At 72.3% G+C, this 113172-nt stretch carries 101 protein-coding genes and 2 pseudogenes (2 of these 103 cut by a window edge); 58 read left to right on the top strand and 45 right to left on the bottom strand.

Annotated elements, in window-relative coordinates; translation table 11 throughout:
• The 5 genes in view from WMF26_RS29225 to WMF26_RS29205 are tightly spaced (at most 36 nt apart) and all read left to right on the top strand, a layout consistent with a single transcriptional unit that may run on beyond the window.
• Positions 1–570: the 3' portion of a hypothetical protein gene (locus WMF26_RS29225; RefSeq protein ID WP_437995356.1), read on the top strand. 216 nt of this gene lie to the left of the window's left edge; 570 of the gene's 786 nt are visible here — the last part of the coding sequence; the start codon falls outside the window, past its left edge; the stop codon is at positions 568–570.
• On the top strand, positions 567–1337 hold the full coding sequence (locus WMF26_RS29220) for a hypothetical protein (protein WP_437995355.1): 771 nt from the start codon (positions 567–569) through the stop codon (positions 1335–1337). The genes WMF26_RS29225 and WMF26_RS29220 overlap by 4 nt, the downstream gene beginning before the upstream one ends.
• On the top strand, positions 1334–2032 hold the full coding sequence (locus WMF26_RS29215; RefSeq protein WP_437949445.1) for a hypothetical protein: 699 nt from the start codon (positions 1334–1336) through the stop codon (positions 2030–2032). The genes WMF26_RS29220 and WMF26_RS29215 overlap by 4 nt, the downstream gene beginning before the upstream one ends.
• The gene (locus WMF26_RS29210; protein WP_437995354.1) at positions 2029–2727 is read left to right on the top strand and encodes a response regulator; all 699 of its coding nucleotides are present in this window, start codon (positions 2029–2031) and stop codon (positions 2725–2727) included. The genes WMF26_RS29215 and WMF26_RS29210 overlap by 4 nt, the downstream gene beginning before the upstream one ends.
• 36 nt (positions 2728–2763) lie before the next feature.
• Positions 2764–4299, top strand: coding sequence for an ATP-binding protein (locus WMF26_RS29205; protein ID WP_437995353.1), 1536 nt, complete (start codon positions 2764–2766; stop codon positions 4297–4299).
• A gap of 46 nt (positions 4300–4345) precedes the next feature.
• Here the strand turns inward: WMF26_RS29205 and WMF26_RS29200 are convergent, their stop codons facing one another.
• The 6 genes from WMF26_RS29200 to WMF26_RS29175 all read right to left on the bottom strand — a co-directional run bounded on the left by WMF26_RS29200 (position 4346) and on the right by WMF26_RS29175 (position 10705).
• Entirely contained in the window at positions 4346–4822 is a 477-nt protein-coding gene (locus tag WMF26_RS29200) for a nucleotidyltransferase domain-containing protein (RefSeq protein WP_437995352.1), read from the bottom strand.
• Complete coding sequence (locus WMF26_RS29195) at positions 4809–4991, bottom strand: hypothetical protein (protein ID WP_437995351.1); 183 nt, start codon at positions 4989–4991, stop codon at positions 4809–4811. Before WMF26_RS29195 ends, WMF26_RS29200 begins: the two co-directional genes overlap by 14 nt.
• A 62-nt stretch (positions 4992–5053) precedes the next feature.
• Positions 5054–6028: a YncE family protein gene (locus tag WMF26_RS29190; protein WP_437995350.1), complete on the bottom strand. Its 975-nt coding sequence runs from the start codon at positions 6026–6028 to the stop codon at positions 5054–5056.
• A 157-nt stretch (positions 6029–6185) separates the two neighbouring features.
• Positions 6186–8366 (bottom strand): TonB-dependent receptor plug domain-containing protein, encoded by a 2181-nt coding sequence (locus WMF26_RS29185; RefSeq protein ID WP_437995349.1) that lies wholly within the window; start codon positions 8364–8366, stop codon positions 6186–6188.
• 61 nt (positions 8367–8427) lie between these two features.
• Entirely contained in the window at positions 8428–9843 is a 1416-nt protein-coding gene (locus tag WMF26_RS29180) for a hypothetical protein (RefSeq protein WP_437995348.1), read from the bottom strand.
• Between the two features lie 220 nt (positions 9844–10063).
• The gene (locus WMF26_RS29175) at positions 10064–10705 is read right to left on the bottom strand and encodes a hypothetical protein (RefSeq protein ID WP_437995347.1); all 642 of its coding nucleotides are present in this window, start codon (positions 10703–10705) and stop codon (positions 10064–10066) included.
• A gap of 152 nt (positions 10706–10857) precedes the next feature.
• On the opposite strand from WMF26_RS29175, the gene WMF26_RS29170 reads away from it, so the two are divergent.
• The gene (locus WMF26_RS29170) at positions 10858–11301 is read left to right on the top strand and encodes a DUF333 domain-containing protein (protein WP_437995346.1); all 444 of its coding nucleotides are present in this window, start codon (positions 10858–10860) and stop codon (positions 11299–11301) included.
• A 43-nt stretch (positions 11302–11344) separates the two neighbouring features.
• On the opposite strand, the gene WMF26_RS29165 is transcribed toward WMF26_RS29170, so the two are convergent.
• The 6 genes from WMF26_RS29165 to WMF26_RS29140 are packed head-to-tail and all read right to left on the bottom strand — an operon-like array spanning position 11345 to position 18070.
• Positions 11345–12283: an NAD-dependent epimerase/dehydratase family protein gene (locus tag WMF26_RS29165; RefSeq protein ID WP_437995345.1), complete on the bottom strand. Its 939-nt coding sequence runs from the start codon at positions 12281–12283 to the stop codon at positions 11345–11347.
• Positions 12280–13347, bottom strand: a complete 1068-nt coding sequence (rfbG, locus tag WMF26_RS29160; RefSeq protein WP_437995344.1) for a CDP-glucose 4,6-dehydratase — start codon at positions 13345–13347, stop codon at positions 12280–12282. The genes WMF26_RS29165 and rfbG overlap by 4 nt, the downstream gene beginning before the upstream one ends.
• Positions 13344–14117 (bottom strand): glucose-1-phosphate cytidylyltransferase, encoded by a 774-nt coding sequence (gene rfbF, locus WMF26_RS29155; RefSeq protein WP_020737752.1) that lies wholly within the window; start codon positions 14115–14117, stop codon positions 13344–13346. Before rfbF ends, rfbG begins: the two co-directional genes overlap by 4 nt.
• Positions 14114–15280 (bottom strand): glycoside hydrolase family 26 protein, encoded by a 1167-nt coding sequence (locus WMF26_RS29150; RefSeq protein WP_437995343.1) that lies wholly within the window; start codon positions 15278–15280, stop codon positions 14114–14116. Before WMF26_RS29150 ends, rfbF begins: the two co-directional genes overlap by 4 nt.
• Positions 15277–16926, bottom strand: a complete 1650-nt coding sequence (locus WMF26_RS29145; protein ID WP_437995342.1) for a glycosyltransferase family 2 protein — start codon at positions 16924–16926, stop codon at positions 15277–15279. Before WMF26_RS29145 ends, WMF26_RS29150 begins: the two co-directional genes overlap by 4 nt.
• Positions 16892–18070 (bottom strand): hypothetical protein, encoded by a 1179-nt coding sequence (locus WMF26_RS29140; protein WP_437995341.1) that lies wholly within the window; start codon positions 18068–18070, stop codon positions 16892–16894. The genes WMF26_RS29145 and WMF26_RS29140 overlap by 35 nt, the downstream gene beginning before the upstream one ends.
• Before the next feature lie 196 nt (positions 18071–18266).
• On the opposite strand from WMF26_RS29140, the gene WMF26_RS29135 reads away from it, so the two are divergent.
• The 8 genes from WMF26_RS29135 to WMF26_RS29100 all read left to right on the top strand — a co-directional run bounded on the left by WMF26_RS29135 (position 18267) and on the right by WMF26_RS29100 (position 28115).
• A complete protein-coding gene (locus WMF26_RS29135) occupies positions 18267–18941 on the top strand; it encodes an RNA polymerase sigma factor (protein WP_437949426.1) in 675 nt (224 codons plus the stop codon).
• Positions 18929–20134 carry a FecR domain-containing protein gene (locus tag WMF26_RS29130; RefSeq protein WP_437995340.1) on the top strand — a complete coding sequence of 402 codons (1206 nt, stop codon included), beginning with the start codon at positions 18929–18931 and terminating at the stop codon, positions 20132–20134. The genes WMF26_RS29135 and WMF26_RS29130 overlap by 13 nt, the downstream gene beginning before the upstream one ends.
• A complete protein-coding gene (locus WMF26_RS29125) occupies positions 20124–21326 on the top strand; it encodes a hypothetical protein (protein WP_437995339.1) in 1203 nt (400 codons plus the stop codon). Before WMF26_RS29130 ends, WMF26_RS29125 begins: the two co-directional genes overlap by 11 nt.
• 226 nt (positions 21327–21552) lie before the next feature.
• Entirely contained in the window at positions 21553–23220 is a 1668-nt protein-coding gene (locus WMF26_RS29120) for a serine/threonine protein kinase (RefSeq protein WP_437995338.1), read from the top strand.
• 389 nt (positions 23221–23609) lie between these two features.
• Positions 23610–24581, top strand: a complete 972-nt coding sequence (locus tag WMF26_RS29115; protein ID WP_437995337.1) for an arabinan endo-1,5-alpha-L-arabinosidase — start codon at positions 23610–23612, stop codon at positions 24579–24581.
• Between the two features lie 181 nt (positions 24582–24762).
• Positions 24763–25761 (top strand): LamG domain-containing protein, encoded by a 999-nt coding sequence (locus WMF26_RS29110; protein WP_437995336.1) that lies wholly within the window; start codon positions 24763–24765, stop codon positions 25759–25761.
• Positions 25762–25861: 100 nt separating this feature from the next.
• Positions 25862–26794 (top strand): hypothetical protein, encoded by a 933-nt coding sequence (locus WMF26_RS29105; RefSeq protein ID WP_437995335.1) that lies wholly within the window; start codon positions 25862–25864, stop codon positions 26792–26794.
• Between the two features lie 142 nt (positions 26795–26936).
• Positions 26937–28115, top strand: coding sequence for a LamG domain-containing protein (locus tag WMF26_RS29100; RefSeq protein WP_437995334.1), 1179 nt, complete (start codon positions 26937–26939; stop codon positions 28113–28115).
• A 94-nt stretch (positions 28116–28209) separates the two neighbouring features.
• Here the strand turns inward: WMF26_RS29100 and WMF26_RS29095 are convergent, their stop codons facing one another.
• Positions 28210–28827, bottom strand: a complete 618-nt coding sequence (locus tag WMF26_RS29095; RefSeq protein ID WP_437995333.1) for an SMI1/KNR4 family protein — start codon at positions 28825–28827, stop codon at positions 28210–28212.
• Positions 28828–28991: 164 nt separating this feature from the next.
• Between WMF26_RS29095 and WMF26_RS29090 the strand changes: the two genes are divergently transcribed.
• The 3 genes from WMF26_RS29090 (at position 28992) to WMF26_RS29080 (ending at position 31773) form a co-directional block, all read left to right on the top strand.
• Positions 28992–29252, top strand: a complete 261-nt coding sequence (locus WMF26_RS29090) for a JAB domain-containing protein (RefSeq protein ID WP_437995332.1) — start codon at positions 28992–28994, stop codon at positions 29250–29252.
• A gap of 395 nt (positions 29253–29647) precedes the next feature.
• A complete protein-coding gene (locus tag WMF26_RS29085; RefSeq protein WP_437995331.1) occupies positions 29648–30466 on the top strand; it encodes a hypothetical protein in 819 nt (272 codons plus the stop codon).
• Between the two features lie 767 nt (positions 30467–31233).
• On the top strand, positions 31234–31773 hold the full coding sequence (locus WMF26_RS29080) for a hypothetical protein (RefSeq protein ID WP_437995330.1): 540 nt from the start codon (positions 31234–31236) through the stop codon (positions 31771–31773).
• 361 nt (positions 31774–32134) lie between these two features.
• On the opposite strand, the gene WMF26_RS29075 is transcribed toward WMF26_RS29080, so the two are convergent.
• The gene (locus tag WMF26_RS29075) at positions 32135–33004 is read right to left on the bottom strand and encodes a hypothetical protein (protein WP_437995329.1); all 870 of its coding nucleotides are present in this window, start codon (positions 33002–33004) and stop codon (positions 32135–32137) included.
• A 325-nt stretch (positions 33005–33329) separates the two neighbouring features.
• Here WMF26_RS29075 and WMF26_RS29070 point away from each other — a divergent pair, with 325 nt between their 5' ends.
• Positions 33330–34052: a hypothetical protein gene (locus tag WMF26_RS29070; RefSeq protein ID WP_437995328.1), complete on the top strand. Its 723-nt coding sequence runs from the start codon at positions 33330–33332 to the stop codon at positions 34050–34052.
• A gap of 345 nt (positions 34053–34397) precedes the next feature.
• Here the strand turns inward: WMF26_RS29070 and WMF26_RS29065 are convergent, their stop codons facing one another.
• Positions 34398–34592 carry a hypothetical protein gene (locus tag WMF26_RS29065; RefSeq protein ID WP_437995327.1) on the bottom strand — a complete coding sequence of 65 codons (195 nt, stop codon included), beginning with the start codon at positions 34590–34592 and terminating at the stop codon, positions 34398–34400.
• Between the two features lie 178 nt (positions 34593–34770).
• Between WMF26_RS29065 and WMF26_RS29060 the strand changes: the two genes are divergently transcribed.
• On the top strand, positions 34771–35334 hold the full coding sequence (locus WMF26_RS29060; protein ID WP_061628048.1) for a cysteine hydrolase family protein: 564 nt from the start codon (positions 34771–34773) through the stop codon (positions 35332–35334).
• 247 nt (positions 35335–35581) lie between these two features.
• Here the strand turns inward: WMF26_RS29060 and WMF26_RS29055 are convergent, their stop codons facing one another.
• From WMF26_RS29055 to WMF26_RS29045, 3 genes are all read right to left on the bottom strand, one after another.
• Entirely contained in the window at positions 35582–36187 is a 606-nt protein-coding gene (locus tag WMF26_RS29055; RefSeq protein ID WP_437949410.1) for a hypothetical protein, read from the bottom strand.
• A complete protein-coding gene (locus WMF26_RS29050; RefSeq protein ID WP_437995326.1) occupies positions 36184–36903 on the bottom strand; it encodes a PD-(D/E)XK nuclease family protein in 720 nt (239 codons plus the stop codon). The genes WMF26_RS29055 and WMF26_RS29050 overlap by 4 nt, the downstream gene beginning before the upstream one ends.
• Positions 36904–37377: 474 nt before the next feature.
• Positions 37378–37986, bottom strand: a complete 609-nt coding sequence (locus WMF26_RS29045) for a DUF2267 domain-containing protein (RefSeq protein WP_437995325.1) — start codon at positions 37984–37986, stop codon at positions 37378–37380.
• Between the two features lie 461 nt (positions 37987–38447).
• Between WMF26_RS29045 and WMF26_RS29040 the strand changes: the two genes are divergently transcribed.
• Entirely contained in the window at positions 38448–39587 is a 1140-nt protein-coding gene (locus tag WMF26_RS29040) for a hypothetical protein (protein ID WP_437995324.1), read from the top strand.
• Here the strand turns inward: WMF26_RS29040 and WMF26_RS29035 are convergent.
• Complete coding sequence (locus tag WMF26_RS29035) at positions 39584–40063, bottom strand: helix-turn-helix domain-containing protein (protein WP_061628044.1); 480 nt, start codon at positions 40061–40063, stop codon at positions 39584–39586. The two genes, WMF26_RS29040 and WMF26_RS29035, sit on opposite strands and share 4 nt — an antisense overlap.
• A gap of 73 nt (positions 40064–40136) precedes the next feature.
• Between WMF26_RS29035 and WMF26_RS29030 the strand changes: the two genes are divergently transcribed.
• Complete coding sequence (locus WMF26_RS29030) at positions 40137–40982, top strand: class I SAM-dependent methyltransferase (RefSeq protein WP_437995323.1); 846 nt, start codon at positions 40137–40139, stop codon at positions 40980–40982.
• A 174-nt stretch (positions 40983–41156) separates the two neighbouring features.
• Here the strand turns inward: WMF26_RS29030 and WMF26_RS29025 are convergent, their stop codons facing one another.
• Positions 41157–41306, bottom strand: a complete 150-nt coding sequence (locus WMF26_RS29025) for a hypothetical protein (protein WP_437995322.1) — start codon at positions 41304–41306, stop codon at positions 41157–41159.
• Between WMF26_RS29025 and WMF26_RS29020 the strand changes: the two genes are divergently transcribed.
• Positions 41305–42351, top strand: coding sequence for a glycosyl hydrolase 53 family protein (locus WMF26_RS29020; RefSeq protein WP_437995321.1), 1047 nt, complete (start codon positions 41305–41307; stop codon positions 42349–42351). The two genes, WMF26_RS29025 and WMF26_RS29020, sit on opposite strands and share 2 nt — an antisense overlap.
• A gap of 373 nt (positions 42352–42724) precedes the next feature.
• The gene (locus tag WMF26_RS29015; RefSeq protein ID WP_437995320.1) at positions 42725–44173 is read left to right on the top strand and encodes a B12-binding domain-containing radical SAM protein; all 1449 of its coding nucleotides are present in this window, start codon (positions 42725–42727) and stop codon (positions 44171–44173) included.
• Here WMF26_RS29015 and WMF26_RS29010 read toward each other — a convergent pair.
• Positions 44162–45559: an amidase gene (locus WMF26_RS29010; protein ID WP_437995319.1), complete on the bottom strand. Its 1398-nt coding sequence runs from the start codon at positions 45557–45559 to the stop codon at positions 44162–44164. The genes WMF26_RS29015 and WMF26_RS29010 overlap by 12 nt on opposite strands.
• A gap of 80 nt (positions 45560–45639) precedes the next feature.
• Here WMF26_RS29010 and WMF26_RS29005 point away from each other — a divergent pair, with 80 nt between their 5' ends.
• From WMF26_RS29005 to WMF26_RS28980, 6 genes are all read left to right on the top strand, one after another.
• Positions 45640–47037 carry a hypothetical protein gene (locus tag WMF26_RS29005; protein WP_437995318.1) on the top strand — a complete coding sequence of 466 codons (1398 nt, stop codon included), beginning with the start codon at positions 45640–45642 and terminating at the stop codon, positions 47035–47037.
• 147 nt (positions 47038–47184) lie between these two features.
• Positions 47185–48810, top strand: coding sequence for a hypothetical protein (locus tag WMF26_RS29000; RefSeq protein ID WP_437995317.1), 1626 nt, complete (start codon positions 47185–47187; stop codon positions 48808–48810).
• A 234-nt stretch (positions 48811–49044) separates the two neighbouring features.
• Complete coding sequence (locus tag WMF26_RS28995; RefSeq protein ID WP_437995316.1) at positions 49045–50250, top strand: serine hydrolase domain-containing protein; 1206 nt, start codon at positions 49045–49047, stop codon at positions 50248–50250.
• A 259-nt stretch (positions 50251–50509) separates the two neighbouring features.
• Entirely contained in the window at positions 50510–50983 is a 474-nt protein-coding gene (locus tag WMF26_RS28990; protein WP_437995315.1) for a hypothetical protein, read from the top strand.
• 104 nt (positions 50984–51087) lie between these two features.
• Positions 51088–51639, top strand: a complete 552-nt coding sequence (locus WMF26_RS28985) for a hypothetical protein (protein ID WP_437995314.1) — start codon at positions 51088–51090, stop codon at positions 51637–51639.
• Positions 51636–52646, top strand: a complete 1011-nt coding sequence (locus tag WMF26_RS28980) for an HTTM domain-containing protein (protein ID WP_437995313.1) — start codon at positions 51636–51638, stop codon at positions 52644–52646. Before WMF26_RS28985 ends, WMF26_RS28980 begins: the two co-directional genes overlap by 4 nt.
• Before the next feature lie 57 nt (positions 52647–52703).
• On the opposite strand, the gene WMF26_RS28975 is transcribed toward WMF26_RS28980, so the two are convergent.
• From WMF26_RS28975 to WMF26_RS28945, 7 genes are all read right to left on the bottom strand, one after another.
• A complete protein-coding gene (locus WMF26_RS28975; protein WP_437995312.1) occupies positions 52704–54248 on the bottom strand; it encodes a cellulose binding domain-containing protein in 1545 nt (514 codons plus the stop codon).
• Positions 54249–54544: 296 nt separating this feature from the next.
• Positions 54545–55009, bottom strand: coding sequence for a cupin domain-containing protein (locus WMF26_RS28970; protein WP_061624664.1), 465 nt, complete (start codon positions 55007–55009; stop codon positions 54545–54547).
• 79 nt (positions 55010–55088) lie between these two features.
• A complete protein-coding gene (gap, locus tag WMF26_RS28965) occupies positions 55089–56105 on the bottom strand; it encodes a type I glyceraldehyde-3-phosphate dehydrogenase (protein WP_437995311.1) in 1017 nt (338 codons plus the stop codon).
• Complete coding sequence (locus tag WMF26_RS28960; protein WP_437995310.1) at positions 56102–56314, bottom strand: hypothetical protein; 213 nt, start codon at positions 56312–56314, stop codon at positions 56102–56104. The genes gap and WMF26_RS28960 overlap by 4 nt, the downstream gene beginning before the upstream one ends.
• Before the next feature lie 26 nt (positions 56315–56340).
• The gene (locus tag WMF26_RS28955; RefSeq protein ID WP_437995309.1) at positions 56341–57198 is read right to left on the bottom strand and encodes a class I SAM-dependent methyltransferase; all 858 of its coding nucleotides are present in this window, start codon (positions 57196–57198) and stop codon (positions 56341–56343) included.
• A 14-nt stretch (positions 57199–57212) separates the two neighbouring features.
• A complete protein-coding gene (locus WMF26_RS28950; RefSeq protein ID WP_437995308.1) occupies positions 57213–57566 on the bottom strand; it encodes a VOC family protein in 354 nt (117 codons plus the stop codon).
• The gene (locus WMF26_RS28945) at positions 57556–57750 is read right to left on the bottom strand and encodes a ribbon-helix-helix protein, CopG family (RefSeq protein ID WP_437949394.1); all 195 of its coding nucleotides are present in this window, start codon (positions 57748–57750) and stop codon (positions 57556–57558) included. The genes WMF26_RS28950 and WMF26_RS28945 overlap by 11 nt, the downstream gene beginning before the upstream one ends.
• 128 nt (positions 57751–57878) lie before the next feature.
• On the opposite strand from WMF26_RS28945, the gene WMF26_RS28940 reads away from it, so the two are divergent.
• The 3 genes from WMF26_RS28940 (at position 57879) to WMF26_RS28930 (ending at position 64922) form a co-directional block, all read left to right on the top strand.
• Positions 57879–61949, top strand: a complete 4071-nt coding sequence (locus WMF26_RS28940) for a PAAR-like domain-containing protein (RefSeq protein ID WP_437995307.1) — start codon at positions 57879–57881, stop codon at positions 61947–61949.
• 70 nt (positions 61950–62019) lie between these two features.
• A complete protein-coding gene (locus WMF26_RS28935; protein ID WP_437995306.1) occupies positions 62020–63033 on the top strand; it encodes a hypothetical protein in 1014 nt (337 codons plus the stop codon).
• A gap of 350 nt (positions 63034–63383) precedes the next feature.
• Positions 63384–64922, top strand: a complete 1539-nt coding sequence (locus tag WMF26_RS28930) for a dockerin (protein ID WP_437995305.1) — start codon at positions 63384–63386, stop codon at positions 64920–64922.
• 54 nt (positions 64923–64976) lie between these two features.
• On the opposite strand, the gene WMF26_RS28925 is transcribed toward WMF26_RS28930, so the two are convergent.
• The gene (locus WMF26_RS28925) at positions 64977–66389 is read right to left on the bottom strand and encodes a serine/threonine-protein kinase (protein ID WP_437995304.1); all 1413 of its coding nucleotides are present in this window, start codon (positions 66387–66389) and stop codon (positions 64977–64979) included.
• 455 nt (positions 66390–66844) lie between these two features.
• Here WMF26_RS28925 and WMF26_RS28920 point away from each other — a divergent pair, with 455 nt between their 5' ends.
• The 3 genes from WMF26_RS28920 (at position 66845) to WMF26_RS28910 (ending at position 69424) form a co-directional block, all read left to right on the top strand.
• Positions 66845–67420 (top strand): TetR/AcrR family transcriptional regulator, encoded by a 576-nt coding sequence (locus WMF26_RS28920; protein ID WP_437331634.1) that lies wholly within the window; start codon positions 66845–66847, stop codon positions 67418–67420.
• Positions 67417–68499 carry an MBL fold metallo-hydrolase gene (locus tag WMF26_RS28915; RefSeq protein ID WP_437995303.1) on the top strand — a complete coding sequence of 361 codons (1083 nt, stop codon included), beginning with the start codon at positions 67417–67419 and terminating at the stop codon, positions 68497–68499. The genes WMF26_RS28920 and WMF26_RS28915 overlap by 4 nt, the downstream gene beginning before the upstream one ends.
• A 106-nt stretch (positions 68500–68605) precedes the next feature.
• Entirely contained in the window at positions 68606–69424 is an 819-nt protein-coding gene (locus WMF26_RS28910) for a dipeptidase (protein ID WP_437995302.1), read from the top strand.
• A gap of 53 nt (positions 69425–69477) precedes the next feature.
• On the opposite strand, the gene WMF26_RS28905 is transcribed toward WMF26_RS28910, so the two are convergent.
• Positions 69478–69867 carry a hypothetical protein gene (locus WMF26_RS28905; RefSeq protein ID WP_437995301.1) on the bottom strand — a complete coding sequence of 130 codons (390 nt, stop codon included), beginning with the start codon at positions 69865–69867 and terminating at the stop codon, positions 69478–69480.
• A 386-nt stretch (positions 69868–70253) separates the two neighbouring features.
• Between WMF26_RS28905 and WMF26_RS28900 the strand changes: the two genes are divergently transcribed.
• From WMF26_RS28900 to WMF26_RS28845, 12 genes and pseudogenes are all read left to right on the top strand, one after another.
• Positions 70254–70736: a DUF1348 family protein gene (locus WMF26_RS28900; RefSeq protein ID WP_437995300.1), complete on the top strand. Its 483-nt coding sequence runs from the start codon at positions 70254–70256 to the stop codon at positions 70734–70736.
• Between the two features lie 12 nt (positions 70737–70748).
• Positions 70749–71420, top strand: a complete 672-nt coding sequence (locus WMF26_RS28895) for a class I SAM-dependent methyltransferase (protein WP_437995299.1) — start codon at positions 70749–70751, stop codon at positions 71418–71420.
• Positions 71421–71606: 186 nt separating this feature from the next.
• Positions 71607–72179: a glutathione S-transferase family protein gene (locus tag WMF26_RS28890; protein WP_437995298.1), complete on the top strand. Its 573-nt coding sequence runs from the start codon at positions 71607–71609 to the stop codon at positions 72177–72179.
• Between the two features lie 250 nt (positions 72180–72429).
• Complete coding sequence (locus tag WMF26_RS28885; RefSeq protein WP_437995297.1) at positions 72430–72900, top strand: hypothetical protein; 471 nt, start codon at positions 72430–72432, stop codon at positions 72898–72900.
• Between the two features lie 25 nt (positions 72901–72925).
• The gene (locus tag WMF26_RS28880) at positions 72926–73897 is read left to right on the top strand and encodes a phosphotransferase enzyme family protein (protein ID WP_437995296.1); all 972 of its coding nucleotides are present in this window, start codon (positions 72926–72928) and stop codon (positions 73895–73897) included.
• Positions 73898–74044: 147 nt separating this feature from the next.
• Entirely contained in the window at positions 74045–74467 is a 423-nt protein-coding gene (locus WMF26_RS28875; protein WP_437995295.1) for a transposase zinc-binding domain-containing protein, read from the top strand.
• A 116-nt stretch (positions 74468–74583) separates the two neighbouring features.
• Positions 74584–75003 (top strand): annotated as a pseudogene (locus tag WMF26_RS28870) (transposase); the annotation flags it as partial.
• Positions 75004–75043: 40 nt separating this feature from the next.
• Positions 75044–75440: pseudogene (locus WMF26_RS28865) on the top strand (hydroxylase); the annotation flags it as partial.
• Positions 75441–75588: 148 nt separating this feature from the next.
• Positions 75589–76230, top strand: a complete 642-nt coding sequence (locus WMF26_RS28860; RefSeq protein ID WP_437995294.1) for a hypothetical protein — start codon at positions 75589–75591, stop codon at positions 76228–76230.
• A 3-nt stretch (positions 76231–76233) separates the two neighbouring features.
• Complete coding sequence (locus WMF26_RS28855; protein ID WP_437995293.1) at positions 76234–76938, top strand: iron-containing redox enzyme family protein; 705 nt, start codon at positions 76234–76236, stop codon at positions 76936–76938.
• 104 nt (positions 76939–77042) lie between these two features.
• Positions 77043–78182, top strand: coding sequence for a UbiA family prenyltransferase (locus WMF26_RS28850; RefSeq protein WP_438002462.1), 1140 nt, complete (start codon positions 77043–77045; stop codon positions 78180–78182).
• A 24-nt stretch (positions 78183–78206) separates the two neighbouring features.
• The gene (locus tag WMF26_RS28845; protein WP_437995292.1) at positions 78207–80369 is read left to right on the top strand and encodes an FAD-dependent oxidoreductase; all 2163 of its coding nucleotides are present in this window, start codon (positions 78207–78209) and stop codon (positions 80367–80369) included.
• Between the two features lie 256 nt (positions 80370–80625).
• On the opposite strand, the gene WMF26_RS28840 is transcribed toward WMF26_RS28845, so the two are convergent.
• From WMF26_RS28840 to WMF26_RS28820, 5 genes are all read right to left on the bottom strand, one after another.
• The gene (locus WMF26_RS28840; RefSeq protein ID WP_437995291.1) at positions 80626–82278 is read right to left on the bottom strand and encodes a choice-of-anchor Q domain-containing protein; all 1653 of its coding nucleotides are present in this window, start codon (positions 82276–82278) and stop codon (positions 80626–80628) included.
• 448 nt (positions 82279–82726) lie between these two features.
• Positions 82727–83299 (bottom strand): hypothetical protein, encoded by a 573-nt coding sequence (locus WMF26_RS28835; protein WP_438002511.1) that lies wholly within the window; start codon positions 83297–83299, stop codon positions 82727–82729.
• 599 nt (positions 83300–83898) lie between these two features.
• Positions 83899–84048, bottom strand: a complete 150-nt coding sequence (locus tag WMF26_RS28830) for a hypothetical protein (protein WP_437995290.1) — start codon at positions 84046–84048, stop codon at positions 83899–83901.
• Between the two features lie 601 nt (positions 84049–84649).
• On the bottom strand, positions 84650–86626 hold the full coding sequence (locus WMF26_RS28825; RefSeq protein WP_437995289.1) for an RCC1 domain-containing protein: 1977 nt from the start codon (positions 86624–86626) through the stop codon (positions 84650–84652).
• A gap of 442 nt (positions 86627–87068) precedes the next feature.
• Positions 87069–87518 carry a DUF5906 domain-containing protein gene (locus WMF26_RS28820; protein WP_438002461.1) on the bottom strand — a complete coding sequence of 150 codons (450 nt, stop codon included), beginning with the start codon at positions 87516–87518 and terminating at the stop codon, positions 87069–87071.
• Between the two features lie 373 nt (positions 87519–87891).
• Between WMF26_RS28820 and WMF26_RS28815 the strand changes: the two genes are divergently transcribed.
• Together WMF26_RS28815 and WMF26_RS28810 are read left to right on the top strand one after the other, a co-directional pair.
• Complete coding sequence (locus WMF26_RS28815; RefSeq protein ID WP_437276434.1) at positions 87892–88641, top strand: SDR family NAD(P)-dependent oxidoreductase; 750 nt, start codon at positions 87892–87894, stop codon at positions 88639–88641.
• Between the two features lie 70 nt (positions 88642–88711).
• Complete coding sequence (locus tag WMF26_RS28810; protein ID WP_437995288.1) at positions 88712–89470, top strand: amidase family protein; 759 nt, start codon at positions 88712–88714, stop codon at positions 89468–89470.
• On the opposite strand, the gene WMF26_RS28805 is transcribed toward WMF26_RS28810, so the two are convergent.
• Together WMF26_RS28805 and WMF26_RS28800 are read right to left on the bottom strand one after the other, a co-directional pair.
• Positions 89419–89541: a hypothetical protein gene (locus WMF26_RS28805; protein ID WP_437995287.1), complete on the bottom strand. Its 123-nt coding sequence runs from the start codon at positions 89539–89541 to the stop codon at positions 89419–89421. The genes WMF26_RS28810 and WMF26_RS28805 overlap by 52 nt on opposite strands.
• 326 nt (positions 89542–89867) lie before the next feature.
• The gene (locus tag WMF26_RS28800; protein WP_437995286.1) at positions 89868–91088 is read right to left on the bottom strand and encodes an acyl-CoA dehydrogenase family protein; all 1221 of its coding nucleotides are present in this window, start codon (positions 91086–91088) and stop codon (positions 89868–89870) included.
• 185 nt (positions 91089–91273) lie between these two features.
• Between WMF26_RS28800 and WMF26_RS28795 the strand changes: the two genes are divergently transcribed.
• From WMF26_RS28795 to WMF26_RS28785, 3 genes are all read left to right on the top strand, one after another.
• The gene (locus tag WMF26_RS28795; protein ID WP_437995285.1) at positions 91274–91957 is read left to right on the top strand and encodes a TetR/AcrR family transcriptional regulator; all 684 of its coding nucleotides are present in this window, start codon (positions 91274–91276) and stop codon (positions 91955–91957) included.
• 27 nt (positions 91958–91984) lie between these two features.
• Positions 91985–92842: a phosphatase PAP2 family protein gene (locus tag WMF26_RS28790; RefSeq protein ID WP_437331624.1), complete on the top strand. Its 858-nt coding sequence runs from the start codon at positions 91985–91987 to the stop codon at positions 92840–92842.
• Positions 92843–93168: 326 nt separating this feature from the next.
• On the top strand, positions 93169–93663 hold the full coding sequence (locus WMF26_RS28785; RefSeq protein ID WP_437995284.1) for a hypothetical protein: 495 nt from the start codon (positions 93169–93171) through the stop codon (positions 93661–93663).
• Between the two features lie 156 nt (positions 93664–93819).
• On the opposite strand, the gene ribA is transcribed toward WMF26_RS28785, so the two are convergent.
• From ribA to WMF26_RS28770, 3 genes are all read right to left on the bottom strand, one after another.
• Positions 93820–94578 carry a GTP cyclohydrolase II gene (ribA, locus tag WMF26_RS28780; RefSeq protein WP_020737694.1) on the bottom strand — a complete coding sequence of 253 codons (759 nt, stop codon included), beginning with the start codon at positions 94576–94578 and terminating at the stop codon, positions 93820–93822.
• Positions 94579–94896: 318 nt separating this feature from the next.
• The gene (locus WMF26_RS28775; RefSeq protein ID WP_437995283.1) at positions 94897–96345 is read right to left on the bottom strand and encodes an FAD-dependent oxidoreductase; all 1449 of its coding nucleotides are present in this window, start codon (positions 96343–96345) and stop codon (positions 94897–94899) included.
• A gap of 704 nt (positions 96346–97049) precedes the next feature.
• Positions 97050–98978 carry a type VI secretion system contractile sheath domain-containing protein gene (locus tag WMF26_RS28770; RefSeq protein WP_437995282.1) on the bottom strand — a complete coding sequence of 643 codons (1929 nt, stop codon included), beginning with the start codon at positions 98976–98978 and terminating at the stop codon, positions 97050–97052.
• 56 nt (positions 98979–99034) lie between these two features.
• Here WMF26_RS28770 and WMF26_RS28765 point away from each other — a divergent pair, with 56 nt between their 5' ends.
• The 5 genes from WMF26_RS28765 to WMF26_RS28745 all read left to right on the top strand — a co-directional run bounded on the left by WMF26_RS28765 (position 99035) and on the right by WMF26_RS28745 (position 104841).
• A complete protein-coding gene (locus tag WMF26_RS28765) occupies positions 99035–100432 on the top strand; it encodes a homoserine dehydrogenase (RefSeq protein WP_020737690.1) in 1398 nt (465 codons plus the stop codon).
• Positions 100429–101361 carry a glutamate racemase gene (murI, locus tag WMF26_RS28760; protein WP_437995281.1) on the top strand — a complete coding sequence of 311 codons (933 nt, stop codon included), beginning with the start codon at positions 100429–100431 and terminating at the stop codon, positions 101359–101361. The genes WMF26_RS28765 and murI overlap by 4 nt, the downstream gene beginning before the upstream one ends.
• 52 nt (positions 101362–101413) lie before the next feature.
• Positions 101414–102598, top strand: coding sequence for a chorismate synthase (gene aroC, locus WMF26_RS28755; RefSeq protein WP_020737688.1), 1185 nt, complete (start codon positions 101414–101416; stop codon positions 102596–102598).
• Between the two features lie 5 nt (positions 102599–102603).
• Entirely contained in the window at positions 102604–104214 is a 1611-nt protein-coding gene (gene aroB, locus WMF26_RS28750; RefSeq protein WP_437995280.1) for a 3-dehydroquinate synthase, read from the top strand.
• A gap of 273 nt (positions 104215–104487) precedes the next feature.
• Positions 104488–104841, top strand: coding sequence for a response regulator transcription factor (locus tag WMF26_RS28745; protein ID WP_020737686.1), 354 nt, complete (start codon positions 104488–104490; stop codon positions 104839–104841).
• A 680-nt stretch (positions 104842–105521) separates the two neighbouring features.
• On the opposite strand, the gene WMF26_RS28740 is transcribed toward WMF26_RS28745, so the two are convergent.
• The gene (locus WMF26_RS28740) at positions 105522–106268 is read right to left on the bottom strand and encodes a TenA family transcriptional regulator (RefSeq protein ID WP_061621432.1); all 747 of its coding nucleotides are present in this window, start codon (positions 106266–106268) and stop codon (positions 105522–105524) included.
• A gap of 304 nt (positions 106269–106572) precedes the next feature.
• Complete coding sequence (locus WMF26_RS28735) at positions 106573–107178, bottom strand: hypothetical protein (protein WP_437331617.1); 606 nt, start codon at positions 107176–107178, stop codon at positions 106573–106575.
• A gap of 551 nt (positions 107179–107729) precedes the next feature.
• On the opposite strand from WMF26_RS28735, the gene WMF26_RS28730 reads away from it, so the two are divergent.
• Positions 107730–108506: a chlorite dismutase family protein gene (locus WMF26_RS28730; protein ID WP_437995279.1), complete on the top strand. Its 777-nt coding sequence runs from the start codon at positions 107730–107732 to the stop codon at positions 108504–108506.
• Between the two features lie 144 nt (positions 108507–108650).
• On the opposite strand, the gene WMF26_RS28725 is transcribed toward WMF26_RS28730, so the two are convergent.
• From WMF26_RS28725 to rlmN, 3 genes are all read right to left on the bottom strand, one after another.
• Positions 108651–110441 (bottom strand): phospho-sugar mutase, encoded by a 1791-nt coding sequence (locus WMF26_RS28725; RefSeq protein ID WP_437995278.1) that lies wholly within the window; start codon positions 110439–110441, stop codon positions 108651–108653.
• Between the two features lie 117 nt (positions 110442–110558).
• A complete protein-coding gene (locus tag WMF26_RS28720) occupies positions 110559–111959 on the bottom strand; it encodes an acetyl-CoA carboxylase biotin carboxylase subunit (protein ID WP_437995277.1) in 1401 nt (466 codons plus the stop codon).
• Between the two features lie 109 nt (positions 111960–112068).
• Positions 112069–113172: the 3' portion of a 23S rRNA (adenine(2503)-C(2))-methyltransferase RlmN gene (rlmN, locus tag WMF26_RS28715; protein WP_437995276.1), read on the bottom strand. The gene runs 66 nt beyond the window's last position; the window shows 1104 of its 1170 coding nt (coding positions 67–1170); its start codon lies off the right edge, out of view; the stop codon is at positions 112069–112071.

Raw genomic sequence — 113172 nt, 5'->3', positions numbered from 1 at the left:
CCCGGCTGGACGGCCTCTCTCCTCGCCGAGCGGCAGGCCGCGGATCTCCGCCAGGACCTCGCCAGGTTCGGCGTCGGCGTCGGCCTCGCCGCGCTGTACGGGCTCGCGCTCGGCGCGCGCCAGGGCGGCGTGTCGCTCGTCCAGCACGCCGCCGGCGTCCCCGCGGCCATGGTCGCCGTCGCCTGCCTCGGCGTCCCCGCGCTGACGATCGTCCTCACCCTCTTCGACGCGCCGCTCGACCCCGCGCGCGCCCTGTCGGCCACGGCGCGCGCCGCCGCGGCGACCGGGCTCGTGCTCGGCGGCCTCGCGCCCGCCGCCGCGCTCTTCGTCGTCACGAGCGGGGCGCACGAGACGGCGGCGATCATGGGGCTCATCGGCCTCGCGGTCGCCGGCGTCATCGGCGTGCGCGTCCTGCTGCACGATCTCGGCGCCGTGCTCCGGCCCGATCGGGGCCCGCTCACCTGGTCCGGCACCACCGCGGCGCTCCTCGGGTTCGCCGGGTTCGCGGTCGCGCTCGCCCTGCGCGTCTGGTGGGGGACGCTCCCCATCCTGAAAGGAAGTGCCCTGTGAGCGCCGCCGTCGTGAGCCGCCTGCTCCGGGCGCCCGCCGAGGTCGCCGCCAGCTGCCGTGAAGACAGGGACATCCGCGCCATCGCGCTCGCGTCGCTCGGCGCCATCGCCCTCGGCTCCGCCGTGTTCGGCGGCGTGATCGGGAGCTTCCGCGGCAAGGAGCAGATCCTCTACGCGGCCGTGAAGGTGCCGCTCGCGATGCTGATCACGCTCGCGCTCTGCGCCCCGGCGTTCCACGCGCTCGCGGCGGTCCTCGGCCGCCCCTGGCCGATGCGGTCGATCATCGCCCTCGTCCTCGCGTCGGCGGGCCGCTCCTCGCTCGTGCTGCTCGCGTTCGCGCCGGTGCTCTGGCTGCTCATCGACCTGGGGCTCGGCTACCACGCCTCCTCGGTCGCCGCCTGGCTCGCCTACGCCGCCGCGGGCCTCGCCGCGCTCGGCGTGCTCGTGCGCGGCATCGGCGCGGGCCAGGGCCGCGGCCTCACCGCGGTCGCCTTCATGGCCGTGTTCTTCGCCGTCGGCGGTCAGGCCGCGTGGATGCTCCGGCCGTACCTCGGCCGGCCCAGCCAGAAGGAAATCCCGTTCGTGCGCGCCCGCGAGGGGAGCTTCTCCGACGCGCTCGTCAGGAGCTGCCGCTCCGCGCTCGGGATCTATGACGAGGATCCGCGCTCGCTCGAGCGGCTCCCCGAGCGCACCCCCGCGTCGCTGGACGGCCCCATCCCGGTCGACGACGACGCCGCGAGCGTCGGCCCGACGGAGGCGGAGCGATGAGCCTCCGCGACCTCTCGGTCCTGTACCTGCTCGCGGGCCTCGCGTGCGCCGTGGCGGTGTACCGCGCCTCGCGCGATCGCGGCGACGCGCGCCGCCGCGCCGCCCTCTCCGCGGCGCTCTGCGTGCCGCTCTGGCCCATCTGGGCCCCCGTCGCGCTCACCGCCGGCCGCGGGGACGGCGGCGGGCGGCCGGACGGCGACGCCGGCACCGCCGCCGCGCGCGTCCAGGGCGCGCTGCGCGAGGGGGTCAGCGCCTGCGCCGGCACGTCGTTCGAGGCGCTCCTGTCGCGCGACGCGGCCGCGCGCATCGAGGCCGAGGTGGCGCGCGCCGCCGCCCGCCACGCCGAGCTCGACGCGCTGCTCCGTCAGGGCGGCTTCGACGAGGCCGCCGCCGCGGCGCGCGTCGCCGAGATCGAGCGCGGCGGCGCGGGGGGGCGCGCGCTGGCGACGGCGCACCTCCACCTCGAGAACATCCGGCGCCTCCGGGCGATGCGCGACCGCGACGCCCGCGCCCTCGAGGAGCTCGCGGATCTCGTCCAGGCGCTGCGCACGCAGCTCGTCCTGGCGCGCTTCGCCGGATCCTCGGTCGAGGGCGTCGGTGGTATCGTGTCCGAGGTCTGGGCGCGCGTGGAGGGCCTCGGCGCGGCGATCGACGCGCACGGCGGCGCCGGATCAGAGGGACCGATCGCGACGTGAGCAAGCACATCCTGGTCGTCGACGATGAGGCGCGCATCCGCGAGGTACTGCTCTACGCCCTGCAGAAGGAGGGCTACACCGTCACGGCGGTCGCCGACGGTCGCGCGGCGATCGAGGCGGCGGGGGCGGGGAGCGTGGACCTCGTGGTGCTCGACGTGATGCTCCCCGAGCTCGACGGCCTGGAGGTGTGCCGGCGGCTGCGCGCCGGGAGCAGGACGCCGATCCTCTTTCTGTCGGCGCGCGGCGACGAGGTCGACCGGATCGTCGGCCTCGAGCTCGGCGGCGACGATTACCTCGCCAAGCCCTTCTCGCCGCGCGAGCTCGTGGCGCGAGTGCGCGCGCTGCTCCGGCGGGCCGAGGCGCCGCCCCCCGCGCCGGCGCTCTCCGAAGCGCGCGCCGCGGTCCTCCGCCACGGCCCGATCGAGGTCGACACCGACCGCCACGAGGCCCGCTACCTCGGGCAGGCCGTGTCGCTCACCGCGACCGAGCTCGGCGTGCTCGGCGCGCTGCTCGAGCGGCCGGGCGTCGTGCTCTCGCGCGGCCAGCTCATGCAGCGCGCCTACCGCTACGACAACCTCATCACCGAGCGCACCATCGACACCCATGTTCGCCGGATTCGCGCCAAGTTTCGCGCCGTTGGCGGCGATCCGATCGCGACCGTCCACGGCGTCGGCTACAAGGTGCAGGGCGCGTAGCCGGGCCGCGCCATGCCGGGTCGACCGATGCGCGCGATGCGCCCGATGATCGAGCGCCTGCGCCGGGAGCTCGGCCGGATCCGCGTCCGGCTGCTCGTGGTCAACCTGGTGGTGTTGCTCGTGCCGGCGGCGGGGCTCGAGTTCGCGCGGATCTACGAGCGGCAGCTGCTCGGCTCGCTGGAGCGCGACATGGCGAACCAGGCGGCCCTGGTGGCGGCGATGCTCGCGTCGGGTCTCGACCGGGGGCTCGAGCTCGACGCGCCGGAGCACGGCGACGTGCTGACCCAGGCCGCGCGGCGCACCCGCACGCGCGTGCGGATCCTCGACGCGGCGGGCGCGGTGGTCGTCGACTCGCACGAGAACGGCCCGCCCGAGGGGCCGGAGCCGGCGGCGCCCGCGCTGCTCCCGGCGCGCTCCCGGGGCGGTTCGGGCGTCGGCGTCGGCGATTTCGCCGACGGGGTGCGGCCCTTCGGCAGGGACGCGCGCGAGCGCTGGCCCGAGGTCGCGGACCGCCCGGAGGTGCGCGACGCGCTCTCGGGGCGGCGCGGCGCGAGGACGCGCGTCCGGGAGCGGCAGCCGGCGGTCTTCCTGTTCCTGGCCGAGCCGATCCGGTGGGGCGGCGAGGTGCTGGGCGCCGTCTACGTGGTGCGATCGACGCAGCCGGTGCTCGTGGAGCTGCACCGGATACGGTCGGGCCTGATCCAGGTCCTGTTGAGCGCGAGCCTGTTCACCGGTCTCGTGACGCTGGCGCTCGCGTGGTCGATCTCGAGGCCGCTCGGCAAGCTCTCGCGCGCGGCCAAGCGCATCGCGGCGGGCGAGCGCGACATCGAGGTGCCGGTCTCGGGGAGCGGCGAGATCCGCGAGCTCGGCGCGTCGTTCGCAGCGATGAACGAGCGGCTGGGGGCGCGCCTGCGGTACATCTCGGATTTCGCGGCCGACGTGGCGCACGAGTTCAAGTCGCCGCTCACGTCGATCCGGGGGGCGGCCGAGCTGCTCGACGAGGGGGCGGCGGACGATCCCGAGGCGCGGCGGCGCTTCTTGCGGAACATCGAGCTCGACGTGGCGCGGCTCGATCGGCTCGTGTCGCGGCTCCTGGAGCTGAGCCGCATCGAGGCCTCGAGCGAGGCGATGACGGTGCTCGACCTGGAGGCGCTCGTGGCGCGGGTGGTGGAGCGGTGCAGGGCCCGCGAGAGGCCGGTGGTGCTGAGGTACGAGATGTCGAGGCGGCTGCTGCGGGCGCGGCAGACGGACCTGGAGACGGCGCTGCTGAACCTTCTGGACAACGCGGTGAGGTTCTCGCCGCCGGGGGAGGCGGTGGTGGTGACCGTGGAGGGCGGGGAGGGCGGGAGGACGGCGAGGATCTCGGTGCGCGACCGGGGGCCCGGGGTGCCGGCGCAGCATCGGGCGCGGATCTTCGATCGGTTCTTCACGACCGACGAGAGCCGGAACGGGACGGGGCTAGGGCTCGCCATCGTGAAGAGCGTCGTCGAGGCGCACGGCGGGGCGGTGGGCGTGGAGAGCGCGCCGGGGGAGGGGGCGACGTTCGTGGTGGAGCTGCCGGTGAGGCAGTAGGAGACGGGCGGGGAGGGGAGGCTGCTTGTGCGGTTCGGTGGGACGGTCAGGGCGCTCGACGCTTCTCGTCGAGGGTCGCCTGGAGCAGAAGGAGCATCGCCCGATCCTTGGGTCTGGTCAGCTTCGCCTTGACCTCGATGAGCCGTTCCAGTGACAGAACGCGGACGAGCACGCCGGCTACTTCGAGCACCGTCGAGTCGGGCAAGAGATCGTCATAGGACGTCGACTCCTCGATCGTGGCCAGCACGTCCAGAAGGCCGTGCTTCGTCTGGAGCAGCTTGTGCCCCGTCGATCGTAGGTGCGACTCGTTAGGGACGATCCGTCGTGGGTCCGTGCGAAAGACGGCTTCCAGGTCTGCCAGGGCAGCCATGAGCCGGGCGATATTCTGCTCGGACCGCGAGTACACGATATCGATGTCGAGGGTGTTCACGGGGGCGCCCTGCAACGCTGCAGCCATGCCTCCCACAACGATGAACTCGACACCATGGTGTACGAGCGTGTGCAGGATGTCAGCGAGCGCCATCGGACGGTTCGCGCACGCTCATGATCAGATCGATCGAGCTCTGCACCTGCGCCAGCCGCTCCGTGGGAGACAGGCTGAGCATCCAGCGGACGAGCGAGCGGTCTACCCCGTTCTCGTCGTAGGGGCTGTCGACCCGCTCCTCGGCGGGAGCCTCCAGAGGTTCGGCCATGCTCCAAGCCTAGCACAGGGGGCCGGCAAGCCGCCCGCACGCTGCTTTGGCCCTCGAAGCGGCTACTCCGCCACGCGCTCGGGACGGTAGTACGTCAGCCCGCGCTGGCTCAGGACGACGAGCTCGTCCCCCACGAAGCACAGCTGCCCGAGGTCTTCCCGGGGGAGGTGCGCGCCTCCTTCGGTCGTCACGGCGCCGAGCAGCGCGCCGTCGCGCGACGAGTAGACGACCATCTGCTCGAAGAGCCCGGCGACCCAGATCTCCCCGGCGCGGTGCGCGACGCCCTGGCTGCGCACCTCGGCGCTCCCGGCGAGGAACCGCTGCTCGATGCCGCCGTTCTGCGTCGCCATGCGATAGACGTGCCCGCTGGTGCTCGACAGCCACAGGTGCTGGCCATCGAAGGACAGCCCGGTGGGGCCGAGCTCGGTGGGCGCCGAGCGCCTGCGGAGGATGCGGCCGTTGTCCGGGTCGACCTGCACGAGCTCGTTCGTGTTGCCGGCGATCGCGATCCAGATCGCGCCGTCGACCCAGGCGATGCCGTGCGCGGACGTGCCCCGCGTGCCGATCAGCGCCGGCAGCGGGTGGGCGCGGAGCGGCGTGCTCGTCGCCTCGTCGAGCTCGTAGAGCACGTGCTGGACATCGTTGCTCGAGAGGAGCCAGAGCCTGCGCCCATCGTGGGTGACGCCCACCGAGTTGCCCATCGCGGGGGCGACGTTCCGGCGCGGTACGATGCGGTAGACGGCGCGGAGGCTGCCGTCATGGCCCGGCCACCCCGCGTCGAGCGGGATCGCCTCGGCGCGGGACCCGCCGTCGGCGACGCCTGGCCGCCCGGCATGCGGGGAGTCGCTCGTGACCCCGCCGTCCGGCAGCGGCCGCGTCGGGGCCACGGCGGCATGCTCCGCGCCGCCGCACGTCGACGACGCCCTTCCGGCGAAGAAGGCCAGCACCAGGGTGCTCAGCCAGAGGAGCCGCGCCCGACGTTCGAAGGTCAAGAGCGCGCTCAGCAAGAGCGGCCATCGCGGTCGTCGATGGTTCATGGGTTCATCAACTCCAGCAACGAGCGATGAAGTCTAGGATGCGACGGGGAGGAGTCCAACGTGAATCGCGCCGCGTACCGGCGGAAACCGGCGCGGATTTCTTGCTCAGCGTTCACGCGCGCTGAACGGCCGTCGGTTCCGGATCCCGATCCGCCACCTAAAACGCGTGCGTCACGTTGACGGCCACGCTCCGCCCCACGACCGGAACGTCGAAGCCCCCGAATCCCGGCTCCGAGCGCCGCTTGTCGAGGAGGTTCTTGACCGACACGCTCGCACCCGTCTCCGAGCCATCGCCGAGCAGATCCGCGCGTACGCTCGAGATCGTGGCGTCGAACGTGACATAGCCCGGCAACGCGTACGGCTCGCTGTCGTTGAGCAAGACGTTGCCCTGGGCGGCGCCTCGCGCGCTCACGAGCTTCGCGTGAACATTGATGTTGACGTGGGCCTCCGGGATCCGGACGTCCACGCCGCCCAGCGCGAAGACGAACGGAACCAGCGGGAGCTCCGTATCCATCTCGTAGACAAGCTCCTCGCCCTGCTCGGCGTGGGCGACGCGGCCGTTCGCCGCGACGCTCACGTAAGGCGCGATCCGCTCGTGGGCCAGCCGCAGGCTCAGCTCGGCGCCCGCGTGCACCTCGTCGCCCTGGTTCTGCCCCACGAAGTTCGCGCCGTGCGACGTGAACTCGATACGATCCTTGATCTCCTGCACGTAGGCGGCGGCCTCGAACAGGAACATCGAGAGCCCGCCGCTCACCACGACCTCGGCGGATCGAACCGCCTGCGGCCGGAGCGGCGGCGCGGACGGCAGCGTCTCGCTGCCGATCACGTTGTTGCTCCGCCCGAAGCCCGTCAAGCCGTAGAGGAGAACGGCCGACGGCGCCTGGTAGGACCGCCCCACGATCAGCTTGGTCACCAGGCTGTCGTGCCAGCGGTACGCCGCGGAGGCCCGCCAGGACGCCTGCGCGTCCCAGTGGTTGGGCTTGTCGAGCCGGACGTTCGCCGAGAGGTGGAGCCCCTCCAGCCACGGAGGCCGGCTCACCTGGATCTGCGCGAAGGCCCCGCTCGTCGAGAGCATCGCGGCGCGCAGATCCGCGCCGGAGACCAGGTCGACCTCGTCGCCGCTCGCGTGGCCGCCGACCTCGGCCCGGTAGATCTCCGTGTAATACAGCACGTCGGCGAGATCGACGATGGAGTCCGCCCCGCCGCTCACGGTGATCGCCTCGGACAGCGACGCGTCGACGCGCGCCCCCATCTGGAACGTGGTCGACGCGAAATTGCGGCGGAACGAGGTCGCGCGGACGCCCGTGAGGAACAGCTCCTCCTCCCGGGTTGGCGCGCCGCGCGAGACGCCCGCCGAGAGCTGCGTCGCGAGGCGCGGCGTCCACGCCTTGTCGTGATGGACGCTCGCCCACGCGTTCTGGAGCGAATGCCGGGAGGCGTGGGTGAGCGCGGAGTTGAGCTGGAACTCCCCCATGGAGTCGAGCCGCTGGACGCCCCCCTGGACCTTCAGGCTGCCCAGGGCGCCGGCCTCGACGCTCAGCTGGGCGTAAAAGCTCGAAGGCGCGGCGATGTCGTCCCGGCTCTCCTCGGCGAAGAACGGCGCGTACGCCGGGAGCTCCGGGCGCTGCCCGGGGAACGTACGCTCGATCCGGAGCCCCGAGCGATCCGTGCGGTCGAAGCTGTACGCGGCGAGGACGCCGAAGCCGCCCGCCGCCTGCTGCGCCAGGAGGGTCCCGCCGTAGCCAGGTTGCTCCGAGATCCAGTTGCCTCGCGCCGACAGCTCCGCCCCCGAGGCGCGGCCGCGGGCGTCTCGCGTGATGACGTTCACCGTGGCGAGGAACGCGTTGGCCCCGTACAGCGCTGATAAAGGCCCCTTGGCGATCTCGACGCGCTCGACGCACTCGATCGGAATGTACTCCGGCCCGAGGAGCGCCGTCAGATCGGGCTGGAAGATCACGGAGTGCCCGTTGATCATCACCTTGACGATCCGCGAGCCCGCGCGGAGCCCGCCGGTCACGCCCCGCACGCCGACCGAGGGGAGCACCAGGTCGTCGATCACGTACAGCCCCGGGGTGTTCGCGAGCACCTCGGCGAGCGAGCGCCACCCGCGCGTCCTGATCTCTTCCTTGCCGATGACCACCAGGTTCGCGGCGGCGATCGAGCGATCCTCCGCCTCACCGCCGCTCGCGGTGACCACCTGGACGTTGAGCAGCTCCTCGAGCGACATCTGCGCCAGGGCGTCCGTCCCCTGTATCGAGGTCGCCGCCGCCCGCGAAGGCGGACCGCCGGCCGGCTGCGCGCCCGCGCCGCTCGCCGCGCCGCCTACGAGCGCTGCCACGCCCACCGCGACTCGAACCGGAACCGCGCGACGCCTCATGATCCCACCCCACGAGCTCGGGTTACCGGTTCCGGAGGAGCGGACACCTGGGCTGCACGCAATCGAAGATGGCGATATCCCGGAACGACCGCTGCTCGATCGTCCAGTGCGCGACCTTCATGAGCACATCGCCCTGGGGATCGAAATCACAGCTGCCGGAGGCGCCCTCGTAGTTGATGGGCTCGCCCCGCGCGACCCGCGCGATCACCTCCGCGAACCCAGCCTCGCCGGGGCGGACGACGGCCCCGGCGGGCGCGTTGATCTCGCTCAGCGCATCGCGGATCTGCGCCGGGGCCACGTCGGTCGGGTCATCGAGCCTCGCGGACGCGACCAGCGACGCCAGCATGAGCACGGCCGCAGCGTCGTAAGCGACCGCGTCGAACGCCCCGACCTCGACCGCGCCGGCCACCCCCAGCGCGTGGACGAACGCCTCGCCGGACGGCCCCGGCTCGAACAGCACCGGCGACGTCCCCTCCTGCCCGTCGGCGGCCCCCCCGAGCCCCTCGATCACCTGCGCGCGCCGGAACGTGTCATGGTGCAGCAGCGGAATGGGGGCGCTGTAGTTCTTCGTCACGTTGATGTTGTGACCGGAGTTGGACGCGTCGATGATGACGTCCGGGGGGCTCCGGCGCGCGGCCTCGCCGATCGTGTTGCCCTCCTCGTCGGTCAGCTCCGTGACGTCGTCGACGAGGCGATTGAGCTCGTCCGCGAAGTTGTAGTCCGTGGGCACGCCCCCGGTGCCGCTCGGCACATAGAAGATGCCCTCGATGACCGGCGCGGGCGCGTCGCGAGGGCGCACGGCCTCGGCGGCGGTGGCGAGGGCAGACACGTAGCCGACGCCGAAGGCGTTCTTCGTTCCGAGGACGGAGATCTTGAGGTGGTCCTTGTCGGCGATGCCCTTCCTCAGGAGGATGTTCATGACCACCCGCGTCTGGGGCAAGGCGCTCATGGAGGTGCGGAACACCCACCCCTCCTCGTCGCGGCGCGCCGCCCGCACGAGCGGGTCCTCGCTCCGGTCGTCCGGGTTGTTCAGGAAGGGCGACGAGGCCGCCATCGACACGGTGGGGACGCCGATCCGCCGCGCGGGATCGGGGTCGTAGAGCAGGCTCGCCACGCCCTCGGTGTTCGGGCTCGAGTCGAGCACGAGCGCCTTCGCCCCGCCCGCAACGAGCTCCTGCGCCAGCGAGATGGCCAGCGATCTCGTGTTCTTGGAGTCCCGCAGCGCGAAGTCGAAGGCCAGGTCCTCGTAGCCCGCGCGGTCGAGCGCGACGTTCATCTGGTCCTGCGCCATCGCGATGGCCGAGTACCAGTTCGGGTTGGCGATGTCGCCGGTCCGGTCGACGATCCCCCCGAGCTGGAGGACGTTCTTCGCCCCGGGCTCCTCGCCCGAGCATCCTGCCAGGGCGGCGGCGATCATGAGGATCAACAGGTTCCGCATGGTGTCTCTTCAGCGCGTGACGCTGCTACGGAGCGTCGTCGGGATGCCGCCAAACCTGGGGATGGTGATCCGGCGCACGGCCGTCCAGCGGTCGCTGTCACCCCCCCAATGTCCCCCTAAGGACCCGATCTGTGCACATACACAGTTCATGGGCGCGCAGCAAGCGGTTTCCGTCCCGCGCGCTGGGCGGCGAGCCCACCGCAGGCTCACGCGACGTCGCCTACAGCGGGGTGAACGTGCACTCCCCGCGGGCGCAGACGGCCCTGGACGCCAGGCACGCGGGCGTGCCGTAGGGGCAGCCCATCCTCCGATGCTCGCGACAGACGGTCGCGTTGAGGTTGGAGATGACGCGCCTCATCGGCTGGACGCCTGCCCGGTGGATCACCTCGCCACAGGTGCCGCCGCAGTCGGTGCTTGTATCGACCATGACGCAATCGCTGTCGGTGGCGCATGCCCGGTGAGCGGCCCGGACGCGCTCCACCTGGCTGGATGCGTGGGCATGCCACCGCTGACAGGCCTGCCAATCCACCTCCCGCTCGTCCTCTGGGACTTCCATCGTGTCGGCGAAGCCCGCGATCACGAGCGAGAAGGAAGCCACGGCAAGGAGCGCACAGGTCCCCAGGCGAATCCGGATCGTATTCATGCTGCCTCCATCGCGCACGCGCTCGTCTTCGCCGGCAATGCGGGAGAATCGCGCGGGCGCTCGCTTGTCATGGAGCTCCATCCGCGGGAACGGGAGGCGTTCGATGCGGCGCGCGCGAGCGCCTGACGAGCGATGCCGCCGCCGCGCGTGCTCGGTCGGGCCGACGCCCCGCTCCACGCGCTCACGGGCGCGCCGCTGCCGATGGGCGCGCTGGCGCACGCTTCCTCGCTCCCGCGCGGGTCGCGCGCCCTCCCCCGCCGCGAGGGGCGCCCCTGGTGATCCGGCACGTGGAGCTCCATGAGAGACCAGGGCGTGGACACCGGGTCCAGAGGAGAGCTATGAAATTTCCGATCGCTCCTGGGTTGGGGTTGATGGTCCTGGTCGCCGGCATGACCGGAGCCGGACCGTCCCTGGCCATACCGAACCCGGCGTCGGTCTTCTGCGAGGAGGTCGGCGGGCGATTGATCATCGTCCGCGAGCCTGGTGGAGACGTCGGCATCTGTCGTTTCTCCGACGGTTCCATCGTCGAGGAGTGGACGCTCTATGACGCCGTGCGAGCGCGCGAGGGGGGGAAGGCCCTGCGTGAATTCGTGAAGTCCACGGCCGCGCCGCTCCCGGGGGCTTATGCCACCTGGGCTGAGCAGCGATGTGCTGCCTCTGGCGGGAGCGTGGAGACGTGGTCCAGCGTCGGTTCCCCCAGCGTGTCGGTGGCGATGTGCTCGTTCGACGACAGAACCTCCATCGGCGCCTGGACGCTGTTCGGCGGAAGAGGCCGTTACCCGGTGCTCGCCGCGGTGCTCTCCCGCGGTCGCTGAGATCGCCTCCGCGGCAACCGCCGTTGGCCGCGGCCGCCGCGCCTCACGAGGCGGCGAGCGCGGCGGCGACGCCGGAGGAGAGCGGCGTGCGCGGTCGCCAGCTCGTCGCGGCGCAAAAGCGGCCGGGATCGCCGACGAGACACGGGAGCTCGTCGGCGCGCGGCGGACGGGCGCCGAAGTCGAGGAGGGACTCCGGCGCGCCGAGCTGCCGCGCGACCTCGAGGCAGACCTCGCGCACGCTCGTCGGGCGCCCCGAGCAGACGTTGTAGGCCGCGCCGAGCTCGAGCCCCGCCGTCGTCGCGCCGAGCAGCAGCGCCTCCACGACGTCGTCCACGAAGGTGAGATCGCGGAGCTGCGTGCCGGGGGTGAGGTCGACGCGCTCCCCCGCGCGGAGCCGGGCCGCGAGGTACGGGATCAGGCGATGGGGCGCCTCGCCAGGGCCGTAAACGTTGAAGAGGCGGAGCGTCACGAGCGGCACCGAGAGCGCCCGCGCCACGGCGCGCCCGTAGTCGTGAGCGGCGGCCTTGGCGGCGCCGTAGAGGTCGGCGGGCGCGCGCGCCGCGGCCTCGCCGACAAGCTGCCCCTCGACGACCGCGCTGTACTCCGAGCACGAGCCCGTGAAGACGACGCGCGCCCCGCCCCAGCGGGCGGCGGCCTCCAGCGTCGCGACGAGCGCCCCGACGTTGCCCTCGAGGAGCGCGTCCGGCGCGCGCTCCCTCGGGTTCACCCCGGCCGACGCCAGGTGGAAGACCGCATCCGGCGGCGCGTCGCCGACCGCATCGAGGAGCGCGTCCCGCGTCAGGCGCTCGAGCGGGAGCTGCCGGAGACGCTGGCCCGGCGCGGGGCGCGAGAGGCGCGCCCACCCCGAAGGCCGCGCGGGCGCCGCCGCGACGACCTCGCACCCGCCCGCGAGGAGCCGCCGGACGAGCGCGGAGCCGATGAAGCCGGTCGCGCCCGTGACCACCGCCTTGCCGAGCCTCACGCGAGCCCCGTGGCGAAGCGGAGCTGCTCCTCGACGAGGGAGCGCGCGCGCCCGCGATCCTCCAGGTAGCGCGCGTACCACGCGCTCGTGAGCTGGATGGCGCGATCCGTGTCGAGGAGCGGACGCCAGCCGAGCCGGGACCGCGCCTTGCTGCAGTCGAGCCGCAGCGCGCCCGCCTCGTGGAGCCGCTCGCCGTCCGAGGGCTCCGCCAGATCGAGCGAGCCCCGCCCGAGCGCGCGGACGATGGCCTCCGCCAGCCGGTGCACCGTCGTCGGCTCGGCGTCGTCCGGGCCGAAGTTCCAGGCGCCGCTGTACCCCGCCGGGTCGTCCCAGAGCCGGCGCGCGAGGAGGAGGTACCCCGAGAGCGGATCGAGGACGTGCTGCCAGGGGCGCACGGCGCGCGGGTGCCGGATGCGCGCGGGCTCGCCTGCGGCGACGCTCCGGACGATGTCCGGCACGATGCGGTCCTCGGCCCAGTCTCCGCCGCCGATGACGTTCCCGGCGCGCGCGGTCGCGAGCGCCACCTCGCGCCCGTAGAACGACCGCCGGTAGGCCGAGGCGACGAGCTCCGCGCAGGCCTTGCTCGCGCTGTACGTGTCGTGGCCGCCGAGGGCGTCGGTCTCGCGGTAGCCCCAGACCCACTCGTGGTTCTCGTAGCACTTGTCCGTCGTCACCACGACGACGACCCGCACCGACGGCAGGCGCCGCGCCGCCTCGAGCACGCGCGCCGTCCCGAGGACGTTCGTCGCGAAGGTCTCCAGCGGCCGCGCGTACGATCGCCGGACGAGCGCCTGCGCCGCGAGGTGCAGCACGATCTCCGGCCGGGCCTCGGCCATCGCCCGCGTGAGGTGCCCCTCGTCGCAGATGTCGCCGAGGATCGAGGTGACCCCGTCGCCGATCCGCGCGTCGGCGAAGAGGCTCGGCGCGCCCTCCGGCGGGAGCGCGTAGCCGGTGACGTGCGCGCCGAGCAGGCGCAGCCATGCGGTGAGCCAGGAGCCCTTGAACCCCGTGTGCCCGGTGACGAACACGCGGCGGCCCGCGTAGAAGTCGAGGTGCTCGCTCATGACCAGGTCCTCCAGGGCGCGCGGCCCTCGTCCCAGAGCCGCTCGAGGAGGCGCTTGTCGCGCAGGGTATCCATCGGCTGCCAGAAGCCCTCGTGCTGGTAGGCCATGAGCTGCCCATGGGCGGCGAGCCGCTCGAGCGGCTCGCGCTCGAGGGGCGTCGCGTCGTCGCACTCGAGGTACTCGAGCGCGCCGGGCTCGAAGACGAAGAAGCCCCCGTTGATCCACCCCGCCTCGGCCTGCGGCTTCTCGGCGAACGCCGCGACCTCGCTGCCCCGGAGCTCGAGGACGCCGAACCGCGCCGGCGGGCGGACCGCGGTGATCGTCGCGAGCTTGCCGTGGGACCGGTGGAAGGCGACGAGCTTCGCGATGTCGATGTCCCCGACCCCGTCGCCGTAGGTGACCATGAACGGCTCCCGCCCGAGCACGCGGTCCAGCCGGCGGATGCGCCCGCCCGTCTGGGTGTGGAGCCCCGTGTCGATGAGCGTCACCCGCCAGCTCGGGCAGTGGACGCCGAGCGCGTCGACCTCGCCGCTCCGGAGGTCCACCGTGAAGTCCGCGCGGCGCGTCCGGAGCCCCGCGAACCAGTCCTTGATGACGTCGCCCTTGTAGCCGCAGGCCACGACGAAGTCGTCGAAGCCGTGGGCGGCGTACATCTGCATGATGTGCCAGAGGATGGGCTGGCCCCCGATCTCGACCATCGGCTTCGGCCTGTCGGCGGTCTCTTCGCTGAGCCGGGTGCCGAGGCCGCCGGCGAGCAATACGGTCTTCATCGCTGAACCTCCTGTGCGTGGCGGGTCTGCGCCGCGAGCGCGCGGCGCACGGCGCCGGCGACCGCGGGGTCGTCGGCAAAGGCCCACGAGAGCGGCTCGTGGGTCACGGTCGCGTCGCTCGCGACGTGGAAGAACAAGAGCGCCTTCACCGCGGGGTGGCGCTCGGCGAAGCCCGTCAGCGCCTCCTCGTACCAGCGGGCGCGATCCCCGCCGGCGGCGAGCGTGCCGAGCTCGGCGATCATCATCGGCTTGCCGAGCGGCGCGAGGCGCTCGTAGTGGCGCGCGAAGAGCTCCTGGAACGAGGTCCACTTGGACCAGCGGACGGCGGTCCCGTAATTGAGGACGCCCGTCGCGACCCAGTCGGTCCACTCGTTGCCCGGGTAATACTCCCAGTAGTTCTCGTACGAGACGCTCGGCGCCCACACCCAGAGGACGTTCGCCGCCCCCGCGGCGCGGAAGCGTCCGACGACGTGCCGCCACGCGCGGATGAACTCCCGCGGGTCCGGGTTGTTCGCCGGCCCCCACGGGTAGCGGTAGCCGTCGTTCATCTCGTGCGCGAAGCGGAGGAGGATCGGGTGCCCGTACTCCGCCGCCGCTTGCGCCCAGCGGTCGACGTAGACGTCGTACTTGCCGTCGGCGATGTCGGTGAGGCCGCCCTGGTCCCGCGTCGCCGCCGGGCGGAGCGACGCGTCCAGGCGCTGGAACGCGCTGAGCCAGGGCTCCCACGTGATCACCGGCACGGAGCCCACGGCCCACATGGCCCGCGCCGCCCGGCTCGGGAAAGCCTGGTCCGCGCCGTCGCCCCAGGCCGCGTAGACCTGCGTGAGGAGGAGCGTCTGGCCCACCGCCTCCTCGAGCGCGAGGTACCCGCTGACGTCGCGCGGCAGCCCTCCGTCGTGCGCGCCGTAGAGGAGGCGCGCCGGGGCGCGGAGGTCGTCCAGCCTCCGCGACGCGAGCTCCGTGGACAGGCGGGCGAGCCGCGCGTCGCGCTCGGGGCCGGCGGTCCAGGAGAGATCCGCCGTGGCCACGGCCGCGCTCGCCGTGCCGAAGGCCGACGAGAGCCAGGTCTCGGCGGGCGCCCGCCCGTAGGTCGAGAAGAGCACCGCGAGGGCGGCTCCGGTCGTGGCGGCAGCTGTCAAGGCGACGCGGTGGGAGCGCTTCATCGTGATCCTCCGAGGGGGGTCGTGGCGGTCGTGGCGGTCGCGGCGTCGAGCGCGGGGAGGCGCTCCCAGGGATCGACGCCCGGCGCGCGGGGCGGCGGGCGCGCGGCCCAGGCGATCGCCCCGCTCATCGACGCGGCCCCGAGCGCGCCGAAGAGGACCATCGCCCAGTAGGCCTCCGCGTCGCTCCAGCGCTCGGCGAGCCCGTGCGCGGAGGTGCGGAGCCAGAGGCTCGCGCCGATCGTGACGAGGAACGAGGCGACGACGAGGAGGTGCGGCCACGCGAGCGGCAGGAGCCGGCCGCCGAGCCCGCGCTTGGGCGTGGGCACGTAGCGGACGAGGCGCTTCGCGACCGCCAGGACCACCCCGAGCGTGTAGATGGGAAAGGCGGCGAGCTTGAGGAGGAGGGCGCGCCAGTGGAGGCCGCCCTCCGTGGCGCGGTCGCAGAACCACCGCTGCCCGTAGACGTGGAGCGCGACCGCCGCCGCGAGGACGGGGGCGCCCGCGGCGACGAACCCCGCCGGATCCGCGTGCATGGGCCGAAAATCGCCCCAGAGCGCGGCGAGCGGCAGGACGAGGTACGTCAGCGTGGCGGGGCCCGTGAGGTAGTACGTGCCGATGGCCACGTAGGAGAGCCGCTGGCGCGCGCTCAGCTGCCAGAAGCGCGGCACGACCTCGGCGAAGAGCGCGTCGACCGCGCCGGTCGCCCACTTGAGCTGCTGCGCGAAGTACCCGCCGAGATCGTCGGGCACGAGCCCGCGGCTGACGATCTCCGGGACGTAGACCGAGCGCCACCCCGCCGCGTGGAGCCGGATGGAGGTCATGAGGTCCTCCGCGAGCCCCACGGCGTGCCCGCGGATGGACGCGAGCGCGGCGCGGCGGAAGGTGCAGTTGGCGCCGATGGCGACCGCGCAGCCGAGCCCGTGGAGCCCGAGCTGCATCGGCCCGTAGAACCCGTAGGTCTGCTCGGCCGCGCCGCGGGCGATCGGGGAGTCGGCCTGGTTGTAGTAGCCCTGCGAGACCTGCACGAAGCCCACGCGCGGGTCGTCGAAGTGCCCGAGGACGCGGTCGAAGAGCTCCGGGAACGGCAGGTGGTCCGGGTCGAGGACCAGGACGAAGTCCTCGGTGGTCCGCGCGAGGGCCGCGTTGATCTTGCCGGCCTTGGCGCCCGGGACGCCGCTCGAGTCGAGCCACACCGCGCCGTGCCGCGCGGCGAGCGCGCGGAAGCGCGGGTCGCCCGTGCCGTCGAGGAGGTACGTGCGGTGCGGGTAGCGGACGCGGGCGAGCGCCGCGAGGGTCGCCTCGAACATCGCGATGGGCTCGCCCGGCGCGGCCGTGGTGAAGACCGCGACGGAGAGCCCTTCGGGCGCCGGGCGGTGCTCGACGCGGTCCAGCGCGAGGTAGCCGATCCAGGCGAGGACGATGCGGCCGATGCCGTACCAGACCGCGATCGACAGCGCGACGAAGGCCGGGAGGTGGGCGACGCGGCGCTCCTGGAACCAGAAGCTCGCGAAGCCGGCGACCCCCGCGAGCCCGAAGGCCGCGATCGCCCAGACGATCATGCGATCGACGAGCCGCACGGGCGCGGCCGACGACCACCGGAAGAGCTCCGGATCAAAGCGGGAGCTCGAGACGAAACGCCGCGTCATGGAACCGGTAATAGAGTTGGTGGTTGTGGTGGTAGGTGACGCCCACGCGGGCGCCCCCGAGGTCGATCGAGGCCCCCGCGCGGAGGTCGACGTAGGCGCCGTCGACGCGCGAGGTGACGCCCCAGGCGAGCGCGGTCGGGTCGAGCTCGCTCCCCTGCACGGCGACGTCGCCGCTCGCGTCGACGCGGAGCTTGCCGAGCGAGAGCGCCGCGACGACGATGGGCCCGTGGCGGCGCGCGCCGAGGGGGGTGAAGTAGGGCGCGTAGGCCTGCGCCGCGAGCGACCAGCGCGAGCGCGAGGTGTCGGCCCAGGCCGCCCCCCACCCGGCCTTCAGGCTCAGCGCGCCGCGCAGCAGCGGCGCCACGGCCCAGCCGTAGGCCGTGAGGCCGCGGTTGCTGTCGGAGTACCAGCGCCCCTCGCCGCGGAGCTCTCCGCTCCAGCCGTTCCAGTCGTCGACGGCGAGCGCGCCGCCCGCCGCGGTGACGGAGACGTGCTCGCGGATCGCCGCGTGGGTGTCGAGGAGCTCGTCGCGGCGCGCCGAGGCGCGGAGCCGCAAAGGCGAGAGCCACCGGCCCTCGATCTCGGCGCTCCCCGACAGCTGCGCGCTGCCGTCCGCCCAGATCCGCCCGAGGCCCGTCGCGATGACGTCGAGGTCGGCCCGGGCCGGGCGGAAGAGGAGCCCCACGAGCCCGCCCACCGCGTGGGCCGGCGTCGCGCTGCCGCCGAGCTCCGCCGTCTCGCGCGGGGCGCGCGGGTACCAGAGGCCGATCGCGCGGAGCCGCAGCTGGAGGCTCGCCGCCGGCCAGAACGACGCCCCGGCGCTCTGCGACAGGCGAGCGAGCGGCTGCGTGTCGAAGAAGGCGCGCGTCTCGAGCTCGAGACGCGTGGCGAGCGCCGCGTCGAGCTGGGCGCGCAGGGTGCCGGCGTCGCGCGCCGCCTCGCTCTGCGCGGGGACCTGCGCGAGGAGGGCCTCCGCCGCCGCGTAATCGGCGATGGCGAGCCGCTCCTGCGCCTCGGCGACATACCGCCAGTCGCCGGGGAGCGGGCGCGGCGCGGCGCCGGCGGCGCCCGCGCCCACGAGCGCGGCGGCGACGATGAAGCAAGAAGCGAAGGCGGAGAGGCGCATGGCAAGGAAGGGGGACATCGCGTCCCGGTCGCCCCCAAGGGGCCGCCTCCGCCTCCGGACGGCTCACCGGAGCGCACGAAAACGATCGTGAGCCGTCTCGGGCCCCTGCCGGTCCTTTGGTGCAGCGCTGTGCCCGACCGCATCGAAGCCGCCCCGTCCCGCAGCGCCGAGCCTCGGCTCGGCGACCTCGCCGCCTCCCGTCGCGGAGGCCGCCATGGCTAGCGGCTCACGCTCGCCGCTCCCGCACACCGCGAGCCGCGCCGGCCCCGCGCCGGGCGGCGGGCAGCTCGTCGCGCTGCCGGTGGAGCGCGACGACGCCGAGCTGCTCCGCCGCCTCCAGCGCGGCGACCCCTGGGCCAAGGCGGTCCTCTTCGAGCGCTACGGCGCCCTCGTCGAGCGCATCGCGCGCCGCGTCCTCGGGACCGAGCGGCACACGACCTTCGCGGACGTCGTCCACGACGCCTTCGTGTCCGCCTACGCGAGCGTCCACCAGCTGAGCGACGCGGCGGCGCTGACGTCGTGGATGAGGTCGGTCGCGGTCCACACCGCGTGCAAGAGCATCCGCCACCACAAGGCCCGGAGCTGGCTGCGCTTCTTCTCGCCCGAGGACCTCCCCGAGCCCCCGGCGCGCGGCGCCGACGCGGAGCTCCGGGAGGCCCACGATCGGACCTACCGGCTGCTCGAGTCGTTCCCGCTCGACGAGCGCGTCGCCTTCGCGCTGCGCTACATCGAGGGCATGGAGCTCACCGAGGCGGCGGCCGCCTGCGGCGTGTCGCTGGCGACGATCAAGCGGCGGATCGCCCGGGCCGAGGCGCGCTTCGTGAGCGCCGCCCAGCGAGACCCCGTGCTCGCGACCTGGATCGAGGAGGGCACCCGATGGAACCCGTGACACGACGCATCGAGACCCTCGGGTCCGAGGTGGCCCGCACCTCCGACCAGCGCGCCAGGCCGGGCGAGACGCTCGCCGCGGCGCGCGCGCGGCTCTTCGCCGCCGAGGCCGAGGCCCGGCCGCGCCGGGCGCGCCCCGCCGTCTGGGCCGCCGCAGCCGCCGCGCTGCTGCTCGCGGCGGGCGGCGCCGCGCTCTTCCGCACGGCCTGGGCGCCCGAGGGCGGCCCCGTCGCGGCCACCGCGCCCGCGTCTGCGCCGGGCGCGGGCGCGCGGGTCGAGGCGCGCGACGCGCCCCTCGCCTTCACCTTCGCCGAGGGGACCTCCGTGCGGCTCGACGCGGCGTCCGCGCTGGAGGTCCTCGCGACCGACGCGCGCGGGGCGGAGCTGCGCGTCGAGCGGGGCGGCGCGGACTTCCACGTCGTCCACCGGAGCGACACGCGCTGGGTCGTCCACGCCGGTCCTTACGCGGTGCGCGTGACCGGGACGCGCTTCGAGGCGCGCTGGGCCCCCGAGGCGCGGCGCTTCACGCTCGCGCTCGCCGAGGGGAGCGTCGAGGTGACGGGCCCGGAGCTCGGGACGGCGCGGCTCTCGGCCGGCGATCGGCTCGACCTCACCGCGCCGAGCGAGCCCGCGCCGAGCGGCGCCGCCGCGGCCCCCTCGTCCGGCGCGCCCGCGGCGGTCGCGGCGCCGCCCGGGGATCGCGACGCGCGCGCGCCGGCGCCCGGCGCGGCGGACACCGCGCCGCGCTGGCAGGCGCTGGCGAGCGCGGGGCGCCACCAGGAGGCGCTCGCGGCCGTCGAGCGGCTGGGGCTCGACGCCGTGCTCGCGCGGGCCGCGCCCGACGAGCTCCGGCTGCTCGCCGACGCCGCCCGCTACGCGGGCCGCCCGCACGCCGCGCGCGCCGCGCTCCTCGCGCTGCGCCAGCGGCACGGCGCGCGCGGCGACGCGGCGTTCCTCCTCGGCAAGCTCGCCGCCGATCAGCTCGGCGATCCCGGCGACGCGCTGTCCTGGTTCGACACCTACCTCCGCGAGGCGCCGGGCGGCGCCCTGCGCGAGCAGGCGCTCGGGCGCAGCCTCGAGCTCCAGCAGCGGCGCGATCGGGAGGCCGCTCGCCGCGCGGCGCTCCGCTACCTCGCCGAGTACCCCCGCGGCGCCTACGCGCCCCTCGCGCGCTCGATCGCGGATGCGCCCTGAGCTCCACCCCGCGCCCCGCGCCGCCGCCGGCGCCGGCCTCCGCCTCGCGGCGGTGCTCGGCGCGCTGCCGGCCCTCCTCGGCGTCGCGCGCGCGGCGCCCCCGCCGGCCGCGGAGGGAGCCCTCGCCGGCGCCAGCGCGCCCGCGCGGGCCACGGTGGCCCTCTCCGGCGACCCGGCGGACGCGACGTTCCAGCGGGTTCGCGACGAGCTCCGCGCGCTCGGCGTGCGCATCACCCCCGGCGGCCCCGGGGAGGCCGACGCGCGCGAGGGCGCCGACGCGCGCGAGGGCCCCGACGCGCGCGTCGTCGTCGCCCGCCGGCGCGCGACGATCGCCCTCGCCGCGCGGCACGGCGGCGGCGAGCTCGAGGTCTCCGTGCGCCGCGGCGACGGCCCCGAGGTCCTCGCCCTGGCCGCCGTCGAGCTGCTCCGCGCCCGCCTCCTGCACCGCGACGCCCCCGCCGCTCCTCCTTCGACCGGCGGCGCCGCCGCCCGCATCCAGGACCCCCGGCCGTCGAAGGCCGGCCCCGCGAGCGGCCCCTCCGCCAGCCCGGCCCCCTCCGCGGCGGCCTCCCCCGCGCCCTCCGATGTCCGCGCGCCCGCGTCGCGCTCCCCCGCGCTTTCCCAGCGCGCCGACGGCGCGAGCCCGCCCGCGCGCCTCGTCGCCTCGGTCGGCCCGACGCTGCTCTTCGCCTTCGGCGACGTCCCCCCGACGCCGGCGCTCTCGATCGGCGGAACCGCGATCTTCCGCGGCTGGTACGTCGCGGCGGGCGCGACCACCACGCTCGGCGGCGCCTCCTGGGATGTCCCCGGCGGGCGGATGGAGCACGGCGTCGCCCTCGTCGGCGCCACGGCGGGCGGCGCGCTCTCCTTCGCGAGCGGGCACGGCCTCGCGACGCTCGGGGCTGGCGCGTCCGCGCTGCGCCTCCATTACGAGACGCACGTCCCGTCGCCGGTGTTCGACGGCCCCTCCGGCGCCTCGTGGGCGGCCGTCCCGCACCTCGAGGCGGCCGCGCGCTGGTTCATCCATGATCATGCGGGCGTTCGCCTCGGCGGCCTCGCCGGCGCCGCGCTTCCCAGCATCGATATCCCGTACCCCGAGCGCAATGCCGGCAGCTCGAGCCCCGCCGCCGACGCCACCCCCTATGGCCGCCTGCTCCTCGCCGTCTCTCTCTCCCTCGAGGCGCGCCTCTGAGGGCTCGGGCCGCCGTGCATCGCATGCGTGGCCCGTCGCCCAGTCCCGCGCGCCGCGCGGACGCCGGAGCTCGGGGGTGCGCCTGCTTGGCCCGACAACACTGCGACACTATCGCACCCGCGTCTTCTCACGGGAGGCGGCACAATGCAGTGCATTGCGGAAGAAGGCTCGGGATCCCCCTGAAACCGTCTGGTCGCGCTCGTTTTTTTCGTGCCATCATCGCCCAGTGAACGTGGGCCCGTCCAGCACACCGCCCGACCCGGGGCATCACCTCTTGCTCGAGCTCGGGCGCGGGGGAACTGCGCAGGTCTTCCTCGCCGTGCAGAGCGGCGCGGAGGGCGTGGACAAGCTCGTCGTCCTGAAGTTTCTCAGGCCCGACCTCCTGGACAACCTCGAGATGCGGGAGATGTTCATCAACGAGGCGCGGTTCTCCGCGCGCTTGAACCACGCGAACATCGTGCAGACGAGCGCGATCGTCCAGACGACGCGGGGGGCCGCCATCGTGATGGAGTACCTCGAGGGCCAGTCGCTCTCGATCGTCCGGTCGCGGGCGCGCACGAAGCTCCCGCTGGAGATGCACCTCCGGGTCATCATCGACGCGCTCCGCGGCCTTCATTATGCCCACGAGCTCACCGGCTTCGACGGCGAGCCGCTCAACGTGGTGCACCGCGACGTCTCGCCGCACAACGTCTTCGTGACCTACGATGGCCAGGTCAAGCTCATCGATTTCGGCATCGCCAAGCTCACCGGCGGGAGCGTCGAGACGGCGACGGGGGTGATCAAGGGCAAGATCGGGTACATGCCGGCCGAGCAGATCGAGGGGGGCCCCATCGATCGGCGCGCGGATCTGTACGCGGTGGGGGTGATGCTCTGGGAGGCCGCGACGGGCGAGCGGATGTGGAAGGGCATGACCGACATCGCCATCATGCATCGCGTGCTGAACGGGGAGCTCCCGAGGCCGCGCGACGTCAAGCCCGACGTGCCCGAGGAGCTCGAGCGCATCATCCTCAAGGCCCTCTCGGTCGCGCCGGAGCAGCGCTATGCCACCGCGGCGGAGCTCGAGGCCGATCTCGAGGCGTTCGTCGCGGGTATGGCCCCCGTGACGAACCGCGACATCGGCAGGTTCGTCTCGCGCGAGTTCGAGGACGTGCGCGCGGAGACGAAGCGCATCATCGGCCGTGAGATGGTGCGCCGGGGCGCGACGGCGCGGGCGTCCATGCCGGTCGACACCCTGTCGCCGCCGCCGCTGGATCAATCGCTCGCGCGCGCCGGCTACGGCACGATGACGGGCTCGGACACGAAGCTCACGGGCGAGCAGGAGCCGGCGCCGCGCCCGTGGCTGAAGCGGGCGTCCCGCTCGCTCCTCGCCACGGCCGTGGTGGGGATCGGCTGCGGCATCGTCCTGGCGGCGGCCACAACCCGTTCCCCGCGCTCCGCGCCTGCGTCCCTGGACGCCGCTTCGTTGTCGGCGTCGCCGCAGCCGTCGCTCGCGCCGCTCGCGCCCGCCGTCGTCCCCGCGTCCGGGGCGCCGTCGGGCTCCGGCGTCGTCGCGGCGGCCGCCGCGCCTGCGGCTGCGACGTCGGGCGAGCCGTCGGCGGGGTCGGCGGAGCCGACCATCGAGCCGGCCGAGCTGCCCGAGCCGCTGGCCGATTCGTCCGCAAAGCCGGCCGACCGGTCCGCGAAGCAGCCCAGGGGGGCCGCGAAGCAGGCCAGGCCGTCGGCGAAGCAGCCCGAGCCGCCGGCAAAGGAGCCGGCCGCGCCTGGTGGCGCCGCCGCGGCGACGGCGGACAAGCCCACGCCCGCTGCGCCGGCCAGCGCGCCCAGCGCGAATTGCGACCCGCCCTACACCATCGACGCCGAGGGGATCAAGCGATTCAAGGTCGAGTGCATGTGAGATCGCGTGTCGACACCACGTCGGGTACGGGAGCGCTCTCCGCGCTGGCCCTGGCCGTGATGGGCGGCTGCGGGGCCTGCGGCGACACCGGAGCCCAGGGCGGCGCCGGCGGGCCGGCGGCGGCGAGCGTGGCGTCCGGCTCCGCGGCGGGCACCGGAGGCGCGGAGTCTGGCGCAGGCACCGGAGGGGCGGGCGCCGGCGGAACGAGCACCGGCGCAAGCGCCGGAGGGACGGGCGCCGGCGGGGCGGGCGCCGGCGGGGCGGGCGCCGGGGAAACAGGCCATGGCGGAGGCTCCGGGGGAGCGAGCGTGGGAGTCGGCTCCGGGGGAGCGAGCGTGGGAGTCGGCTCGGGCGGAGCGAGCGTGGGAGTCGGCTCGGGCGGAGCGAGCGTGGGAGTCGGCTCGGGCGGAGCGAGCACGGGCGCGGGCACCGGCGGAGCAGGGGATGGCGGCGGCGCCGTGGAGCCGGAGCGTCCGGTCGCGCTCGACCTCAGCGGAGACGTCCAGGGAGTGCACGACCCGTCGATCATCCGGGCGGGGGATCGCTATTACGTCTTCTCCACGGGTCCCGGGATCGCGATCCGGACCTCCACCGATCTCGTGCGCTGGGACTCCGCCGGCTCCGTGTTCAGCGACACTCCCGACTGGGTCGCGAGCGCCGTGGGCGACGTCGACGCGCTCTGGGCCCCGGACATCTCGACCTGGGGCGGGCTCTATCATCTGTATTACGCGGCGTCGTTCTTCGGGACGAACCGCTCCTGCATCGGCCACGCGACCCGGGGGTCGCTCGACGCCCCGGAGACCCGCTGGCTGGATCACGGCGCCGTCGTATGCAGCGAGGGCACCGATTACAACGCCATCGACCCGAGCGTCGTGATCGACGAGCGGGGCACCCCCTGGCTCGTGTTCGGGAGCTTCTGGTCGGGGCTCAAGCTCATGCAGCTCGACCTCGCCGGCGCTCCCGTCGACGGGACGCTCACGTCGATCGCCGCGCGGCCGAGCACCGCGATCGAGGCGCCGTTCGTCGTGCGGCGAGGCGATTATTATTACCTGTTCGCCTCGTTCGACACCTGCTGCGTCGGCGCGAGCAGCACGTACAAGATCATGGTCGGCCGGTCCCGGGCGCTCGCCGGTCCTTACGTGGACAGGCTCGGGAATCGCATGCTGAGCGGCGGCGGCTCGCGCGTGCTGACCAGCAGCTCGAGGTGGCGAGGGCCTGGCAGCAACGGCTTGCTCCAGGCCGGTGAGTCCTGGTATCATATCTACCATTCGTACGACGCCGACGCGGACGGCATGTTCGCCCTTCGCGTCGCCGAGATGCGCTGGAGCGCCGACGGCTGGCCGGAGTCCGGCGGGCCGTGAGCCGGCATGCGAGGGTGGCCGATGCGTCGGTTCGAGGCGGGGAGCCGGGCCCTTTCTTCTCTGTTCCCGTCTGTTCCCGTCTGTTCCCGTCTGTTCCCGTGGGGGTCGTGGTCCTCGGGCCACGGCAGCGGCATCGCAGGCGTCCGCGGGGCGTCCATCGTGGTTGGGAGGTGACATGAACATGGCAGCTCGTGGAAGGGTGCTGGCCGGCCCTGCGGCGCTTCGTCCGGCGGCGCGTGCGCTCCTGGCGCTCGCTCCCTTGTGCCTCGGGGCCTGCTCGCTCGAAAGCCTGTCCTATCTCCAAGAGGGCGCGGCGGGCGCCGGAGGCGGCTCGGCGACGCAGAGCTCCAGCGAGAGCAGCAGCGGCTCTGGAGGCCGCGACGGCACCGGGGCCACCGGCGGCGGTGGCGGCGACGGGGGCGCCGGAGGTGTCGGGGGCGACGGCGGCGCTGCAAGCGTCGGGGGCGCCGGAGGTGAGGGGGGCGACGGCGGCGCCGGGGGCCGCGGGGGCGCGGGCGGCGACGGGGGCGGTCCGCTCATCGACCTCGAGACGGGGCTCTTCTTGCATTACACGTTCGACGCGCTCGAGGAGGGCATCGCGGTGGACGCCACCGGCGGCATGCGCGACGGGACCCTCCTCGGGGGGACGTCGGTGGAGGGGCACATCGGCAATGCGCTGTCCCTCTCGGGGGAGGAGGAGTACGTGGAGCTCCCGCCCGGCGTCTTGCAGACGCTCAACGAGCTCACGGTGTCCTTCTGGATCTCGCTCGGCGAGCAGCAGTGGTGGCAGCGGATCTTCGACTTCGGATCCGGAGAGGTGGCGTGGCTCTACGTGTGCCCGAAGGCGGCGAATCCGACCGGCGTCCGCCTCTCGTTGAACTCCCCTGCGGGCGTCGAGGAATACACCATGAATGGTAGCTTGCCGCTCCAGCAGTGGACGCACCTGGCGGTGACGCTGAGCTACAACCCGAACCGCTCGTTGATGTACATCAACGGGGCCGAGGTGGCGAGCAGCGAGTTGATCACCACCCGGCCCTCGGATCTGGGGAACACGACGCAGAACTTCATCGGCCGCTCTCAGTTCGCGGTCGATCCCTACCTCGTCGGGATCGTGGACGATTTCAGGATCTACGATCGCGCGCTCTCGGCGGCCGAGGTGGCGGCCCTCGCGGCGCAATGAGCGGGTGAGCCGGCCGCGGTCGGCCCGCTCGGCCGACCGTCGGAAGTTTGCTCGACAGGCGGTCGGGTGCGAGTCTGCTGGACACGAGGAGCTTGGCGCGATGGCTGGAGAGACAGGGATGCTGCGGAGGGGGAAGCCTTTCGGAACGGGGCGCGGCGGGTGGGCGGCGCTCGCGCTGGCGGCGACCGCGCTCTGGCCGCTCTCGGCCTTGGCGGACGAGCCTGCGGCGCCGGCGGACGGGCCTGCGGCGCCGGCGGCGGGGGCGGCCTCCGCGGTCACGCAATGTGTCGCCGCGCACGCCGAGGTGCAGCGGCTCCGGAAGGAGCACCAGCTGCTCGAGGCGGGCCGCGCGCTGAAGGGCTGCGCCCGGTCGGACTGCCCGGCTCCGGTCCTCCGCGATTGCGGGGCGTGGGTCGATGAGATCGAGCGGGCGACGCCGTCGGTCGTGTTCAACGTGACGAGCGGCGGCGAGCAGGTCACCGGGTCGACGGTTCTGGTCGACGGCCAGCCGGTCGAGCTGTCGTCGAGCGGCGCGCCGCTCAAGCTCGATCCGGGGAAGCACACCTACCGTGTCGAGCGCGCCGGGCACAAGCCGGTGTCCAAGGAGATCATCCTCTTCGAGGGGCAGCGCTTCCAGCAGCTGAACGTCGCGCTCGAGCCCCTGGTGGAGGCCCGGGTCCCGCCGGCGCAGGCCAGCGTCACGGAGACCTACCGTCCGGTGCCGGCGCTCACCTACGTGCTGGCGGGCCTGGGGGTCGCGGGCGGGGCGAGCTTTGCGGTGTGGGGGCTCATGGGCCGATCCGAGCAGGATCGCCTGGAGAAGACGTGCAGCCCGAGCTGCGCCGACAGCGATCTGGACGCCGTGCGCACGCGGTACCTGATCGCCGACATCTCTCTCGGTGTAGGCGCGGCGGCGCTCGCTGGCGCCGCGCTGACGTATCTGCTGCGCCCCACGAAGGAGAGGCCGATCGCCGTGTCGGTTGAGCCGAGCCGGACCGGCGTGGTTGGTTCGGTATTGCTCCGCGGTATGTGAGGTGATTTCATCTCTCGAGCGGATGCTTGATGCTTGACGACGGCCGTCATCGCCGTCGCGTTTTGCAGAACCCCAACAACCCTGTCGAGCACCGCCGGAGCGTTCCCGGGGGCTCGAGGTATCGGCCTTATTGGAGGATGCGATGAGAGAGACATCGATCTTGTCGGGTGGTCTCAGGGCTGCGTTGTTCGCGGCCGCGATGCTGGGAACGGCGGCCGGCGGATGCGGCTCGAGCAGCGATGACGACCCGGGGAGCGGCGGCAGCGGGACGACGTCGACGACGACGACGACGACGGGTGGAGGCTCGACGACGAGCGGCTCCGGGGGCGACGGTGGGGGCGCGACGGGCACGGGCGGCGCGGGCGGCGATGGCGGCAGCGGCGCCGCGGGCGGCGGTGGCGAAGGCGGGGGCGGTGGCGCGACCGGCAGCGGCGGAGCGGGTGGAGACGGCGGCGCGGGTGGAGATGGCGGTGCGACCGGCAGCGGCGGCGCGGGTGGAGACGGCGGCGCGACTGGCAGCGGCGGCGCGGGTGGAGACGGCGGAGCGACCGGCAGCGGCGGCGCGGGTGGAGACGGCGGAGCGACCGGCACCGGCGGAGCGACCGGCACCGGCGGCGCGGGCGGCGATGGGGGCGCGGGCGGCGACGGTGGCGCGGGCGGCAGCGGCGGCGCCGGGCCGGAGCCGAGGCTCGTCGTGCACTACACGTTCGACGAGGAGACCGGCCTCGTGGCCCACGACGCGTCGGGCAACGGGAACGACGCCACGCTCGTCGGGAGCGCCGGATGGCTCGCGGAGGGGCGAATCGGCGGCGCGCTCAACCTGCAGGGCGCCGACCCCCACGTCGATCTCCCCGACGGGCTCACCGACGAGCTCGACGATCTCACCATCGCGACCTGGGTCCAGCTGAAGAGGATCGACATTTGGTCTCGCATCTTCGATTTCGGCGGCAACGGCTTCATGTTCCTCACCCCGCTCGACGACACCGGGGCCCTGCGTCTCTCGGTCTACACGCAGGTCGACACGGTGGGCAACGAGGCGATCGTGAGGGTCGCGAACCCGCTGACCGTCGATGTCTGGAAGCACGTGGCGGTCACGATCTCGAGCGGCACGTACCAGCTGTGGGTCGATGGTGTCTCCGTCGCGTCGGCCACGCCGGCGCCTCCGCACGACGTGACGCCGTCGCGGATCGCGCCCACGGCGAGCAACTACATCGGCAAGTCGCAGTTCCCGGACGCCTTGCTCAAGGCGTATATCGACGATTTCCGGATCTACGACGGCGCGCTCTCGGCCGAGCAGATCGCGGCCCTCGCCGCGCCGTAGGGGAGGGGGGCACGCGCCGGCCGACCGTCGCCTCGGCCGCCGTGGTCGCCTCGCTCGCAAGCTCCCTGAGCCGCGCGTCACGCGTGGGCATGCCTCAAAGGGTGTCCAGCTCCAGCCCGCATCTCGCCTCGAAGGCCTCGAGCGCCTCGGGGCGGGTGGCGCCCACGTACAGGGTCTCGGAGTTGTAGAGATAGGTGGCCAGCAGCCGGTTGTGCCGGTCGATGAAGCTGACGCGGTGCCCCCCGGAGCGCAGCTGCTTCTCGCCGATGTGCTCCAGAAACGGCTCCAGCGTCTTCAGCCTCTTCTCGGGCAGCTCACACCGCGAGCGCTCCGGCAGCGACATGACGGCCTGCCAGGTCGCCACATGGATCAGGAAGCCCGAGAGCTTGGACGCCTCGCTGTACCACGTCTCGGTGTTACGGGCGCGGCCGCTCACCCGTGGGTTGGGCGACGCGCCGTCGGCCGGCTGGATGCCCCACTCGGCAAGGTATTGGTTCTCCTCGCAGAACACCAGGCAGTCGCCCGCGAGCCGGAGCTTGTCGGGCGGCAGCATGTGAAACCCGGCATCCATCATGCCGCGATGGCGCCCCGCCGTGGCGTAGTAGTCCCGCAGCGCTTCCGGCAGGACGATGCCGAGGCGCTGCTCGGCGGCGCCGATGTCCGCCCCCGTACAGCCGTCCTCGGGCCCGCGGACGCCGAAGGCGATAGCCATGACCGATTCGATGAGATCGCGGATTACGATGGGGTTTCCCCTATCATCCGTAGGTCCTCGGAGTCCACTGGCCGGGCCCGTCGCAAGTCCCGCCAGGGAGGGCCGACCACGACACCGAGCCTGGATCGCCGCCCTCGGCGCCTACGATCGCGTCCAACGAGCGCATGGTCTGCCGCGGCGGCCTCCTGAGCGGATCCCTGCGCGCCGCCGATGTCCTGCGCGCCGCCCTCGAGCTGGGCGCCGTCGCGTTCGTGATGGCCCACAACCACCCGAGTGGCGACCCCGCGCCGTCCGACGACGACGTGGAGCTGACCCACGCGATCGAGCACGCCGCCCACCTGATCGGCGTCCCCCTCCAGGACCACGTCATCGTGACGCCCGCCGGGCGCTTCGCCTCCGTCTTCCGGGCTGGCTCCTCCCGCTAACCCGTCCGGATCTCGGCAGCCGCAGATTCACCGCCGCCGGATCTGTACGTCGAGAATGGCGCGATCACCATCACGAGAACGTCGCCACCGACGAAAGCACTCTTTCGACGGGCCCTCCCCGGACCGGACAGCGCGCCTCCTGCTCCCCTCCTGGCCAGATCGGTGCCAACCCAGCTATCTCCTCAACATCCCTCATTCTTCTCACCCATCTCTTTCCCCGCGCGTTCTCCGCGCGCCCCCGCGCACGGCAGGAATTCGACACCCGAGCTTCTTCTATAACCCATCTTCCGATCCACTTCGCTCTGGACACCTCTCTTCGCGTCATGAATAAACGACGCCGGCCCGTCCGGCATAGCGGCGCAATCCCGCGCTCCTGCACGGACGAGGGTGATCTCATGAGCAAATACACCGCTTCTGAAGTTGTCCAGGTCCCCCGGTTCACCGCGGTCGGGGCCATGGCGCTGGGCGAGCAGCTCGTCACGGTGGCGAAGCCTGTGAAGAGGCAGCTCGCGAAGGGCATCGCGCGGGCGCTCGTCGCGCTCTCGTCGAGCCACGCCGCGCTCGCGTCGGCGCTGCGCGATCAGGTGTCGCTCTCCGAGGGAGGGGAGGCGAGCGAGGATACGGTCCAGTGCGACCGTGTCCTCGACGGGTGCTGGAGCGGTCTCCACGACTTCCTGACCGCGTTCACCAAGCTGCCGCCGGGCGCGCCCGAGGCCGCGGAGGCGAGCTCGCTCAAGGCGGCGATCTTCACCGGAGGCCTCAAGTTCCTTCAGCTCACGTACCTCCTCGAATGGTCCGAGAGCGAGCTCCGGTTGCAGCGGATCCGCAAGAACGGCCTCGACGCGCGCATCGAGGCGCTCGGCGGCAAGCGCTTCCTCGCCGCCCTCGAGGCCGCGCACGCCGCGTACGGCAAGGCGCTCGGCGTCACGGCGCCCGCGGCCGCGGCCGCGGCGGCGCCGCCGAGCGTGCGCGAGGCGCTCGACGCCTTCACCGAGGCGCTGCGCGCGTACGTGATCAAGGTGATGGGCGCGGTGGAGCCGGACGAGCCGGAGACGCAGGAGCTCGCCGACAAGCTGCTCGCGCCGCTCGCGGGCTGGAGCGTCGGGCCGACCGGCCGGGGCGCGGCGCGGAAGAGCGGCAAGCCCGAGGAAGAGGCGACAGCGCCGCCTCTGGCCGACGCGCCGACCGCCGCGCCGGTGCCCGCCGACCTCTGAGGCGCGCTCGCGCCGCGCGCGCCCGCTGGCGGCGCTCCGACCTCCTGCCGATTCGTCCTCCACCCGTCACCGCCCCCCCGCCCGGAGAGCATGGCCCCGGCATCCGCCGATGGCGGCCTCCGGCGCCGCGCGGCGAGCATCCCGGCGCCCGGTCCCGTTCTCCTCTGCCCGTCGCGAGCGCGCAGCGCCTCGTGACGGGGCGAGCCGCGCTCGTGGCGGAGCGAGCCCCCCGCGCGCCGTGCGATCTGTGCCAAGCCGCCTTGGCATGTGCCAGGTGAGGGGGGGTCCGGCACCGGCACAAACGCAATGCATTGCGACACACCGGGGTCCGGACCCCTCGAGATCGCTCCGCGGAGCGTCTTTCTGGGCAGAATTGTGCCAAAAAACGCATTGTAAACCGAAATTTTGTGCCAAAATCTACGCAAAACCGCGAGATCTTGTGCCAGAAGGGGGGTTCGGACCCCTCCGAAGCGCAAAGCAGAGCGTTCGAACGGGGTCGGAAGCCCTCCGAAGCGCAAAGCAGAGCGCACCGGCGGGGTCGGAACCGCTCCGGAGCGCACCACAGACGGTAGTGCTCAATGTTGGGTGGTGGGGTTGCTCGGGGCGCGCCCTTCGTTCTTGGCGATGGTCGCGATGGCCTCGGCCAACGGGACGAGCTCGACGACTTCACCCTGCCCTGAGCCCACGCGCGCTGGTTCATGCGGCCCTGGCATGCCGCTGGCAACAAAGTCCCGCGCGCGACGGAATGCGTCGCGTGGAGGTAGTACGTGCACACCGGGATCACCCTGGCCGTGGCCGCGCTCATGGGAGCGCCGGCCTGCGGAGCAGCGGACGAACCGAGCGCGGCGGGAGAGGAGGGCAGAGCAGAGGAGGCCGGCCTTTCGACGCGCCACTTCGAGCTGAGCCTCGACCCGGAGGAGCCCGCGATCCCGCAGATCGTGGCGGCCGGGCGGCACGAGCTCGCCGTGGCGTGCGCCGACCGTCCCGAAGCGGCGATCCGCATCTTCGACCCGCTCGACCCGGGAGCCTACGCGGACGTGCCCTGCGCCTCGGTGCTCGATGACGCCGCGGCGCAGGATGAGAACGCCATGCCCGTCTCCGATGGCGACGAGCCGACCGGAGACGTCCAGCAGGCCATCGGCCCGATCAGCCTCCTGATGTGCGGCCTTTACGCTGGCGGCTCTCTCTTGACGTTGCGCTACGCGGTGTGTCCGCGGGCCAGGACCGCGAGGGCGCGTCAGCGGTGCGACGACACCGGGCTCTGGGGCGGAGTCGCCATGGGCCTCCTGTGCGCCGTCCCGTTCTAGCGGAGCGGTCATGATTGTCCCCCAGCCGCTGAGGACGATCGGCATCGTGGTCTGTGGCGTCGCGCTCGGAGCCCCGGCCGTTGTTTGCCACGACGCACATTCTCCCTCGCTAGGGAGGATCGTAGACGTCGTGCGGACGCTCTTCCCGCTCTGGATCTACCTGATCGTGCAACTCAGCATGGATGAAGGTCGGGTCCGCGAGCGGCGCGCCCGTGGGGTGCCCGACCCCGACTAGGCACCCGGCCCGCTGACGACGCGGCGAGCTCGCCGGCCCACGAGCCGCCGGACGGCGCTCGCGCGGGGGAGCGCACGCACACCCCAGACGCTCTGATAGAGAAAGAGCGCCTGGGAGCGTTTGGTCCTACCGGTGACGAGCCTCCGCCGGCGTGTCCGTCGGGCCGGGCTTCCAGGAGAACAGGTTGAGCTGGACCGGACCGGCCGGCGCCACCGGAGGAGGCGGCGGGGCAGCCTGGACCGGAGGCGCCGACGGCGGGTATTCCGGAGCGCGCTGCGGACGCCGCTGCGCGGGCGTCGGCTCCGTCACGAGGCGCAGGAAGCCCCTGCCGCTCGGAAGCTTGCGCGCTGGCACCCAGGGCTCGCGATGACGGAGCGGCTGTGCCTTCGGGGCCTCGCTGGCCGGCTCGGTCAGCTGCGCCTCCGCGAGCTCGTCCACGGTCCACACGTGGTCGGTGATGCCGGCCTGCCTCGCCGGGGTCACGCGGAGCGTATTGACCACCCAGCACAGCCGTTTGCATGAAGTCGACGCTCGGGCCGAACTGCGCGCCCACGGTAGAGATGTGCGGCGCGAACCATCGCTCGTGATCTGCGGCATCACGAGCAGCCTGGCGCGGACATCGGCCATGAAGGCGTCTGTCGTCTCCTGGCCGCGACGCCCGACGCGCCACGCGATCACCCGTCTAGACAACGTGTCGAACGGAACGGCGGAGCGCGAGAGCCGGCGTCCGCTGCGCTCGGCGAAACCGTCGCGTCTGTCCGCGGACGGCCGCGGCTGCGCCCAGGGGCCCCTCCGCAGCGAGCTCACCGCCAGTAAGCGCGCACGTTCGGCCCGCATCGGCGAACGGCCGATCCTGTCCGCGGGAACCCGACGGCGCAAGATGGCGCCCGTCGGGCGGTCACGTGACATCATCGCCGCTACACTGCCTGCCCTGGACGGTTTGACCCAGGTCAACCGCGGCTTTCCCTCATATTTCTGTTTGACGATGAATCCCATGGTCAGAAGAATGGTTCGCCTTCTCGCGCGCTCGGCTCGAATTGGCAAGCTTCCGTCTTGCACATGATTGGACTGGGAGCATCAATGAAAGTCTGGCCAAAACGAATCATGGGGGGAGAAGGCGGTGAGGACAACAGCGCGATGGGTCCTATGCGCGGCAAGATTGGTGCTCTCGATCCTTGTTGTTCCGACGCAGGCTGCGGCATCCGAACTGAGCGCCGGTGTAAGCCTCGGGTGGCTCCGGGCTGGCACCGCTTATCAAATTCAAGGATGAAATGACGGTAAGGATGCCCGAGGCCATTGGCGGTGCCAGGGTTACGAAGCCATGAGGCATTCGAATGAAGAATTGATCGAGGTGGTGTATCGCTACTATCCGCGCGGGGTCTCGCGTGAGGATCCGCGCTACAAGCGAACAGAGGAATATGGCCGGCTGGTGGACGCCCGTCGTCGAGCCGGAGCCGATCGTGACCGTTGGCAAGGTATGTTGCATCGGATCGATAGTAAGTTTTTGGGCCGTGCCTCAATTGACCGTTCTGTGCATCTTCCCACGGGGAACTACGATGCCTGCTACTCCGGTTGCCTCTCTATCGGAGCAAGTCTTCCGGGTGAGTATGATCGCGTGATAGGGTTCATGGTTAGTCTTTTGGTTCCCTATTATATTGTTTACGGCTCGCGTACCGTTGATGATCTCGAAGAAATTGATAGGAGAAAGATGCTGAGCGCGACGCCGTCTCGCCACGTAAGCATCTTCGTTCATGACACGCATTACGTCCTACCTGCCTGGGTGGGCAAGCTGGTCAGTTTGGTCAAGCCCAAACTTCTCGAGCCACCGCTGCCGCTAGAAGCGACACGTCGAATTCTCAGCTTCGATCTGTCGCCCGATGAGCAGCCGTACGCGACTTGGATCGCACGAGACATCGAGCTAACCTGGGGATACGAACGTATGCCGCCACTCGTCGGAGAGCTCATCGTGCCTGACGTGGCAACCGACAGCCGCTCCTTGGGAGAGGCCACGCTTTACGATTGTCTGTTTTCGGACAACTGGTAGGGACACCGTCGAAGCGGTCGGCGTGGCGCTCTCAACTCAGGCAAAACCAGCCACCACCAAAGCAGAAGCGCACCAGCAACGTCGGAACCCCTCCGGAGCGCACCGCGGAGGGTAATGCTCAACGTGGCCCTGAGTGCTCAACTTTGCCTGCTCGATGCGCTGTCCGGCAGGACGTGCGCGTCAGGTGCGGGTGACGGGGTGCCCGCTGGGCGTGGTCGAACTCCGCGTGGTCGAGGCGCAGCGCCGCCGGGGGCTCGCCGGGGGCTTCCTGGCCGAGGGGCGGATCTCCGGTCGCTGGTCGTGCGCCAGGCGCGGCGAGTCGTCCGGCGATCCGCGCGGGCGCGGCTACTCCTCGCCCCTGAGCCCGCGGGCGCGCCGCTCGCGGGCTCGGCCTTCGTCCATCGCGAAGTTCACCAGGCAGTAGATGGCCACGGGGAGCGCGAAGTGCAGCAGATCGACCATGCCGAAGCGGCCGCCCCGGGGGACGCTCGTGTAGGCGAGCACGTTCGAGGCGACGATGACGCCCCCGGAGACGAGCATGCCGAGAGCTCGGAGCTGGCACCGATCAGCTTGAAACGCCCGAGAATGAAGAGATTCGAACCACGGAGGCACAGAGAGCACAGAGGGGAGAGAAGAAATGGGCATCGCGACGGCGTGCGCGGTGCTCGTCCCTCGGAATGCTGTTGACGGTGAACCGCTGGATGGAGAAGCTCGCACCATGCGTAGCGCGCTGATCGTCGGTGACCTCCAGGTCGGGATCCTCAACAATTACCCGTTCGCGAAGGCCGTGGTGCCGCCGGTGACCGAGCTGCTGCCGCGAGCGCGCGCAGCCGGGGTGCTGGTGGTGTTCGTGCGTACCGCGTTTCGGGCCAACGGCGCGGACTTGGCGGGTGAGGTCTTCGCGGCCTTCCACCGGGCCGGTGACCTGTTCCACGAGGGCTCGCCGGGTACGGAGGTCGCGCTGGAGGTCACCGCGGACGACATCGTCGTGCTCAAGCGGCGCACGAGCGCGTTCGCAGGGACGGATCTCGATCTGGTCCTCCGCGCCCGCGGCGTGGACTCGCTCGCGCTCACGGGCGTCGCGACGAGCGCCATGGTCGCGGCCACGTTCTACGACGCGTCGGACCGGGGCTACGGGCTGACCGTGCTCCGCGACGGGTGCGCCGACCCGGACCCGGCGGTGCACGAGCTCCTCGTCAACACCGTCTTTCGCGGCAGGGGCGCGGAAATCGTCACGTGCGCGGAGTGGCCCGCGCGCGGCGCGCGTACGGCGCCCCGTTGAACGGCTCGATCCGACCCCGATCCACTTGGCCGACCGATGGGCGGCCGAGGCTCCCCGCATGTCAGGCCACGAGGTCGCGGTGGCGACCCGACGTCGCGCGGGGCCGCTCGCCGCGCTCTCGTCGAGCCACGGCGAGCTCGCGTCGGCGCTGCGGGCGCCGGTGTCGCGCTGCGTTCGCTCTGCGAAGGAGGAGGGGAGGGGAGCGCGGATGCCGCGGCGCCCCACCGAGGCGTACGGCGCTAGACGGTCAGCCCGCCAGCACGTCCCGGATCCGCGGCGCGAACTCCATCCAGTGGGACCGCACCGACTGGATGAGCTGTTCGCGGTAGGGGGCGAGATCGTTCCAGTAATCCCCTGTCGCGGTCTCGTAGCGGTAGGCGGGCCACCAGGCGCTGGAGGTGAGCCTGTGCTGCTTGAGGATGCCGGCCTCTCCGAAGGCCGCGCGGAGCTTCCTCGACAGCTCCTTGCCGCCGGCGATGTCGATATCCACCCATACGCCCGTGAACGCGCAAGCAGGAGAGGTGGTGAAGTTCAGGCGCCTCGACTTGTTCCATTCCAGGCCGACCCCGACCCTGGGGGCGACGTCGACGCCGGGGACGAGCCCGGCCTGGCTCGACGGGAACCATCCTGGCAAGACCAGCAGGATCTTCGGCCAGTCCTCGTCGTCCTCCAGGAACTTGTAGACGTCGACATCTGGAGAGAGCTCGGAGGCGAGCTCGGCGATCCCATCCGCGCACGAGCATAGAAACGCGTGCGCGAGGTCGGCGACGGACTCGCCGATGGCGGCCCACTCCTCGATGAGCGGCTGATTCCGGAGGTAGAATACGGCACGCGGATCGTCGATGCGGTTCATCGGAACTCCCTCTCCAAGGTGGCGAGATAGTTGGAGGCGGCCTCGCGCCCATGCGCCGTCGCGCCGTTGCCCGGCGCCGAGGCGATCGCGTCGCGGAGCATCGCCGCGATGTCGGCGTAGCTCATCGGCGTGAACGCCTCCCGCGCGGGGCCCGTGGCTGTCACGGGCGCTCGTCCGGACGGCGACAGGAAGACGAACAGCGCGCCTGGCTCTCGACAGAAGCTCTCGTAAAGGTGATCGCATCGCAGGGGCTGCTCGCGGGCATCGACCTTGTTCTCGATCACGAGAAAGAGCCCAGGCCCAGCGACGACGACATCGGCGCGGGCGTCGCCCTTGCTCACGTCGAGCGCGGGCCGGGCGCGGTTCAGCGTGGCCCTCGGCGGATCGGCCGCGCAGCGGCGGAGCAACGCCTCGAGGAAGCCAGCGCCGAGGCCATGTCGACCCTGGGGATCGAGCAGCCATGCCAGCAGCGCGGAGTGATACCGCTCCTGCCGGCTCTGCCCGAGGATGCTCAGGAGATCGTCCGGCCCGCCGGCCCAGCGGCCACCCCTCACGAGCTCCTCTTGCTCGGCGCGGAGCTCGGCGAGCTTCGCCTCCCACGCGGCGACCTGCGCCACGCGGTTCTCCCGCTCCCGTGCCACGATGGCGCGCCATTCCGCGGCGAGGCCGGCGAGCTGGGGCTCGTCTGCTTCAGGCGCTGACGCGGAGATTGTCATCTAACTCGCTCCTCCTCGCTGTGCTCTCCATGGGCCGCTGGACGGCCTCATGGTTGGGTGGCCATGGTGGACGGCGGCCGATCGGCCTCCGGTGAGGGCAGGTTACGCCCGCGCCGAATCAACAATCAACACCGAGCCTTTGCGTAATTCTGCACAGACGCTGGAATTGTGAGGAGGGTGTCATCACGTGGCGGCTGCCGGACTACCTCGACGGCAGTCGCCTCGCTCGCAGGCTGCGCGCTGCGCGGGGGCCTCCCGCGCGTCACCTCGGCCAGCGTGGCGCGGCGCATCAGGACGCCGGGATGGACGCCGAGCGCCTGCGGGACCTCGACCGCCGCTCCTCGTGGCCGAGGTTCTCCCGTCGTTCGCGCGCCCCGCCCCGGTGGCGCTGCCGGAGCGCGTCAAGGTGGCGCTCCGGGGCTGGCTCCTCCCGCTGGACCGTCCAGCTCGCCGGAGCGCCGCCCCGTGCCGCCGTCAGCTCGCGCGCCGGACGGCGGGGGCGTCGCCGGATGAGGTCGCCGCCGTGCCGTCCGCGCCCACGTCGTCTCGGAGCTGGTCCGGCGCGGGCGTGTCCACGGACGCCCGCGGGGGAGGCTCCGCCAGCGACGTGTCCGCCGGCCGCTCCGCGTGGGAGCTGCCCGCGGCGCGGTGGCGCCCCCAGAGCTCCTTCAGATCGGCCGGGAGCTGGCTCTCGATGTCCGTGACCTCCTTCATGGGGATCTCGCGCTCCACGGCAGCGAAGACCGCATGGGACACCGCCCTCGCCTGGTCGGTATCGATGTGCAGGTGCTCCGCGAGCGTCTCGAGGAACTCTCGACGACCGAAGACCTCCGGATCGTCGTCGCGGTGCGTGGCGCATGGCTGGACGATCGCCTGGATCGTCGAGGGCAGGGCCGAGGCGAGGTCCCGCGCCTCTCCACCGCTCAGCCGGCGCGACAGCGTGCACAGCGCCGCGCCGACGGCCTCGGGCGCCCCCAGGTGCGGCGGCAGCGCGCCGCTCTGCTCGACCTGCCGGAAGATCTGCTCGGAGACATCATCGATCGACCGGGCGACCGCGGTCGTCGTCTTCGCCTTGCTGCCCATTCGAATGCTCCTCTCGTGCGGGACTCGTGCGGGGTGGTGCGGGACTCGTGCGGGGTGCTGCGGGAATCCTGCGAGAATGGTGCGGGAATCGTGCGAGACCGCGCGCACCGCCATGACGGGAGGCAAGCGCAGTGCCGCCCCGGGCGCTCAGCGAGAATCCGAATTTGTCTGATCTTCCACTGCGGCCGGGCCCATCGCTCACGCCGACAACTCCAGCGCGAGCAGCTCGGCCTGCCTGGAGCTCTTGACGGTATGACCAACCATGGGAGAATAAGTCTGGAATCTTTGAATCATCGTCGTCGGCGCAAGGGGACCGCTGCGACGGCCGTCATCGGAGACCGGACGGAGGGGGTATGTGTGCTGGTATTTGGCCGCGACGGATCGCGGTTGCGGTCTATTGCTGCATCGTTGTGGGCGTCGCCGCCATAAGCGGGTACGGATCGCCACGGTATGGCTGGGACGTGCTCGGCTACAGCGGCGTCGCGCTCTCCTACGAGTCGAGCGATCCGGTCGTCATCCATGGCGGCGCGTATGGCGCCCTCCGTGACGCCGCCCCGGCTGCCGTGGTTCACGAGCTCACGAGCAGCTCACCCTACAGAGCCGAGGTCGCGCAGGACCCTCGGGCATTTGTCGAACAGCTCTCGTTTTATCGGATGCGGATGGTCTCTTCGAGCCTGCTCTACCTGCTGTACAAGTGCGGGGTGAACGTCGCGCGAGCGGCGTCTGCCGTCTCGGCGCTGTCGTACGTCCTCCTCGCGCTCGTGGGCCTGTCCTGGATGATGCGCCACCTCGACCCGATATGCGCCGTCCTGGTGAGCAGCTTCATCTTCTTGAGCTCCTCCTTCACCCATGTCGCGAGCCTCCCGACCCCGGATGGGCTCGCCGCGCTCATCGTGGTCGCCGCCGGGTACGCGTTCCTCGAGGCGGGCAATCGGCGCCTCTCCTTCGTTCTGCTCACCGTCGCGGTGCTCGTGAGGCACGAGACCGCGATCCTCGGGCTCATGTTCTCGGCCTGGTTGCTCCTGTTCCGCCGCGCGGAGCGGCTGCGCGCGCGCCTCGCCTGCTTCGCCGCCTCGTCCTCGGCGATCCTGGGGGCGTATGTCCTCGTCACCCGGCTCAATGGCGCATACGGGTGGCGGACCCTCTTTTATCACACGTTCATCGATCCCCTCGTTCACCCGGCGTCCGCCCTCGTCTCGGTCGGCCTGGATGACTATTTCCGGGCTGTCGCCACAGGCCTTGTCCCGAGCGTGCTGACGAGCTCCGTGATTCCTTATATGCTCTTGCCCGCGATCGCGTTCGTGCTGCACGTCAGGAGCGGAGGTGGCCTGGCGCTCGATGAGCCGTGGGTGATGTTCCCCTGCGTGCTGCTCCTCAACGTCATGGTACGTACGCTGCTGTTTCCCGCCCTCTTCGAGCGCTTCTTCCTCGCCCACTACCTGATCTTCGCCGTCCTCGCCGCCCGTACGCTGCGGCTCGGCTTGCGCGACGTCTACGGGCTCGATACGGGACCGCGCGTCGACACGCGAGATCGAGCGATGATCCAGCCCGCGAGCGCCGGTGCGTCGGCGAGCAGCAGCGCCTCGGGAATGACGAGCTAGCCGACGGGGCGCCGGCGCGGCTCCGCGGGCGGCCCGGACCGCCTCCGCCCCGAGGCTCCCCGCGGCGGCGGCTCGAGCCGGCCGGCGCCGGCGAGCCGGACGATGCTGCGGAAGCGCGGGCACTCCATGTGGCTCGGCGCGGAGCACGCCGCCGCGTGGCGCAGGCCGTCGCGCATGGCGACCAGCCGCTGGATGGTCTGGTCCAGCTCGTCGGCCTTGGCCGTCAGCCGCTCGCGCTGGATGCGCACCCGGCCGTCGGGCGCGAACATCTGCGCGATCTCGTCCAGCGAGAACCCCGCCACCTGGCCGAGGGCGATCAGCGCCAGCCGCTCCAGCACCCCGGGGGCGAACAGGCGCCGCAAGCCCCGCCGCCCGGTCGAGGCGATGAGCCCCTTCTCTTCGTAGTACCGCAGGGTCGAGGCGGGCACGCCGGAGCGCCGGGCGACCTCGGCGATGTCCAGATCCTTGTCTTTCACCCTTGACCTCAAGTCGACTTGAACTTGCAGACTACGGGGCGTGCTTGCCCATCGCAAGCGAAAGGAGACTCCGATGTCCGAAGCCGACCAGCCCAATCGCGACCAGGCCGCCCTGTGGAACGACGCCGGGGGGCCCATCTGGGTGGAGATGCAGGGAGTGCTCGACGCCATGCTGGCGCCGCTCGGGGCGCCGCTCCTCGAAGAAGCCTTCCCCGGCGAGGGCGGCCGCGTGCTCGACGTCGGCTGCGGCGCGGGCGCCACGGCCCTCGCGATGGCGCGGCGCCTCGGGCCGGCGGGCCGCTGTCTCGGCGTCGATATCTCCGGGCCGCTCGTGGCGGCCGCCAGGGCGCGCGCCGCCGCCGAGGGCCTTTCGTCCGCCGCCTTCGTCCAGGCCGACGCGCAGACGCATCGCTTCGAGCCCGGCGAGTTCGACGCGGTGATCTCGCGCTTCGGCGTGATGTTCTTCGCCGATCCCGCCGCGGCGTTCGCCAACCTCCGGCGCGCCGCGCGGCGCGACGCCAGGCTCTCGTTCGTGGCCTGGCGCAGCCCGGCCGAGAACCCGTTCATGACCGAGGCCGCCCGCGCCGCCGCGCCGCTGCTGCCCAACCTGCCCATCCCGGGCCCCGACGCGCCAGGCCCGTTCGCCTTCGCGGACAGCGACCGCGTGCAGCGCATCCTGGACGCGAGCGGCTGGACCGACGTCGCCATTCGCCCGCTCGACGTGCCCACCGGCGTCGCGGAGAAGGACCTGCTCACCTATGTCATCAAGCTCGGACCGGTGGGCCTCGCGCTGCGGGACGCGGACGAGCCGACGCGCGCCCGGACGGCCGAGGTGGTCCGCGCCGCCTTCGAGCCGTACGTCCGCGAGGGCGCGGCGCGCTTCACCGCGGCCTGCTGGCTCGTGAGCGCGCGCGCCTGACTGCTTGAGAGGCCGATCGCGTTCAGCCGTCGGGCCCGGGTATGATGGTGGCATGATGTCCACAATGCGCTCCACCGTACGCTCCTGCACCAGGCTTGCTGCGCTCTTCATTCCAATTTTTCTCTGTCACTGCACAGAGCCGAGCGCGGGTGGAGACGATGCAAGCAGCGCGGGTCAGGGGGGATCCGCCTCGGGGGGAGGCGGCGGCAGCGCGACGGCCGGGAGCTCGAGCGGGGGAGGCGCGTCCGTCGCGACGAGCTCGTCGTCGTCCGCTTCCACGTCGGTGGGCGTGGGCGGCGCCGGAACGGGCGGAGCCGGCGGCATGGCGCCGTTCGAGCCCGGCTTCATCCTCGGCGCCGATATCTCCAGCGTCCAGGAGGCGGTCGATAGCGGCGCGACGTACGTGGACACGGACGGCGACGAAAAAGGGATGCTCGAGCTGCTGAAGAACCACGGGTTCAACTACATCCGGCTCCGGACGTTCGTGGACCCGGGCGCTACCTACGGCTATGCGTTCGGGACCGGCGGCGCTTGCGAGAAGGAAGAGAGCTATTGCGACAAGGACCACACGATCGAGTTCGGCAAGCAGATCAAGGCCGCAGGCATGGGGTTCCTGCTCGACTTCCATTACAGCGACACCTGGGCCGACCCCGGCAAACAGATCATCCCCGAGGCCTGGCGGGGCGCGCGGTCGATCGACGAGATGGCGGGCCTCTTGAAGGACTACACGAAGGACGTGGTCGCCGCGCTCGTCAGCGCGGGCGCGCGCCCGGACATGGTGCAGATCGGCAACGAGATCACGCCGGGCATGCTGATCCACGTGCCGTCCGCCAGCACGGACTGCTGGGGCAACGATTCGGTCGTCAATCCGAGCGGCCTCACCGGGCGAGCGTCGAACCAGAACTGGGACAACCTGGCCGCCCTGCTCAAGGCAGGCATCGCCGGGGTCAAGGAGGTCGACGACACCATCAAGATCATGCTGCATGTCGAGAACACCGAGGACGTCGACGGCGTCACGTGGTGGGTCAACAGCGCCAGGACGCGAGGCGTCGCGTTCGACGTCCTCGGGCTCTCCTGCTACACGGCATTTCAGGGGGAGCCCGAGGTGTGGGCGAACACCTTCAATGAACTGGCCGAGACATTCCCGGAGCTGTCGTTCGCGATCGCGGAATACAACCCCGAACGCACGAAGGCCAATCAGATCATGCGCGACCTGCCGGACGGCAGGGGGCTCGGGACGTTCTTCTGGGAGCCGACGCAGAGCGGCACATGGGGCTCGTCCCTCTTCACGTCGCAGGGCGGCGCGACCAGGGCGAGCAGCGACGCGTTCGCGGAGTTCGACGCGATCAAGGCGAGCTTCGGCCTGTAGTACCGCGGATCAGAGCTCCCGCCAGGGATCTGCCTCGCGAGCGAAGAGAAATAAACGCAAAGGCGCAAAGACGCAAAGGCGCAAAACTACAAAACTAAAATTTTTTTTGCGTCTTTGCGTCTTTGCGCCTTTGCGTTGAACTCTCTCTCCGGATCCCTGGCCGGACGTCTGGCGGGCGGAAGGGGCGCTCGCTTCCTCGGCCCGCGCACGCGCCCGCCACCGTCTCTCCACGGTAGCTCCTCCCGCTCCTGGAAGCGACACTGGCCGCCTCACGTTATCCTCAGCGCGCCTCATCGGAGCTCCGTCCGCCCGCGGATCCACATCGTCATGGCGGGGCCGGTCCGATGCGGCGCACGACCCCGAGGAGGCGCCCATGAAGGTGAGGATTGTCGTGAGTTACGTCCCCCGCTATCGCAGGGGGCACCGCTTCCACTTCGTCCCGCCGGTCACCGGGATCCACCTCGCGGCGATCACCCCGCCGGAGCACGAGGTCGAGCTCTTCCACGAGCAGGTGCGCCCCGTCCCCGTCGACGCCGCGCCGGACGTCGTCGCGCTCTCGTTCTTCTCCGGCTTCGCGCGCCGCGCCTACGCGCTCGCCGACCGCTACCGCGCCCTCGGCGTGCGCGTCGTCGCCGGCGGGCCGCACGTCTCGTACTGGATCGAAGAGGCGCTCCAGCACGTGGACGTCGTGGTCACCGGGGAAGCCGAGACGGTCTGGCCCGCCGTCCTGCGCGACCTCGAGCGAGGCACGCAGCGCCGCGTCTATCACGGCGAACCGGCCTCGCTCGCCGGGCTGCCGACCCCCCGCTACGATCTGCTCGAAGGCCGCTTCCTCGTGCCCCGCGTGCTCCAGGCGACGCGCGGCTGCCCGTTCACCTGCAGCTTCTGCACGGTGCCCGACCTCAACCCCGGCTTCCGCGTGCGCCCCGTCGACGAGGTGATCCGCGACATCGCCACCACGCATTTCCCCCGCTTCTGGCAGGAGAAGGTCGCCTGGTTCTGGGACGACAACCTCCTCGTCCAGCGCCGCTGGGCCAAGGAGCTCCTGCGCGAGCTCGCCGGGCTCGATCGCTGGTGGCTCACGCAGGCGTCCATCGATATCGTCAAGGACCGGGAGCTCCTCGACGCGATGGAGCGGTCCGGCTGCATCGGCATCTTCCTCGGCATCGAGAGCCTCGACGAGGCCGATCTGAAGAGCATCGACAAGCGCCAGAACCGCGCGCACGAGTACCGCGAGGCGATCCGCAAGCTGCACGATCGCGGGATCTGCGTGATGGCGGGCTTCATCTCGGGCTTCGACGATCAGACGCCGGAGGTCATCGCCTCCACGGCCGATCGGCTGAACGAGATCGGCGTCGACGTCCCGTTCCTGAGCATCCTCACGCCGTTCCGGGGCACGCCGCTGTACGACGAGCACCGGCGAGACGGGCGGATCCTCGAAGAGCGCGACTGGCCCCATTACAGCGGCTACGGGGTCGCCTTCCGGCCAGCGCGCATGTCGCCCGAGCAGCTCCTCGCCGCCCACCGGCAGATGTGGAATCGCGCCTTCGGCCCCGCGGCGGTGGTCGAGCGCCTCGCGCGCGGCGCGCGGTCGCTGAGCCGCGGCGGGATGATGCTGTCGGCGGCGATGAACGGCTTTTACGGCCTGAAGCAGGTCACCGGCAACGAGCCGGCGGCGCCGCCGCTCGAGCCCCGAGGGACGATCCGGCACCCGGCGCCCGGGGACGCCCCGGTCCGGCTCTCGCGCCTCGGCCTGAAGCGGGCGGAGGCCGCCGTGGTTCCCCCGAGAGGGTCACGCGACGCCGCCGCCTCACCGGAGTGAGAGCAGCGGCGGCGCCCGGAGCGGGACGCTGGCGCCCTCGAAGGCGCGCGCGGCGCGCAGCACGAGCGCCTCCTCGAAGTGGCGCCCGACGATCTGGAGCCCGAGCGGCAGGCCGGCGCCGGTCACGCCCATGGGCACGCTGATGGCCGGCTGGCGCGTCAGGCTGAAGGGGCCGGCGAAGGACGCGGGGGGCGGGCCGCCGCCCTCGATGAGGGGAGCCGCCCCGGCCGAGGTGGGCGTCACCAGCAGGTCGAAGCGGCGGTGGAGCGCGGCCATGACCAGCGCCAGCTCCGCGCGGCGCCGCTCGGCCTCGAGGTACGCCACCGCGCCGAGCGCCTCCCCCTCGGCGGCCGCGCTCCGCACCGCGGGATCGAGCAGCGCGCGCTGCTCCGGTCCGAGCTCCCGCACGGTGTGCGCGGCGCGAGCGGCGAACAGCGTCCGCAGCACGCCCCCCGCGTCCGCGAGCGGGGGATCCACCTCCTCGACCTCGGCGCCGAGCTCCTCCAGGGTCGCCGCCGCCGCGGCGAAGCGGGCCCGCGTCTCGCTTGCCGGCTCGATGGCGCCGAGCGTGGCGCTCACGCCGATGCGCACGCCCCGCAGCGCGCCCGCGATGGGCGCGCCGTCGAGCGCGTCCGCCGCGTCCCCGGGCGCCGGCGGGGCCCGGAACGGGTCGCGGTCGTCGGGACCGGAGAGGACCGCGAGGAGCAGCGCCGCGTCGCCGACCGCGCGCGCGATCGGCCCCACGTGCGGGGGCACGCCCACCACGCTCGCCGGGTGGGCCGGCACGCGGCCGAAGGTCGGCTTGAGCCCCACCACCCCGGAGAACGCGCTGGGGACGCGGATCGAGCCGCCGCCGTCGGTCCCCACCGCGATCGGGCCGAACCCCGCCGCCACCGCGGTGACGGCCCCGGCGCTGCTGCCGCCCGGCGTGCGCCGGGGGTCCCACGCGTTGCGGGTGATCCCGGTCAGCGGGCTGTCGCCGGAGCCCTTCAGGCCGAACTCCGAGGTCGTCGTCTTGCCGAAGAGCACCGCGCCGTGCTCGCGCAGGCGCGCGACCGCGGGCGCGTCCTCGGTCCAGGGGCCGCTCGCGTCTACCGTGCGCGAGCCGCGCCGGGTCGGCCAGCCGGCCGTGAGCAAGAGGTCCTTCACCGAGACGGGCACCCCGTCGAGCCGCCCCGCCGGCGCGCCGCGGACCCACCGCGCCTCCGACGCGCGCGCGGCGTCGAGGGCGCGCTCCTCGTCGACCAGCACGAACGCGTTGAGCGGCGCGCCGTGGCGCTCCACATGCGCGAGGACGGCCCGCATCACCTCGACCGGCGAGGCGCTCCGGGCGCGGTAGAGGGCGAGGAGCTCGAGGGCGGTCGCTTGCACCAGCGAGGAGGTCATGGTGTTTCCACTATAGCGGACATGTCGTCCGCTGCGGTAGATGGCGGACATGTCGTCCGCTGGGGTAGAAGGCGCAGGTCATGGGGACCGAGGGATCCGAGCCGGTGTGCACGGGGGCGGCCGTCGCCGAGGCGCTCGCCGCGCAGCACCTCGAGCGCGACGCCGAAGGCAGCCTCGACGCCGCGCTCGCCCTGGCGGCCACGCTGCACGCGCCGGGGCAGCGCGAGCGCTACCGACGCCTGCTGGAGGGTGCGATCGCGCAGGCGGAGCGCGCGCTGGCCGCCGCCGAGCAGGAGCGCGCCGCGCTCGAGGGGCAGGAGCTCGCCGCTGGAGGAGAGCGGACCCTCGCGACGGGGATGGGCGCCCGTTCGACGCTGGCGAGGGCCCACGCGGCGCGCGCCGAAGACGCGCTCCACGGCGCGGGCCAGCTCTCGATGAGCGCGCAGCGCGCGCCGACGCGCGAGGCGTGCGACGACGGCTGGCGGCGCGTGGAGGCGATCGTGATCGGCGCGGAGGCCGCGGCCCGCGCGGCCGCGATCTGCGCCGCGGAGCTCGAGGCCGGCGCGCCTCGCTCGAAAGCCGCCCGCGCGGCGCGCGCGGCGGCGCACAGGGCCGAGGTCGCCGCCCGCGCGGCGCGCACGATCGTCGAGGAGCGAAACCACGCGTACACGTTCCACACGGACAACGGCTTCTCGTTCGGCGAGGGGTGGCACGTCGCCGCGGCCGCCGTCCTCGCGGGCGCGACCGTTCAAATCGAGCCAGGCAAGGTCGGAACGCCGCAAGCCGAGGCGTTTCTCCGCGATGCGGGCCTGAGCGATCACCTGCAGGCGTACCGCTCGCGCCCGCGCGCGATGAAGCAGACGACGGAGATCGTCGCGCGCGCCTTCGACGCCGATCCGTCGTCCGCCCAGCGGAGGCTCCGCGCGGCGTTCCTCGGGGACGCGCCGATCCCGGAGGCGGTGGCCGGCTGGGTCGATCGCAGGCTCGCGGACGCGCGGGCCGGAGCGCCGTGCCGGAAGAAGGTGCTGCTCTGGATCCGCGAGTGCGTCCACCACCCGCACCGAAACACGACGCTCGCCGAGCTGCTGGAGCTGACGGACCTGGCTCGGCGCGCGGGGCTCGTGCCCGTGTTGACCGGCGACGCCCTTCGTGACGGACCAGTCCCCGAGGGCGCGGTCGACATGACCCTCTTCTGGAAGGACCCCACCTTTCGGCAGCTCGACATGCGCCGGGCGCAGCTGCAGTTCTTCGAGCACCTGAAGCGGACGCACGGCCTCGTCGGCCAGGTCGGCGTCACGACCGCGGGCATGGATGGCCCCGCGCTCATGGGGATCCCCACGATGTACCTCACCGATACGCCGAACGTGCGCATGCGGGCGTGGGTCGGCGCGGTGCCTGGATACGAGGAGGTCGTGCGCGAGAGCGGCTATCTCGAGCGCGTCCGCCGTGGGCTGTCCGGATGGGCCGCAGCGCCGTAGCGAGAGCAGCAGGAAACCAACGGTGCTTCGTGCGGTTCTGACGAAGGACCGCCCGCCACGCCGACATCCACCGAGCAGCAGGCAGATCGCTGGAGGGGCCGCGTCGCGTCGACGCCGCCGGCGCGACCGTCCTGCGCAGGAGCCGTCATGCCTCTTCGTCATCGATCCAGGTCCCCCTTCGCCGCGGCCATCCTGTGCCTCGCGGCGTCCGCCTCTCTGGCCGCGTGCGGCGACGCGAGCGCGCCCGGCGAGCTCGCCGGCGCCGACGCCGATGCGCTCGCCGCGGAGGGCGCGCAGGCGCTGTCGGCCCCGCTGGACATCGACACGCAGCGTTCGCTGATCCTCACGAAGGCCACAGACCCGCTCGCCGTGGCCCGGCTCCCGCTCCAGCTCGTCCTCGATCAGCTCATCGCGAGGGCGGGGACCGGGGATCGACAGACCGCCCGCGATCTCTACAGGCGCTGGTGGGACTTCTACAATCATTCCACGGGGGCTCAGTTCCCCGATGCCATCCATTGCGACGAGCACACCGACAGCGAAGGCTTCCACACGCTCAACGGCTACCGGATCGCGTGCCCCCGGAGGGAGGGGCGCCTCGCCTCGAGCGAGCCGTTCGACCCGGGCTCGCCGGACTTCATGGAGCCGCTCGCGGTCGTGAACCGCTTCGATCTCGCGCCGCAAGACGGCGCGCACTGCGGCGAGTACCGGATCGTCTACGGCAAGAAGTCGGCCGGCCAGGCCGACCGCAACCTGATCATCCTCGAGGCCCAGCTGCCGAATCCCCACCCCGAATGCGGCGTCGCCGCGTGCCTCCCGGTCGCCGCGTTCTGGGCGCGCCTCCCGACCCTGGACGCCGCCGAGCGCGCCCAGGAGATCGAGCGGTTCTTCACCGTCGGCCTGCTCGACGCCGGCTTCGGTCCGGTCCTCCACCCGGACAACTTCGCCGACGCGGTCCACGGCCCCGCGGGCCGGCGCGGCACGGGACAGATCCGCACCAACCAGTTCATGGGCAACGTCGGCGCGCCCAATCAGGTCCAGGCAGGCCAGGAGTGGCAGCTCCACGAGTTCAAGCTCGCCAGGGCCTTCGACGGGCCGAGCGGCGAGCCGCGGCTCTACGTCAAGCCGGTCCCGGTGAAGGAGAACCCCTTCGCCGAGCTGTTCGGCGTGAACTTCGACCCGAGCGACCCCCGCAGGGCGTCGTTCATGGACGACTTCATGGAGTCGGTGGACAAGCTCACGACCTCCAGCGCCGACATCAACGACATCCAGCTCAAGGGCTCGACGCAGGACCTCTACAACGCGGGCGAGAGCGTCGTCAGGAGCGACAACGATTACGCGCTCCAGCTGGATCCGCCGGTGAACTTCCCGCCGAACTTCGAGCTGCTCGACCGGCTCGAGGCCGAGCTCGTGCGCCTCGGGAAGAACACCCTCTTCTCGCCCGTGGACGTGGCCGCGCGCGCCACCACCCAGTCGTGCGCCGGGTGCCATCAGCTGAGCGACGGCGCCTCGCTCGGCAACGGCGTGACGTGGCCCAGGAAGGAGCCCGAGAGGCCCGTGGACGAGCAGGAGTTCCGGTTCGTCCATGTCAGGGAGGACGGGGAGCTCTCGCAGGCGCTCACCCATTCGTTCCTCCCGCACCGCGACGGCGTCCTCAAGGCTTTCCTCGCGGCGCACGCGGACGGGAATACGTGCTCCCCGGCGGCGGCAGCGGCCGCGGTCGCGGCGGAGAGCGACGAGCCGGTCCCCACGCTCGGCGGCGCGACGACGCACTGACGGCGCCCTGACCTCGAGCCCTGAGGTGGCGCGGCCCACCGCGGCGAAGCCGCTCGCATCTGGCTTTGCTGTGATCGTGTCGGGGGGAGCACCGCTATTGCTCGCGCGGGTTGACACGCTCGGACGACTTGCGCCTTGATGCGCGCCCTCCGCAGGCCGCCCTGAGGCGCTCTCGGCAGCGGCGCGGCGGAGCGCAGCAGTGAGCTTCTTTTAGGAATCGTGGAGATCGGATCGATGAGCCGTGTTCTTCGGCGGACCGCTTGGTTCGCCTGCGCTGGGGTCGTTCTGCTCGCCGGGTGCGGCGGCTCCTCGTCCGCGCCGCCGCCGGCAGAGGCCAGCTTGAACGGTGAGGGCGGCGGGAGCGGTGGAATCGAGAGCGGCGACGCAGGGACCGGGGGCGCGGGCGGCGGGACGACCGTCGATTGCGACGCGCTCTCGGCCGAGCTCCAGGCCGCGCTCGACGCGGCCGTGGAGGACCAGCGGCTCCCCGGCGCGGCCGCCGCCGTGAGCTTCGGGGCGTGCAGCTGGCGCGGCGCCTCCGGGGTGGCCGACGCAGAGGCGGAGGTCCCCCTGCGACCCGATGATCTCTTCCGGGTAGGAAGCATCACCAAGACCTTCATGGCGACCCTGGCGCTGATGCTGCGCGCCGAAGGCCGCCTGTCGCTCGACGATGCCGTCTCCGAGCACGTGGAGGGCGTCCCCGGCGGCGACCAGATCTCCGTCCGGCAGGTCCTGAACCACACGAGCGGGCTCTACGATTTCACGCAGAGCGACGCGTTCTGGTCCGCGGCCCTCTCCGACCCGGAGCGCGCGTGGGCGCCCCGGGAGCTCATCGAGATCGCCGCGTCGCAGCCGCCGTATTTCGAGCCTGGGGAGGGCTTCGCTTACTCCAACACGAACTACATCATCGCTGGTCTGATCCTCGAAGCCGCGTCGGGAGAGCCCGTCGGCGAGCTGCTCCGCGCCCGGATCCTGGAGCCGGCTGGGCTCGCGCGCACCTACCTCGACGGCGCCGAGGCGGCCGTGCCGGGGCTCGTGCACGGCTACGGGGTCGACCGGGGAAAGCTCGTCGACACGACCTCCGCGGCGGATCCGTCGGCGGCCGGCGCGGCGGGCGCCCTGGTCTCGACGACCGACGACCTCACGCGCTTCTACCGCAAGGTGCTCGGCGGCGAGCTGCTCGGCCCAGCCGAGCTCGCGGAGATGACCACCTGGGTGGACGCGAGGCTCGGCGAGGTCACCGGATACGGGCTCGGGCTCTCCCGCCGTGAATCCCGGCTCGGCGCCCAGGTCGGGCATGACGGCGGTATCTGGGGCTTCACGTCCTCGTCCTATTACGCGATCGACAGCGACGCTTCGATCACCGTGCTCGTCAACCTCGAGGTCGGCGACGCGGGCAGGATCGTCGACGATCTGGCGGATGTCCTGATCATGCCCTGAGCCGGGCGGGGCGCGGTCGCCGCGCGCCCGACACCCGCGATCGTGCACGCCGGAGCCGCGAGCCCCGGGCGCCGACGGCCATTTGCGCACTCGAGCCTCCGTCGGTCGGCGCGCCCTGCGCGGAGGCGGGGCTCTCGGGAGTCGACGCCGCGGCGCGGGGCGCCGGCGATACGCCGCGAACGGGCCTCACGCTTGCATCACGACGGACGCAGCCTGGATGGGGGATGCCCATCAAGCGGCTCGCATTGCAAAGGAGTCCATGATGAAGCTGGTGAAGGCGCTTGGTGCGCTGGCCCTGTTCGGCGTCGCCGTCGGCACGACGCAGCTCGCTGCGGCGGAGACCTCGACACCGATCCAGGATCTCGTGATCGTCGAGGAGACGGCGAGCCCGGATCTCGACGCCTCCCGGATCGTGGCCCCGTATGGCTACCGTCCGTACGGCGTTTACGGTTACCGGCCGTATGGCGGTTTCGGCTACCGGCCGTATGGTGTCTACGGCTACCGTCCGTACGGCGGTTTCGGCTACCGTCCGTACGGCGGTTTCGGCTACCGGCCGTATGGCGTTTACGGCTACCGTCCGTACGGCGGTTTCGGCTACCGGCCATACGGCTACCGGCCGGGTTTCCGGCCGTACGGCTGGTATCGGCCGTGGCGCTCGCTCTCCTCGGAGGCCGAGTCGGCTCCGGGAGGGGATATTCCCACGCCTGCGGTGAGCCTCCCCGACGATCGCTGATGGCGCGCTGCTCGCAGGGCTGAGGCGCCGAGGCGCTGCCTCCGCGCCCCGGTGCCGCGCGGCTGCACAGGGCCTGCGGGCGCGCGGCGTCGGGAGGGATCCTCATGGGTGGAAGAGCACGGAGTCGCGGGCGCACCGTCCTGATCGCGGCCGCCGCCGCGGTGCACCTCGGGTGCGTCGTCCTCGGGGCGCTCCACGTCGATCTGCAGAGGGCGGGGTGGCTCGGCGGGGTGATCGCCTATCATGGCGCGCTCTCCGGCGCCGACAGCGGCTACAACTTCTTCGCTCCCGCGGTCAGCGCGCTGCCCTGGGCCAGGTTCCAGGTCACCGACGCGAGCGGCGCGGCCCGCGCCGAGGTGCTGGAGTCCGGAGCCAACCACGAGGCGGATCTCCGCGTCAGGAGCATCCTCTCGCTGTTCTTGCAGGCGCAGGACGAGGCGCTGCGGCGGTCGCTCGTCGCCTCGTGGGCAGGCAAGATGTTCGCGAGGCACCCGGGCGCCACGAGCGTGGTCGTCCGGCTGGAGATCTGCGATTTGCCCCCGATGCAGGAGTACCGCGAGGGCCGCCGGCCCGCGTGGAACCTCCTCTATCGGGCGAAGCTGGTCCAGCAGTCCAGGGGGACGGCCGCCCGGCAGAACAGCGGCGGTGAGCCGTGATCGGGCCGATCGGGATCTCCTGCAGAGCGGGGCTCTCCCGCGTCGCCTCGCGCGTCGAGCGCTTCGCGCTCGCCCCTGCCGTCGAGCGCTTCGCGCTCGCCCCTGCGTCCGCGGAGCCCCTCGCGGCGCTCCGCATCGGCCTCGCGACCGTGCTCCTCGTCCAGGCGGCGCTCGTCGCCCCCGCGCTCTTCGAGCTCTACGGTCCAGCAGGCATCCTCCAGGGCCCGCTGCGGGAGGCCTTCGCCCAGATCGAGCTGCCGGGGATCGGCTGGCTGGCCGAGCGGCTCGGCCCGCTCGGGATCGGAGAGACATCGCTCCTCGCATGCGTCGGAGCCGTGTACGTGCTCTCCCTCGCCTCGCTGCTCTGCGGGTTCTGGACGAGGACCTCTGCCCTGCTCGCGTGGATCACCCACAGGATGCTGATGGTGACGGCGGACGCGACCGTTTACGGCGCGGATCTCTTCGCCAACATCTTTCTCTTCTATCTCGTCTGGATCCCGTCGGGCGCCGCGCTGTCCGTCGATCGATGGCTGCTCGGGCCGAGCCGCGCGGCCGCCGAGCCGACGCCGGCCGCGCGGCTCGGGCTGCGCGTCGTCCAAGTGCACCTCTGCATCGCGTACCTGGCCAGCGGGCTGGAAAAGGCGTCGGGCCCGTCGTGGTGGAACGGCGAGGCGATCTGGCGCTCGGTCATGCTCCCGGAGTACCGCCAGCTCGATTTCTCCTGGTTGGCCTGGCACCCGTGGATCGCGCAGGCCGCGGGGTGGGCGGTGCTCGCCGTGGAGATCGGGTACGCATTCCTCATCTGGCCGCGGCTCACCCGGCGCGCCGTCATCGTGGCCACGGCCCTCCTGCACCTCGGGATCGCGGCGTTCATGGGGCTCGGCGTGTTCGGCGCCATCATGCCGGTGTTCACCCTCGCCGCCTTCGGCGTGCCGGCGGACCCCCGCGCCCCGTCGCCGTCGCGCGCGGCGCCGCTGCCGGACCAGCCGCGCGCGGCGGGCGGATGAGCGCGCTGGCCGCGCCCCGTCGCCGTCGCGCGCGGCCAGCGGTCGCTCTCCCTCCCGCTACGGCGACAGGGTGAGCGAGCCCTCGTCGAGCGCGATCTCGTAGTAGCCGTGATCGTTCCACTGGAGCGTGCGGCCCCCCTGCTTGAGCGTCCCGCCGCTCACCTTGACGCGCAGGTACTTGCCCGGCGGGAAGTGGGCCGGCAGCGTCCACCGCCACGTCCTGTCGCTGCCCGACGTCGTGGGCGTGACCGAGGAGAGCATCTTCTGGCCGCGCCAGTAGGCGCCGACGTTCACCACGCTGTCGATCCACACGTCGCCGAGCGCCTTGGTGTGCTGGACGTGATCGAGGAACGCCCGGAGCTGGACGGGCTGATAGGCGCCGTCGCTGCCGCCGGTGAAGCCGTGCACCAGGACGGTGCGCCACTTGTTGGCGGACCGCGCGCTCGTGACCTGATCGTCGAACATCTGCGTGGAGGCGCCGGTCGGGGGGATGTAGCAGGGCAGATTGAACGGATCGGTCGAGTCGTTCGGGCCGATCAGGGCGTTGGCCACGCCGCGATTGATGAGGAAGCGCGACCGAGCGATGTTCCCGTACACCGAAGAGCCGTTCGGGGCCGCCATCGTCCACACCTTGACGCCGAACTTGCTCTCGATGAACTGCGTGGCCGCGTCCGTGTCGGCGCCGCTGTCGTTGCTCGAGTGGCTCTTCGTGTGGTTGCCGAGCTCGTGCCCGTCCGCCACGGCCCGCTGCCACACCGGGTTGTTCGATTCGCTCTTGCCGGTCTGGAGATAGAAGGTGAACGGCACGTCGAGCGCGTTCAGCTGGTCGTAGTTCTGGATCTGGCTCGAGTTCGAGTCGTCGAAGGTGTACGAGACGGCGCCCTGGAAGCCCGCCCAGTTGAGCACGACCAGGTTCCCGGGCGAGCCGGTCGGCCTCGGCACGCCGCCCCCAGGCGGGACCGGGAGCCCCGAGCTCCCGCCCGCGCTACCGCCGCCGCCGCCTGCGCCGCCACCGCCGCCTGCGCCGCCGCTGCCCCCCGCGCCGCCGGAGCCCCCTGCGCCGCCCGCGCCGCCGCTGCCGCCCGCGCCAGAGCTGGCCGAGGAGCTGCTGCTCGAAGCGCTGCTGCTGCTGCTGCTGCTGGAGCTCGCCGAGGTCGAGCCGCCGGTCCCGCTGCCGGTGACGGACACGAGCGACGGCCTGCCGGTGCCGTTCGCGCAGAAGCCCCAGCTCGTCGTCGCTCCCGGGCCCAGCGTGCCGTTGTAGGTCTCGTTCGTGACGACGAGCTGCCCGCCCGACGACGTCGTGCGCGCGCCCCACGCGTTGCTCACCGTGGAGCCGTTGAGCGCGACGGTCATGCCCCAGGCGGTGGTGGTCGTCCGGGTCGTGTTGTTGGTCGTGTTCTTGAGGGTCACGTTCGCGCAGTACCCCGTCGACCACTGCGACTGGAGCGCGAGGTCCGCCTCGAGCACTGAGTCCGCGCTGCTGAGATCGCCCTCCAGCGATTCCATCTCGTCGCCCTCGCCGTAGGGGTCCCCGACGCACGCGAAGAGGAAGCAGGCGAGCGAGACCGAACCGTAGCCCAGCAAGCTGGTAAGACGCATAAATTTCTCCTTGGAGCGGCCAGGTGAGCCGCAAGGTAATCGGCAAAGATGCTCAAGTAAGAATCTTACGTCAGCGTTTTACGCGCGGAGCGGGTAGCCCCGCGCATTGGGGAGTATGCCCGGGAAACGGGGCTTTGATCACGCTCTGCGATGGTTGGAGATATTCATGTATTCAGGACGCGCACCGAGGCTGCGATCGTCGCTGGGTGTGAGCGTGACGCGGTGTCGCCGGCAGCGGCGACCCAGGCGCGCGGGCCCCGTCTCCACGCCGCTCATGATCCGAGCATCGCGCTGTGTCAGCGCACCCTCTTGCCGCCATGGGGCGTCCCGTCCTTGCGGACGTAGCCGTCGGGCAGGGCTCGCAGGTCGATGTCGGGGTACTCGGCCACATCGCCGGGGACGCTCGAGCCGATCTCCAGCAGCACGGCCTCGCGATCCGAGCGGTTCTGGAGGTGGTGTCCGTCGGGATCTCCCGCGCGGAACCCGGCGCAGTCGCCCGCGCGCAGCACCTCTTCGCCCGCGTCCGTGACCAGCACCACCTCGCCTTCCAGCACCATGACGAACTCGTCTTCTGAATGGTGCCAGTGACGCTGGCTCGACCACTGGCCGGGAGGCAGGCGAAGCAGGTTGACGCCGAACTGCGTCAGCCCCGCCGCCTTGCCGAGCCGCCACCGCGCCCGCTCGCGGCACGGGGCGTCGTACGGCGCCGGGTATGCGGTGCCGAGACGCGTCGGGGCCTGAGAGATGTCGATCTTCTTCATCGGGAGTAGCCTCCTTGTGGGCCGGATTGGCGCGAAGCTTACCGAGGAAGAGCGATCGTCGCTACCGTCGAGGCGCTCTTCAGAGCTTCGCCGCCACGAGCTGGGCGAGCTCCACCATCCGGTTGGAGAATCCCCACTCGTTGTCGTACCAGGCGAACACCTTCGCGAAGCGATCCCCCATCACCTGCGTCAGCGTCGCGTCGAAGATCGACGAGCGAGGATCGCCGAGGTAGTCGCTGGAGACGAGCGGCTCTTCGGTGTAGCCGAGGATGCCGCGCAGCGGACCCTCGCTGGCGCGCTTCATGGCCGCATGGATCGCGTCCTTGGTGAGCGGCCGGGTGCTCTCGAACGTGAGATCCACGACGGAGACGTCCATCGTGGGGACCCGCATCGACAGCCCGTCGAACCTGCCGGCGAGCGCCGGCAGGCACTCGCTGAGCGCCTTGGCGGCGCCGGACGAGGTGGGCACGATGTTCTGCGCGGCGGCGCGGGCGCGGCGCAAGTCGCCCTTGCGGTGCGGCACGTCCAGCAGGACCTGATCGTTGGTGTAAGCGTGCGTGGTCGTCATCAGCCCGCGCTCGAGGCCGAAGGCGTCCAGCAGCACCTTGGCCACCGGGGCGAGGCAGTTGGTGGTGCAGGAGCCGCACGACAGGACGGTGTGCGCCGAGGCGTCGTACTCCTCGGTGTTGACGCCGAGCACGATCGTCGCGTCGTGGCCCTTGGCGGGGGCGCCGATGATCACCTTGCGCGCGCCGGCCGCGAGGTGCGCGGCCGCCTTGTCGCGATCGGTGAACACACCGGTGCACTCGAGCACGATGTCCACGCCGAGCTCGCGCCACGGGAGCTTGGCCGGATCCCTCTCGGCGAGCACGCGGACGGGGCGCTCGTCGATCAGCAATCGCCCCTCGGCGGCGACGGCGCGCCGCTCGGCGCGGCCGTGCACCGTGTCGTAGTTGTAGAGGTGAGCCAGCGTCTCGGGGCTCGCCATGTCGTTGAGCGCCACGAGCTCGATGTCCGGAGCGCCGCGCTGCGACAGGGCGCGCACGATGCAGCGCCCGATGCGCCCAAAGCCGTTGATCGCGATTGTCTTGCTCATTGGCGAGCCTTCCTTCGTGGTTGGGGGCGGGAGGGCCGCCCCGGGCGAGGCTCGTCGCCGCGCGCCGCCTCGTCGGGGGCGGGAGGGGCGCCGAACGCCGCGAACAGCTTGTAGGTAATGCGATCGAAGTCATCAAGATCGCGCTCGTCGAGCGCGGAGACCACCCGCGCCGCGAAGCGCACGCGCGCGTCCACGACGCGCCGGCGCATGCGCTCCCCCGCGGCCGTCGGCGGCGCTACGTCGTCGCGACGAGCAGCTCTTCGCCGTTCACGGGCCGGAGGCCGTCGGCCCTCCCGGCGAAGTAGCGCTGGGCCAGGCTGGCCGCCGATACGTGCCGCGCGTCCTTGAAGCCGGCGTCGCGCGCGAGCGCCAGGATCTCGGGCGGCGTGAAGAAGCTGAGAAAGGGCGTGCCGGCGGCTCGCGCTCCCTTGTGCGCCCACTCGGTGGCGGGGCGCACCTCGGGCTCGACGAGCTCGAGGGGCAGCATGAACGTCAGGGCCAGCGTGGAGCCCGGCGCGAGCCCGGCGACCTGGCGCAGCGAGGCGAGGTTCGCGTCCCTGGTGAGGTACATGCTGACGCCCGCGGACGCCACGACCGCCGGCTCGGTCGCGTCGAAGCCGGCGCTCGCGAGCTGCTCCCAGAGGGAGGCGCCCGCCTCGAAGTCGACCGGCACGAGCCGCAGCCAATCCGGGACGCCGAAGCCGAGCTCGACGAGGCGCTGCCACTTCCAGGCCTGAGGGTCGGGCCGGTCGACCTCGAAGACCCGGAGGCGAGAGGCGATGTCCGGCCGGCGCTGGGCGAACGTGTCCAGACCGGCGCCGAGGATGACGTACTGGCGGACGCCGCGGCCCGCCTCCTCCACGACGAGGTCCTCGATGAAGCGAGCGCGGGCCACGATGGAGGCCCGGAAGCGGCTCGTGGCTCCTGGGTTCATGTCCGGACGCTGGCGCCAGCCGTCGTCCGGGTCGGCCAGCTTCAGGCCAACCTCGTCGTCGAGGACGTGCGGCGGCGCGTCGATCTGGACGTGCATGGCGCGCCACAGGGCCACGCGCACCGCCGTTGCATCTGCTCCCGTCATCGGCTTTTCAGGCATGGTGTTCCTCCCGTCTACTCCGCCGCCGCGAGCGGCGCTTGCACGCTGAGCGGACGACCGTCGGGGTCGGCGAGCAGCATCTCGAGCGCGCGCCAATGCTGCGGCTCGAACGGGCGAAGGACGGCGCCGGCGCTCGGCGGCGAGAACCGCGCGGGGTCGGCCACGGCGACCACCGGCAGGACCTGCAGCGCACGGTCGCGCGGCCGCTCCGCGACGAAGATGTAGGGACCGCCGCGGGGGTGGCGCAGGCGGCCCGAGCGGTGATCGGTCTCGAAATCGAGCTCGTAGCCGAGGCCCCGCCAGAACGCGACCGTCTTGCCCCAGTTGTGGGTCTCGATGAGCAGGCCCTCGATGCCCTCAGTCTCCATGCTTCCTCCGCTTGCGTCGCTGCTCGTCGAGGTAGGCGCGCAGCGCGGCGGCCACGATCGCCGAGAGCGACTGCTCGGTGTCGACCGCGTGATGCTTGACCTCGCGAATCAGCTCGATCGGCAGATACACGTTGAACTGCTTCACGTCGTCCGCCATGTGCAGACCATGATAGGATGCTAGCATGCTAACGTCAAGGCCATCCGGGGGCGCGACGCGAATGGGCGACGTCTCGCGCCGTCGCGTCACGTCGATATGGTGCTGTTTCGCGTCCCCTTGAAGGGCCGGTCCCCGCGTGCGATCCTCGCGCGGCCATGGGCAAGGTCACCGCGCTCCACATGGACACCATCACGGAGAAATCGGGTCACCAGATGACCGGAATGGCCGTGAGCGTGTGCCTCACGCCGGCCGCCCCGAGCCCGCTGCCGATCCCGTATCCCACGATGGGCACCGTCGCGGAGGGGATCATCGATCCGTGCATGCGCACCAAGATCGAGGGCGCCAAGATCCTCACCGTGGGCGGCTGCATGAAGGCCTGTCACGGCAACGAGCCAGGCACGCTGAAGGAGGTCGTCAGCCTCAACACCGGCGGCCCTTGCTTCCCCTGGCTCGGCGCGCCCAATGTGCTCATCGAGCTCGGCATGGCCGGCATCACCGGCAGCATGGGGCAGATGAACAAGTCGATCACCGTCGGCGCCGGCGTGAGCGCGAGCGGCGCGGGCGGCGGCGGCGGGGGAGGGGGCGGCGGCGGCGGCGGCGCCGGCGGGCCGGGCGGCGGCGGGCCGCAGGGCGGCAGCAACGCCGGCGGCGGCGGCGGCGGGAGCAACCAGGGCGCGGGGCCGCCCAGCCCGCCCGCAGCGCCGGGCGCCGACGGCCAGGCCGCAGCGGGGCACCCGGTCGACATCGTGACCGGCGCCATGTTCACGCCGCCGGAGACCGATTTCCTCCTGCCGGGGCCGCTGCCGGTCCGCTGGATCCGCACCTACCGCACCTCCTCGGTCCTGCGGGAGTGCGGCATCGGCCGCGGCTGGTCCCACGCCCTCGGGTGGCAGGCCGAGATCCGGGACGACCGGCTCACCCTCATCGACGAGACCCTCCGGCCCACGACCCTCGCCGTCCCGCCGAGCGACGTCGAGGTGCTGCTCCCCTTCGGACGGCGCGTGTTCTGGGACGGCGACGCGCTCGTCGTCGATCTCGACGACGGCATCCTCCGCGTCCTCCGGCGCGGGCCCGCGCCCGGCGCCTTCCGCCTCGCCGAGCTGCGCGACCGGGCCGGCAACCTCGCGGAGGTCACCTGGGACGAGCGCGAGGTGGTCCAGATCGTCGACTCGGTCGGGCGCCGCGCGTGGCTCGTCCGAGAGGGCCAGCTCAAGAGCTGGTGGGTCGCCGCGACGGGCGCGGACGGCGTGGAGCACACGAAGCGCCTCGTGACGTACGAGCTCGACACGAACGGAGACCTCGTCCGCGCCATCGACGCCGGCGGCGTGGAGACGCGGTACGCGTACGACGACGAGCATTATCTCGTCCTGGAGCAGCAGCCGGGCGGCCTCCGGTATCACTTCGTGTACGCCGACGTCTCGGGGGAGCGGCGCTGCGTGGAGACCTGGGGCGACCTCGAGGGCGCGGACGTCCTCCAGGAGATCGGCGCGCCGGAAGCCTCGATGGCGGCGCGGCCCAAGGGCCTCTTCCACATGCGCTTCGAGTACGGGCCCGGGCCTCACGAGACCACCGTCATCGACGGTCTCGGCCACAGGTTCCGCTACAAGGGAAACGCGCTCGGCCTCGTGGAGCGATATCAGGACCCGGCAGGCCAGCAAAAGGACCTGGCGTACAACGCCGTCGGCCAGGTCGTCCGCTCGACCACGTCGGACGGGACCGAGCGGAGCACCTACGACGCGAGGGGCCGGCTCGCGTCGTTCACCGACGCGATGGGCCGCTCGTTCAGCCTGAAGCGCCGCGAGGACGGCGCCATCGTCGAGGTGCGCGATCCGGCGGGCGCTCGCTATGCCTTCACGGTCGGCGATCACGGGCAGGTGCTCGAGCGGGCCGACCCGCTCGGGGCGAAGACGCGGTACGAGCACGATCGGCGCGGGCAGGTGATCGCCATCGTCGCGCCCGACGGCACGGTCGAGTCCCTCGAGCACGACGCGCACGGGAACCTCGCCGCGCGGACGCTGCCCGGCGGCGGGACGGCGCGGTACACCTACGACCTCTTCGGTCAGCTGGTCCGCGTCGAGATGCCCGGCGGCGCCGTGTACGAGCTCGATTGCGACAGCCGCGGCCTGCCGGTGCGCGTCCGGGCGCCGGGCGGCGTGGTCACCGAGCGGGCGTTCAACGACGCGCGCCGCCCGGTGTCGACGCGCCATCCGGGCGGCGGCGTGTCGTCGGCGCGCTACGTCGGGCACCTCGTGGTGGAGGAGGTGCAGGCGGACGGCGCCCGGTACCGGTTCGGCTACGACGCGCGGGGGCGGCTCGCCTGGGTCAGGAACCCGGCCGGCGAGTCGCTCATCATCGAGCGGGACGCCTGCGGCCGCGTGATCCGGACGAGGACGTTCTCGGGCGTGGAGACGACCTACGAGCACGACGCGCGCGGCCGCATCGTGCGCGCCGAGGTGGCCGGGACCACGGTCCGGAAGATCGCCTATGACGCCTGCGGCGACGTGATCCGGCGGGAGGACGGCGACGTCGTGACCACGCTCGACTACGACGACCGCGGCTTCGTCCGTCGCGGCACGCGCGGCGCGACCGAGGTGCTCCTCGAGCGCGACGCGGCGGGGCGCATCGTGCGCGAGGAGCAGCGGGTCGGGGGCTGGCAGTACCGGGTGGAGCGGGCGTTCAACGCGAAGGGCTGGGCCACCGCGAAGCGCTACTCCACGGGCTGGCAGGTCCAGATGGGCCGCGGACCGAGCAGCGATGTCGAGTCCATCACGGTCGAGTCGGCGGCCGGCGTCGAGCGGATCCTGCGCGAGGTCGACGCCCTCGGAAAGGAAACGGCGCGCGTCCGCGAGGGCGGGTACGCGATCCGCACGGAGCGCGACGCAGAGGGGCGCCCGGTCGCCACGGCGCTGGAGGATGCCGCGGGGAAGCCCGTGCGCGCGCGCCGCTACGTCTGGAGCAAGACCGGCCCGATCGAGCAGATCATCGACAGCGTTTCGGGCGTGCGCGCGTACGAGCTCGACGTGTTCGGACGGCCGCTCTCGGTGAACGGCCTCGGGGCCCAGGAGCAGATCCGGTACGATCCGAACGGCACCCCGCTGCGCTCCGGCGAGGATCGCGTGGGGCCGGGCGGCCGCCTGCTCCGCGCGGCCGGCGTCGCCTTCACCTGGGACGCGCAGGGGCGGCTCGCGTCGCGCGAGCCCGAGGGCTCCGCGGGCTGGGCCTACGAGTACGATGGGCTCGACGCGCTCGCGCGCGCGACGCGGAGCGACGGGCTCGTCGTCCAGTACCACGTCGACGCGTTCAACCGGCGGCTCGGCGAGGTGCGGAGCGACGGGGTGAGCACGTGGTTCGGCTGGGACGACCAGACCCAGGTCGAGGAGGTGAGCAGCGGCGGGGCGTCGGTGCGGCGGGTGTTCGCCGACGACGAGATCACCCCGCTGCTGGAGGGCAGCGCCGCGGGCGCGTGGAGGAGCGTCGTCACCGACGCGACCGCGACGCCCTGGCTGATGGTCGACCCGACCGGCGCCGCGACAGGCCAGGATCTGGGCGCGTTCGGCGGGGTCACCCGGCAGGAGGGGCCGTTCACGGCGATCCGGTTCGCCGGGCAGCGCCATGACGAGCTCACGGGGCTCACTTACCACCGCGCCAGGTACTACGCCCAGGAGCTCGGCACCTTCACCACGCCGGACCCGCTCTGGATCGACGCCTCGATGTTCGAGCTGGCGTTCGTGCCCAACGTCACGCTGTGGGTCGATCCGCTCGGCCTCGTCATCCTGCTCTTGAGCGACGACCCACAATGCGTGTACGGCGCGAACGCGCGCGCGTGGGCCACGGGGCACCGTATCGTGCATTATAGCGAGCTCGGGAACCCGAGGGCGCTCGCCAACGACAACGATCTCTACGTCTACGGGCACGGGTCGCCCGGGATGATCCACTACGCGGATCGGGGCGGTAACTTCACCGGGTCGACGATGACCGGCCAGCAGCTCGCGAGCAGCATCCGGGGCGCCGGCTTCACGGGCGGCAACATTCACATGACGGTCTGCCACGGCGGCACGGATCCTCCCGGCCAGCCGGGGGGCTCGATCGCGCAGTCGGTGGCGAACGCGACCGGCGCGACCACGGTGGGCTGCGTCGGCGCCAAGATGTTCGACCACCCCACGATCCCGGGCGTCACGGTCGCAGGCGCTGGCGGCACGATGCAAGCTTTCACCCGCCGCCCTTAACCATCGAGGTCCCATGCCGTCTGTTTGCGCTAGCCTGTCCACGCCGCTCTCATCGTCCCAGGATGATCTCGTGTTCTGCGCCGCGTTCGCGCTCGCCTGGGAGCGGCTGCGGGCGAGGTTCGGCCCGATCCGCATGGATCCGCAGCCGGCCCTGGCCGACGCGCTGAACGCGACGACGCTCGGGGCCGAGGTGGTGGACCCGGCGTGGAGCGTGTCGGGCGCCGGGTTCGGCGGGGAGGGCGTCGTGGAGGCCCTGCGGGCCGAGCTCTTCTCGAAGTTCCCCGACGCGAAGCCGCAGTACCTGCCCGAGGAGGTGCCGGCCGATGCGCTGGTGGCCTACGGCTACCTGAGCAAGGTCCTGAAGTTCGAGACGAAGTTCGCGGTGCGGGAAGGGACGTTCAAGGACTCGCGGGTGCGCGCCTTCGGGCTGGACGGCAACCCGTTCGGCGCGGACCCGGCGCGCAGGTCGCAGGTCGTCGTGCACGACTGGGCGGCGCCGGGGGATTTCGTGATCGAGCTCGTCGCGGACGATCCGGACAGCCGCGTGGTCGTCGCGCAGATGGCGCCGGCGGAGACGCTGGCGGCGACGGTGGCCGGGGCGCTGGGCAGGCTCGACCGGCTCCGCGGCGATGCGCGGCAGCTGGCCGAGGACGAGCCGCTCGTGATTCCGAGGCTGAGGCTCGATCTGGAGGAGCGCTTCAGGGAGCTCGAGGGGCGGCCCCTGATCGGCGAGGAGCTGGGAGGGAAGGGCTTCGACGAGGCGAAGCAGCGGGTGCAGTTCCACCTGAACGAGGGCGGCGCCGGAGCGACGGCGGAAGCGATCCTGGGCTCGTACGGGCCGCCGCCTCGGTCGTTCCGGGTGACGGCGCCGTTCCTGGTGCTGCTCCAGCGGCGCGGGGCGAGCGCGCCCTACCTGGCGGCGTGGGTGGAGAGCACCGCCTGGATGGAGGTGCTCGGCCCGGTGCCGCCGCCGCCGCCGGGGTGGGGGTCGCCTACGGGGTTCGGGGCGCCGCCGGGGTTCGGGGCGCCGCCGGGGTTCGGGGCGCCGCCGGGGTTCGGGGCGCCGCCGTCCGGCGCGGCGTGACGGCGCCGGCCGCCGGGGCGCCGCGGCGGCGGCACGGCGCGAGCCTGGCGAGGCGCTGCGCTGTCACGAGGCCGGCGGCATCGTGCCCTTCGTCGCCGACAGCCCGGCGATGAGCCTCTCGACGACCACCCGGCGCCAGAGCGCTTGACAAACTGAACCGGTTTTGTTCTCCTGCGCTCCTACAACGCACCACGGCCCGCGCCCAACGCCGCGGCCCCGGACAGCCGTGCCCGACGCCAGCGCGGATCGCCTCCACAGCACCGCTGGCCGCCTCGATCGCGGAGACCGGTGATCCACGCTCCCGGACGCGGGGCCGCGCGGACCAGCTCGTGGGCGACAAGGAGCCATTCATGCGAAAACCTTTGTTCTTGGGCCTTGGCGCATCAGGTATCCTCGCCCTTCTCCTGATGGGGCTCGGGTGCGATTCATCGAGCGGGTCCTCCTCCGGCACGGGGGGCGACGGCGGCTCCGGTGGCCAGAGCGCGACGAGCAGCGGGAGCGGCGCCGGCGGCGCCAGCGCCTCGACCGGCTCCGGCGGCGCGGCGGACGGCGGGGGCGGCGCGGGCACCGGGGGCGACGCGGCGGGCACCGGGGGCGACGCGGCGGGCACCGGCGGCGCGGGTGGCGGCGCGACGCCGGCGCCGGCCTGGGACTGGACCGGCATCGTCGGCACGGGACAGAGCCTGTCGGTCGGCGCGGAGGCGAACCCGCCCCTCGGGACGCGGCAGCGCTTCGACAACCTCAAGCTGTCCCTCGGGAACGCGAGCGTGCCCCCGTTCGATCCGGAGAGCAGCGCCCTCTCCCTGGTGCCGCTCGTCGAGCCCATCCGCCCGTTCGCGACGACGTACCCCAGCGCCTACCCGAAGAACCTCTACGGCGAGACGCCGCACACGGCGATGGCCGATCAGATCTCGTCGCTGGCGAAGGCCGCGATGGTCGGCGACCACGTCACGGTGCACACGGTCGTCGGCGAGAGCGGGCAGCCGATGAGCGTCCTCCGGAAGGGCGCCACCGAGGTGGTCAGCGGCGACACGACCATGGGCCGCGCCTACGCGGCGACGCTGTTCGAGGCCGAGGCGATCGCGAAGCTCGCCAGCAAGGCCGGCAAGACGTTCGGCGTCGGCGCGATCATCATCACGCACGGCGAGTCCGACGCCGGCAGCCCGACCTACGAGGACGATCTGGTCAAGCTGTGGTCCGACTACAACCAGGATATCCCGCCACTCACCGGGCAGACGCGGAGCATCCCGATGCTCGTATCCCAGCAGCACTCGGTGCACCTCGAGGTGGGCTCGCGGTCGACGTCGACCCTGGCGCAGTGGCACGTGGGCGTGAGCCACCCGGGAGACATCCTCTGCTCGGGTCCGAAGTACCAGTATCCGTACGCGAACGATCACATCCATCTCAACGCGAACGGCTACCAGCAGCTCGGCGAGAAATACGGCCAGGTCTACTTCGAGAAGGTCGTCCTCGGGAAAGACTGGCAGCCGCTCCAGCCGACGCGGGTCGAGCGCAACGGCAACGTCGTCACCGTGCACTTTCACGTCCCGGTGCCGCCGCTCGTGTGGGACACGGCGCTGCCGTCTCCCCACCAGACGGCGCTCACCGAGTGGGCGCAAGGCCGCGGCTTCGAGCTCTGGAGCGGCAACACCCGGATCGAGATCACCGGCGTCGAGATCGACGGCGACTCGGTCGAGATCACGGCGCGGAACCTCCCCGCTTCCGGCGTGATGGTCGGCTACGCGGCGACGACCGACGGCGAAGCGAACGCGATGCCGGGCGGCACGACGCGCTGGGGTCAGCTGCGCGACTCGGATCCGTTCGTCGGCTCGGTCACGGGCAAGGCCCAGCCGAACTACAGCGTGGCGTTCGAGATGAGCGTCCCCTGAAGGTCGAGATCCGCGTCTCCTGAAGAAGCGCGCCGCCGCGCCAAGGCGAGCCGCTCAGAAGCCGATCCTGTCCACGGCGGCTCGCGCGCTGGTCGTCGCGGCAGGCCCTGGCTTCGGCGGAGCGGCTCGCCTGTCCGTCACGGGCGCAGGCAGGGCGGGGGACGGCGCGAGAGAGGCGGTCGGGCGTGAGGGCGGCGTCGAGGGCGGAGCGCTGGTCGGTGCTGGCTGGGGCTCCTCTGCGGGTCGCGCGAGCGGCGTGGCCTGGGTAGGCAGCGGCGGCTCGGGCGGCGCGGCCTGGGCAGGCAGCGGCGGCTCGGACGGCGCGGCCTGGTGCCCGGGCGCGTCGAGCGAGGCCGAGCGTTCGGCGGCGGGCGATCCCTGCGCCTGGAGGTCACCCTGCTTGAAGAAGACGGTGAGCCCGAGCGCCGCAGCCCCCGCGAGCGCGGCGCCCGCCGCGAGCCGGAACCCGGCGCGGCCTCGTCCGGCACGCGGGCGCGGCAGGACGAGCCCGCGGAACGTCCGCGCCTGGCCACCGCTGTGCGGCGGCCCCGCGCTGTCGGGGACCTGCGTCTGCGCCGCCCATGCTGCCGGCGGGAACGGCTGCGGCCACTGCATCGGCGCGGCGAGCCCGCCGGCCGCGAGCGTCGGAGCGAGCGCGAGGCCGAAGAGCGCCTGATCGAGCGCGCCGGCCATCTCTCTGGCCGACCCGAACCGCGCCGCCGGATCCCGCTGCAGCGCCCTCGTGACCCAGGCGTCGAAGGCGTGCGGCACCTCCCGTCTCATGACGCTGGGGAGGGCGAACACGCCGGCGTGAATGGCCACGGAGAGCGCGCCCAGCGTCTCTCCTGCGAACGGCACCCGGCCGGTGATGGCGTAGTACCCGACGACGCCGAGCGCCCACAGATCCGCGCGGAAGTCGACGTGCTTGGCGCTGAGGAGCTGCTCCGGGCTCATGTAAAGAGGCGTTCCGAACGAGCTCCCCGTCGACGTCATGCCCTGATCGCAGCTCACCGGCTGCTTGGCCACGCCGAAGTCCAGCACCTTGACGAAGAGCTCGCCCTCGCCCTCGAGGTCGGTGAGGAAGATGTTCTCCGGCTTGATGTCGCGGTGGACGATGCCGAGCTGGTGCGCGCGCCCCAGCGCCCTGGCGACCTGCCTCACGATGCACGCGAGCTCGTGCAGCGACATGGGGCCGAGGCGATGAATACGGCTCTTCAGATCTTCGCCCTCGAGCAGCTCCATGACGATGTACGGCACCCCCGCCTCCGTCACACCCCGATCGAACACCTGGGCGACATGGGGGCTCTTGAGCTGCGCCGCCGTCATCGCCTCGCGCCGGAAGCGCTCGGCGAACGCGGCGCTCTGCGCGATCCCCGGGGCCATGAACTTCACGGCGACCTGCGACCCGAGGGAGAGGTGGTCGGCTACCCAGACGCTCCCCATCCCTCCTTGTCCGAGCGGCCTCACGAGCCGAAGCTTGGGCGTAACCAGATGTCCGGAGTTCACGAGCCACCCCTCTGCGGGTCACGCGCCGCGTTTGATGATGGTGAACGAGCTCAGGTTAGGACGGCAAGACCGATAGTCAAGTTGTTCAGTTTGTCGGCGCGCGCGAGCCGCGTTCCCGTGCGCGCGAGCTGCTTTTGCTTGAACGTTCGTGTCGCTGCGCGGAACCGCGCGTGAAGTGCGCCGCTGCCCGCCCGATGACCGGCTGCGCCTGAGACATATCGAGACCTTGCGCGCGGCCATGTGTTCAGACGAGAGGCGCGTGGCCATGCGTCGCTCTGGCGCTCCGCGCGGGCCCGCGCGTCGGCGCCGGCGGGGTTCCCCGGTGCGGTCCTGGAGCTTCTCTGCGAACGCTGCCCGAATCCTCTCGACCATCATGCGCCCTTGACAAGACAGACCTGTCTGTCTTAAATGCGGGCGTGAGCGACGCCCGGAGCCACATCCTCGAGGTCGCGGAGCGCCTCTTTTACGCGGAGGGCTACCGCGCCGTCGGCGTCGATCGCTTGATCGCCGAGGCGGGCGTCGCCAAGGCCACCTTTTATCGCCACTTCCGGACCAAGGACGAGCTGCTCGTGGCGGTGCTCGACGCCCGCGACGCGCGCTTCCGCGCGTGGCTGGCCGGGCGCGTCGAGGCCCTCGCGAGCGACCCGCTGGACCGGCCGCTCGCGGTCTTCGACGCGCTCTCCGAGCGGTTCGCCGCGAACGACTTCCGCGGGTGCGCGTTCCTCAACACGATGGTCGAGGTCGCGAGCCGGAGCCACCCCGCCCACGAGGCGTCGCAGCGCCACAAGCAGCGTCTCATCGACTATCTCGAGGGGCTCCTGCGCGAGGCCGGCGTGCCGGACGCCGCCGCGCTGGCGCCGCAGCTCCTGCTTCTGATCGACGGCGCGACGGTCACTGCCGTCCGCGAGGGGGGACCGGGCGCGGCCGCGCGCGCGCGTTCCCTCGCCGAGGTGCTCCTCGCCACCGCGCGGCCAGGGAGGCGACGACGATGAACCAGATCCCGTGTGTCCCGAGCATGTCGATTCGGCATGCCGAGCAACCCTCGAGCCCTCGCCGCGCCGGCGCGGAGCCCCGCCCCGGCCAGCGGTCGGCGCGCCCCCCGCGGACGCCGCCGGCGCGCGGGGCCGCCCTCGCCGCGCCGCTGCTCGCGCTCTTGCTGACCGCGTGCGCGCCGGCGAACCGCGCCGACGCCAGCGCCCCGCCGGCCGCCGCATCGGCCGGCGCCGGGCCGGCCGACGGCCCGGCGGCCGCCGCCGATGCCTCGAGCGGGCGCCTCCAGTGGCGCGGCGGTCCGACGGCGATCCTCGAGCGCGACGGGCTCCGGCTCCTCACCGATCCCGTCCTCGGGCCGCGCGGGCCTGCCGTGTTCGTCCTCCCGAAGCACCCGTCGACCGGCGTCGAGAACGCGCCGGTCGCCCGCTACACGGATCCTCCCGCCGAGCCGCTCGGGCGACTCGACGTCATCCTCCTCAGCCACAACCACGCCGACCACTTCGACGCGGTCGCGAGAGAGACCCTCCCGAAGGACGTCACCTTCGTCCTCCCGCCCGACGCGGCCGACGCCGCGCGCGCCGCGGGGTTCACCAGGCTGACGCCGCTCGACTGGGACGGCGAGACGGTCATTCCGACCCGCGCCGGCCGCCTCCGGATCCTCGCCGTCCCGGCGAACCATTCCCACGATGCGGCGCTCGACGCGACGCTCGGGAAGGGCAATGGGTATGTGCTGCGCTGGGAGGGCGCGACGCCTTATTCGATCTACTGGACCGGCGATTCGGTCTTCACCGAGCCCATGCGCGCGGTGGCGGCCCGGTTCGCGCCCATCGACCTGTGGCTGCCGCACCTCGGCGCGGTCGGCGTCGACGGCGCGCGCGGCCTCCGCACGATGGACGCCGAGGAGGCCGTCGCCGCCGCCGCGCTCCTCCGCCCGCGCCACGTGATCCCGATCCACCACACCACCTTTGGCCATTACCGCGAGCCGGTCACGGCGTTCGTTCAGCGCGCCGCGACGAAGCGCCTGCCCGCGCACATCCACGTTCCGACCGATGGCGCGTGGATGCCCCTCCCGCGCTGATCCAGCTTCGGCGCGCCCGCGGCGCTGCACCGCGGCTCGCTGGGCGGCGAGCGGGCTCTGCCGCTCGCCGTCCGTGCGACGCGCGTGCGCATGATACGATGAGGCCGTGCGCACGTTGTCTCGCCTCGCGCTCCTCGCCGCCGCGGCGCTCGCGGCCTGTGCTCCTCCTGCGCCGCCGGCGATGCCCCTGTCCGATGCCCCCGCCGCCGAGGAGCCCGCGTCCGGGGCCGCGGCGGCGCCCGGGGCCGCGGAGAGCCCCGCGGCCCCGGAGAGCCCGGAGCAGAGGGCGGCGCGCCTGCGCGCGGCGGCCATCCTCGTCGACGGCCACAACGGGATCCCGTCTCCGGTCGTCGGCGGCGCGTTCGATGTCACCAACCTGAGCCGCGAGGCCGCGCGCGCCGATCTCGAAAGGCTCAAGGCGGCCGGCGTCGCCGGCGAGCTCTTTCCGATCCACGTCGGCGCGCTCTCGGGGCAGCAGGCCGGCCTGCGCGGCGGCGCCGCGCGCCGCGCGCTCGATCTCATCGACGGGATCCACCGGCAGATCGAGCGCCACGGCGCCGACCTGGTGCTCGCCAGGAGCGCTCGGGAAGTGCGGCGCGCGAAGCGCGAGGGCCGGGTCGCCGCGCTCGTGGGCATCGAGGGGGGACACGCCATCGAGAACTCCCTGTCTGCGCTGCGCTCGTTTCATCGCCTCGGCGTCCGCTACATGGCCCTCACGCACCTCAGCACGAACGACTGGGCGGACTCCGCGGGGGGCGCCCTCGAGCCCGCGAACGCGCGCCACCGCGGCCTCTCGCCCTTCGGCGAGGAGGTGGTGCGCGAGATGCAGCGGATTGGCATGCTCGTCGACGTCTCGCAGGCGCAAAGGCGCAAAACAACAATGTTATTTTTTTGCGCCTTTATGGCCCTGGCGCCTTTGCGTTGAGATCTCTCTCCTCGCGCGGGGCAGATTCCTGGCGGGTTTTCCGACCCGCGGTATCAGGAGGCGCTCTGCTTCCCTCGCGCTCCAGAGCTGCTCGGCTCGTGCCGGGCGGTGGCCTCCGTCTCGAGGCGATGCAGGTGCTGCTCCTCGGCGCGGAGATCCGCGCGCATCGCGGCGACGTTCCTCGGGAGCTTGTCGAGCGGGGCCGGGACCTGATCGTCGGGGCCGAGCCGGCGCAGCCGCTCCTCCGTCTCGTCGAGGTAGGCGCCGGCTCGCCGGTGCGCCGCGCGCGCGGCGGCGAGGAACTGAAAGCGCCACGAGGACGAGGACGCGGCGCGCTGGGCGCTGCCGAGCCACGCCTTCATCGCCGTGAGCTGGGCCGCGCCCCCGCGGATCGCCGCGAAGATCGCGTCGAGGTAGTCGGCGCCCGGCGGATCGGAGCTCACGGCCCCGCGCCCCGGGCGCGAGGGCCCGCCGCCGGCGCCGCGCCGCTCGGGCCGGCCACCTCCGGACGAGCGGGCTCGCTGCGGCCGCGAGGCCGGCAGCCCGCGCCGAGGTCGTGTCGCCGAGGTGCATTCGGGAGGGTCATCGTTCCATCGAGCGTGCGGGCGCCTCCAGGCGCAGAGCAACTCTAACGAGTTCTCCTCGACCGCGCGAGCGTCAAGCCCCGCCGCGGCTCCCAGGGCGCCCGCGCCGGGTCCGCGGCGACGATTGCCCGGGGGCAGCGGGCCCGAGCGGCGGCCGCGCGTGTGGGCTGGAGGAGGAGAGCGGGAGAGCCCCCGAGCACGAAAAGGGGTTGCCCGGGACGGGAGATTCGACGATGGTTTGCGCCGTGAGCCAGGAGCCCGCCGCGTCGCGTCCGCCGTTGCCGCCCTTCACCGCCGAGACCGCCGCCCGGAAAGCGCGGCTGGCCGAGGACGCCTGGAACAGCCGGGAGCCCGCGCGCGTGGCCCTGGCGTACACCGTCGATAGCCGCTGGCGGAACCGGGCCGAGTTCTTCCAGGGCAGGGAGGCGATCGAGGCGTTCCTGCACCGCAAGTGGCAGCGGGAGCTGGACTATCGCCTGATCAAGGAGGTCTGGGCGTTCACGGGCGACCGGATCGCGGTGCGCTTCGCCTACGAATGGCACGACGACAGCGGCACTTGGTACCGGTCCCATGGCAACGAGCAATGGGAGTTCGACGCGCACGGGTTGATGCGGCGGCGCGAGGCGAGCATCAATGACGTGCGCATCGCGGCGGAGGACCGGAAGTTCCACTGGCCGCTCGGGCGCCGTCCGGACGATCATCCGGGGCTGACCGAGCTCGGGTTGTAGGGAGGGCCGCCGATGTCCACCTCTCCGAACAAGCCCGAGATCGCCACGGCCTACGATCGCTGGTCCGCGACGTACGACAACGACCCCAACCGGACCCGCGAGCTCTCGGCTGCCGTCCTCCGGGAGCGGGGCCTGGCGCTCGCCGGCCGCGACGTGATCGAGATCGGCTGCGGCACGGGGCTCAACACGCAGTGGCTCGCCGAGCGCGCCGGGAGCGTCCTCGCGCTGGATTTCTCCGAAGGGATGCTGCGGCAGGCGAGGGCGCGCGTGGACTCCCCGCGCGTCCGGTTCGCGCAGCACGACATCCGCTCTCCCTGGCCGGCCGCTTCCGGCTCGTCCGACGTGGTGATTGCCATGCTCGTGCTGGAGCACATCGAGCATGTCGACGCGATCTTCGCCGAGGCCGCGCGCGCCCTGCGGCCTGGCGGCGAGCTCTTCCTGTGCGAGCTGCACCCCACGCGGCAGATGCGCGGAGGTCAGGCCAACTTCGTCAACCGGGAGACGGGCGAGCCCGAGCGCGTGCCCGCGTTCCTGCACGACGTCTCCGAGTACGTGAATGCGGGCCTGTCGTCCGGGTACGAGCTCGTCCACCTGGGCGAGTGGCGCGACGCAGAGGCCGCCAGGAACGACCCGCCTCGGCTCCTGTCCGTGCACCTCCGGCTCCGTGCAACCTCTCCGTCCTGAGCGAACTCAACCCCTCGGGCTTGCGCTCACTGCATTGCGAGCTCGCGTCGGCGTTTGCCATGCGAAGCGAGGAAGAGCGCGAACCGCTGGCGGTGTGATCTGAAATACCGTCGCTGAGCGCTGGAATGCATCCTGAGGTTCTGGCATGCTCGCCGTGTTTCATCAGACCACTCGAGGGAGATTGCGATGAAGCTCTACTACAACCCGCGGAGCCGCGCGGCGATCACCAGGTGGATGCTGGACGAGTGCGGCGCCACGTACGACCTCGTACCCATCGACTTCGAGAAGCGGGAGCACAAGGCGCCGGAGTTTTTGAAGATCAACCCGGCTGGCAAGCTGCCTGCGCTCGTGGATGGAGAAGCCAAGCTCTTCGAGAACGCGGCGATCTGTCTGTATCTGGCGGACAAGTTCCCGGAGGCCCGGCTGGCGCCCTCCATCGGCTCGCCCCAGCGGGGGCGTTATCTGTCGCTGATGGTCTACTCGACCTCGCAGCTCGAGCCGGCGATGGGCGATCTCCTGATGAAGGTCGAGACGACGCCGCAGCGGGGGTGGACGAATTTCGAGACGGCCATGGACGTCGTCGAGGGCGAGCTCGGGGACGGTCCGTACCTGTTCGGCGACTGGTTCACCGCGGCCGACGTGATGATCGGCTCGATGTTCATCTGGAAGCGCCTGTGGGGCGGGCCGCCGGGGCGGCCCAAGCTGGAGGCCTACGTGGACCGCTTGATGGCGCGTCCGCACATGAAGATCTTCAAGTAGGCCGCTCGCCCGTCGCCGTCCTCGCGGCCGCCGCCCTCGCAGCGCGGCGCCTCGTCACGCTCGGATCAAGGCCACCGTCTTCCCGAAGCGGGTCTTCGCCTCTTCCCGCGGCGTTCTCTCCGCGCGAGCTCGCGTCACCGGGCGCTCGCGGCGCTGTCGCCGGCCTCGACCCGCGCGTCTGGTCTGGAGCGCGCCGCGGTGGTCGTCGTTCGGGTGACGCGGGTCGGGTCGTGGGTCTACGATGCGCGCCATGGAGCCATCGTCGCGCCGGCGCCGCCGCGCGCTCGCGTCCTCGTTCCTCGTGACCGTGGCCAGCGGTGCGGCCGCCTGCGGGTCGGCCCAACCGCCGCCCCCTCCGCCGGAGGAGATGGCCAATCCGCCGCGCCCGGAGCTCCCGCCAACGGGCACGCTCGGCGCGGAGGACGAGGCCGCCGCCGAGGCGCTCCAGGACGCTGGGGCGACGGCGGCGCAGGACGCGCCTGCGCCAGAGACACCGCAGGACGCCGGGGCGACGGCGGCGCAGGGCGCGGATGGGCCGCTCCCGCCGCCCGCGGAGGGGGGGAGGGTGGTCCGATTCCCGGACGGCTCGTGCAAGCAGTTCTTGCCCAACCCCTGCCCGCGTCCTCGGCCCTCGCGCGACGGGGGCCCTCCCGTGGTCATCATGTGCAACCCGCCGCCGCCCCAGCGGGTCGCGTGCCCGCCGCAAGGCGGCCAGCGCTGACCGCGCGGCTATCCCGGGTGCGGACGTGACGGCTCGCGTCGATCCCGCGGTCCTCGCGCGCGCGCTCGCGCTGTACGGGGCCGATCCGGCGAGCTGCCGGTTCCTCGGAGGCTTCGAGAGCCAGGTCTTCGAGGCGCGGGGCCCGGGCGGCGCGCTCGTCCTGAAGCTCGGGGATCCCGAGCACCGGTCGCCGGATGCGGTCGAGGCGGAGTGCGAATGGCTGGAGTTCCTGACGGCGCGGGGCGTCCCTGCCGCGCCGCCGATCCGGGCGGCCGACGGCCGCTATGCGGCGCTGCTCGGCGAGCCCGGCCAGGCCGTCTGCGCGCGCGCCTACGCGAAGGCGCCCGGGGCGCCGCTGTCGGCCGGCGACCTGACGCCGGGCGTGGCGACCGCCTGGGGGCGCCTCCTGGGCCGGCTGCACGCCGCGACCCGGGCCTACGTCCCGCCATCGTCGCGGCGGCGCCACGCGTGGCATGAAGACGGCGACTTCGCCAACGCGCGGGAGCTCTTGCCCGAGGACGAGCGCGAGCCGATCGGCGGCCGGCTCGAGCGGCTCGTCGAGGAGCTCCGGGCCTTGCCGACGGACCCGGACGCCTTCGGTCTGGTGCACACGGACGCCCACTTCGGGAACGTGCTCAAGGACGGCGACGCGCTCACGCTGATCGATTTCGACGACTGCGCGTACGAGTGGTTCGCGAGCGATCTCGGGATCGTCCTCTTCTACGCCGCCATCGACCCGCTCGGCCCCGGCCGTCCGATCGAGCTCCTCCGGAGGTTTCGCGACCGGTTCCTCGACGGATATGCCCGGGAAAACGCGCTCTCCGCGCGGTGGCTTGCGGAGATCGACCGGTTCATGAAGCTGCGCGAGCTCGTGCTCTACACGGCGATCCGCCGGGTCGGCCGGCGCGAGGCGCTGGACGCCTGGTGCCGCGCCTACCTGGAGCGCCACGGGCTGCGCATCGTCGGCGATCGACCGGTGTGGCCGGAGGGCGCCTGAGCGAGCCTTGAAGGGCGGACGGTCGCCGCCCCCCGGCCCGCCGCTCCGCCATGGCATCGCCATGGGCGATAGCCCGGCGGGTTGTCGAAATTCGCGGCGAAAACGCGCCCTCACCGCGTGGCGTGCGGCGTGCGGTGTCGGCGCCGTGTGGCCAGCGCGGCTCGCACCACGGGCGTCGTCTACGAGCGCCGTCGCCCCGAGAAGACGACGCTCTACGAGATCGTGCGCGACAATGTGGAGACGCTGTACGGGGCCATCGACGACGGCGCCATCGCGGTCCGGATACCCAAGCACGCGAAGAAGGAGCTCGAAGCCTACCTCGACTGCGGGCTGCTCTGCCGCGGGTTCGCGCGGCTCCGGTGCCACCGCTGCGAAGACAGTCGGCTGGTCGCCTTCAGCTGTAAAGGACGCGGTTTCTGCCCGTCGTGTCTGGGCCGACGCATGTGTGCCACGGCGGCGAACCTGATCGAGGACGTCCTGCCCGAGGTGGCGTTCAGGCCGTGGGTGTTGACGTTTCCGTTTCCGTGGCGGCGCAGGCTCGCCAGGACGGGGCGTTGTTCGGGGTGCTGACCCGCCTCTTCGTCGAGAGCGTGGAGCGGTTCTACGAAGAGCGCGGTGCGCGCCGAGGCGCGTGCGGCGCGGTCAAGAGCGGCGCGGTGACCGTCGTGCAACGCACGTCCGGCGACATGCGGCTCAATCCGCATCTGCACGTGGTCTTCCTCGACGGGGCTTATCACGAAGACGGCACCGAGCTCGTGTGGAGCGAACTCGGTCATCTTCCAACTCGCGCGGTCGGTCAGGTCATAGAGCACGCCGTCGGGCGGATGCTCCGTTACTTCCGGCGGCACGGGAATCTCGAGAGCGAGCACGACGTCGAGGAGGACGACGAGCCCGAGGCAGCGCTCTGTCGCCGTCTCGGGACGAGAGCCGCGCCACACGTCGTCGCCCCGCAATGGCTCCGCGGGCTCTCGCCGTCTTCTCCGAGCGCGCTCGCGTACGACAAGCCGCTGTGCGCTGCGCTCGATGGCTTCACCTTGCACGCAGCGACGCGCGCCGGTGCGCACCATGCCGCGGCGAGGGAGGCGCTGCTGCGTTACGCGCTGCGACCCCCGATCGCAAAGGAGCGCGTCGAGCCGCAGCAGGACGGCCTGGTGCGGCTCTCGCTCAATCCTTCAGCCGGTGGAGTTCATGGCGAACCACCTCGAGTGGGCGGCGTCGATCCGCGACGAGGGGATTGTGCGCGAGCCGTTCTGCGACCGGCTGAGCGCGGTGGTCCACGAGGCCGACATCGCCGCTGTCGCTGTCGCGGCGCTGACCCAGGACGGCCACGCCGGGAAGAAGTACACGCTCACCGGGCCGGAGGTGCTTCGTCGAGATCTACGGAAACACGCCGAAGATCGGCTACACGGTCGTCCCGACCGTCGCGCGGGTGACCGGGCGGCCGGCCTGCACGTTCGCGCGGTGGGCCCGAGAGCACGCGGCGGCGTTCGCGGGGAGCCCAGGGCGGCGGAGCCGGCGAGGGGCTCGGGTAAGCGTCACCTGACGAGCAAGAAGGCGGCGTGCGATGTCAGCCCCGGAGGGCGCCGCGCATAAGCCTCCATCGAATACGGGGAGGCGGCCGGGGCCCGCGGGGCGGGAGCGGCTGAGCGCCACCTCACGACCGTCAACACAGCACGAAAGTGGACCTCATCATGATGCGAATCCGATTCCATGTAGCACGCTCCCTCGTCGCGGTCCCAACGCTGTCCGGGCTCGCCGCGGCGTGCTCCAGCGCCGATCCGGAGCCGGAGCAGTCCGAGATGGATCTGTCCGAAGCGGAGCTGTGGGAGACGAGCGCGCCCCTGGAGCGCGGCGACGCCGAGACGCGCGCCGAGGCCGACGTGACGCTCGCGGAGGTGCGGCTCAGCCTCACCCACACCGTCAAATTCACCGAGAGCGCCGACGGCTCGCTCGAGGTTTACGAGGATCTGCGCGCCTATCGCGACGCCGCGCAGCGCCGGCTCGCGGACATCGAGGACGGCCCGCGGACGCTCGCCGACATCCATCGTCATCTGCTCCCCGGCACCTCGGCCCCGGCCGCGCTGGTCCAGGCCGACGCCCGCGCCGCGGCGCGCGCGAGCGCGCCCGACTACGAGGCGCAGCCGCCCGACGACGCGTTCGCGTCCGACAGCGAGTTCGCCAAGCCGGGCGCGTCGGCGGTCGCCTGGGACTGGAACGCCGACGCGATGCGCCGGGACCTCGCCGCCGCTGCTGCTCAGGCGCAGTCCCGCAAACGCCTATTCGTTGGACTGCGCCGGGACCTCGCCGTCGCTGCTTCGAACGTCACGGAGTGAACCATGGAACTTGCGACGAACATCGAGCCGCGGCCGGGCGCCGTGGTCAGTGAGGTTGAGCAGCGGCTCGGGCATCTGATGATGCGCCACCACCCGTTCTTTCAGCGCGCCGACGCCAAAGACCCTCGGTTCTTGCACACGATGTTGCAGCTCGGCTTCGAGTTCAGCGAGGTGCTGGGCCGCTACCTCACTCTGCTGGCGCACCGGCTGTGGGACACCAACAAGCCCGTGGTCAGCATTCTCGTGAGCCAGGTGCACGACGAGCTCGGCCGGGGCAAGTTCACCGACGACGGCCACCCCAACCTGTACCGCGACATGGTCAAGGGGCTCGAGGCTTGGGCCGACGGCGCGGCGATGGAGTTCATGCGCGAGCCGCAGAAGCGGCTGATTCAAGAGCTGAAGCAGTGCCTCGGCTCGGACGACGTCGACCAGAGCCTCGGCGCCTACGTCGGCACCGAGATCATCGCTTCGGACATCATCGTTCATATCAGCCAGGTGATGGGGCGGCTCGCGCTATCGGAGGAGGCCATGCGCTGGTCGCAGTGCCACGACGTCGTCGAGCTCGAGCACGTCCAGGGCATCTACGAGGTGCCCCAACACCTGCCCCAAGACCCCGAGCGGCTGCGCCAATTCTGGGGCGCGGCCGAAGAGATGATGCGCGCCATGTGGCGGTACTTCGACGCGCTGAACCGCTTCTCGTTCGCCTGAGGCCTCGGCCGGCGGGGCCGGCGAAGTGCGATGGGCCGCGCACCTGCGCGAGCGACTGCGCGCCACGCGCGACATAATCGCGATTGCTCGCATACGAATTGAGTATGAAAATGAAAAGTTATTTTGGACCGGGTCCTAACGACCTTACGAGCAAAACCGGCTCCGGCCGTTCGAGCGCGACGACCGCGGCTTCGTCGGCGTTCCGAACGACCATTGCGCAAAGCCTAGCCCGCCGCCGCGCGCCTGGCAGGACCACCATGCCGGCTTCCTCGCTCCATTCGCCGCCTTCCGTTACCGTTTCGCGCCCTACGAGCGCCGCGCGCCCGCCCCCTGCCTTTCTCGGGCTGTGGCGCGCGGCGCGTTGGAAGAAAAACCTGCCGCTCACCCTTCTCCTCTTCGGCGGCATGCTGGTCTCGCCCGCGCCCGTCGACGCCGGCGCCGCCGCCGTCGCGCTGCTCACGTTGCTCGCGAGCTCCGCGTTCATGACCCACGTCAACGTCCTCACCGACGCCGAGCTCGACGCGAGCGCCAAGCCCGAGCTCTACCGCTGGCTGTCGGTGAGCCGCACCTTCACCGTCCGCGCCATGGCGGCCGAGCTCTTGGCGAGCGCGGCCGGCATCGGCTGGCTGCTGGCCCGAGGGCGCGCCTTGGCCGGCCTCGGGCTCGGCGCGTTTCTCGCGCTGACGGTGCTTTATTCCTACAATTACCTGTCGCCCGGCGCCGCGGCCGCCAGGCGCTTGAAGGCGTACTGGTGGGGGCACCTTCTGACCTGCCTGGTCAGCTACTTCGCCCTCTGGGGCGCGGGCCTCGGCCTGCACACCTCGGGCGACGCGCGCGCGCTGGCCGCGTGGGGGCCGGCCTTCTTGTTCGTCTCGCTGTCCGAGTACGCGGTGTTCCTCTCCGAGAGCGCCGTCGACGCCGCCGAAGAGCGGAGGGCGGGCCTCAAGACGCTCGCCGCGCTGCTCGGGCGCAGGGGCAGCAGCCTCGCCGCGGCCTTGCTCTGGCTCGCCGCCGCGGCGGGGCTCTCGCTCGCCGGCGCCCTCGCCAGCCCCGAGCAGCGCAGGCTCTTGCTCGTCTGCTTCGCGCCCGCCGTTCTCTGGCGGGGTAGCGTCGTCGCGCTGCTCGCGGCGCCGCTCGATCAACACCGAGACCGCGTGCTGCGCTTGGCGGTACCCGACGTGACCTTCTTCGGGAGCCGGCTGCTGACCGTCGTCAGCCTCGTGGTGCTCGACGCCGCCTCGTAGGCGAAAACCTTGCGGGAGAATGACATGACACTCTTCGAACACGAGAACACGGGCCCCTATGACGTGGCCATCATCGGGGCCGGCCTGGCGGGCCTGGCGGCCGCGCACGCGCTGCGCGACCGGAACATCATCGTCCTCGAGAAAGAGCCGCGCCCGGGGGGCCGCGTCTACACGAAGTCGGCGGGCGAGAGCTTCTACGACCTGGGCGCGGTGTTCGCCTACGATCCCGCGGCGGCGCCGATCGCCCTGCGGACGCCCGCGCTGCACCCCGAGAGCGAGCGCATCGGGCTCTTCGCCCAGGGCAAAGTTCACTACGGCACCTCGGTGAGAGAGTGCCTGCGCCAGCTCGACCTGGCGCCGCACGAGCTCGACACGCTCGACGCGTTCGAAACCGACCCCGAGAAGGACGCGAGCACCCTCTTGCCGGGCGCGTACCGGCACCTCAACAGCTTCTTTCGCCTCATTCACCCGGGCGATATGAGAGAGTACCTGCCGCAGCGGCAGCACGACGCCTTCATCAAGTTTCCCACGCGGCACTACGAGACGGCGAACGGCTCGCTCGTCGAGGGGCTGGCGCGGCCGCTCGAGGGCCGGCTCGAGACCGGCGTCGAGGTGCTCTCGCTGACCGAGAAGGGCGGCTCGGTCGAGGTGGTCTTCCGGCGCGGCGAAGAGACCCACACCCTCGCCGCCCGCGCCGTGGTGTGCACGGCGCCGGCGCCGGTGGCGAGGCGGCTCGTCACCACCCTCACCAACGATCGGTGCCGGGTCTTCCTCGATTCGCTCCGGTACGGCGAAGGCACCGTGGTGGTGCTCGGCCTCGAGGGCGCCGACCTCGCCGACTTCAGCTACGTCGTCACCCCCGACCTGCCGTTCAACACCGTCATCAAGCACCGGGGGCGAGACGGCAAGCCCGACACCCTCTTCGTGTACTACGTGGGCGAAGCGTCCGAGGCGCTGAGCGGCCTGCCGCACGAAGAGATCGTCCGCCGGACGCTCGAGCACGCCCGCGCGCTGAAGGTCGGCGCGCTCTCCGAGAAGACGCTCCGCTTCGCGGACGTGCACCGCTGGCCCACGGTAGGCCCTCGCATCTCGCCCGCGAGTTACGCCAAATGGACCGACTGGGAGGCCCGCGCCTGCGAGCGCATCTTCTTGGCCGGCGACTACGTCTTCGTCGAGCCAGACAACGTTCTGCCCTTCGGCACGACCCAGGCCTTGCAGTCTGGCAAGAGGGCGGCCGAGAGCGTGCGGGCGTACCTCGACGTGCCGGCCGAGGTCGAGGCGTTTCGCTCGCAGACCTTGATCGAGACGACCATCTACCGACTGGCGGGCGAGCGGCCCGCGTTCGTTCAGACCAAGAGCGAGTGCAACATTTCTTACTACGGGCTACTGCTGCAGGCGAACCCGAGCCGGCCGCTCACCGAATATCTGCTGCAAAGCGCGCGCGAATCGCTGTGGGAGTATCAGGTTGGCTTCGGCGTGACGGCCGACGACAGCCTGCTCGTCTTGGAGGGCCTGGTCGCGGCGGGCGTGGGCCGCGACGTACTTCAGCCGAAGCTAGACCGCCTGGTCGAGCTCTTTTACTCTCGGCCGCAAGGCGCGTTTCACAGCCTGTCGGAGCGCCGGGCCGAGATCAAAGGGTGCGCACAGGGGCTCGCCGACTACTGGCTCGGGCCCTCCGTGTACGTGTCGGCCCACGCCGGCCACCTCTTGCACCGCGTCGCGCCAGAGCGCTACGCGCAAGAAGTCGGCGCCTGCACGCAGTACGTCGCGGGGCTGCAAGAGCCGGAAGGCTACTGGAGCAGCATCTGGTTCTCTTCGAAGTTCGTGACGACGCTGCACGCCGCCAAGCTCTTGGGCATTCACGGCGAGAGGTACCGCCCCCAGCTATGGCGGGCGACCGCCTTCATTCTCGCGACCCAGGGCCACGACGGCAGCTGGGGCGAGACGGTGCTCGAGACCTCGGCGGCGGTGCTCGCGCTCGAAGCCCTGGGCGAAGCGGGCACGGCCGCCCTCCGGAAGGCAAAATCGTGGCTTCGCGCGCGCAAAAAGCCCGACGGCTGGGAGGGCGAGCCCATGCTCTATTACTGGTTCGAGACGGGCCCCGCCGAGAAGATGTTCTTTCACTGCCGAGACAAGGGGGCCGTCACCTCCGCCTGGGCCACCCTCGCGCTGGCGAACCCAGCGTAACGCCGCACGTCACCGCGGGGGCGCGCGGGACGCCGCGTTCGACGACCCGGGAGCGAGGCGCCCCCGGCCAGCGTGGGATAGACAATATTACACGACCGAGTGAACTCGTTGGACCTGTCGTCCCCGCACTCTGCCGGCCCAACGACACTGCCGTCAGGCGGGAGAACCGTCGGGGTGGCGTAGCGAGCCCCAGCCCTCCGCATAGCCGCCAGACCGTGCCGCGACCTTCGCCGAGCGATGTCAAGCGGGCACGCCGCTACGGAACCTCGACGGCACCCAGATCGCACGCGGCGGTATCGCGCGGCTGCCCTCGTTGGTCCACAGGTTCGCAGCCCGCTCCGGCTCCCAGCACGGGGCTGCCCGCGCCGGGCAGCATCGTGAAGGTGATACCTCCGTTATCGGCAGGATCCGCCAACTTCGGGTCGGCGGCGGTTGGATTGGAGATGCACGGATCCGACCCCACGCCCTTGAAGTCGGTCACCCACTGAAGGACGTGGTCGCCGGTACCCGTCGCGGAGCAACTATAGGCCTGGCCCCAGGGATTGCCCGCCTTGTTGTCGGCGAACACCGTGTTCTTGAAGACCCAATCGCTGCCACCGAAGAGAGCGCCACCGTGCCCCTTGGCGAAGTTCTTCGCGAAGGTCACGTTGTTCACGCGCAGCTTGTCCCCGAAGATCGCGCCGCCGTAGCCGTCCGTGGCCTTGTTCGAGTAGAACGTGGAGTCGGTGATGGTGCAGGTCGGGTCGCAGTCGAGGTAGAGCCCCCCGCCGTGAGTCTCGCCGATGTTGGAGAGGAAGCTCGTGCCTTTGATGGTGATCTCGCCATTGCTGACGCGCATGCCGCCGCCCAGGGCCACGCCGGTGCCACCTGAGTCCTTGCCGAGCGTGTTCCCCTCGACGGTGCAGCGGTCGATGATGACCTTGTCCGGCGGATACACCCACAAAAACGCCGCGCCCCCTGACCCATAAGCCTCGTTGTTCTGGAACCGGCTTCCGCAGATCTCGACCGTGCCTCCCGCGGTATCGACCCCGTCCTGCGGGTTCCTGTACGCGGGGTCCAATGCTCCATCGGTCCCGATGGCGCCCCCGTTGGAGTCAACGAAGGCCGAGTTGTCGGTGAACTCAGAATTCACGATGTGCAAAGGCGACCACAGGCTGTAGATGGCCCCGCCATACCCGGACTTGTTGCGTCGGAACTGACTCGCCACGACCGTCAGCGAGCTGCCCGTCCAGACCCCGATGGCCCCTCCGGCAGTACCCGCGGTGTTGTCCTCGAACGTGCAACCGATCACCTCCACGTTGCTCCTCCACTCTCCCTTCACGGCTCCTCCGTTGCCGTCGTCCGGAGCCTTGCCGTTGATGAAGCTCAGATTGCGCACGGACAGCTTGTTGGTCACGATGAAGATCCGTGACGTCCCGCCGCCGTCGAGGGTGATTTCCCCCTCCCCATCGACGACCGTCTCGGCGCCGACCTGGATTGGAGTCGAGATCGCGATCGTTACCGGGGAATCCCCGCAATTGAAGGTGACGTGTCCACCTGCAGTGACGGCCTGGCTCAGAGCGTCGGCCGTGCAGCTCGCGGCCGTCCCGTCGCCCACGACCTTTTTGGATGCAGGGAGCGCCCACGGGGTTGGCTCGTCGCAGCTCTGCCCAGGCACGGACGCGTCGCCGGATGCCGTGCTGCCGCCGGCTCCCGCGTCGGTGGCCACGCCGCCGGCCCCCGCGTCGGTGGCCACGCCGCCGGCTCCCGCGTCGGTGGCCACGCCGCCGGCTACCGCCTTGGCGGCTACGCCGTCGGATCCGCCAGTCGCGCCATCGCTTCCGGCAGCAGAGTCCTCGCCCTGCGACCCGCACGCGCCAGTGGTCAGGACGACAGCAAAAGCATAAGTTTGCACACGAACAATACGCATATAAGCCTCCTTACGGCGTACTCTCTTTACTCTTTGTCTCGCTGCGAGGGTATGGGAAGTGCGGCACCGCCCATGACCGGCCCCGTCGTGCGTGGATGTCGGGCGATGGACGCGAGTCAGCTGCACGTGCGCCGCATCCCCGCAAGCTATGGAGTGAAGGCGACCTCTTCAATGGGTGGATAGATTGTTGATATAGCGTCGCATTTTCAGGAGGGGGGCGGATCGTAGAAAGTTCTATACGTGTCGCCCCGCCTGCCGACCTGGCTGACCGTGTCAGCCGGTGTGGCGCCGGGTGGGCGAGCTGGCGGTCGCGCTGCCGCAACCAGCCGTTGACCTGCTGGTTTTCGCGGACGGCTCGCTGTGGCTGGCGGGGCCCGAGACCGTGGCCCGGACCGGGAGCCTGCCGGAGCCGTTGACGGGCGTACGGCTGCGGCCGGGAACGTGCGCCTCAATGTTGGGCATCGGGGCGGACGAGGTATCGCTGGACGGAATGCCGCTGCCTGGCTTCGACGATCCTTTCCAGGCGCCACGGCAGCCGGCACGCTCGCCCGGCCGGGCGATACCTCGGGTGATCCAGGCCACGCACGCCGCGCCCGGCGCGCCGGTCGCGCAGCACGCGGCCGCGGTGGGGTTGTCCGAGCGGCAGCTGCGGCGGCGGTTCCTGGTCGCCGGGCGCCGAACTCCATCCAATGATCAGGCCAACATCACCTACGCGACGTCGGGCCGCGTCATCAGCGGCCACCGCAAATGCAACGCCAGACTGGGGCTGGTCAGGGGCACGGTGCTCCACGTCGCCACCGCTGTCCCCGCGTCCGCGTCGACCACCAGCCGAACCCGGTGCGGGGTGGTCGAAGCCCGCTCGGCGGGCGCGCTGATCGAACTGGCGACCATCGCGGCGATCCACCTCGTCGGACAGCAGCCGCACGAGGAACTCCTCGTGCGAGAGCTGCTCATCGACGGCCTGCCGCACGCGCACTTCCAGCGACTGCAGCACGCCCGACAGCCGCAGCTTCTTGAGCACCGGCACCAGCTCGTCAGTGAGGCGGTCTTCTCTTCGTCGTGCCGTGCTGCCGAGTGCCCGCGATCTCGACGATCCATCGACCGAGCGCCGCGCGCACCTCGCCCACGTCCTGCCCATCGCGACCCGCCAAAGCGTTGCGCTTTACGTACAGAGCCGGCTAGCGGAGCTGTCCACGCCGATGATCCCGATCACCGAGCAGGTGATGGTCATGCCTCTCATCGGGATCATGGATGAGCGGCGTGCCAGGCACGTGCTTGAATCTGCGCTCTCGGCGCCGAGGCGCATGGTGCGCGTGCCGCCTCCGTGCCAGCACGCAGGGGCCTCTTCGCCGCTCGTTTTCTCACCGCTCCCCGCGGCGTCCGCAGTTCCGCCATGGCGTCGCCATGCAGCATCGCGGCGAGAGGGTCGTCGCCTGCGCACTTGCCTCCCAGCACAGGCCTGGTGCTTGCCGGCATCACTTTCCGGATGCCTCCGGGGCGCTTCGGCACGCAACCGCCGCGCGCGGGCGATCCCCGGAGAGCCTGCGGGCACTGGCGAGCGGCAAGGCTCCGGCAGCGCGTCGACGCGAGCGGCGGGCTCGACGTTCGGCCCAAGCTTGCTCACCCCTCCGGTACCACCGGCAGCCCGAGCAGCCGACCGAGCGCCTCGTGGACGATCCGGGCCGCCACCTCATCCTCGAGGGCGACGGCGCGGCTCAGGGAGCTGGCGAGCGAGGCGACCACCGCAGCCCGACGCGACGGATCGGTCACGGCGAGCTCCCCAAGCCCGGGGCTCGGCCGCTGGGCCCGGGTTGGGTCCACGCCCTCCGAACGGGTGCGATCCGTCGCCACGCTCTCCCGAAATCCCCGCGGAAGCGACGGATCGCGACGGTTCACCCCCGCGGAAGAGTCCCGCCAGAGAAACCGGTCGACAGCGAGTGGTCGCTGGAAATAGCAGCGATTTTCGTAGTTTCCGCCTGCTTCGCCGCCGAGGGCGGCTCCGGTGTGGCCCAACGGGGCGCTCTGCGCCGCCGCGTCGCCCGCGGTGAAGGGCTCGCGGCATCACCGGTCCCACCGTACAGCAACCCATAGATGGGCCTTTTGCGGCACCTTGTGAGCCGACTTCTTGCTGCCATCCGGAGCCTGGAACCCCCTCCGGTGGCATCCGTATGCCCATCACCCGGGGCGCCACCCAGCGGGCGCACGCAGGGCGGACCAAGGGCGCGTAGCGGCGACCGGCAGGTAGCGCACCCTTGACGCGCCCGAGTACGCCCGCACCATCGCGTCCGTGGTGGGCGTGCAGCCGCGCAATGATGGCCATCATCCAAGCGGTCTTCATGGCCATCAATGAGCTGGCTCGGCAACACCGCGCTCACCAGTGCGGCCACACCTCCACCGGGACCCCGACGGACGATCCTACATCGTGGTAGCCGAGCTGCCCGCTGTCGTTGTCGCCCCAGGCCCAGCGGGTCCCGTCGGCGCGCAGCGCCAGCGCGTACATGTCGCCCGCGGCGATGGCGGTGATCTGGTCGAGGAGCACGGGCACCGGGGTGGGATGCGGCTGCGACCACGAATAGCCCGGGTTGCCGAGCTGCCCGCTGCCGTTGCTCCCCCAGGCCCGGACGGTGCCGTCCGAGCGCAGCGCCAGCGAGTGCCCCATCCCCGCGGCGATCGCGGTCACCGCGTCGAGCCCCGCCACGGGCACCGGCACCGCGCTGTCGGCCGCCACGCCCTGCCCGAGCTGGCCCTCGGACCCCTCGCCCCAGGCCCGCACGGTGCCGTCCGAGCGCAGCGCCAGCGAGTGCCAGGTCCCCGCGGCCACCGCGATCGCCCCGTCGAGCCCCGAAACCTGCACCGGGACCGCGCTGTCGGCCGACGCGCCGTCGCCGAGCTGCCCCTGCGATCCCTCGCCCCAGGCCCACACCGTACCGTCGGCGAGCACGGCCAGCGCGTGGATGTCGCCCGCCGCGATGGCGACGACGTTGCTCAGGCCGGGCACGGGCGCCGGGGTCGCGCGCCAGCCGACGGTGCCGTCCCCGAGCTGGCCGGAGGAGCTATCGCCCCAGGTCCAGACCGTGCCGTCCGACCGCAGCGCCATCGAGTGATATCGCCCCGCCGCCACGTCGATCACCTGGTCGAGGCCGGGCACCACGACGAGATCGGGGATGGTCGTGGTGGTCCCGAGCTGGCCGCCGTAGTTGGTGCCCCAGGCCCGGACGGTGCCGTCCGCGAGCAGGGCCAGCGAGTGCCCGTAACCCGCGGCGACGTCGGTCACGCCGCTCAGCTCCTGGACGAAGAACGGATCTCCATAGACCCCGGCGTTCTGGTAGACGCTGACCTGGTAATCGCCGTTGTCGCCCCAGCCCCAGATCGTGCCGTCGGAGCGCACCGCGAGCGAGTGCGCGCTCCCCGCCGCCAGCGTCACCGGCGCGCAGGCGGGGTTCACCAGCCCGTCGCAGTTCTCGTCCTGGGGGCTCGCGCACCACTCGACGTCGTCGGGCACCCTCTGGCCGGTGCACCAGCCATAGCCCGTGCCCTGCGCGTTGCAGGTGCGCACGCCCGCGTGGCAGACGCCCACGCCCTCGGTCCCCGCGGGGCCCTGGTAGCACGGCACGGTCGACCCCGGGATGCAGACGCACCCCGCGCCCTCCTCGTTGGCCTGCCCGTCGCAATCGTCGTCCGCGGCGCTCGTGCACGTCTCGACCGAGGGCAGCACCTCGCCCGTGCAGGCCTCGTAGCCCGTCCCCAGCGCGTTGCAGGTCTGCGTGCCCGCGTGGCAGGCGCCCACGCCCTCGGTGCCCGCGGGGCCGCCATAACAGGGCTGCGCCGATCCCGGGACGCAGGCGCACCCCGCGTCCTCCTCGTTGACCTGCCCGTCGCAATCGTCGTCGGTGATCGTGCCGCACGCCTCGGCCGAGGGCAGGACCTCGCCGGTGCACGGGCCATAGCCCGAGCCCAGCGCGTCGCAGATCATGAAGCCCGCCGCGCAGGCGCCCACGCCCTGGGTGCCGGCCGGGCCGGTGTAGCAAGACGCCAGGGCGTCGGGCTGGCAGAACGTGCTGGGCTCTCCCCCGCCATGCCCGCCGGCCCCATCGCCGCCCTGCCCCCCCGCGCCGCCCTGCCCGCCGGCGCCGTCGCCGCCCTGCCCGCCGTCGCCGCCCTGCCCCGCGCCCCCGGCGCCGTCGCCGCCCTGGCCGCCCTGGCCCTCGCCGCCGTGACCGCCGCTGCTCGTCGTGGTGCTGGAGCCCGTGGGCCCCGGCTTCGGCTCCTCGGCGCTGTTCTCGCAACCCGCGGTGGCCGCGGCCAGCCAGGTGCCGAGCATCACCGCCGGGATCTTCAACGTTCGCATGAATTTCCGCTCTCCGTTCAGGTGGGCGCGGACAGAGCAAGGTGGGAGCCAGCGCTCGAGGCTTCCTGGACAGGCGTGAGATCCCGGGGAAAATGCCCGGCAAGCAAGGTGTTGCTTGCGCCGAGTCTGCTCAACTTGAGCAGACTCGGACCAATCCGCCATCTCCCCGAGGAGGTGCAACCATCCCTCCGAGGAGGTGCGGCTATCTCCCCGAGGAAGTGCAGCCATCTCCCCGAGGAGGTCCGGCCATCTCTCCGAGGAGGTCCGGCCATCTCTCCACCTCCTCGAGGAGGTTCGACCACCTACCGCGACAGTCCCGTCAGCGAAGGCGCGCGCGGCGCGCTCTTCGTAGAACCGCTCCACGCTCTCGACGAAGATGCGGGTCAGCACGCCGAACAACGCCCCGTCCTGGCAAGCCTGCGCCGCCACGGAAACGGAAACGTCAACACCCACGGACGGTGCGCCACCTCGGCTCTTGATCCATATCGCGAACCTCGGGGGCTATCTTTCGCTCCGGCGCTGTGTCGAACCTTCGGGTGAAGGGCAGGATCATAGGCGGTCGCCAAAAGCCCGCGGAGAAATCCGACGCAGCGATCGGCAGGTTCGTGCTGAAGATGTGCCCGACGACCGGCCGGAACTCAACGGGATCACGGTGCTTTCTCTCCGCCATCACCGGATCGCCGGTCACCACCGCCTTGAACGCTCCACCCTCGAGGCGCTCTCCGCTGGGCGTTTCCGACACGAAGTTAGCCAGTTTTCCTTCTGGCGCAGACAGCGCAAATCGCTCCGTCCACCGTTGCGGCGGAAGGCTCGCGAGTGCTTCCGGCGGAAACATCGCCCTCACAAGGTTGATCCCCGCGCTCTTGCCGTTCCCGCCCTCGCCAAATAGAATCGGGCAGCGCTGAAATCTGACGGCGTCGCCAGCGTAATGTAGACAATATCACATATGCGAGTGAACTCGTTGGATCTGTTGGTATTTATACGCGGATCAGTGGATCGTACTTCTTGTACGTTATGCCAACCGCCGGTCGTTGGCGGAAAATTCTTGACAGGTCGGGATGGCTTCGCGCGGGCTATCCTCGGTGGCACGCCAGCGCGAACGCTTGGACGGCCTCGAGCTCGTCAAGGCGAGCCCGCGGCGCCGTGAACGTCGCGACGAGCACCGGCGGCCCCTCGGGCCGCTCCTCTTCGCCGTCGTCCCGTCAGCTGGAGACAGCCAGTCTATCGATCCATTCCAATCCTTATTACACGGAGTTGATATTACCATGCTCAGCAATAAAGTTGTTTTGATCACCGGGGCTACATCGGGAATCGGGGCCGCGACAGCGATCGCGGCGGCGCGGGCCGGCGCCAAGGTGGTGCTGGCCGCGCGACGCCAGGAGATGGGCGACGCGCTCGTGGCCCGCATCAAGGTGGAGGGTGGAAACGCGCTGTTCGTCCGCACCGACGTCACCGTCGAGGCGGACATCCAGGCTCTGATCGAGCGCACCGTGGAGGCCCACGGGCGGCTGGACAGCGTCTTCAACAACGCCGGTATCGCCACCGCGCTCGGGCCGCTCGCGGACGTGCCGGTCGCCGATTACCTCGCTCTCATGCAGGTCAACCTGCACAGCATCTATCTGTGCATGAGGTATCAAGTACCCGTCATGAAGAAGAGCGGCGGCGGCTCGATCGTCAACTGCGGTTCGATCGCCTCCACGGTCTCTGCGCCCGGGTTCGGCGTCTATGCCGCGACCAAGCACGCGATCCTCGGCCTCACCAAGTCTGCGGCCATCGACTACGCGGCGGACAAGATTCGCGTCAACGCCATCCTGCCCGGCCCGGTGGAGACCGAGATCTGGGATCATATGCAAAGCGGCGAGCAGGTGCTCGACGCCTTCGGCGCGGCCACGCTGATGAAGCGGTACGCGCACGCAGACGAGATCGCTCGACCGGCGGTCTTCCTGCTGTCCGACTGGTCGTCGTACATGACCGGCACGCAGCTGACCGTGGACGGCGGCTACACCGCAGTGTGACCCGGGGCAGCGCGCCTCGGAAGATCCAGGCGCGCTGCCGGCACCTCGCCGCGACGTTCCCGAGGAGCGCATGCTCGCGCAGATCGTGAGCTGGCCCCCTGAGACGGTTCTTGTGAGAGTGTCAGCGCAGCCCCTGGAGCGCCGAACGAAACCGGATCGAGCCGGCGCGTCTTCGCAGGCCGGCGACGGGAGGATTTGTGGAGCGCTCTCAATTTTACGCACGAGTTCACGTGTGACCGAATACCTGCGGGACGTTCGCACCATTTACAGCTTCACTCCTCACGACGCCCATGACGAAGCGATGGACGCCCTGCGAGCGGTGATGACGTGCATTCAGCGCGAGACCGCCAGGCTCGTCTACGCGGACGGCGAGGGCTGGTCGAACCAGGACGGCTATCGTCCACGATGGATCCATGCGCGCTTTCGGCGTCCGACCGCGTTTCCGCATTGCGCGTCGGGCGCTCCGCTGAAGGTCGACGGCAAAGACGCCGAGTACTTCGGCCAGGGCGCGTTGCAGGCGATGGCGGACGTCGCGGGGCTTCCTGCGCTCGTCGGTTCGGCCGGGCAGGACGAGGACGGGCTGCCGATCGGCGTGCAGATCGTGGGGCCAAGGTGGTCGGAGATATCGCGATCGCGCCCGCCAGGTCCGCGTCGCTGCGCCCGCCGCAGCGGAGCGCCACCGTGCGGCCCCCCAGCCGAGCCGCTGCCTCGACGTAGGGCGTATCGTCGAGCATCAGCGCTCGCTTCGGCGCCAGCTTCAGCTGCGCGAGCGCGGACTCACCCCTCTGGTGCGACCGGCAGCCCGAGCAGCCGACCGAGCGCCTCGTGAACGACCCGGGCCGCCACCTCGTCCCCGAGGGCGACGGCGCGGCTCAGGATGCTGGCGAGCGAGGCGACCACGGCCGCTCGAGGCGGCGGATCGGTCGCGACGCGCTCCCCAGGCCCCGAGCTTGACGCTTGGGCCCGGGTTGGGCCCACGCCTTCCGAGGGGCTGCGATCCGTCGTCACGCCCTCCCCAAATCCCCGGGGCTGCGACGGATCGCGACGGTTCGTCCCCGCGGAATCGTCCCGCCAGGGATCTGCCTCGCGAGCGGAGAGGAGCTTCAACGCAAAGGCGCCAAGAGCGCAGAGACGCAAAAACAGATAACATCTGTTCTTTTTGCGCCTTTGCGCCTTTGCGTTGAACTCTCTCTCCGGCTGCCTGACCGGCCTCCTGGTGGGCGGAACTATCCGCCCCGTCGCTCCCGCTCTCCGCCCGCCGCCTCCCGCGGGGCGAGCAGCGGGTGCAGCTCGGCGATCCCGAGCCGCGCGCGCCCCGCGAACTCGTACGCGTCGTCGGTCGCGGCGATGTGCTGCGTCGCCGCGTGCATGTCGCGGAAGCAGCGCTGCAGCGGGCTCGCCGCGTACAGCGCGCTCCCGCCGCCAGCGCGGTAGGCGAAGCCCGCGATCTCCGCGGCGACCTCGGTCACGTACGTCTGGACGAGCCGGATCTCCGCCCAGTCCTCGATCGCGAGCCCCTCGCCCGAGCGCGCCCGGTCCCACATCCGCCCGAGCGCGTCGAACGCGTACGCGCGCGCCGCGGCGAGCTTCGCCTCCGCGCGCCCGAGGTCCATGTGGAAGGCCGCGTGGCTGCCCAGCGCGAGCTGCGGCCACGCCTTGATCCGCCGCGGGGCCACCGCGGCGATCTCGTCGAGCGCGCGCCGCCCGACGCCGAGCGCGAAGCCGACGTGGCCGGCCGCGAGCAGGGCGAGGAGGGGGATCGCGTACAGCGCGCCGCCGCGCCGCCGCGGGGCGCCCGGGAAGGCGCACGTCAGCGCCTCGGGCACGAACGCGCCCTCGATCCGGTAATGGTCGCTCCCGGTGCCGCGCAAGCCGGCGACGTCCCACGTGTCCTCGATCGCCACCTGCTCGATCGGGACCGCGAGGCTGAGCATCTCGGGCGGCCCCGCCGGCGGCGCCCCGCCTTCCGGCGGCACGATCGCGCAGGTGAACACCCAGCGCGCGTGCCGCACGCCGCTGCCGAACGCCCAGCGCCCCTCGAGGACGTACCCCCCGGAGACCCGCCGCGCGAGCCCGCTCGGGACCTGCAGCCCCGCGAAGGTGGGGAACGGCCCCGCGAACACCTGCCGCGCCCCCTCGTCGGGCAAGCTGCCCCCGGCGAGGGCGGCGAGCAGCGCGCTGATCATCAACGACCACCCCGCCGACGTGTCCGCGCGCGCCATCGCCTCGAAGACCTCCAGCTGCGTCAGCGGATCGCTCTCCGCGCCGCCGACCGCGCGCGGCGCCGCCGCCGCGAAGAGGCCGCTCGACCGCAGCGCGTCGACGACCGCGGGCGCGAGCGTGCGCAGCCGCTCGGACGCCTCGGCGTGGGCGACGGCGACGCCGCGGACGCGCTCCACGGCGGCGAGGAGACGTTCGCGCTCGGGGGATCGACGGGGCTCGGACATACGGGGGCTCCTTTCCTGGACGGGGTGCGATGGACGGGACGTGCCGCGCGCCGGCCCCTCCGGGCCGTCCGCGCGCCCGATGATGACACTGACAACATCCGGAAAGTTTCCGCCGTCTACATTTTCTTCGGGGCCGCCTCGCCGGCCCTCCGGGGCCGGCCTTCGTGGTATCGTGCCCCTGCGCTGTGGCTCCCCCCGCAAGGCGCCGCCGTCCGCGCGCGCGCACCCCCCCTGCACCTGCGTCGCGCTCCGTCGAGCGGCCCTACCACCACGGCGACCTCCGGCGCGCGGTGCTGGAGGAGGCGCTCGCGCTCATCGAGGAGCAGGGGAACGCGCGCTTCACGCTGCGCGAGGTCGCGCGGCGGATCGGCGTCTCGCACGCCGCCCCGTACCGCCACTTCGCGGACAAGCGCACCCTGATGACGGAGCTCGCCGTGCAGGCGAGCACGGAGCTCGCCGCGCAGATCTCGGCCGCCCTCGAGCAGGCCGGGGGCGCGCTCCGGGCGCGCTTCCTGGCCGCCGGCTACGCCTACGTCCGCTTCGCGCTGGAGCACCCGGCGCCCTTCCACGTGATGTACTCCAGCGAGGTGGACGCCGAGGACCCGCGGGTCGCGGCGGCTACGTCGCGGAGCCTCGGCCTGCTCCTCGGGTTCATCGAGGAGGCGCAGCGCGCCGGGGCGTTCCCGCCGGGCGATCCGATGGCGCTGGCGGTCCCGATCTGGGCGATGCACCACGGCCTCGCGACCCTCGCGGCGTCGGGGGCGCTGTCCAAGGCCGGTCCGGCGGAGCTCCGGCGCGTGGTCGACGACGCCCACGCGCGCCTGCTCGACGGGTTGCTGCTCGCCGCGCCGGGGCCGTCGCGCGCCTGACCCGGCCGGGGTACGCTCCCGCCCCTCGTGCGCACCGCCGCGATCGCTCTGCCCGCCCTCCTCGTCGCCCTGTCACCCGCCGCCGCCGCTGCCGAGCCGCCTCCCGAGCTCGCGTACCGGCCGGAGGTCGATCTGCCCATCGCCGTCGTCGGCGGCGCCGCGTGGGTCGCCTCCGAGCTCGCGAAGAAGGGCCTCGCCCCCGATCCGTGCCGCTGGTGCGCGGCGAACGCGCTCGACACGTCGGTCCGCGACGCGCTGGTGTGGAGGGGCAACCCGAACACCGCCCATGATCTCAGCAATGTGGCGGTCCTCGCCGTCGCGCCCGCCGCCGCGCTGGGCCTCACCGCGCTCGCCGCGTGGTACGACGGGCGCTCCGAGAACACCGCCGCCGACCTCGTGATCGTCACCGAAGCGACGGTGGTGGCGATGAACCTGAACCAGGTCACGAAGTACATCGTCGGCCGCGAGCGGCCCTATTCCCATTTCGACAACCCGGATGTGCTCCGCCCCGGTGAGGGCCTCTCGGGCCCCCTCCCGAACGACGACAATCTGTCGTTCTTCTCCGGCCACGCCACCGCCACGTTCGCCCTCGCCGCCGCGAGCGGCACCGTGGCGTCGATGCGCGGCTATCGCGCGGCGCCGTGGGTCTGGGCGAACGGAATGGCGATCGCCGCGCTCTCCGGCTACCTGCGCATCGCCGGCGACCGCCATTATTTCTCCGACGTGCTCACCGGCGCCGTGTTCGGCTCCGCCGCCGGCGTGCTGATTCCGGTTCTGTTTCACGGGCCGCGCCGAGGCGTTGCCGGCCCGGACACGCACGGTTTCCGCCTCTCGCTCGCACCCGCGAGAGGCGGCGTCGGCGCGGGCGTCGCTGGCACGTTTTGAGCACATCTCGGGCACGTTTGGGCCACGTTTTGAGCCAGAGGAGCTCAATGGGCCGATCGACGCCATCGACAAGGGATCGCGCTGCTTGTCGACATCGATGTAAGCAGAGTTGACAATCCCAACTTCAATTTTACACTACGCCCGTCAGCCATGGATGCTGGCGCTCGAGCCGGAGTTGCTGGAGCGCGAACCGAACACGTCGACCACGTCGTGCCGCCACCGCGGCATCGACGACGGCGAGCTGCGGCCGGGAATGGGCATGCGCGATCGAGCGCGCCCGTGTCCGCGGAGATCCGCCAGCTCGGCCCATGAAGGAGTCCGGCGACATGCACGTCGTTCACCATTCGTCACGCCATCGATGGATCGCGGGAGGCCTCGCCGCCGCGTTCCCCGTCCTCCTCGCAGGCTGCAGCGAGCAAGCGCTCGGAGCGCCCGTGCCGGGCGACGAGCCGTCGCCCCGGGCCGCCGCGCCCGGGCAGCTGGCCCCGAGGGGCGCGGGCCAGCGCGGGGCCGCGCCTCGGCCGGCAGCGCCGCGAGCGGCCCTGCTGGAGCGCGACGAGCTGCTCCGGGAGGCCGGGCGGCTCGCCGAGGTCAGGGCGGCGCTCGCGCGGTCGCCGGAGGCGCCGCTCACCCTGCTCGACGAGCACCGGGCCGAGTTCCCGGACGGCCGGCTCGCGGCGGAGCGGGAGCTCGTCGCGATCGACGCGCTGCTGCGCAGCGGGCGCGCGGGCGGCGCGCGCGCCCGCGCCGAGGCGTTCCTCGCGCAGTTCCCGTCGAGCCCCCACGCGGGCCGGGTGCGCCGCCTGATCGACGCGCCCTGACACGATCGCGGGGCGCCGCGCGGCGCCCCGCGAAGGGGGGTGGCCGGGTTTGAACATGAAGGCGGGAAGGCGGGAAGGAAAGATCAATGATCTTCCTGTTTCCCCGCCTTCATGTGAATCACTCGAGGCTCGGCCCGGGCCCTCGCCCGCGGGCGCTCAGCTCGCGGGCGTCGGCTCGGAGTCGGGCGGCGACATCCCGTCGACCACCACCGGATCGCTCTGCTCGGTCAGGTGCGGCTTCCCCCACATGTCGATGAAATGGCCCGACCGCTTCGCCTTGGTCTCCAGATAAAAGCGGTTGTGATCGTTCGGCGGGATCACGTGCGGGATGCGCCCGGCCACGGACACCCCGTATTGCTTGAGCTGCTGGACCTTGTTCGGGTTGTTCGTGATGAGCTCGACCGATCTCACGTTCAGGCTGTGCAGCATGTGCGCCGCGACGGCGTAGTCGCGCTCGTCGTCGCGGAAGCCGAGGGCCAGGTTCGCCTCGACCGTGTCGAGCCCCTGGTCCTGCAGCGCATACGCGCGGATCTTGTTGATGAGCCCGATGCCGCGGCCCTCCTGGCGCAGATAGAGCAGGATGCCCCGATCCATGCTCTTGATCTTCTTCAGCCCTTCGAGGAGCTGATCGCGGCAGTCGCAGCGCAGCGAGCCCATGACGTCGCCGGTGAGGCACTCGGAGTGCAGCCGTGTCGGCACGTTCGAGGCGCCGACGACGTCGCCGTGCACCATCGCGATGTGCTCCTTGGCGTCGCGGTTGTTCCAGAACGCGACGATGCGGAAATGCCCGGCGCGCGTCGGCAGCTCGGCGACGCCCACGACCCGCACGCAGACGCTCGCCTGGCCATACCCATCGCAGTCGTGCTCTCGATCGCGGGTGACGAGCTCCAGCAGCGGATTCATCGGTTCGGTCATGTCCTGCCTCCGCGAGGGGCCGCCTCGCGCGCCGAGCGGTGATGGGGTAAAGGCGCGCAACTCTTACCAGAACTCGCCGGGCAGGCAACGCCTCGCGGCCGCGCGGGGCCGTGGGGAGGCGCTCGTTCAGCGGTGCTGCGGGGGTCGGGTGTCGCGTTCCGGCGCCGCGAGAGGCTCGCTCGCGCCTGGCGGCGCCGGCTTCCACGCCGGTCGCCTGGCGGCGCCGGCCTTCACGCCGGTCGCCTGGCGGCGCCGGCCTCCACGCCGGTGGAGGCTCCCGCCGCCACGCGGCCCGGGCCGGGCGGCGGCCGGGGCCGCTCAGGCGCCGGCGGGCTGCCGGTGGGCCGGGGCGGCCGCGGCCACCGCGGGCGCGGAGGCCGACCTCCCCGCGCGCAGCACGCGCAGGAACAGGCCCGGATCCAGGAGCGCCTCGGGCCCGTCGAGCATGTGCATCGCCCGCACGAACCGCACGTAGACCTCGCGATCGACCTGCGCCGCGCGGTGCAGCATGCCGGTGTACCAGCGCAGGATCGGCTGGAGCAGCGGCCGGCGGCCCTGGGTCTCGGGGTAGGCGAGGTCCTCGCCGGTGGACATCTGCCACGGCAGATCGACCGCCTTCGCCGCGGCCGCGTGGTAGCGGCGCGCGAGCCCCGCGATCGCGCCCGGGCCCGCGCGGCCGCGCTGCTCCGCGAGCGCGGCGTCGAGCGCGAGCGCCTGGAGGCAGGCCGACGTCATCCCCTGCCCATAAACGGGGTTGAAGCTCGCGAGCGCGTCGCCCAGCACGGCGAACCCCTCGGGCAGCCGCGCCATGCGCTCGTAATGCCGCCGGAGGTGCGCCGGGAATTTGTACGTGGCGACGTCGGTCAGCGGCTCGGCCGCGAGCAGCGCCCGGTAGACCGCGTCGTTCGGCAGGCCCCGCGCGAACTCCAGGAAGCCGTCGGGATCGGCGGGCGGGTGATCGCCGAACAGGCCCGCGAGCACCACGATCCAGCGCCCGCCCTCGACCGGCGCGATGCAGCCGAAGCGCCGGCTGTCGGACGGCGAGCCGAGGACGTACAGCGCCGTCCACGGGAGCTCGGCCGGATCCCTCGGCCGGTACTGCCGGCCGGCGTAGCCCACCCGGACCTGGATGGTCGACTCGTCGGGCCGCCCGTAGCCGAGCGCCTCGAGCCACGCCGGCGCGCGCGAGCCGCGGCCGCTGGCGTCCACCACGAGGTCCGCCGGCAGCTCCTCGACGCCGCCCGGCGCGCCGCGCCGCCGGACCACGACGCCGGTGATCCGGGAGCGATCGGGGGAGGCCGAGAGCTCGACCACCTCGCGCTGGTCGAGGCGCCGCACCCCGGGCAGCGCGAAGGTGCGGCGGCGCACGTGCGCCTCGAGCAGCGGCCGGGTCATGCTCACCGTCAGCACGCCGGTCTCGAAGCGCGGCTTCCACGCGCCGAGGTGGTGCCAGGCGAGGCCGACCCCGAAGTCGTACGCGACGGCCCCGTCCCGGATCAGGTCCTCGGTGAAGCCGGGGAAGAGGTCGTTCAGGATGCGCTCTCCCCGGGCGAGCAGGCCGTGGAGGTGGCGGGCCTGCGGCGCGCCCTTGCGGGCCTCGCGGAGGTCGTCGGGGATGCCGTCGCGCTCGATGACGTCCACCTCGTCGAAATGGTCGGCGAGCACGCGGGCTGCGACCAGGCCCGCGATGCTCCCACCGATCACCACGGCCCTGCGGCCGGCGAACGGGTGATTGGAGCGGGTATTCTGCTGGGTGCGAGGCTTCATGCGCCGCGGTGATTGCAATCCGCGGGCCGTTCGCGACGAAGGCAGGGCGGACGCAACCCCCGCCCGCCGGCGCGTCGATCGGCGCGCGCCGCGCGAGCTGGGCAGTTCCCGCGCAACCGCGCGCCGCCGCGTCACCGAGCGACTGAGCAGCGGGGCGACTGCGCGCCGCCGCGTCACCGAGCGACGGAGCAACGGGGCGACCGCGCCGCCGGGCGAATGCGCAACACCGCAATCCGATGCGCTCCGTCGAGACGAGAGGGGCGAGGATTCCGTGCGCTTCGTCGTCACCGGAGGAGAAGCTCCGGCCGACCGCCTCGGAGAGATCGCGCCGAGGAAACGCCGCCGGACGGCGGGTGGCAATCCTGCGGTGCGTGTGAGTGCGCCGCGCAGGGGTCGTTCTTTGAAGCTCCTCCGAGGCGGATGGAGCGATCTCGAGGCCTCCCGGGCTCATCCGCGGCACGACAGGCATGCTCCGCCCGAGGAGCGCTCGCCTCGCGGCGACAGGGGCAGATTCTCCGCCGGGAGCCGCGGAGTCGTCCTTCGCGAGTTACTTCTTGCGACAGCCGCACTCGGCCGCCGGCGCTTGCGGGGCCGGCGGCCGCTGGCACGTCATCAAGAGGGTGCTCAGGACGGAGATGAGGATCGCGACGCGGAGCCGCATGCGGCGATTCTTCACCCGCCGGCCGGGCGGCGTCAATCCTGCCTCAGCCGAGGGGCATCTCGAGCGACACCTCGTCGAGCGCGACGCCGAGGAAGCGGCGCGGCCGCACCGTCACCGAGACCTCGGCCCCGCCCTGGCCGCGGCCGGCCTTCACCGCGAGCTCGATGCTCGCCGGCGGGGCGTTCTCGAACAGCGTCCACAGCGCCCCCTCGACGACCGGCTGGACCTCGGCGGGGTCGCTGTCCGCGGGCAGCTTCGCGGCGAGCGCGCGCAGGAATTGCACCACGCGCGCGACGAACAGCTGGTCGACGAGCGAGACGCGCTCGAGGCGCGCCTCGGGCTCGGCCGTGGAGCCGTCGTACGTGCGCTTCTCCGGAGGGACATAGGCGGTCGGCGCGGTGAGGACGTACACCGCGTCGCTGTTCGGGGCCGACGCGAGCAGGAGCACGCCGCTCTTCGAGAGATCGCGCTGGGTGTCCGTCGACACGAACGCCTCGGTCGGGATCGCGACGCCCTCGTCGCCCTCGTACGCGCCCTTCACCTCGTGCACCGGCAGGTCCCCGAGCACCCCGCCGCCCTTCGCGCCCGCGATGCGGCACGGCCACGCCGTCTCGCGGAAGCTCGCCGCGATCAGCGCGCCGACGGCGTACGCCGGCGAGATCCAGACGCGGCCGCCCTCGTCGCCCGGCTGCTCGACGATCGCCGCCTCCCGGATGCGCGAGGTCGACTTGTCGTAGGGCATGCGGCCGAGCACGCGGTTCATGGCGATCGCGACCCACCGCATGCACGGCCGCGCCGCCGCCGCGCGCCACGGCGCCCGGTGCGGCGCGCCGAACAGCGCGGCCTTGTTGTCGAGCCGCTCGACGCCGCCGAGGCCCTCGACCCCGAGCAGCCGCGGGTCGCCGTTCACCACGGCGGGGAGCGCGTGCGCCTCGGCGACGCGCGCGATCTCCTCGAGGCGCGCGAGCGCGGCGGCGCTGCCGTCGATCGCGACGTCCACGATCGCGACCGACGCCGGCGGCTCGGTGCTCGCCGTCTGCGCGAGCACCCGCGCGAGCGCGCTGGCCGCCTCGTCCGGCCGCGCGCTGACGACCTCGACCCGGACGCCCTCCGCCGCCTTCACGCGGTCCACGAGCAGGCTCAGCCCCCGCCACGCCTCCTCGAGGCGCCGCACCTCCGGGTGCTGCACGATCGCGCCGAGCTGCGCGCCGATCGCGCGCTCGAGCTGCGCGATCGCCTCGGCGGGGCGCGCGGGCTGCCCCGCGCGCGGGCGGGCGCTCGCCGCCACGGTCGCGATGAGCTCCGCGAACCGCCCCCCCTCCGCGGGCCTCGGGTCGGGGCCGCCCGGCGCCGCGGGCGCCGCGCCGGCGTCCCCGCCGCCGCCGCCGAGGTCGACCATCGAGAGCAGCGCGTCCACGTCGGAGGCCGGCGCGGGCGCCGCGGGCCGCTCCACCGCGGGCGCCGCGGGGCGGCCCGGCGGCGCGCCCGCGCCCGCGGCCGGGAGCAGGCCGAGGATGTCGCGCACGAGCGGGGAGCCGCCCCAGAGCCGATCGAGCTCGGCGCGCGCCTGCTCGAGCGTGGCCGAGCCGTCGCGCAGCCGATCGAGCACGCGCCGGCCGTCGAGGAGCGAGCGCAGGAGCGGCACCTCGGCGCAGAGCGCGTCGGGCCGGAAGCTCTTCAGGCCGGTGGGCGACAGGTCGACGCGCGCCGGCCGGCCGCCCGCGAGCACGCTCGGCACCTCGATCGCGATCCGCGGCCGGAGCGCCGCGAAGAGGTTGTCGAACCGGCCCGCGTCGACGCGGGCCGCGCCCGCGGGCGGGCTCGCCCCGGCGTTGTGCGGATCGCGCGGGGTGAGATCGGCGACCACGAGCACGCGCAGCGGGAGCAGCGGCCCCCGCTCCACGGCGCCCCCGTCCTCGCCCACGTGGAACCTGAACTCGTCGCCAAGAACGCCCTTGATCGTTTCCGCCATGGCCCTCGCAGCATAGGCGTCACCTCTCGGCGCGAGAAGCGCTAAGCTCCGCGCGCATGAAGACGGAAGGCGGCTCGCCCTTGAACTTGAACCCTGAACCCCACGCCGCCAGCGATCGCAGGCGCCTGCGCGGCGGCGCGCCGATCCAGATCGGCCTCCTCGGCTGCGGGACGGTCGGCGGCGGCGTCCTCCGCCTCCTCGCCGAGAACTCCGGCTACCTGGCGGAGCGCGCTGGCGTGCCCCTCGTGGTGAAGCGCGTGGTCGTGCGCGACCTCGAGAAGGAGCGCGTCTCGGCCCTGGATCGCGGCTTGCTCTCCACGAACCCCGCGGAGGTGGTCGACGACCCCTCGATCGACCTCGTCGTCGAGGTGATGGGCGGCGAGACGCCCGCGCGCGAGCTCATCGAGCGCGCCATCGATCGCGGCAAGGGCGTGGTCACCGCGAACAAGCTCCTGCTCGCCGCCCACGGCCCCGCGCTCCTCGCGCGGGCCGCGGCGCGCCAGGTCGACCTCGCGTTCGAGGGCGCGGTCGGCGGCGGCATCCCGATCATCCGCACGCTCCGGGACGCGTTCGCGAGCGACTGGGTCGAGCGCGTCACCGCGATCGTGAACGGCACCTGCAACTACATCCTCACGCGCATGCGCGACACAGGCGCGTCGTTCGACGCCGCGCTGCGCGAGGCGCAGGACCTCGGCTACGCCGAGAAGCCCGATCCGTCGCTCGACGTCGACGGCCACGACGCCGCGCACAAGCTGATCGTGCTGGCGATGCTCGCCTTCGGGGCGCAGGTCGACGCCGCCCAGGTGCACACGTCCGGGATCCGCACCATCGAGGAGGCCGACCACCTCTACGCCGATCGGTTCGGCTACACGATCAAGCACCTCGCGATCGGCCGCGACCTCGGCGACGCCATCGAGCTGCGCGTGCACCCGACGCTGATCCCGAAGCAGAGCGTGCTCGCCAACGTCTCCGGCGTGCTCAACGCCGTGCTCCTCGAGGGGCGCGCCGTCGGCCCGTCGCTCGTCTACGGCCGCGGCGCCGGCGATCTGCCGACCGCGGTCAGCGTCGTCTCCGACGTCCTCGACGTCGCGCGCTCGATCGCCTCGGGCGTCGCCGGCATGCAGGGCCGCGGCATGTCGATCAAGCCCCGCCGGGTCCGCCCGCTCAGCGAGATCGTCTCGCGGTATTACCTGCGCTTCGCGGTCGAGGACCGCCCGGGCGTCATGGGGCGGATCGCGGGCGCGCTCGGCGACGCCGGCGTCAGCATCGAGCAGATCGTGCAGCAGGGGCCGACCAAGCGGAGCTCGGGCGCGGCGGCGCGCGAGCCCGCGGTCGACGTGGTGCTCATCACGCACGACGCGCAGGAGGGGCTGGTGCGGAGCGCGCTCGACGCCGTCGCGCGCGAGGAGTTCCTCCGCGAGCCGGTGCACCTCTTCCGCATCGAGGAGCCGTGACGTCCCACCGCGACGCGCCGCTCGGCGTGTTCGACTCGGGCCTCGGCGGCCTCACGGTCGTGCGCGCGCTCCGCGAGCGGTGCCCCGCGGAGGACATCGTCTACCTCGGCGACACGGCGCGCGTCCCGTACGGCACCCGGTCCCCCGAGACGGTGGTCCGCTACGCGCTCGGCTGCGCGCGCGTGCTCATCGCGCGCGGCGTCAAGGCGATCGTCGTCGCGTGCAACACCGTGAGCGCCGTCGCGATCGACATGCTCCGGGTCGAGCTCGATCTGCCCGTCCTCGGGGTCATCCTGCCCGGCGCGCGCGCCGCGGTCGCCGCCTCGCGCGGCGCCACGATCGGCGTGCTCGGGACGGCCGGGACGATCGCGTCGGGCGCCTACCCCCGCGCCGTGGCGTCGCTCAGCACCCGCACCGAGGTCGCCGGCCAGGCTGCCCCGCTGCTCGTCTCGCTGGCGGAGGAGGGCTGGGTCGAGGGCGAGGTCCCGCGGCTCGTCGCGCGGCGCTACCTGGAGCCGCTCATCGGCGCGGGCGCCCGCTCGGTCGTGCTCGGGTGCACGCACTTCCCGCTCCTCCGCGCGGCGATCGAGGCCGAGGCGGCGTCGCTGGCCGGCGGCCCCCTCCCGATCGTGGACAGCGCGTCCGCGACGGCGGAGGACGTGGCGTCGTTCCTCGTCGAGCGGGGGCTCGCGACGTCCCGGACCGCGCCGGGCGGCCTCGGGCTGCTCGTCACCGATCTGCCGAAGAGCTTCGCCGCGGTGGCGACCCGGTTCCTGGGCGAGCCGGTCGTCGCGGACGGCGCCGGCCGGCCTCCGGCCGCCCCCGCTGCCGTCCCCGCGACCCTCTCCGCTGCTCCCCCCGGAGCAGAAAAGGGCGGCGCGGGGCGTTCCGCCACCCAGGGCGTCGACGTGGAGCAGATCGACCTGTAATACGCAGCAAGCTTGGCCCGGGGTTCCGGGCGCAGAGGAGGTTTTCCACACGATGACGCAGCTCAGGTGGCTTTCGGCCGGCGAGTCGCACGGGCCGGAGCTCGTGGCGACCGTCGAGGGTATTCCGGCGGGCATGCCGCTCCTCGCGGAGGACATCGACGAGGATCTGGCGCGGCGGCAGCGCGGCTACGGGCGCGGCGGGCGGATGAAGATCGAGACCGATCGCGTCCGCCTCGTCGCCGGCGTGCGCGGCGGCGAGACGCTCGGCGGCCCCATCGCCATGGTGATCGAGAACCGCGATCACGCGAGCTGGGCGGGGCGGATGGGCCCGGAGCCGTTCCCCGAGCCGCCCGAGGCGCTGACCCGCCCGCGGCCGGGCCACGCGGACCTCGCCGGCGGCCTGAAGTACGCCCGGAAGGATCTGCGGGACGTGCTCGAGCGGGCGAGCGCGCGCGAGACCGCGGCGCGGGTCGCGGTGGGCGGCGTCTGCCGCAAGCTCCTCCGGTCGGTCGGCGTCGAGGTGTTCGCCCACGTCCTCTCGATCGGCGCCGTGCGGTCGACGATCTCCGCGGCCTCGGGCGCGGGCGATCTCCCGCTCGCCGAGCTCCGCGAGCGCGCCCGCGCCTCGGACCTCGCGTGCGTCGACGCCGAGGCGGCGCAGGCGATGCGCGACGCCATCCGCGAGGCCGCGCACCGCGGCGACACGCTCGGCGGCGTCTTCGAGGTGATCGCCACCGGCCTGCCGCCCGGGCTCGGCAGCCACGTGCAGTGGGACCGCAAGCTCGACGGCCGGCTCGCGCAGGCGCTGATGAGCATCCAGGCGATCAAGGGCGTCGAGATCGGCATCGGCTTCGAGGCCGCGCGCATCTCGGGCTCCGAGGTGCACGACCCGATCGCGTACGACCAGGGGGCGCACGCGTTCACCCGCCCGTCGAACCGCGCGGGCGGCCTCGAGGGCGGCATCACGAACGGCATGCCGCTCATCTGCCGCGCCGCCATGAAGCCGATCGCCACGCTGAAGCGCGCGCTCCCCTCGGTCGACGTGCGCACCAAGGAGCAGTTCGACGCCGCCTTCGAGCGGAGCGACGTCTGCGCCGTCGCGGCCGCCTCGGTCGTCGGCGAGGCGATGGTGGCGATCACGCTCGCCGCCGCCCTGCTCGAGAAGTTCGGCAGCGACAGCCTCACCGAGCTCTCGCGCAACGTCGACACCTACCTCCAGCAGGTCCGCTCGTACTGAACGCCATGGCACTCCCCCCCGACGCTCCTCCGCTCCTGCTCACCGGCTTCATGGGGACGGGCAAGTCCACCGTGGGCCGCATCGTCGCCGCGCGCGCGGGCCTCCCGTTCATCGACCTCGACGACGCCATCGCGGCCGAGGCCGGCGAGGGCGTCCCGTCGCTCTTCGCCACCCGCGGGGAGGCCGGCTTCCGCGCGATCGAGGCGGCGACCCTGCGCCGGCTCCTCGCCACGCGCGGCCCGCGCGTCATCGCCCTCGGCGGCGGCGCGCTGGTCGATGCCGCGCTCCGCCTCGAGGCGCTCGAGCGCGGCTGCGTCGTCGCGCTCAGCGCGACCCCGCGCACGATCGCCGCGCGCACGCCGAGCGGCGGCCGCCCGCTGCTCGACGGCGCGCCGGATCGGGAGGCGCGCATCCGCGAGCTCCTCGCCGCGCGCGCCTCCGTCTACGCCGAGGCCCACGCGCGCGTCGTGACGGACGGCGTCTCCCCGGAGGACGTCGCCGCGCGCGTCCTCCGCGCCTACGAGGATCGCCCGCTCTTCGTGCCGCTCGGCGACAAGAGCTACGCGGTGCGCATCGCCGCCGACGGGGCGGCGTCCGCGGCCGACGCCGTCGCCGCGCTCTCGCCGTCGTCGGTCTTCGTCGTCACGGACGAGAACGTGAGCCGCCTCTGGGGCGCGCCGCTGCTCGACGCGCTCGCGGCGCACGCGAAGCCGGCCGCGGCGGTCACCGTGCTCACGCCCGGCGAGGAGCACAAGCGGCTCGCGGCCGTCGAGGCGGCGCTCACCGCGATGCTCGACGCGGGCGCCGATCGCGACGCGGTGGTGCTCGCGCACGGCGGGGGCGTGGTGACCGACATCGGCGGCTTCACCGCGTCCACGCTCCTGCGCGGCGTCCGCTGGGTCGCGGCGCCGACCACGCTCCTCTCGATGGTCGACGCCTCGGTCGGCGGCAAGACCGGGGTCGACCTCGGCCCCGCGAAGAACGCCGTCGGCACCTTCCACCAGCCGTCCGCGGTCGTCGCGAGCCCGGCGGCGCTCGCGACCGAGACCGACCGCGCCTTCCGGAGCGGGCTCGCCGAGGTGGTGAAGTCGGCCTGCATCGCCGATCCGGAGCTGCACGCGCTGCTCGAGCGCGAGGCCGACCGCGTCCTCGCGCGCGACCCCGGCCTGCTCGCCGAGCTCATCCGCCGCTCGATCGCGGTGAAGGCAGCCATCGTCGCCCGCGACGAGCGCGAGTCGGGCGACCGCGCCCTCCTGAACTTCGGCCACACGCTCGGGCACGCGCTCGAGGCGGAGGGCGGGTTCGTCCGGCTGGCGCATGGCGAGGCGGTGTCGCTCGGCATGGTGGCGATGCTCCGCGTAGGCTGCTCGCTCGGCGTGACCGACCGCGCGGCGGCCGACCGGGTGGTCCGCCTGCTCGCCCGGCTCGGGCTGCCCACGCGGCTCGAGGACGAGCCGGTCTCCGCCGCCCTGCGCTTCCTGTCGCTCGACAAGAAGCGCCGCGGCTCGTCGGTCCGGACGGTGCTGATGCGCGACATCGGCAGCACGTTCGTGGAGCCGATGCCGCTCGACCGCCTCTCGTCGCTCCTCGAGCGCGCCGCGGCCGGCGCGGCCTGACCCGGGTCGCTTCGCGGCGGGCTCGATGAGAGCGCTGCCGGCGCCGGCGGCGCTCGCGGCGCCGCGCGGTGCGCCCGGGACTGCCCAGCTCCGGGCCGGGCGGTGCGGCGGCGCGCGCCCGCGTCGCCGCGCGCCGCGGGGGTTGCGCTGACGATGAAGAAAATCGCTCAGCGTTGAATCTCCTCGAAAAAATCCCGGCACACGGCCCCCGTCGTCCGCTTCGCGCTATCTTTCCCGGCGCCAATGGTGCCCTCGACGAAAAAGAGAGTCTTGGTGGTGGAGGACGAGGAGGACACGGCGACGATGATCGCCCGGTTCCTCAGCGACGAGTTCGACACCGTGATCGCGACGAACGGGGTCGACGGTCTCGCGCTGGCCCAGCAGGAGCCGCTGCCGGATCTGGTGATCGTCGACATCATGATGCCGAAGCTCGACGGGGTGAGCATGACGAAGCGGCTCCGCGAGAACGATTCGATGCGCCGGGTGCCGGTCATCTTCCTGACGGCCAAGTCGGATCCGATGGACGTCATCGCCGGCATCCAGGCCGGCGCGCGCCACTACATCACGAAGCCCTTCGTGCTCGACGACCTCAAGAAGAAGGTCCGCAAAGCCGTCTACGGCCGCTAGAGCGGCGGTCACCCGCTGCGGATACGGGCCCATCTCGGCGTTTTCGGTGCTCGGCGTACAGGAGTACGCCTGTGCGCCGAAAACGCCGATCTGGGCCCGTCTCCTGTGCGGGTGACCGCCGCTCTGGGGGCCAAGGAGCCGGGGGGAGGGGAGGGGAGACGGCGGGGGGCGTGCGGGGCGCGGGGGAGGGCGCTCCAGCGGCGGGCGAGTGTAAAGACGCGAGAAGAAGGGTGAAGAAGATCGCTTGAGGCTTTCGGCGTCTGGGACGTTTCTCGGGGTGAGCCGAGCGGTTTCTGCTGAGGCGCGGAGCGCCGCGAACCAGGGATTTCAACGGTTTCTGTGGCCGTTACACGGCTGGATGCGTCGGCGAATACCTTGTTTCCTGATGGGTTGTCAGGAGAATTCTTATCCCTGTCACCGCAGGTCGGGCGCCGGTGCAGGGCGCTGGCGAGGCGGGCGCGGTGATGGGGGGCGGGCGCGGTGATGGGGGCGGGCGCGGTGATGGGGCGCCTGCCGCGAGGGCGGGCGCGGTGATGGGGCGGGCGCGGTGATGGGGGCGGGCGCGGTGATGGGGCGCCTGCCGCGAGGGCGGGCGCGGTGATGGGGCGCCTGCCGCGAGGGCGGGCGCGGTGATGGGGCGCCTGCCGCGAGGGCGGTGGGGGGCGGGGGAGGGGGCGGCGTCAGCTGCCGCCGCGGAGCGGGACGCTGCAGGACTTGAGCGCGCGCTCGAACAGCTCGAGCGAGCGCGCGATGCTCGAATGCACCCGGCGGATCTCCTCGGCCGACGTCGTCGCGAGCTTCACGATCTCAAGCGCCTCGCGCGGGTGCGCGTCGTCGTAGTTCGCATGCGCAGCGAGCCACGTCAGCGACTTGCTCCCCTCGCCGTAGAGCTTCGTGAAGGCCGGCAACACCACGCGCGACCACTCGCCCGTGATCCCCTCGATCGCATAGTTGACCGCGCCGACCGCCTCCGCGAGCGAGCCGCGGTAGGACACCGACCAGAGCCACTCGAAGAGCGACGCGACCTCCGGCGTCGGACGGTGGCTCGTGATGTCCGAGGCGCTGATGCCGTGCCCCGCCGCCCAGTCGAGGTACCAGCGCACGTGCAGCGCCTCGACCCGGATGTTGCCGATGAGCCAGTCGCGCACCAGGAAATCGCGCGGCGTCTGGCCGTAGGTCGTCTTGGCCAGGCTGAGCCCCATGTACTTCGGGAACGCCTCGACCACACAGAAGAACTCCCGGATCAACACGCTCCAGGTCTCGTGGTCGACAGGCTCCGTCAACGTCCGCGCAATCGGCGGCGTGTACACCGCCGCCTTCCACTGATCGGCCAGGGACTCGAGCATGTCCTCGACCCAGACCGGATGCGGCGTCGCCTTGAGGCTGTCCTTGACTTCCTTGTGCCGCTGCGAGCGAGGTGAGAGCATGAAATTACCTGGAGGGTTGCTGGGTCAATCTCCCTCGTGACTGCCCGCCGGTCTCCACCCCACCACATCCCCGCAGGCTGACCGGCCAGCGGCCGTCAGGAGACAAGTCGCGGCGCGGGCACGATGCTGACGCTCAGGCTCACTGGACGAACGAGCCAGCACGATGACCTCACCATGAGAGGCTTCGTGTACATATGTGTCCCGCCTGCACCAGTCTGGATCGGGGCGGAGGAGGAAGTCAATAGGCAAACGAGGGCGCCGGCAGGACGAGGCTCGAAGCGAGGGCCGAGCCCCCGCAGGTCGTTCACCAGATCACCTCGGAGAGGCACTCGGTCGCCCCTCGGAACCGGCACCGCTGGTGCGTCACCTTCGGGGTGGACGCGCCGCACAAGAGCAGCGCCTGCTCGACCCAGCCGCAGACGCCGTCTCCGCAGTTCATCGCCGAGGGCCCCTCGTCGTCCCCGGTGGGGCCCGTGATGGTCAGCACCCACTCCCGCGGCTTCACCATCCGCGGGAAGACCTTGCCGGCGTCGAAGTAGCGCGACCAGAACATTCCAGTGCGGGCGACGATCGTGTCGGGCATCGCGATCGAGAGCGCGAACTTCAACACCGTATTGAGGTCGCGGTCCGCGACGTAGCGGGCAAACCGCTTGATCTCGGCGGCCTGGTCGTTCGCTGTCCGCACGTGCGTTCGCAGGGCCCGGTTCCAGACGCCGATCGGGTACCAGCTGCTCGCCAGCAGCGGCTGATTCAGTACGTCCCGGTCTGACTTGGGCAGCGAGGTCACCAGCCGCTCCCAGGCCCCCGCGTCGCGGTTCGTCGTGACGAACGACCGGAGGTTGACCAGCAACGTCCCTTTGCATTTGCCGGGGGGGATCGAGGATTTGCTCTTCGTATCGTACGTCTTCATCGCGGCGAACCTACGGCGGGAAGCCCCGGCGACGCCGAGCCCCATCGCGGGCGCGGCGCGTGCATTCTCGGGCGGGAAGCTCTTCCCGGGAGCACATCGTCGGGGCAACTCCAGGAGTCGTGGTTGTTCATTGCAGGGGAGCGTGAGTCGGGCTCGATGGCAAGAGATGATTACGCGGGAGCAGGCGCGCGACACGGGCCGCCGCGGCGGAGGGCAAGATCACGCCGTTGTCCAGCTCTCCTTTTGACCCGACACGCCATACCTCAGGGAGGCCCCGTCGGGATCCGTAGGCGAATAGAGGTGTAACGCGCATTACGCGACTTCGTGCGGCGGCGGGCGCCGGCGCGCCCTCCGGCGGGCGCCGCGGCGCTGCGAAGCGCGCCCGGACGAGCGGGCCGCCACCCGGGGACGAGCGACGGCGGCGTGGCGGAGGCGCGACGGCGGCGCGGGCCGGGCGGCGGGCGGCCCGCCGCGGAGGCCCCCGCGCGCCGCGGCCGAGGTGATGCGCCTCGCAGTTGCCGTCCTCCGCGAACCTCGGTACCCCTACGCGCATGAGCGAATCCACGACAGGCCGGCCCGCCGCCGGCCACGCGGAGCCCGAGCTGCCGCACATCGACGTCGCCGAGCGGGGGGCGCCGCGCGACGGCCGGCCCCAGGTCATCGACCGCCGCCTGTTCATGCAGCTGCTCGTGTTTCGCTGCCCCAGCGCCGCCGATCCGGCGGAGCTGACCGCCGCGGTCGGCCAGGCGCTGTCCTCCCAGCGCGTGGGCGCGGTCGTCTACGAGGACCTCAGCGATCCGCGCGGGATCGCGGTGCTCACGTGGGCCGAGGACCCGGCCGTCTTCGTCCAGACCGTCCGGCCGGCGCTCAACCGCGGCGAGCTCCGCGCGCTGGAGCTCCGCCCCGATTTCACGATGCTCGGGCGCACGTATTCGACCGGCTACGAGCAGGACCTCGACTACTGGCTGCTCCGGCGCCCGTCCGAGACCGTCCTCAACCCCGCCTGGCCGTGGGCGGTGTGGTACCCGCTGCGCCGCAGCGGCACCTTCGCCAAGCTCGACGGGCGCGAGCAGGGGAGCATCCTGCGCGAGCACGGCACCATCGGCCGCGCCTACGGCGCGCAGGACCTCGCGCACGACATCCGCCTCGCGTGCCACGGCCTCGACGCCCGCGACAACGAGTTCGTGATCGGGCTCGTCGGCAAGGAGCTCCACCCGCTCTCGCACATCGTGCAGGCGATGCGGAAGACCCGGCAGACCTCGGAGTTCATCAGCCAGATGGGCCCGTTCTTCGTCGGCCGCGCCGCCTTCCGCAGCCCCGGCGGCTGACGGGGGCCGTCCGTCCGCAAACCCAGGCGGCTGACGGTTCCCGTCAGTCCGCAAACCCAGGCGGCTGACGGTTCCCGTCAGTCCGCAAACCCAGGCGGCTGACGGTTCCCGTCAGTCCGCAACCCAGGCGGCTGACGGTTCCCGTCAGCCGACGCCGGCGAGGGCCGAGAACGCCCTCGCCAGCGCGTCGAGCCGCGCCGCGGCGCGGGCCTCGGCGTCCGCCAGCGGCTCGCCGGCGGCGACCTCCTCGCGCACGTCGAAGTAGAACTTGATCTTCGGCTCGGTGCCGCTCGGGCGCGCGATGATCCGGCTGCCGCCGTCGAGCTCGTACACGAGCACGTTGCTCGGCGGCAGGACGAGCGGCTCGGTCTGGCCGTCGCTCGAGGTGCGCGTGCGCGCCTCGAAATCGCGCCACGCCGCCACGGGGACGCCGCCGATCTCGGCCGGCGGGCTCTTCCGGAGCGCGGCCATGATCGCGGCGATCTTCTCGACCCCATCGACGCCGCGCAGCGTGTAGGAGCGCTGCCCGCTCACGTAGAGGCCGTGCTTGCGGTGGATCGCCTCGAGCTCGTCGAGCAGCGTCCTGCCCTCGGCCTTGCGCGCCGCCGCGAGCTCGGCGAGCGCCACCGCGGCGCTGATGCCGTCCTTGTCGCGCACCGTCGAGCCGATCGTGTAGCCGAGCGCCTCCTCGAAGCCGAACACGAAGCGGGCGCCGGTCGAGCGCTCGATGTCCATCGCCCGGTTGGCGATCCACTTGAACCCGGTCAGCGTCTCCTCGTAGTGCACCCCGAGCGACGCGGCGATCACGCCGAGCAGCGGGGTCGAGACGCACGAGGCGAGCACGAGGCGGCGCGCGCTCGCGGCGCCGGCGCCGGCGCCCCCGGCGCCCCCCTCGGTGAGCAGGTAATGGCCGAGCAGCACGCCGACCTGGTTGCCCGTCAGCTGCACGAGCTCGCCGTCCGGGCGCCGCACCGCCACGGCGAGCCGGTCGACGTCCGGATCGTTGGCGAGGACGAGATCGGCGCCCTCCCGCCTCGCGAGGGCGAACGCCAGGTCCATGGCGCCCTTCTCCTCGGGGTTCGGGAACGCGACCGTGGGGAACGCGCCGTCCGGCTCGGCCTGCTCGGGCACGCTCGTCACGCGCGTGAAGCCCGCCCGCTCGAGCGCCTCGCGCACGAGGCGGTCGCCCACCCCGTGCAGCGGCGTGTAGACGATGCGCAGGCCGCGCTCGCCGTCGCCCCGCGCCGAGGCGCCGAGGATCGCGCGGAGGTAGCGCTCCTCGAGCTCCTCGGGGAAGTCGCGCACGAGGCCCTTCTGCCGCGCCTCGTCGAGGGGCATGCGCGGGACCTGATCCGCCGGCGGCGCGGCGTCGATCGCCGTCGCGATGCCGGTGTCGTGCGGTGGGATGATCTGTGCGGCGTTGTCCCAGTAGACCTTGTAACCGTTGTACTCGGGCGGGTTGTGGCTCGCGGTCACCATCACGCCGGCGGCCGCGCCGAGGTGGCCGACCGCGAACGCGGCGATCGGGGTGGGGCAGGGGACGGGCGAGAGGTGGCTCGGGATGCCCGCGGCGGCGAGGGCGCAGGCGGTGTCCTCGGCGAACTCGCGGCTCCTCCGGCGGGCGTCGTAGCCGACGACCACGCCGGCGCTCCGCGCCTTGTCGCCGAGCGTGGCGAGGAGATACCGGGCGAGCCCGGCGGTCGTCCGCAGGATGACGGCGCGGTTCATCCGGCTCTCGCCGGCGCCGAGGACGCCCCGGATGCCGGCGGTGCCGAACTCCAGGGGGCCGGCGAAGCGCTCGGCGAGCTCGGCGCGGACGCCTTCCTCGCCCGCCCTGGCCGCGGCGATGAGCTGGCGCAGCTCGCTCTGGGTCTCCGGATCGGGGTCGTGGGCAAGCCAGCGCTCGGCGGGCTCGAGGACGAAGTCGTGGCTCACGACATCATCTTTAATTCAAGCCGGCCGAGGTGTGCACCAGGCGCGCGCGATTCGGCGCGCGGCGCCTCGCCTGCCCGCCCCCTCCCACCGCGCGCGCCTGGTCCGCCCGGGCCGGCGCTATCCGGCCTTCTTGCCGGCGGCGAGCGCCTCGGCGAAGCGCGTGTCGTACTGCCCGCCGCGGAAGTCGGCGTCCGCCAGGATCTGGCGGAGGAACGCGAGGTTCGTCGCGGCGGGGCCCGACGGGCCGGCGAGCTCGATCGTCGTCTCGGCGAGCGCCCGGTCGAGGCGGGCGATCGCGTCGCCGCGCGTCGGCCCGTGGGCGACGATCTTGGCGAGCAGCGGATCGTAGAACGGCGTCACCTCGAGCCCCTCGGCGACGCCGGTCTCGATCCGCAGGTCGTCGCCCGCGGCCGGCCAGCGGAGCGCGGCGATGCGGCCGGGCTGGGGCGCGAACTTCTTCGCCGGATCCTCGGCGTAGAGCCGCGCCTCGATCGCGTGGCCGCGGTACGCGTGGTCCCGGACCTCCGGCGCGAGCGGCTCGCCCGAGGCGATGCGGATCTGGTGCTCGACGAGGTCGAGCCCGGTGCACATCTCGGTGACGCAGTGCTCGACCTGGAGCCGCGCGTTGACCTCGAGGAAGTAGAGCTCGCCGCTCTCCGCCGCGACGAACTCGACGGTGCCGGCGCCGACGTAGCCGGCGCTGGTCACGACCCGGAGGGCGCTCTCGTGGAGCGACCGCCGCCGGGCGTCGCCCGCCTCCCCCTCGAAGAAGGCGGCGGGCGACGGCGTCTCCTCGACGATCTTCTGGTGCCGGCGCTGCGCGCTGCACTCGCGCTCGCCGAGCGCGACCGCGCCGCCCTTCCCATCGCAGAGCACCTGCACCTCGATGTGGCGCGGGCGCTCGATGTACCGCTCCATGTACACGCGCGGGTCGCCGAACGCGGAGCGGCCGCGATCCGAGCACGCGGTGAGGGCGCGGGCGAGCTTGCCCGGCTCGGCGACGATCTGCATGCCGATGCCGCCGCCGCCGCCCGCGGCCTTGACCAGCAGCGGGAAGCCGATGCTCTCGGCGGCGCGCTGGGCGGACTCGAGATCGGCCGGGTCGACCGGGCCGCCCGTGCCCGGCGGCGGGAACACGTCGGCGCCGCGCGCCTGCTCGCGCGCGAGGATCTTGTCGCCGAAGACGTGGAGCACCGCGGGCGGCGGGCCGATGAACGTGACGCCGGCGTCGAGGACCGCCGCGGCGAACGCCTCGTTCTCGCTGAGCAGCCCGTAGCCGGGGTGGATGCCGTCGGCGCCCGTCGCGCGGGCCGCCTCGACGATCGCGTGGACGACCAGGTAGCTGTCCTTGACCGGCGGCGGCCCGATGCGCACCGCCTCGTCGGCCATGGCGACGTGCGGCGCGCCCGCGTCCGCGTCCGAGTACACGGCGACCGTCGCGATCCCGAGCCGTTTGCAGGTCCGGAGGACGCGGCAGGCGATCTCTCCACGGTTGGCGACGAGGATCTTCTTCAACACGGCCGACAGCTACGCCCCCGCGCGGCGGGGCGTCAAGGCGCTCGCGGCGGGCGATGCTCCCCCGGTGCGGCGCCCGACGGCGTCGTACGGCGGCGCCTGGCGAGCGCCCTCAGCCGAGCGCGCGCCGCACCTTCGGCTTGGCCCCGAGCAGCACGAGCTGGCCGCAGGCCGCCGAGACGTCGTCGCCGCGCCGGCGGCGCACGAAGCACGAGTACCCCGCCTGGGTGAGCACCTCCTGGAACGCGGCCACGCGCTCCTGGGCCGGCGGGCCCAGCGAGGAGGCCTCGATCGGGTTCATCGGGATGAGGTTGATCTTCACCGGGAGCCCGCGCAGGAGCTTCGCCAGCCGGCGCGCCTCGGCCGGGTCGTCGTTCTGCCCGGCGACGAGCGTGTACTCGATGGTGATGCGCCGGCGCCGCGGCAGCGGGTAGGCGCGCAGCGCCGCGAGCAGCTCGTCGAGCGGGTACTTGCGGTTGATGGGCATCAGCGCCGAGCGGGTCTCGTCGTCCGCGGCGTGCAGCGAGATCGCCAGCGCGATCTGCCCGCCGAACTCCGCGCCGAGCCGCGCGATCTCCGGGACCAGGCCCGACGTCGACACCGTGACCCGCCGCGTCGAGAGGTTGATCCCCTCCGGGTGCGTGAGCAGGCGCAGCGAGCGCGCGGTGTTCTCGTAGTTGTGGAGCGGCTCGCCCATGCCCATGTAGACGACGTTGCGGAGGTCCTCGCCCTCCTCGAGCATCGCGCGCCCGAGCAGCACCTGGCCCGCGATCTCCTCGGCGCCGAGGTGGCGCTTGAGCCCCGCCACGCCGCTCGCGCAGAACCCGCATCCCATCGCGCAGCCGACCTGCGTGGAGATGCACTGGGTGACGCGGACGCGCGGCGCCGCGCCGGCCTCCGCCTCCGCGTCGTCGTCCTCGTCGTCGTCGGCCGCCGCCGCCGCGTCGGCGTCGAGCTGCGTCTGCGAGCCGGGCCCCGACACCGACGGGAGCAGGACCGTCTCGATCGTCGCGCCGTCGCGCAGGCGCAGGAGCAGCTTGCGCGTGCCGTCCTCGGAGCGGTGGACCCGCTCGGGCGTCAGCACCTCGCCGAGCCCCTCCGCGGCGAGGTGCTCGCGCAGCCGCGCCGGGAGGTTCGTCATCGCCGCCGGATCGAGGACGCCGCGGCGGTGGATCCAGTGGAAGACCTGCTTCGCCGTGAACGACCGCTCTCCGCG

This window comes from Sorangium sp. So ce185 (assembly GCF_051526825.1).
Taxonomy (GTDB): domain Bacteria; phylum Myxococcota_A; class Polyangia; order Polyangiales; family Polyangiaceae; genus Sorangium; species Sorangium cellulosum_D.
This window is presented reverse-complemented; position numbering and strand designations above follow the sequence as displayed.

Coding starts and splice junctions, on each gene's coding strand:
- WMF26_RS29065 (WP_437995327.1), bottom strand. CDS start 34,592: ATGCTCGTCTCCGGGGGCGTCATCGTCGCCTCGAACGTGCTCGCCTAC.
- WMF26_RS28995 (WP_437995316.1), top strand. CDS start 49,045: ATGAGCCGTGTTCTTCGGCGGACCGCTTGGTTCGCCTGCGCTGGGGTC.
- aroC (WP_020737688.1), top strand. CDS start 101,414: ATGACGCAGCTCAGGTGGCTTTCGGCCGGCGAGTCGCACGGGCCGGAG.
- WMF26_RS29205 (WP_437995353.1), top strand. CDS start 2,764: ATGCGCCCGATGATCGAGCGCCTGCGCCGGGAGCTCGGCCGGATCCGC.
- WMF26_RS29140 (WP_437995341.1), bottom strand. CDS start 18,070: ATGTCCCCCTTCCTTGCCATGCGCCTCTCCGCCTTCGCTTCTTGCTTC.
- WMF26_RS29215 (WP_437949445.1), top strand. CDS start 1,334: ATGAGCCTCCGCGACCTCTCGGTCCTGTACCTGCTCGCGGGCCTCGCG.
- WMF26_RS28840 (WP_437995291.1), bottom strand. CDS start 82,278: ATGCGTATTGTTCGTGTGCAAACTTATGCTTTTGCTGTCGTCCTGACC.
- WMF26_RS28930 (WP_437995305.1), top strand. CDS start 63,384: ATGCGAAAACCTTTGTTCTTGGGCCTTGGCGCATCAGGTATCCTCGCC.
- WMF26_RS28845 (WP_437995292.1), top strand. CDS start 78,207: ATGACACTCTTCGAACACGAGAACACGGGCCCCTATGACGTGGCCATC.
- WMF26_RS29180 (WP_437995348.1), bottom strand. CDS start 9,843: ATGCGGAACCTGTTGATCCTCATGATCGCCGCCGCCCTGGCAGGATGC.
- WMF26_RS29050 (WP_437995326.1), bottom strand. CDS start 36,903: ATGACAATCTCCGCGTCAGCGCCTGAAGCAGACGAGCCCCAGCTCGCC.
- rfbG (WP_437995344.1), bottom strand. CDS start 13,347: ATGAGCGAGCACCTCGACTTCTACGCGGGCCGCCGCGTGTTCGTCACC.
- gap (WP_437995311.1), bottom strand. CDS start 56,105: ATGAGCAAGACAATCGCGATCAACGGCTTTGGGCGCATCGGGCGCTGC.
- WMF26_RS28985 (WP_437995314.1), top strand. CDS start 51,088: ATGGGTGGAAGAGCACGGAGTCGCGGGCGCACCGTCCTGATCGCGGCC.
- WMF26_RS29105 (WP_437995335.1), top strand. CDS start 25,862: ATGGCTGGAGAGACAGGGATGCTGCGGAGGGGGAAGCCTTTCGGAACG.
- WMF26_RS28960 (WP_437995310.1), bottom strand. CDS start 56,314: ATGCGCCGGCGCGTCGTGGACGCGCGCGTGCGCTTCGCGGCGCGGGTG.
- WMF26_RS29195 (WP_437995351.1), bottom strand. CDS start 4,991: ATGGCCGAACCTCTGGAGGCTCCCGCCGAGGAGCGGGTCGACAGCCCC.
- WMF26_RS28825 (WP_437995289.1), bottom strand. CDS start 86,626: ATGCGAACGTTGAAGATCCCGGCGGTGATGCTCGGCACCTGGCTGGCC.
- WMF26_RS29090 (WP_437995332.1), top strand. CDS start 28,992: ATGGTCTGCCGCGGCGGCCTCCTGAGCGGATCCCTGCGCGCCGCCGAT.
- WMF26_RS29060 (WP_061628048.1), top strand. CDS start 34,771: ATGCGTAGCGCGCTGATCGTCGGTGACCTCCAGGTCGGGATCCTCAAC.
- WMF26_RS29010 (WP_437995319.1), bottom strand. CDS start 45,559: ATGACCTCCTCGCTGGTGCAAGCGACCGCCCTCGAGCTCCTCGCCCTC.
- rfbF (WP_020737752.1), bottom strand. CDS start 14,117: ATGAAGACCGTATTGCTCGCCGGCGGCCTCGGCACCCGGCTCAGCGAA.
- WMF26_RS29125 (WP_437995339.1), top strand. CDS start 20,124: ATGCGCCCTGAGCTCCACCCCGCGCCCCGCGCCGCCGCCGGCGCCGGC.
- WMF26_RS29145 (WP_437995342.1), bottom strand. CDS start 16,926: ATGACGCGGCGTTTCGTCTCGAGCTCCCGCTTTGATCCGGAGCTCTTC.
- WMF26_RS29135 (WP_437949426.1), top strand. CDS start 18,267: ATGGCTAGCGGCTCACGCTCGCCGCTCCCGCACACCGCGAGCCGCGCC.
- WMF26_RS28860 (WP_437995294.1), top strand. CDS start 75,589: ATGATGCGAATCCGATTCCATGTAGCACGCTCCCTCGTCGCGGTCCCA.
- WMF26_RS28800 (WP_437995286.1), bottom strand. CDS start 91,088: ATGTCCGAGCCCCGTCGATCCCCCGAGCGCGAACGTCTCCTCGCCGCC.
- WMF26_RS28950 (WP_437995308.1), bottom strand. CDS start 57,566: ATGGAGACTGAGGGCATCGAGGGCCTGCTCATCGAGACCCACAACTGG.
- WMF26_RS29000 (WP_437995317.1), top strand. CDS start 47,185: ATGCCTCTTCGTCATCGATCCAGGTCCCCCTTCGCCGCGGCCATCCTG.
- WMF26_RS29085 (WP_437995331.1), top strand. CDS start 29,648: ATGAGCAAATACACCGCTTCTGAAGTTGTCCAGGTCCCCCGGTTCACC.
- ribA (WP_020737694.1), bottom strand. CDS start 94,578: ATGACCGAACCGATGAATCCGCTGCTGGAGCTCGTCACCCGCGATCGA.
- WMF26_RS29170 (WP_437995346.1), top strand. CDS start 10,858: ATGGTCCTGGTCGCCGGCATGACCGGAGCCGGACCGTCCCTGGCCATA.
- WMF26_RS28970 (WP_061624664.1), bottom strand. CDS start 55,009: ATGAAGAAGATCGACATCTCTCAGGCCCCGACGCGTCTCGGCACCGCA.
- WMF26_RS29150 (WP_437995343.1), bottom strand. CDS start 15,280: ATGAAGCGCTCCCACCGCGTCGCCTTGACAGCTGCCGCCACGACCGGA.
- WMF26_RS28815 (WP_437276434.1), top strand. CDS start 87,892: ATGCTCAGCAATAAAGTTGTTTTGATCACCGGGGCTACATCGGGAATC.
- WMF26_RS29130 (WP_437995340.1), top strand. CDS start 18,929: ATGGAACCCGTGACACGACGCATCGAGACCCTCGGGTCCGAGGTGGCC.
- WMF26_RS29005 (WP_437995318.1), top strand. CDS start 45,640: ATGGGGACCGAGGGATCCGAGCCGGTGTGCACGGGGGCGGCCGTCGCC.
- WMF26_RS29030 (WP_437995323.1), top strand. CDS start 40,137: ATGTCCGAAGCCGACCAGCCCAATCGCGACCAGGCCGCCCTGTGGAAC.
- WMF26_RS29055 (WP_437949410.1), bottom strand. CDS start 36,187: ATGAACCGCATCGACGATCCGCGTGCCGTATTCTACCTCCGGAATCAG.
- WMF26_RS28975 (WP_437995312.1), bottom strand. CDS start 54,248: ATGCGTCTTACCAGCTTGCTGGGCTACGGTTCGGTCTCGCTCGCCTGC.
- WMF26_RS28730 (WP_437995279.1), top strand. CDS start 107,730: ATGAGCGAATCCACGACAGGCCGGCCCGCCGCCGGCCACGCGGAGCCC.
- WMF26_RS28895 (WP_437995299.1), top strand. CDS start 70,749: ATGTCCACCTCTCCGAACAAGCCCGAGATCGCCACGGCCTACGATCGC.
- WMF26_RS28990 (WP_437995315.1), top strand. CDS start 50,510: ATGATGAAGCTGGTGAAGGCGCTTGGTGCGCTGGCCCTGTTCGGCGTC.
- aroB (WP_437995280.1), top strand. CDS start 102,604: ATGGCACTCCCCCCCGACGCTCCTCCGCTCCTGCTCACCGGCTTCATG.
- WMF26_RS29200 (WP_437995352.1), bottom strand. CDS start 4,822: ATGGCGCTCGCTGACATCCTGCACACGCTCGTACACCATGGTGTCGAG.
- WMF26_RS28775 (WP_437995283.1), bottom strand. CDS start 96,345: ATGAAGCCTCGCACCCAGCAGAATACCCGCTCCAATCACCCGTTCGCC.
- WMF26_RS28940 (WP_437995307.1), top strand. CDS start 57,879: ATGGGCAAGGTCACCGCGCTCCACATGGACACCATCACGGAGAAATCG.
- WMF26_RS28770 (WP_437995282.1), bottom strand. CDS start 98,978: ATGGCGGAAACGATCAAGGGCGTTCTTGGCGACGAGTTCAGGTTCCAC.
- WMF26_RS28955 (WP_437995309.1), bottom strand. CDS start 57,198: ATGCCTGAAAAGCCGATGACGGGAGCAGATGCAACGGCGGTGCGCGTG.
- WMF26_RS29100 (WP_437995334.1), top strand. CDS start 26,937: ATGAGAGAGACATCGATCTTGTCGGGTGGTCTCAGGGCTGCGTTGTTC.
- WMF26_RS28885 (WP_437995297.1), top strand. CDS start 72,430: ATGGAGCCATCGTCGCGCCGGCGCCGCCGCGCGCTCGCGTCCTCGTTC.
- WMF26_RS28890 (WP_437995298.1), top strand. CDS start 71,607: ATGAAGCTCTACTACAACCCGCGGAGCCGCGCGGCGATCACCAGGTGG.
- WMF26_RS28785 (WP_437995284.1), top strand. CDS start 93,169: ATGCACGTCGTTCACCATTCGTCACGCCATCGATGGATCGCGGGAGGC.
- WMF26_RS29025 (WP_437995322.1), bottom strand. CDS start 41,306: ATGCCGCCGGCTCCGCCCGTTCCGGCGCCGCCCACGCCCACCGACGTG.
- WMF26_RS28765 (WP_020737690.1), top strand. CDS start 99,035: ATGAAGACGGAAGGCGGCTCGCCCTTGAACTTGAACCCTGAACCCCAC.
- WMF26_RS28945 (WP_437949394.1), bottom strand. CDS start 57,750: ATGCTAGCATCCTATCATGGTCTGCACATGGCGGACGACGTGAAGCAG.
- WMF26_RS28915 (WP_437995303.1), top strand. CDS start 67,417: ATGAACCAGATCCCGTGTGTCCCGAGCATGTCGATTCGGCATGCCGAG.
- WMF26_RS28740 (WP_061621432.1), bottom strand. CDS start 106,268: ATGCTCTCACCTCGCTCGCAGCGGCACAAGGAAGTCAAGGACAGCCTC.
- WMF26_RS29110 (WP_437995336.1), top strand. CDS start 24,763: ATGGCAGCTCGTGGAAGGGTGCTGGCCGGCCCTGCGGCGCTTCGTCCG.
- WMF26_RS29070 (WP_437995328.1), top strand. CDS start 33,330: ATGAGGCATTCGAATGAAGAATTGATCGAGGTGGTGTATCGCTACTAT.
- WMF26_RS28850 (WP_438002462.1), top strand. CDS start 77,043: ATGAAAATGAAAAGTTATTTTGGACCGGGTCCTAACGACCTTACGAGC.
- WMF26_RS28810 (WP_437995288.1), top strand. CDS start 88,712: ATGCTCGCGCAGATCGTGAGCTGGCCCCCTGAGACGGTTCTTGTGAGA.
- WMF26_RS29075 (WP_437995329.1), bottom strand. CDS start 33,004: ATGGGATTCATCGTCAAACAGAAATATGAGGGAAAGCCGCGGTTGACC.
- WMF26_RS28735 (WP_437331617.1), bottom strand. CDS start 107,178: ATGAAGACGTACGATACGAAGAGCAAATCCTCGATCCCCCCCGGCAAA.
- WMF26_RS28855 (WP_437995293.1), top strand. CDS start 76,234: ATGGAACTTGCGACGAACATCGAGCCGCGGCCGGGCGCCGTGGTCAGT.
- WMF26_RS29015 (WP_437995320.1), top strand. CDS start 42,725: ATGAAGGTGAGGATTGTCGTGAGTTACGTCCCCCGCTATCGCAGGGGG.
- WMF26_RS29190 (WP_437995350.1), bottom strand. CDS start 6,028: ATGAACCATCGACGACCGCGATGGCCGCTCTTGCTGAGCGCGCTCTTG.
- WMF26_RS29095 (WP_437995333.1), bottom strand. CDS start 28,827: ATGGCTATCGCCTTCGGCGTCCGCGGGCCCGAGGACGGCTGTACGGGG.
- WMF26_RS29020 (WP_437995321.1), top strand. CDS start 41,305: ATGGCGCCGTTCGAGCCCGGCTTCATCCTCGGCGCCGATATCTCCAGC.
- WMF26_RS29045 (WP_437995325.1), bottom strand. CDS start 37,986: ATGGGCAGCAAGGCGAAGACGACGACCGCGGTCGCCCGGTCGATCGAT.